Raw genomic sequence first — 115343 nt, 5'->3', positions numbered from 1 at the left:
CGGTACATAAATACAAACGTTTTAATTCTCCACCACTTAATTTTTCGACAAAATCGTATTGTTTCTTAGCATCAAAAAGAAAACGCTCCAATAATTGCGAAGCCGAAATCATTCTGCCTTTTGCAAGCGGAATAAATTCTCCGTATTCTTTAATAATATCTATTACACGCTGATTTGGTTTTGGGTTGATTCCAGATTGTGTATAATACCCAATTTTTATTGTTTCACCTTTTACAACACGGCCACTGTCCAACGGAAGTGTTCCTGTCAAAAGATTTAAAAAAGTCGATTTTCCAGTTCCGTTTTTACCAATGATTCCGATACGTTCTCCACGCTGAAAATCGAAACTAAAGTTGTCCAGAATGACATGATCTTTAAATTTTTTGGAAATTTTGTGAAGCTCGATAATCTTGCTTCCCATACGTTCCATATTAATTTCTAGCTCGACTTTATTTTCACGGCGTCGGCTTTGTGCTTTTTCTTTAATTACATAAAAATCATCCTGACGCGATTTCGATTTAGTCGTTCTCGCTTTTGGCTGACGGCGCATCCATTCTAATTCTTTTACAAATAAGTTTTTGGCTTTGTCAACACTTGAGTTTTCAGAAGCAATTCTTTCTTCTTTTTTCTCTAAATAATAGGAATAATTTCCTTTGTATTGATACAGTTTTCCGTTATCTAATTCGATGATTTCGTTGCAGACGCGTTCTAAAAAGAAACGGTCGTGCGTTACCATAAACAACGTAATATTTTCTTTAGCAAAATAACTTTCCAGCCATTCGATCATTTCAAGATCTAAATGATTGGTTGGCTCATCCAAAATCAATAAATCAGGGCGATTAATCAATATAATAGCCAAGGAAAGACGTTTTTTTTGCCCTCCCGAAAGATTTTTAACTTTAAGCTTAAAATCTTCTAGTTTTAATTTAAATAAAATCTGTTTGTATTGCGTTTCAAAATCCCATGCATTGTGCTGATCCATTCCGTCAAAAGCTTTTTGATACGCTTCTTCGTCATCTGGATTTTCAAGTGCTTTTTCGTATGCTTCGATTACTTTAAGTGTCTCATTGTCTGAGGCGAAAATACTTTCCTCGATAGTCAGCTCTTCCTGCAAATTATTGTCTTGAGAAAGAAACGCCATTTTTATTCCTTTTCTTAAAACAACTTGACCCGTATCAGGTTCATCCAAACCATTGATAATACTCATTATGGTTGTTTTTCCTGAACCGTTTTTTGCGATAAAAGCAATTTTTTGGTCTTTATTGATTCCGAAAGAGATGTTGTCAAAAAGCGTTCTTTCGCCAAAAGACTTCGATATATTTTCTACAGATAAGTAATTCACTTTGTAAATTATAAGTTTAAATTATAAGTTATGAATGCTTTACAAATCACAACTTTTTTGCAAAAGTAAGTTATTATCTTGCCATTTGCGAATTATTTATGGAGATAGGATTTCAATATCGAACTTAAATCAAAATGATGAATTTGCTGCGGAACATTAATAATAGGTTTTCGAACTAAATTTTCATTCGTTAAATAATAATTAAGTCCGTTACTTGTTGCAATTCCTTCTATTTGATGAAACGAAAGTGGCAGTTCAATTCGGCGTTTATTTCCGGATAAAAAAAGGTTGTTTTTAAAATCATATAAAAGATATAAAAAAGGTTTTCCAACTTTAGAATAACCACAAAGCACAATCAGTTTTTTTGATTCTAAATAAGTTGCACCTGTAACCAAGCCTTTTACATCAAGATTCTCTTTGAATTTTGCGATATGATTTCCCGGTTGATTTGGCAGTGCGTAAGTAGCAGTTTTAGACGTGCTCCATTGTTTTGTAAAAAGATAAATACTGTCTTTTGAAACTATAAAAGCTTCGCAATCAAAGTTTGTTGTGTTTCCTTTTTTCTTGGAAAAATCAGTTTGGTCTGAATACGTAAATGAAATGGTTTCGATATTCGGATTTCCTTCTAAAAAAGAGTTTTTCTCGATTTTAAGAATTTTTAAATTGCTTCTGTTTCCAGCATAATTATTTCCGAAATCTCCAATATAAATAAAGGAACCGTCTTGTGAAATTTCTTCCCAGTCATTATTAATGACTTTGTCCAGCGTAATTTTTTTTCGAATATTACCTAAAGAATCTAAGCCGTAAATCGTTTTATCGTGATCGTCATTGTGCGTCCAAAATAAATTATTAAAAGCAATTAAACCTGAAGTTTCCTTGATTGAGTCAGACAATTTCTTGGAAAATTGAGGTCTTATTTTTATTGTTTTATAAATACAGCTTCCGTCGTTTATCGTCGCATTTGAATTATAATTTTTAGAAAGCGGATCTGTACATCCAGAAATCTGCGAATACGAAGAAGTTATAATTAAGAAGAAAAATAAAATTGATTTTTTCATTGTACCAATTTTGTTTTTTAGAATTTAAAGAATTGGTTGTTCTCTATAACTTCTTTTAAAGCCGAATTCTCATCAATTTTTATTTTTTCATTAAAAGCTTCAATATGATTTTTATGATGCACATCGCTTCCAGCAAAATCATACATTCCTTTTTTCAAAAGCTGTTCTGCCATTTTAGTGATTCTTGTACCATAATATCCTACCGCTGAAAGCAAATTAAGCTGAAATAAACAACCTGCTTTTTTCAATTTATGATATTCGTCAAAGTTTTTGTGATAAAATAAATACCTTTCCGGATGTGCTAAAACAGGAGTATATCCTGCAACCTGCAGATCAAAAAGTGTTTTATACAATTGCACAGGCGCGTTCATATACGACATTTCAACCAGCACATAATTGTCTTTTAAAGTCAGCAATTTGGCATCTTTAAAATAACTTTCAAATTTGTCGTCTATAAAATATTCGGCCGCAGCCTGAAACGGAATTTTAATAGTTTCTTTTTGTAATAAAAGTTTAGTTGTTGCGTGGTTTTCAATAATAATTTCAGGCGAATTATTCCAGATATAATGACTGATATGCGGTGTTGTAATAAACTGCGAAAAACCCATTTCCTGAAAAGAAACAGCAAGTTTTTTCGTGTCGGCAAAAGTTTTGGCACCATCATCAATTCCGGGTAATAAGTGCGAATGAATGTCGATATAATTCCCGCCAAGAAGATCTTTTAAGTACGGTTTTGATTTGAAGAATGAAAACATGCTGTAAAAGTAAATAAAAGATTTTGCAAAGTTTGTTAAAAGATTTTGATGTTGTCCACATTTAGTTTTTGTTGTAAAATCTAATTTGCCACGTCGGCTAATATTTTATATTTGTTGTTACCAATAATGTAATAATTTATGAAAATTAAAGAAAATTTATACAATCAAAGAATTGTTTCTATAGATGCTTTACGTGGCATTACTATTTTTATTATGATTTTTGTAAATGAACTTGCCAGTGTTAAAAATGTACCGCACTGGATGAAACACATGCCTGCAGAAGCTGATGCAATGACTTTTGTTGATGTTGTTTTTCCGGCCTTTTTATTTATCGTTGGCATGTCGATTCCGTTTGCCTTCAATGCCAGATTAATTAAAGGCGACAGTCCAAAAACGATTTGGGGGCATACTTTAAAAAGAGCTCTTGCCTTGATCATTATTGGTGTTTTTATGGTTAATGCAGAATATGGTTACGATGCTGCAAAAATGCTTATTGCTCCGGCATTTTGGGGACTTTTAGCGTACGCAATGCCGATCCCAATTTGGAATAAGTACCCAAAAGACTTTTCGATTTGGTTAAAATACACACTTCAATACGGAGGAATGCTGGTTTTGATTGCCTTGTATTTTCTGTATGTTCAAGATACGGGAGAAATAGGAATGACGCCAAAATGGTGGGGAATTCTAGGCTTAATTGGATGGGCTTATTTTTTTACGGTCGTTTATTATTGGCTGGTTTGTGGAAAATTATGGGCAATGATTGTTTTCTTGATTGTCTGTGTTACAGCGAATGCTTTTAATTTGACAGAGGGAAGCATCATTCAGCAATCGTCTTGGGCTAGTTTTATTGCAGGACATTTAACACACGCTTCGTTAATAACTACGGGAGTTATTATTTCGTTATTGTTTTTTGACCGAAAAATTACGCTTAAAATTAATTGGCCGGTCATTGGTTTTGCTGTTTTGTTTTTTATTATTGGCTATTTGCTTCGTCCTTATTACGGAATTTCAAAAATAAAAGGAACACCGTCGTGGACAATGTTTTCAGCAACAATTTGTACGGTTTTATTTTATTTTCTGTATTGGCTTATGGAAATTAAAAAACAAACAAAATGGAGTGAATTTATTATGCCTGCAGCCGCAAATCCGTTATTGATTTATATTTTGCCTGGTGTTATTTATTATTTTAACCTAGCTTTCAAAATTGAAATAATTCCAGCATATTTTCGTGAAGGTTTACCAGGAATCATCTGGAGTTTGGTATTTTCGACGATTATGTTATTTGTGATGAAAATCTGCAATAAATATAAAATTCAACTGCACTTATAAATGGTTTCAAGTTTTAGGTTTCAAGTTCTGTAAAGAATCTGAAACTTGAAACTTGAATCTTGAAACTTGAAACTTGAAACCTGAAACCTGAAACCTGAAACCATTCTAAATCTCAACAATACCAGTTTTTATTTCTAGATATGTCTCCTCAAACCGCATGGTAATTTACAAAGATTGTGAATATTTAAGGTTTTGCGTGTGGCAATCCGTTTTGTTTAAAATCTGACAAAGGAATTCTTATAGTTGTAAAATTTTTTGGCGAAGCATGCAAATCAACTCGTGGGTGCGAACCTCCTTGTACACAACCAGTTCCTTACTTTTTATAAATTGTTTCGTTTTAATAGGTTTTTAAGCATTTTTACTCTTTATTATTTATAAAAGTTATTTCTATCTTAAATAAAATTTTAAATTTGTAAGAAGTTGTCTATGAAAATCTTACGTTATGAAAAATGTAAAATTGCTATTCATTTTGTTTTTCTTTTTTTTAATGCAATTTGGCTATTCGCAAACAGATTCAATTTCGAACAATAAGAAAGATATTTTAGATGTGCTGTATAAAATTTTTCATAAAAACGATTCCCTTCGCATAAATCCTGAAAAAAAGGTTGCTTTTTCTTTGCTTCCAGTTCCTGTAGACGCCAATAAAAGTGCTGGACTGGTTGTCTCATTTTTAACTACATTTTATCTTGGAGAAAGTAAAACCACAAAAATGTCGCAAGTTACTTTTTCGCCTTATTTTAGTTTTACGAAACAATATGTTTTTCCGGTTCAGTCTTATATATATACAAAAGACAATAATTGGAATTTTATTGGAGATTACCGCTACATGATTTATCCACAGCCTACTTATGGTTTGGGAGACAATAATACAGATGATAAAATGTCAACTTTAGATTATCAGCAATGGCGTTTTTATCAGTTTGCAACACGCAAAATAATTGGTAATTACAGATTGGGATTAGGTGTTTTGTTAGATAATTATCAAAATATTTCTGAAGAATCATATATAGACGATCAAACGGATTATGTTAAATATATGGACGGTGATTTTTCCGATGAAACCTCTTTTGGGATTGCCATTCAGGGATTGTACGATTCAAGAGAAAATAATGTAAATCCGGAACAAGGTTTATATGTAGAAACCGATTTTAGAATGAATACCACCGGAGTAGACGGCAAAAAATGGAATTCAGTTTATTTTGATGCTCGAAAATACCATTCATTCAATAAAAACAAACACAGCGTTTTAGCTTACAGAGGTTTTTATTGGTCTACTTTTGGAGGGAAACCTCATTATCTGGATTTGCCAAGTATTGGCTGGGATCGCGATGGTAAAACAGGAAGAGGTTTTACCAGAAATAGATTTAGAAGCAATGCCTTGATTTATTTTGAAACAGAATATCGGACAGATATTTCTAAAAACGGATTTTGGGGAGCAGTATTTTTTACCAATCTTTCTTCGGTTTCTAAATTAAACACCTATCAATTTAAAAAATGGAATCCCGCTGTTGGAACAGGTTTGCGTATTAAATGGAACAAGCAAAACAACAGTAATTTAGTGCTTGATTTTGGAGTGAGCAAAAACGATTGGTCTTTGCGATTAGGTTTGGCTGAAAATTTCTAACTTTCCAAAAAATCAACAGAACAAATTTTCATGCAATTATCGGTAATTATTCTGAATTATAATGTGCGTTACTTTCTGGAACAATGTGTATTAAGCGTTCAAGAAGCGCTTTCTGCACTTGATGCCGAAATTATTGTAGTCGATAATAATTCGTCAGACGAAAGTGTCTTGATGATGCAAGAAAAATTTTCAACAGTCAAATTAATTCAAAACAAAGAAAATTTTGGTTTTCCAAAAGGCAATAATATTGGAGTTTCTCAAGCAAACGGAAAATACATTTGCATTTTAAATCCAGATACTGTTGTAGCAGAAGATACTTTTACAAAAGTTTTGGCTTTCGCCGAAAAACAAACCGATCTCGGAATTTTGGGCTGTAAATTAATTGATGGAAAAGGAAATTTTCTGCCAGAAAGCAAACGCGGAATTCCGACACCTTGGATTGCTTTTACCAAGATTTTTAGTTTGTATAAAGTTTTTCCAAAATGGCATCTTTTCAACCAATATTACGCACAGCATTTAAAGGAAGATGAAACAGGAAAAGTGGCTATTTTAGTGGGTGCTTTTATGTTTATGAAACGCGATTTATATCTTGAACTCGACGGTTTTGATGAAAATTGTTTTATGTATGCAGACGACATCGATTTGTCATACCGAGCACTGCTCAAACAGAAATCGAATTATTATTATCATGAAACGACGGTTTTGCACTATAAGGGTGAAAGCACTGTAAAAGATGAAAAATACATGAAACGATTTCAGGAAGCGATGAATTTCTTTTATCAAAAACATTTCAGGAAATCATGGTTTTTTACTTTTTTTATTCAAATCGGAATTTGGTTTTTTTCTTTCGCAAAAATGTTTCAAGGAAAAACGAAAGTAAAATCATTACCTGAAACCTATATTTTTTATTCTTTAAATTTGATTTTGTCTGAAAAATTGTCTTTTATTCTAAAAAATAAAGTTCAATTTATAGATTTCAAAAAAGAAAAAATGGTAAATTCGTCCCTAATTTTTAAGGGAAGAAGAGTTGAGATTATTTTGGATAATCAGTATGTTTCATTCAAAAAATGTATCAAAATTATAGAAACTCTTAAAGATAAGCGTATTACTTTTAAGATTTTCCCCAAAAATGCAAATTTTATTATTGGAAGTGATTCTTCAAATGACAGGGGGCAAATTGTAAAAATCCAGTAAAAAATTATATTAAATGTAATTTATATTTAAAATATTCAGTAATTTCGCAATCGGAAAATCAAAATCACCCTTGAGGTTAACAATATGGCAAGATTTGAATTGAAACTTCCTAAGATGGGAGAAAGTGTCGCTGAAGCAACCATTACAAACTGGTTGAAAGAAGTTGGAGACAGAATTGAAGCTGATGAAGCTGTACTTGAAATTGCAACTGACAAAGTTGACAGTGAAGTGCCAAGCGAAGTATCAGGTGTTTTAGTTGAACAATTATTTGGTAAAGATGATTTAGTTCAGGTAGGGCAAACCATTGCGATTATTGAAACTGAAGGTGATGCACCAGCTGTAAAAATAGTTGAAGAAACTGCCGCTCCTGCTGAAGTTGCAGATCCCGAAACTTCGGGAGAAAAAACAATTGAAGCAGTAAAAGAGGATGTTTCGGCTCCGCAAGATTTCACATCATCTGATAAATTCTTTTCTCCGTTAGTTAAAAATATTGCCAAAGAAGAAGGTATTTCTATTGCAGAACTTGAAAATATTCAAGGTTCAGGAAAAGATGGCCGAGTAACCAAAGATGATATTTTAAAATATACCGAAGACCGTAAATCAGGTGTAGTACAAGCACCAAAAGCGGTTGAAGAAACTCCAAAAGCTGTTGTTCAAGCTCCAAAGGCAGTGGAACCTGTTGTTCAAAAAAGCCAGCAGACAGTTCCGGTTTCTGTAAATGGAGGCGACGAAATTATCGAAATGGATAGAATGCGTAAGCTTATTTCAGGTTACATGATTGCTTCGGTTCAGACTTCGGCTCACGTACAATCATTTATTGAAGTGGATGTTACAAACATTGTAAAATGGAGAGATAAGGTTAAAACAGCTTTTGAAAAAAGAGAAGGCGAGAAGCTGACTTTTACACCAATTATGATGGAAGCAGTTGCAAAAGCTTTGAAAGATTTCCCTGGAATGAACATTTCTGTTGATGGCGAATACATCATCAAAAAGAAAAATATAAACTTAGGAATGGCAGCGGCTTTGCCAAACGGAAACTTAATTGTGCCTGTAATTAAAAACGCAGATCAGTTGAATTTAGTTGGAATGGCAAAAGCGGTTAACGATTTAGGAAACCGTGCAAAAGCTGGAAAACTAAAACCAGACGACACACAAGGCGGAACTTATACAGTTACCAATGTTGGAACTTTTGGAAGTGTTTTTGGGACCCCTATTATCAATCAGCCACAGGTTGGAATCTTAGCGCTTGGTGCTATTCGTAAAGTACCGGCAGTTATTGAAACTCCAGAAGGTGATTTTATCGGAATTCGTCAAAAAATGTTCTTGTCCCACTCGTACGATCATAGAGTAGTAGACGGTGCTTTAGGAGGAAGTTTTGTAAAAAGAGTAGCAGAATATTTAGAAGCTTTTGATGTAGATAGAGATTTCTAAATCAACTATAAATAAATCTAACCCGAGAAAATTTTATTAATTTCTCGGGTTTTTTATTTTCTATAAAAATCAATTTGATGCAAATGTCTTTTGTTATTCTATTATTTTTCAGGATATAATCGCAAAGTAATGCCCATTTTAACTAAAAAAAAATCAGTAAGAAGCGGGAAAATTCGGCTTTAAAAATTACATTTGCAATCTTATAAAAACTAAAAATGGAACTCAAACTCAACAAACCAATCTGCTTTTTTGATCTTGAAACGACAGGAATAGACATCGGAAAAGATCGAATCGTAGAAATTTCAATATTCAAAGTTTTTCCAAACGGAAATAAAGAAAGTAAAACTTGGTTAGTAAATCCAACGATTCCGATTCCACCTCAAACAACAGCTGTTCATGGTATTACCGATGAAAAAGTAGCAAATGAGCCTACCTTTGCAGAACTGGCTCCGCAAGTCTACAATATGATTAAGGATAGTGATTTGGGCGGATTTAATTCGGATCGTTTTGATATTCCGTTGCTGGCAGAAGAATTGCTTCGCGCCGGAGTTGATTTTGATATGAAAAATAAAGTTTCAGTAGATGTTCAGACTATTTTTCATAAAATGGAAGAGCGTACCTTAAGTGCTGCCTTGAAATTTTATTGCGGAAAAAGTCTTGAAAATGCGCATTCTGCAGAAGCAGACACGATGGCGACTTATGAAATTCTAAAAGCGCAGTTAGATCGTTATCCGGAATTAGAAAATGATATGAAATCATTGTCTGAATTTACAACCAGAAAAAAAATTGCTGATTTTGCCGGAATGATTGCCTTTGATAAAGATAATGAAGAAATATTTACCTTCGGAAAACACAAAGGTGCCAAAGTCGATAAAATTCTAGAATCTGAGCCTGGATATTTCAGCTGGATTCAAAATGCTGATTTTCCTTTATATACCAAAAAGGTTTTAACGGCAATTAAATTAAGAAAACTAAATACGAAATAAGGTCCTAAGTTGCTAAGGCTCTGAGATGCTAAGTTTTTTCGCATAGTTTCTTAGAGCCTTAGTATCTTAGCAACTTAGCAACTTAGAAAAAATGAAAATAATTTGTATCGGTAGAAATTATACCAATCATATTGAAGAATTAAAAAACGAGCGTCCTACAGAACCTGTGGTTTTTATGAAACCGGATTCGGCAGTTTTGTTGAAGCAGCATCCTTTTGTGATTCCGGAATTTTCTGAAGAAATTCATCACGAAATAGAAATAATTGTTAAAATAAATAAAGTAGGAAAGTACATAGAGCCTAAGTTTGCGCATAAATACTATGACGAAATTAGTGTAGGTATCGATTTTACTGCCAGAGATTTACAAGATAAATTGAAAGCAAAAGGATTGCCTTGGGAGAAATCAAAAGCATTTGACGGCTCTGCAGTGATTGGAGATTTTTTGCCGAAAAGTGATTTCGTTTCTATGGAAAATCTTACTTTTGAATTAACAAACAATTCTAAAACGGTTCAGAAAGGCAATACAAGTTTTATGCTTTGGAAGATTGATGAGCTTGTTTCGTATGTTTCGCAGTTTTTTACATTAAAGATTGGAGACATAATCTTTACAGGAACGCCAGAAGGAGTTGCCGCAGTTAAACCAAATGATGTTTTAGAAGGCTTTTTAGAAGATAAAAAATTATTCAGAATACAAGTAAAATAATGGCTTTAAAATATAACCTTTCGAAAGTGTATGCACTTTCAGATAATGATCCTGAATTTGTAAACGAAATTCTAAAATTATTTGTTACCGAAGTTCCTGAAGATTTAAAACAAATCAAAGAAGGAATCAAAAAAAAGGATCATAAATACGCTTATTCATATGCGCACAAAATAAAGCCGACATTAGATTTAATGGGTTTAAATGTGGCTTTTGAAGAAATTCTGCAGGTCGAAGCCTGGACAAAAGCTGAAGGCAAGAAAAAAGAAATTGTCGAAACTTTTAAAAGTATAAAAATACAGGTAAAAGATGCGATCAAGGAAATCAAAAAAGATTTTGATTTATAAAATTTAAAAATACCCAATTCTTGTTCTTTATAATCTAAAGCTTGAATTGGGTTGTTTTTTTTACAGCAAGAATGGTTTTTAATCTGAAATTCCGTTTATATGCTTGTATTAAATGGTATTGCCTCTTAGCACGAAACTGCAACAAACTACTTTCTAATAATGACTTACATTAACAGTAAGTAAAAACTAACATTTGCATGAAAGCAACAATCATTACAATTGGAGATGAAATTTTAATAGGTCAAATAGTTGACACAAACTCTGGTTTTATTGCCAAATCGCTTGATCGAATTGGAGTCGAAATCACAGAAATGATCTCGATAAGCGACGATAAAAAACATATTTTAGATACTTTTGCACAATTACAAAACAAGGTTGATGTTGTAATTGTAACGGGAGGTTTAGGACCGACAAAAGATGACGTAACCAAAAAAACGTTCTGCGAATATTTTGACGATGAGCTGGTTGTAAATCAAGAAGTCTTAGCGCATGTAACTGAATTGATTGAAGGTTTTTATAAAAGACCCATTTCACAGTTAAATAAAGATCAAGCCCTAGTGCCGTCAAAATGTACTGTGCTTCACAATCAAGTAGGCACAGCACCAGGAATGTGGATGAAAAAAGAAAACACAGTTTTTATTTCGCTTCCGGGAGTTCCTTATGAAATGAAATATTTGGTAGAAAACGAAATAATTCCAAAGATTGTTCGCGAATACAAACGTCCTTATATTATTCATAAAACTATTTTGACATATGGTCAAGGAGAAAGTTTAGTAGCAGAACGCATTGAGGATTGGGAAAATAATCTTCCAGATTTTATAAAATTAGCTTATTTGCCAAATCCGGGAAGAGTGCGTTTGCGCTTAACTGCAAGAGGGACAAATAAAGAAGAGCTAGAAACAGCAATCGAAGAAAATGTAAAATCTCTCGATGCTATAATTCATGATATTATTGTAGGTTACGAAGAAAATGAAACAATCGAATCTGTAGTAGGGAAGATATTGACAAAGCAAAATAAAACCATTTCAACTGCTGAAAGTTTTACAGGTGGAAAAATTGCTTCAATTTTGTCTGCCATTCCAGGAGCGTCTAACTACTTTAGGGGCAGTGTAGTTTCGTACGCAACAGCGGTGAAAGTGAATGTTCTTGGCGTCTCGCAAGATTTAATAGATCAATATTCAGTGGTTAGTGGAGAAGTTGCATCGGCTATGGCTTTGAATGTGAAAGAGATACTCAAAACAGACTATGCAATTGCAACAACTGGGAACGCCGGACCGTCTAAAGGAGATTCAGATGCTGAAATTGGTACTGTTTTTATCGCTTTAGCAACTCCAAACGATGTAATTGTTGAAGAATTTAATTTTGGTCAACCACGTGAAAAAGTGATAGATAGAGCCACGATTAAGAGTTTAGAAATATTACAGAAAGAAATTTTAAAAAATGTGCTATAATTTTTTGTTTCAATCGTTTATTTTTCTTTTCTTTGCACCCTGATTTTGAATAACGATAAAAGATAAGTATAATGTCAAGAGTTTGTGACCTTACAGGTAAAAGAGCGATGGTAGGAAATAACGTTTCTCACGCTATGAACAAAACTAAGAGAAAGTTTTCTGTAAACTTAGTTAAAAAGCGTTTTTATCTTCCAGAAGAAGATAGATGGATTACTCTTAGAGTAGCAGCATCTACGATAAAAACAATTAATAAAAATGGAATCACTGCTGTTTTGAAAAAAGCACAGTCAGAAGGATTTATCAAATAATCTTTTCCTAAATAAATATATAGCAAGATGGCAAAGAAAGGTAATAGAATCCAAGTAATTTTAGAATGTACTGAGCACAAGACTTCTGGTGTTCCAGGAACCTCTAGATACATTACAACTAAGAACAAAAAAAATACACCAGATAGATTAGAGATTAAAAAATTTAATCCAATCTTGAAACGTGTAACTGTTCACAAAGAAATTAAGTAATAATTAGAGATTTTTGTAAATCTCAATGGTTTTGCCATTAGAGTTTTATAAAAGCTTCAAATAACATTTGAATCATGGCAAAGAAAACCGTAGCATCGTTACAAACATCTTCTAAGAGATTATCAAAAGCCATCAAAATGGTAAAATCTCCTAAAACTGGTGCATATACATTCGTAGAATCTATTATGGCTCCTGAAGAAGTTGATAATTTCTTGAAAAAGAAATAATTACAAATTACAGTATATAGAAAAGCTACTTTCATTCGGAAGTAGCTTTTTTATTTTTTATATTTGTCTAAAATTTTATAGAAGCATAACAATTGGCTTTTTTTTAAGCAATAGTTCCCGCCATGCACTATATCTTTACTTTCCTAAAGAAGGAAAGCAAAGGATATCGCTTCTGTCGGGGCTAGATAAAAGCAATTGGCCTTCTTTAAACATTGGGATTATTTAGATTGTCAAAAAATCGTATAATCTAAAAACTAACAACCTATAAAAATGAGTTTTTTTAAAAAATTATTCTCTACTGATAAAAAAGAGACTTTAGACAAAAGTCTTGAAAAATCAAAAACTACTTTTTTTTCAAAGTTAAGTAAAGCCGTTGCCGGAAAATCTAAAGTCGATGATGATGTTTTAGATGATCTGGAAGAAATCCTTGTAGCTTCAGATGTTGGTGTAAATACAACCCTGAAAATAATTTCAAGAATCGAAAAACGTGTTGCAGAAGATAAATATTTAGGCACAGAAGAATTAAACCAAATCCTTCGCGAAGAAATAGGTTCTTTATTGTCTGAGACCAATACAGGTGAGGCAACTGAATTTGAAATTCCAAAAGACAAAAAGCCATACGTTTTAATGGTCGTTGGAGTAAACGGAGTTGGAAAAACAACTACAATTGGTAAACTGGCTTATCAGTTTAAAAAAGCGGGTTACAAAGTTGTTTTAGGTGCCGCAGATACTTTTCGCGCCGCAGCGATTGATCAATTGCAAGTTTGGGCAGATCGTGTTGATGTGCCAATAGTAAGACAAAATATGGGAAGTGATCCTGCTTCAGTAGCTTTCGATACTTTACAATCAGCTGTCGCTCAAAATGCAGATGTTGTCATTATTGATACTGCTGGACGTCTTCATAATAAAATCAACTTAATGAACGAACTTACAAAAGTAAAACGTGTAATGCAAAAGGTTGTTGCCGATGCGCCTCATGATGTACTTTTGGTTTTAGATGGTTCTACAGGACAAAATGCTTTTGAGCAGGCTAAACAATTTACTGCAGCAACTGAAGTAACTTCATTAGCGGTAACAAAATTAGACGGAACTGCAAAAGGGGGTGTTGTAATAGGTATTTCAGATCAGTTTCAAATTCCGGTTAAATATATTGGAGTTGGTGAAGGAATTGAAGATTTGCAAGTCTTTAATAAATATGAATTCGTAGACAGTTTCTTTAAATAAATTACAATGAGTTTTTCTTCCTTTAAAAACATTTCACCAATTGCATTTTATTTTGCAAGTGTGGTATCTTTTGTTGCTGCAAGTGTAATAAAAGATAAGAGTTTACCTTTCTATTATGTTTTATTGATTTTGGGTCTTGGTTTATTTTTTGCTGGCATGGCAAAAAGAACTAGAACTAAGAGATAGCTATACTAATGCATTTATGCTAAAAACAGCATGTTATCAGTTGGTTTTGCAGAAGTTAGATATTAATTTCAGCGGGTTTTGCACATTGCTGTAAAAACAGATTTAATACGAGATGATCAAGTACGAAACCCACTAGAACTTTTAATAGCTGTAAGCTTTTTTAAAAACTAAAAGCTGGCAACTATTTAATTTATTGATACAAAGCACTAATCTTTTGCCATAAAGTTTTATCAAAATCTGATAAAGCTAAGTTGACATCGTCGGCTGCGTCGCCCATTCTGATAATGACCATGTTTTTGCTGGGAACTACATATATCTTCTGATCATTTTTTCCTAAAGCCATAAACATATCACTAGGCCCAGTTGGAATGATGCTTCCTTGAAAAGTTAATTGTGATTGAGGTAAATGATAAGAAGTTTTACCATTTAACCACCATAAATATCCATATCCTAAATTGATGTTTTGTGAAGTAGCTGTTGCTTCGTTGAAATATGCTTCATTAAGAATAATGTTGTTTTCCCATTTTCCTTTATTCAGCATTAAGAGTCCAAAACGAGCCATACTTCTTGATGTGCTGGTGTAAACACTATTTACGCCAAGCTGTACCCAATTTCCATCCATACCAATTTTGTCCCTTAATTTGGCATTGAAATAGTTTTCCCACGTTTGTCCGCTAGCTTTAGCAACAACATCTTGCAGTTTTACATATACATTATGATAGGCCCAGCGAGTTCCTGCATCTGCTTTGTAAAGTAAATTTGCTGGTTCTACATCATCTGTTGAATCATCTAATCCAGATGTCATGGTTAGTAAATGTTTGCAGGTAATTAGGCTTTCCTGTGTAAGAGTTTCGCTGGTCCATCCTGTTCCTAAATATTGAGAAACTTTATTATTAATATTTAATAGGTTTTCCTGTTGTGCGATCCCTGTTGTGGTTGAGGTTAATGTTTTTCCCGCACTTGCCCAATACCAATTTGTAGCGGCATTGTGCCCGTTAAAATAGTTTTCTAAAACAATTCGGCCATTTACTAAAATAATAAAAGATTTAGAGTGTTTTAATTCTAAGTAATCTAAAAGAGGCTGTACAGCATTTTGATTCCATTTTAGATCGGCTATGGATTTTGTTTCCCAAGTATTTCCAGTTAATGGTGGGAAATACATACTTTCTGTTGGAGTCGGGGTATTATTGTCTTCTTTACTGCAGCTAATGCACAATACAATAATCAAGATTTTACAAATATTTTTAAACATGGTTTTTTGGTTTTGGTTTGGGGTTTGACCAAAAATATGCAAAATAGTTTAATGAGTTTATAAAAAAAGATTTTAGTATTAATGTTTTATTGTCTTAGTTTCCATTTAGTTCCGTTAGTAAATATTACTTCATAGGCTCTGGCAGCAATAATTGTATTGGCATCCGTAGAGAAATCTTCCCAGATTTTAAATGCTGTATTTTGCTTTTTTAATAAAAAAGTTGTTTCGCCTGTGTATTCTCCTTTGATAAAAAAGGATCTTCCAGATGCAGGTTTGTCAAAGGAATTTTCGCAATACCATTCAAATTTTATAGCTTTAATATCTGTTTTGCTGACATTTTTGTAAATCAGCTGTATGTCTTTATGATCAGAATATTCATTTTTAAAAAGTTTAGAAGAAAGAATTTTAACGGGTGAGGTTTTGATGTTTGTTGTGTCTAAAAACTTCTCTTTTAAATTTAAACTATCTGTCGTTTCTGTTTCAACACTTGTTTCTGTTTTAGGTATTATTTCTACGTTATTTTGCGGTTCTTTTTTATTTGTTTTGCCACATCCGCTGATAATCATTATTATAAACGAAATTAATATTCTTCTCATTTTTGATTATTTATTTTTGAATTATAATATAATGAAGAGTTAAATTGCAAAAATGTTTAATTGAAATTTGAGTAGTTGCCTTAATAAGACATAAAAGTATAGTTGAGGGATTTTATTAAATTTAGATTTTAATATTATTATAAAAATATTTCTTTTGAATGATATAAAGTTAACTTTGTACTTTACAAAATATTCTTTTGAAAACGGAAGTCTAGCCCTGATGGAAACGAATTTTTTTATGGCAGTCTCGAAACTTGGGGAGGCATAAAATATAGCGAACAACAGGAAATTATTCCTTTTAATTATTTTTATACTTATGAAAAAAACTTTTATGATTTTGGTTTTATCCCTTTTGTTAGTAAGCTGCAAGCAAGAAATAAAACCGGCAGATGTTGCAAAATTAAATGGTTACTGGGAAATCGAAAAAGTGGTTTTTGATAAGGGGGAAGAGAAGGCATATGCAATGAATGAGAATTTTGATTTTTTTCAAATTAAAGGGAATAAAGGGACGCGAACGAAAGTTATGGCGCAGCTTGACGGAACGTTTTTAACGACGAATACTTTTGAAAATGTTTCGATTAGATTTACAGATAAAGGAACTTTTTTGGATTACAAAACAGATTACGCAAAATGGAGTGAAGAATTAATTTCGATTTCTGACAAGGAATTTGTTGTGAGAAATGAACAGAAAAAAGAATATCATTATAAAAAAGCTGGACCAGTAAATATATTAAACGATGGCAAAAAGACTAAATAATCAAAGTAGTATTGGGGATGTTTTGCAACAGATTATTCAGGTAAATAAATTACAGCCTGGAATGGATCAGATTGATGTGAAAGAAGCGTGGAGACAATTAATGGGAAATGGAGTTAATACTTACACCAAAAATGTTGTGTTGAAAGGAAGTACACTGTATGTTGAACTTGGATCTGCGGTTTTACGAGAAGAATTAAGCCACGGAAAGTCTAAAATCGTAAAAATGATAAATGAAGAATTAGGCCGTGAGGTTGTGAAGGATGTTATTTTAAGATAGACTTCTTAGATTTTTAGATAGCTTACACTCATATACAATAGCATCTAACTTATAAAAGAAAACCCGCTTCATTTGAAACGGGTTTTTTTATACTATTTTAAGAAATCTAAGAAGTCTAAAATTTAAAACTGCTCTCTTCCAGCAAAGTGAAATGCACCTTCGATTGCAGCATTTTCGTCGCTGTCTGAACCGTGAACTGCATTTTCTCCGATAGAAGTTGCGTATGCTTTACGAATAGTTCCTTCAGCAGCTTCAGCTGGATTTGTAGCTCCAATTAAAGTTCTGAAATCTTCTACCGCGTTGTCTTTTTCTAAAATTGCAGCAACAATTGGTCCGCGAGACATGAATTCAACTAATTCTCCGTAAAAAGGTCTTGCAGCGTGAACAGCATAAAATGCTTGAGCATCAGCTACAGTTAATTGAGTTAATTTTAATGAAACGATTTTGAAACCACCATTAGTGATCATTGCTAAGATATTCCCGATGTGTCCGTTTGCAACAGCATCTGGTTTAATCATTGTAAAAGTTCTATTTGTTGCCATTTTATATTTTATTAAATTTTGTGCAAAAGTAGACTTTTTTTATGAATTGATTTTAATAAATTCATAATTAAAACACGATAGAATGGCGTTTTGGATAAGAAAAGCTTTTATTAATATCATATCAGTAATATAAGTTCATTTAATTGTTTGTAGAACATATTCCAGAATTATGAAACATCCTAAAATAAACTTATATTACTAATGTTGGAAAATATTTTTTAAACTTTGAATATTAATCTATTTCTATAGAAAATCCATAAAATGAAAGTCCAGATTGCGACATAAACTAACGCTCCAGCCAAAGAAGCTGTCATTGGATTATTAAAAAATGGCGCAATACAAAAACTGTATAAGTAGCTTAAAAGATTAATTTGTTCTTCAGGATTATGTGGGTTTTCAAACTCAATCATTACCAAAACTTGTGGAATAATCTGCGAAGTAAAAAACACAATCATTGGATTAACTCCCCAAATTAACAATGGTTTAAAACCTTTTTTGTAATCTGCTATATCAATCACATAATATAATATGGCCAGAAAAGTTGTTGCTAATCCAGTAGTGTATAAAACATAACTACTAGTCCAAATCGATTTATTTAGTGGAAAAAGAATACTCCAAAGCAAACCGGCAATAATAAGCGCCACACCGGCAATAATCATTTTTTGCACTTTTTGAGTTTTAGCAATTTCACGCTGTAATAACTGTCCAATCAGCAAACCAATAATTCCATTTACGATTGATGGAACGGTACTTAAAATTCCTTCTGGATCCCAAGTTATAGTTTCACGGTACATGTGATCTTTCAATAAAATGCTGTCAAGCCATGATGCTAAATTAGTTCCTTTCTCCAGATTTGCAGCTCCAATTCCCGGAACTGGAATTAAAGTCATTATTGCCCAATATCCTAATAATAAGATTACTCCAGTTATAATTTGAGTTTTTTGGGAGGTTTTTAGATACAATAGAGAAACTACAAAATATACTATTGCAATTCGCTGTAAAACTCCCGGAAGACGTACATCATGATAGGCTTCTAAGCCACTGTAAGCAAGAAATAGATAAATAACTAAAATAGAAAAAGCCAAAATATTTTTAATTTTAGAACTGAAATTTCCCATTAAGGCATAACCAACAGCTATTGTTATCACTAATCGGCCAACAAGAAGTGGAATGCCGTCAAGACCAAACAATTGAATTTTGCCAAAAAAGTTAAAGAAAATCCCCAGACAAAGCATTCGCAGTGAACGCACTAAAATTTTATTAAAAGTCGTACTGTCATAAAATTTTTCAGGCATTGCAAGCGGAACAGCAACTCCCATAATAAAGATAAAAAATGGAAAAACTAAGTCGGTTAATGTACATCCGTGCCATTCAGCATGTAATAAGGGAGGATAAACATTTCCCCAGTCTCCAGGGTTGTTTACAATAGTCATCAATAAAATAGTCAGTCCACGAAAGACATCTAGCGAAATTAAGCGTTCTTTTACCATTGGTTTTGGGTAAATTGGTTAGTTAATAATTTAAAAAATCGCTATTTGGTTTGGAGAATAATAAATTTGAGAGATATGTGGTTATTTGTTTCTCAAGAATTATTAAATGTTTTTAGCCACGAATTCACGAATTTTTATTTCAATAATTCGCAAATTCGTGGCTATCTTTTTATATTGTAATTATATTAAAATTAGTTTCTAATGGTTTTAATTTTTGAATCAAAATCGGAATTAACTGCTCGCCTTTTTCTAAATAAAATTCAGAAAAATTAGTTTGGCGTTCTTGTAAGCTTCTGTTAGGGAATAATTCTAACTGCAAATCAATTACACGCTGTAATTCATTTTCTAATTTGCGTTTTTGTGCTTTTAATAATCTTTTTTCAAGATTTTCTAAGCCTTTTTTCTGTTTGGTTTCCTGCGCTTTTACTGCTCCACTAAATGATTTGTCGGTTTGCTGTGCAAGCTCGTAAAGATATTCAAATTGTTTTTCGAGAGTTTCTTTCTGAGGTGTTAAGTCGATCGGAAACGGAGATAATTTATGGGTAATTGTATTTACTAAATCAGCTGATTTTGTAAACAGATCTTTCCAGTTTAAACCTAATTTGTCTGCTTTGTGAGTTTGTTTTTCAGTATTTAAAAGCACAGAATTACGAACCAAAAGCATTGGAAAAGTAATATTTACAGCATCAAAAAATGATTTTAATTCCAACCAATACGCAATTTCTCCACCTCCGCCAATGTAGCACAAATTAGGCAAAATGATTTCCTGATAAAGCGGACGCATAATTACATTTGGGCTAAATTTCTCTGGATTGCTTTCTAATAATTTTAAAATTTCTTCTTTAGAAAATGAGATTTTAGTATTGTTTACGAAGTATTTATTGTTTTCGAAAATAATTCGTTCACGCAAATCATCTTCAATATAAAATAAATTAATTTCGCGCGGATTTACTTGAATTGTGTAGTCTTTTAAGTGTTCAATGGTTTGCTGAACGGTTTTAAAAGAAGTTTGCTGTTCTAATTCTTCTTTAACAAAAGGAATAAAAGCACGTTTTAAATCGGCATCATCTGCATCTAAAATGACTAAACCATAATTAGCGAATAAACTATTTGCTAAAAATCGTGTAGCGTCGGCAAGATTTTCATGTTTTAGATATGCTTCTTCAAACAGTTTTTTAAGAACATTAGCATTTGTGCTTGAACCGAGTTCTTTTGAATATATTTCGAAAAATTCCGCTAAACCTTCTGTAGAAAGTCTTCCAACCGGACCGGTACTTTCTTTATTCCATCTGAATTTTTTTCCTTTAAAATTAAAATAATTAATCTCTTCAAAATCATGATCTTCCGTTGCCATCCAATAAATTGGCACAAAATTATATGTCGGATACTTCGATTTTAATTCCTTAGTCAAATTTATTGTCGAAATGATTTTATAAAGAAAATATAAAGGACCACTGAACAAATTTAATTGATGCCCAGTTGTAATTGTAAAAGTACATTCGTGTGATAAAAGCTCGATGTTTTGTTTTGTAGCATCTGAAATTTCTATGTTTTGATATTGTTTCTTTAAAGTTTCAACCAAAGGAATTCGGTTGGCGTTATCAAAATTAGATTGCTTTTCAATGATTTGTTTTTCAAAGTTCTCCAAAGTAGGAAAATGATTGTACAGCGGTTTTAATTCTGATTTTTGATCTAAATAATCGTTTATCAATTTAGAAAAATATCCAGAAGTTTGATAGCTGATACAGTCGGTAGGCATAATTTTAAATTTATTTTTGACAGCAGTAAATTTAATGAAAATATACAGTTAAAAGCGGTTTTAACAATTGCTTATTACCTGATTTTTTATTTTTATTTTAAAGTTCATATAATCAAGTTTTTAATATTGAATTGGAAGAATGTTTTTTGAAATACAAAACACATTAAATTTGTTAAAAATACACGTCAGTTCTGAAAGTAATTGCTTGAAATGTGAATTATTAATAACGAAATTATATTTTTGTAACCAAAAAAAGATATATCCATTTTACATGAAAAATAACCCAAACCAGAAGAATTCCCTACGACATGTTCTTTTTGGTTCTTTGATTGGAACCACAATTGAATTTTTTGATTTTTATATTTATGCTAATGCGGCCGTTTTAGTTTTTCCGCAATTATTTTTTCCTAGTGCTGATTCCACTATGGCAACTTTAGAATCTTTAGCTACTTTTTCTATCGCTTTTCTGTCTCGTCCTTTGGGTTCTGCTTTTTTTGGACATTATGGAGATAAAATTGGACGTAAATTTACCTTAGTTGCAGCTTTATTGACAATGGGTATTTCGACAGTGGCCATTGGATTTTTGCCAAGTTATGCCAGTATTGGCATTGCCGCTCCATTATTATTGATGTTATGCCGATTTGGGCAAGGCGTTGGTTTAGGAGGCGAGTGGGGCGGAGCAGTTTTATTGGCTATAGAAAATGCACCTCCAAACAAACGTGCATGGTATGGTATGTTTCCGCAATTGGGTGCTCCAATAGGTCTTCTGCTTTCAGGGGGAACTTTTTTAGTATTAACCGATTCAATGAGTAGTGAAGATTTTATGAATTATGGATGGAGAATTCCTTTTATTGCGAGTTCGTTGTTGGTCGTTGTTGGTTTTTATATTCGAACAAAAATTACCGAAACACCTTCATTTGAAAATTCTAAAAATGCACACGAAGAAGTAAAAATTCCATTTTTTACACTTATTAAATCCTATAAAAATCAATTAATCTTTGGAACTTTTGCAGCCATTACAACATTTTTAGTGTTTTATTTGATGACCGTATTTACATTAAGCTGGGCAAGTTCAAATTTAGGATTTACTAAAAGAGATGCTTTGTTAATGCAATTGTTCTCGGTATTGTTTTTTGCTGTTTTTATTCCCGTATCAGCTGTTCTTGCGGATAAAATCGGCCGTCGAAAAATTCTAATTATTACTACTGTGCTGATTGCCATATTCGGATTTTTCTTTTCGTATTTTCTTAATTCAAACAGTCCTGCTTTAGTAACTACTTTTGTGTGTATCGGAATGTCATTGATGGGATTCACTTACGGACCGCTAGGAACTTTTTTGTCTGAATTATTTCCAACCACCCTTCGCTATTCCGGCGCATCATTAACTTTTAATCTGGCAGGAATTCTTGGAGCTGCTTTTGCTCCGCTAATAGCCATTTGGCTCGCAAGTACTTACGGTTTAAATTTTGTTGGATTTTATTTGACAATTGCGGCTTTTATTTCTTTAATTTCTTTATTTGTAATTTCTAAGAAAGTACATCAGTTTTAAAATTTATATTTATGAACCCTTATAAAATGGGCAACAATTTAAATTGTTGCCCATTTTCTTTGTCAGTAAAAAAAGTATTTAGATATTTTTTAGGAAAGTAAAATGCCCGGTGTGCAGATACTAAGTAAATTTCTCAGACTTTTAGCTTAAATCTATCTCTTTAAACTAAAATGACCTCTAAATTCTGTTCCGTTTAATCGGGTTGCTGTAAACCAATAATCGGATGCAGGTTCCTGATAGCCCAGATAATTTCCATCCCAAGTGTTGTTGTTAATTGTTAGTTCTTTTATAAACTTTCCATATCGGTCAAATATTTTAATTCCGGTATTTGGAGCGAGATAAGCAAAATTAATTGTCCAATGGTCGTTGTAACCATCATTATTTGGAGTAAAGAATTTTGGAAAAGGAAGCTCATCTACAAAATTAATACAATTGCCTTCTGTGGCTTCAAGAACGTTTATGCTGACAGGAATTCTGTCACTATCGCAATTGCTTATGTTTTGCGAAGCATAATAGGTAAAACCATTTTCTAAAAGAGTTGATTCTGAAATAGGAATAGTAGAAGAACTATTTTCAAACCATTTAATATTTTGTCCAGTAATCTGAATATCCTTAATCGAAGCCTTTTTTTGAATACAAAATGTTTGCGGGGAATCAGCAATCGGATTTTGAGTGTCTTGTATTTTTACTGTTACAGCAAATCTTTCACTTTCGCAATTGTTTAGTGTTTGCGTGGCATAATAGGTTCCGTTTTGCAACAAAGTTGTTTCGGGTAAAATAGTTCCGTTTGTTTCTGAATCATACCATATAATGGCAGTTCCAGCTAAATTTAGATTTTCCAAAGTTGCAATTTCATCAATACAAAATTGCTGATTGGCATTTCCGGTTGGTAAAGCAGTATCGTAAACCTGAACTGTAAATGGAGTTCTGTCGCTTTCACAACCAATAGTTTGCGATGCATAATAGGTTTTATTGTTTTCTAACAAGGTTGTATTTGGCAAAACAGCAGCAGAAAAACCGGTATCGTACCATTTTATATTTTGTTCCGAAGGTTGAATGTCGTTTAAAGTAGCATTTTCTTTTTTGCAGAAAGACAGATTTCCGTTTCCGGTTGGAGCAGCAGGTGTATTGACAATTGAAATTGTAATTCCAAATCTAGGACTTTCGCAATCATTCACGGTTTGAGATGCATAATACGTTTTTCCATCAACAAGGTGAGCAGTTTCTGCTAATAGTGAACCATTGTTTAATGAATCGTACCATTTTATGGAAGTTCCTGTAATTTGAATGTTTGTAATAGTTGGATTTTGCCCTGTACAAAAAGGCTGATTTGCATCTCCCGCTGGCGCTAAGGTGTTTTGAATAGTAATAGTTATCGGAACTCTTAAGCTTTCACACCCATCAATAGTTTGTGAAGTATAATATGTTATACCATTTTGAAGTGCAGTTGTATTTGGCAAAAGTGTTCCTGCAGTTTGCGCATTGTACCATTTTATGTTTTGACCTGTAACTGCTATATCATTTAAAGTTGCATTTTGCTGGATACAGAATGTATTAGAATTTATCACTTCGGGAGTTGGTGTAGAAGTAATAAAAGTTGTTATAATTGCTTTTACATTTTCAGAAACACATCCATTTGCATTTTTTGTTTTTAGATAATATTCTCCAGGATTTAAAAATGAAGATGTTGCATTATTGCTCCAGTTTATTCCATTATCAAAACTATAATCTGACGCTAGAGAAAGAATAGTTATTTTTCCCTGGCTATTATTACAGTTTGGTTCCATAATACTATAGGTAGGAACAACTGGATAATCTGTTGCTGCATTTATTTGAATTAAAACCGCTTCAGATTCACACCCAGCCGAATTTTGAATTTTAATTTTATATTTTCCAGCTGCTAAATTTCCTGACTCTGAATTAGTTATCCAGCTTAAACCATTGTCAAAACTATATTTTGCAGCTATCGTTGTAATTTTAATACTTCCAAAAGGATTGGTACAGCTTATGGGTTGAGAAACTGTGTAATTTGGCGGTACAATGGCATCTAAAGGAGGGTTTATAGTTACCTTAGTTGCAAGAGAAGGGCAGCCTGTACTGCTGTTTTTGATTTTTATAAAATAATCGCCAGAAATTAAATTTGCTGCAGTAGCATTTGTACCCCATGTTTGTCCGTTGTCAAAGCTGTAAAAAGAAGCAGTCGTAGTCACAGAAATACTCCCTTTTGCAGAAGTACAGCTGCTTGGCTGTTGAGTTGAAACAGTGGGTTTTTGAGCTGGAAGATTTACATTATTAAGATAAACTGAACTGTAATTGGATTCACATCCCAAAGCATTTTTTATTTTTAAAAGATAATTATCAGGAGTTAAATTAGAGAAAGTGGCGCTGGTGTTCCATGTTTTACCATTATCTATACTATATTCTGAAGCAGCTGTATTGAAAGTTATGCTGCCTAATGCTTCACAATTAGGCTGTACTAATGAGTATAAAGGTGGATTAAGGTAAAATTTCGGAATATAAATATTTTGCGTATAGGACTCACATCCTAATTCATTTTTTGTCTTTATTACATAAGATCCTTCATCTAAATTTGTAGCCGTTGGATTAGTGGTCCAATTTTCTCCATTATCAAAACTATAAAATGCAGCGGGAGTTGTTATTGTAATACTTCCCCCAGTTCCACATACAGGAGGGGTTGTAGTGTAATTTGGTCTGGGTAAATAAAAACTATAAAGTGTTGCAACTCTCCACCAGGACTCACAACCTAAATTATTTTTTACTATTATGGAATAATTACCAGGAGATAAATTTGTGGCTGTGTTGTATTGACTCCAGGTTCTGCCATCATCAAAGCTATATTGATCAAATAGAGGATCTATTGTAATACTCCCTTTATTCTTTGATTCACAAGTAGGTTGAGTTACTTGTATACTAAAATTAGATAAATAGTCTTGAGTGAAATTCACAGAATAAAGTGTTTCTGAGATACATCCAGATTCATTTTTTATTTTAGGATAATAAAAACCAACTGGTAAATTTGTAGCGGTTGGATTTGTGCCCCAAGTTTCACCACCATCAAAACTGTAAAATGGTGCTGGTGTCGTAATTGTAATAGAACCTCCTTTACCACAGCTAGGATAAGTAACTTTATATTCGGCCTCTTTTATTTTAAAAGGAGTGAATTGAACTATAAGGTTTCCTGACTCACATCCTTCTTTATTTTTTATTCTTAATTGATATTTAAATCCTATAGGAAGATTTGAAGCTGTAGGGTTGGTACTCCAATTTAAGCCACCATCAAAGCTATATAAGGCAGCAGATGTGGTAATGGTAATGCTTCCGGTAGCATTACTGTCGCAAGTAGTTGGTTGTACTATTGTATAAGCAGGAGTATTAAGGAAGTTGAGGTTAAGACTAAACCAATTATTTTCACTTACACAGCCTGATTTATTTTTAATCCTAAGATAACCACTTACGCCGCCATTAGGATACTTAAGTAAATTTGGATCTGTACTCCATGTTGCTCCATCATCAAAACTATAAAATGCAGCAGGTGTGGTTATGGTAACACGTCCTGGAGTGGCACAAGTAGGTTGTACAGCTGTAAATTCGGGGCGTGCTACATAATAAGCATTATTTATATTGGCAATTGCATAATTTGACTCACAGCCTAAAGAATTTTTTATTTTCAAGAAGTAAGTTCCATAATTTAAATTAGAAATATTTGGGTTTGTACTCCATGTTGATCCCCCGTCAAAACTATAAGATGCAGCAGGGGTTGTAATTGAAATACTCCATTTTGATTCTGTTTCACAATTGGGATTTATTATTTTGTATGTAGGCGCATCCAGATAGAAAGCAGGTAAATTGACATATGCAACATCAGATTCACAGCCTATTTCATTTTTAATTTTAATATAATAATAACCAGAAGGTAAATTAGCAGCGGTTGGATTTGTTGTCCATGTGTCTCCATTATCAAAACTATATTCAGATGCGGGGCTGGTAATAGTAATACTGCCGTTTGTCATACATGCAGGATTTACTGTTGTATAAGTTGGTCTAGGTAAATAAAAATTTATTTTAATTGGATAGACTTCAGATTCACAGCCTAGTTCATTTTTTGTTTTTAGTGCGTAATTGCCCGGTTTTAAATTATTAAAAGCAGGTGTTTCCTCCCATGTTTGTCCGTTGTCAATACTATATTTTTGTGAAGACTTTAAAAAAATAATACTTCCGGTATTACTACAAGTAGAGGGCTGAGTAATTTTAACTTCAGGATATTGTTTAGAAAATGGATCAAAATGAATTTGATTAAAATAGGGTTTCGATTCACATCCAAATTCATCTTTAATTCTAACATTATAATAACCAGAAGGTAAATTAGTTGCCGTTGGGTTTGTTGTCCATGTGTCTCCATTATCAAAACTATATTCGGATGCTGGGCTAGTAATAGTGATACTGCCACCTTGATTACAGTTAGGTTGGATTAAAGTATAGGTTGGAGAATTAATATATGACTTAAAAAGTAAGACACTTTGAGAATACGATTCGCATCCGCTGCTGTTTTTTATTTTAAGTAAATAATTTCCAATAGGTAAATTTGTTTTGGTAGAACTGTTTTCCCAAGTCAAACCATTATCAAAACTAAATTGTGCCGCAGGGGTTTTTATAGTAATAGTCCCGCCAGAGCTACAAGTTGGCTGAATAATCGAAAATGTTGGGCGGTCTAATAATATTGGGGGATCAATTGTTACAATCGTAGGTGTAGAAATACAGCCCGAAGCAGTTCTGGTCTGAACATAATATTTGCCATAATCTTTTGTGACAAAGTTCGCATCTGTTTGCCATACCAAATCTTTTGTAACATAATTGTCATTTGCAAGGAAGGCCAAACCTTTATCAAAACTATATTCCATTCCGGGTTCATTAACTTTGATATAACCATTTATATCCTGACACGTAGGCTGAACTACTGTTACAGAAGGATTGAGAATTGAATTGTTTATAGTTAATTTTGAACTTATGAAGCAATCATTTCCATCTGTAACTTTTACAGCATATTCTCCTACATTTGTTTTAACAGAAGCAATTGGATAAAATTTATTAGTTGCTCCATTTATTGCAATTCCATTTCTATACCATTGAAAAGTTGCTGCTAAAGTCGTAGTTTTATTCAGGTTAGCAGTTAATATTAAATCATTATTGCAGAAATTGCCGCTTTGAACGATAGTAACCCCAAAATTTTCAGCAGTATTTAATCTTAAATTATCATATAAAAAAGAAGGTTCATAATCAGTATTAAATGATGGAGGTAATGTTTTCTCGGGTCCTAACATTATTGCGTTAATGTCAGTGTTTGTGGTAAAACTAATTGTTACTTCTCCCCAAGTAGTCTGAGGTTGGTATAAAACTTTTCCAATTTCAATCCAGGATGAGTCAAATGAATTTGGATCTGAAGTAGTATATAATGGTAAATTATCTTTATTCTTACATCCATAAAGTGTTACATAAGTAGGCGCTAAGAAATTAAAATCAAAACGTTTACTTAGGTTGTTTGTTTCGATACTCATCAGTGTAGCAATATTCAATGTTAACTGATAGTTTATTCCGGCACTTAACGGGCTTGATAATTTTGTAGCGATATATTCTTTTTTATTGTCTTTGTATACTGCCCTGAAAATTCCTTTACCATCTGGAAAATTTTGAAGATTTTTGCTGTAAATAGTACTAAAAAGAAAGCAGTCTTTGTTTAAATAATCTGGGGATGGGATTGTTCCTCTTGTCCAAAAAGTGGCTGTTGAAATATCGTCATAATTCTGAGGACAATTGGTTTTTTCTTCAAAAGAAGCATTTTTTAAAATGGAAGTAGTAGCATTACAAATACAATCTTCATCATTTAAGTCAATTTTACCGTCACCATCATCATCAATTCCGTTATTACAATTTTCCTGAGAATAGCAAAATACTGAAAAAAACAAAAAAATAAAAAGTAATTTATGTTTCATAAGTTGGTTTTGGATAGTGACAAATGTAATTAATTATCTACAAAAGAAAAGTAAAATTACAAGTTGAATCTTTTCCTGAAAAGTCTCTAAATATCCCGTATTTTTGCAAAAAATAATATTGCTTTGAAAACAAAACTTTTTGTAATTACGCCGCCATTTACGCAACTGAATACTCCGTATCCGGCAACAGCGTATATAAAAGGTTTTCTGAATACCAAAAATATAGAATCGGTTCAGGCTGATTTAGGTATTGATGTGATTTTGGAATTGTTTTCAAAAAAAAGATTAGTTGATTTGTTTCAAGTTTCAAGTGTCAGGTTTGAAGTTGCAAACGCTGAAGTTTCTGATAATTCTAAACGTATTTTTGCTTTACAAGACGAATACATCAAAACTATTGATGCTGTAATTCAGTTTTTGCAGGGAAAAAATCCAACATTGGCATTGCAGATTTGTCAGGAAGATTTTCTACCAGAAGCATCCCGTTTTGCTCAATTAGAAGAATTGGATTGGGCTTTTGGAACAATGGGAACGCAAGACAAAGCCAAGCATTTGGCCACTTTATATCTTGAAGATATTTCAGATTTTATAGTAGAATGTGTTGATGATAATTTTGGCTTCAGCAGATATGCAGAGCGTCTTGGCCGAAGTGCAAATTCTTTTGATGAATTATATGATGCTTTACAGCAAAAACCAACTTATATCGATTTGATTTTAATTTCGATTTTAAAAGAAAAAATTGAAGCTGTAAAACCTACATTCTTTTTAATCTCTGTTCCCTTTCCAGGAAATTTGTACAGCGCTTTTAGATGTGCACAATGGTTAAAACAAAATCATCCTGAAATTAAAATTTCGATGGGTGGCGGTTTCCCGAATACCGAATTGCGTTCTCTTTCTGATAAGCGTGTTTTTGAATTCTTTGATTTTATTACTTTAGATGACGGCGAAGTTCCAATAGAAGAATTAATTTTCAATTTAGAAAATCCAAATTACAATTCTTATAAAAGAACTTTTTTATTACAAAACGGAGAAGTTGTCTATAAAAATAATTCCCTAAAACACGATTACAAACAAGCTTATGTAGGAACGCCAGATTATTCTGATTTGCCTTTGGATAAATATATTTCGGTTATCGAAATCGTAAATCCTATGCACAGAATGTGGAGCGATGGACGTTGGAACAAACTGACAATGGCGCACGGCTGTTATTGGGGAAAATGTACTTTCTGCGATATTTCATTAGACTACATAAAGGTTTACGAACCAGTTGCAGCGAACTTACTTTGCGACCGAATGGAAGAAATGATGCTGCAAACTGGGCAGAATGGTTTTCATTTTGTTGATGAAGCAGCACCGCCGGCACTGATGCGTGCTTTAGCTTTAGAAATTTTACGCCGAAAATTAGCGGTAACATGGTGGACTAACATTCGATTTGAAAAGAGTTTTTCTAAAGATTTATGCCTGCTTTTAAAAGCCTCTGGATGCATTGCCGTTTCTGGCGGTTTAGAAGTAGCTTCTGACCGATTATTAAAATTAATAGAGAAAGGTGTAACCGTTGAACAAGTAGCAAAAGTTACCCGAAATTTTACCGAAGCCGGAATCATGGTGCACGCCTATTTAATGTACGGATATCCAACGCAGACCATTCAAGAAACGGTTGACAGTCTCGAAATGGTTCGCCAATTGTTTGAGGCCGGAATTCTGCAATCTGGTTTTTGGCATCAATTTGCGATGACGGCTCACAGTCCGGTTGGTTTGTATCCTGAGAAATTTGGAGTAACAAAAGCAACAGAAACAATAGGGACTTTTGCCAATAACGACATTGATTATACAGATTCGACCGGAATCAATCATGATAAATTTAGTTTTGGATTAAAGAAATCGCTCTTTAATTTCATGCACGGAATTTGTTTCGATTATGACCTTCAAGATTGGTTCGATTTTAAGATTCCAAAGACTAAAATTGACCCCGATTTTATTTTTAATGCACTCGAAGAAGAAAATGATTTTAATACCAAACCAAATGCAAAAGTAGTTTGGCTTGGAGGAAAACCTTCTGTAGAGCATTTTACAAAATCTAAAAAAGGCCAAACTTGGGAAATGATGACTTTTACTTTTCATGATAAAAAGGAAAGTTTCAACATCCAGACCAATAAAAATGAAGGCGAATGGCTGGTCGAGATTTTAAAGAAAATCACAATTTCAAATACAAAAAACTATACTTTTCAAGAAGTAAAAGCAGATTTCGAAACGGAATTAAATGATTTTGAATTGTTTTGGTATTCAAAACCAATTAATACTTTGCGTGAGTTTGGGTTATTGGTATTGTAGATTTTTTAGACTTTCTAGTTTTTAGTTACCCAATAATGAAAATCTCTTTCTAAATCATAAGCCATTCTTTTTACACTTCTTCTAATAATAAAATAAGGAATTCCTAACATTACTGACATGTGAATTAAAATAAAAGGAAAGAAGAAAAAAGGTGCAGGACTAGGATTGTTGTCAACAAAAAAAAGAGAACCAAAAATAAAAAATGAATAGAAAATAAGCATTATTCCTAAAAATAGAATCATTCTTTTCTTAAAGCCATTAATTTCAGCATTTATATTTAACTGGCTATTATCTTCAGCAAAATGCCCGGTTACTTTTGCAAACGAATAATTAGTGTCAAACAATTTTTTTCTCTTTTTTAATTCAAAAAAATTGTTTTCAATATTGCCTTTGTATTCATTTGTACTAGATTGAAAAACTTCAAAAGGCACATACCCTAAATTAGATTCATCTACATGCATTCTGAATTTTTGAATGAAATCTGTTTTTGAAACAGGCAACTGTATAGTAAGATCTTTGATTAGATGTATTTTTCTTAAAAAATTATTCATGTCTTTTTATTGATTTGAAGACCAAATATAATATTATTAGTGAAATAACAAATAAGCCATAATAATTAATTAAAAAATAGAAAAATCAATATTCCACAAATGTCCCATCAGCTGGAATCGCAGTTTTTGATAAAAGATTATTTTCTGCTAATGCATTTTTTAATTGCTCTCTTGTTGTGGGGCAATGGTTTAAAGCTTCTAAATGATTTGCGAAGACTTTTCCCGGCGCAAGTGCAGTAAATTTTAAAATATCATTCATTCGCATTAATAAAGGCTGGCCAATATCTAATCTCGCAGTTCCGCAGGCGACAGTTGCAATATCGGGTTTAAATTCAACCAAAACTTTTTGTACATGTTCCGTGAAAACGGTATCTGAACTTATATAAATAGATTTTTCGTTGGCTAGCTCAATAAAAAATCCCATAACATTTCCCATTAATTTTGCTATAAAACCGTAACCATGAATGGCAGGAATTCCTGTTATTTTACCGTCTAGAAAAGACTGAGGTTCCCAATAATTTAGAGTTTGAGTAATATTTAATCCTCTTTTTGTTAATTCTTTTTCAATTTGTACACTGCAGATTACCGGAATGCTTTTTCGTCTTAAAAAAACTTCACCGGCTTTGTCAATATGATCCGGATGCAGATGCGTTATAATGCAATGCGTCACTCTGCTCAATATTTCTCTGCTGTTTTTTGGCAAAGAAACCAATGGATTTCTGTGAGGATTATATCTAAAAATGGTAAAAGGCGGAATCGTTTTTCTTTTTCCTAACATCGGATCAACTAAAATCACATGTTGCTCCGTTTCAATAACTAAAGTCGCGTTACGTAAATGATGTAATTTCATATCGTGGAAAATTAGAACTTAAAAATACGAAGATTTTTCAAATTTAATTTACAGATTTTTCTTTATTTTTAACAGAATCGACGTTGATTGTGATATGAAAGTTTAAGCTGTTTATTCAATCGAGAACCGAAACCCGATTCCGTGCAGATTTTCTATAGAAATTCCTTTTTCATTGGCTAAAATTTTACGCAGACGCGAAATAAAAACGTCTAAGCTTCTTCCCATAAAATAATCGTCGGTACCCCAAAGCGAAGTTAAAATTTGTTCTCTTTTTAAAACCGAATTTTTATTATCAAGAAACAATTTCAGCAATTCGGCCTCACGCTGCGTAAGGCTTATTTTTTCGTTTTCATTAAAAAGAATAAAATTGTTAGTATCAAATTGATACTTTCCAATTTCGTAAACTGATTTTTCGATCGGAATATTTTTCTGCGAACGTTTTAAGAAAATTTCAATTTTCAGCAGCAATTCTTCAATACTGAAAGGCTTTACCAAATAATCATCGGCACCCAATCGCAAACCTTTAATTCTATCTTCTTTTAAAGTTTTGGCAGAAAGAAAAATTATAGGAATATCAGTATTCACTTTTCTGATTTCAGTAGCCAATTCAAATCCATCCATTTTTGGCATCATGATATCGAAAATACAAATGTCAAAATTGTCTTTTTTAAAAGTTTCTAAACCCAGTTTTCCATCACAGCAATGCACAACTTCATAATGGTTTTGCTCCAAATTATCTTTGGTTAAAAATGCTAAAGTTTCATCGTCTTCGGTATAAAGTATTTTGAAGTGTTTCATTTTTTATAAGGAATTGACAAAGTTATAGTGATGCCGTTTTCTGGGTTATTTTCGGCTTTTATTTTCCAATTCTGAAGGTTGCAAATTTCTTTTACATAATATAAGCCGAGTCCAAAACCGTTTACTTCGTTGCTTTTTTCGTTTTGCGCACGGTAAAACTTATCAAATATAAAAGAAATATTTTTAGGAGAAATACCAATTCCGTTATCAACAAAAGCTAATTTTAAAATTTGATTTTCTACTGTTATGCGAATTAGAATTTCAGGTTTTTCATTACAATATTTTACAGCGTTATCTAATAAATTATAGACTAGATTATTAAAGTGAAAAACATCTGTTTCGATTTGATAATCAGCTGATAAAGTTTCAATATTAATAATGGCTTCAGGATATTTCAATTGAATATTTTCAATCGTTTCTCCAATAATAGGGACGATTAAAACTGTTTCTTTTTTTAGTTCTAAAGGAGCATAATCTGATTTGGCAATATTTAGAATCTTTTCAATATGATTGTTCAGTTTGTGACTTTGATTTATAATAATATTGGTATACGTATGTAGTTTTTTGTCTTCCTTAATCGGGTTTTGTTCGCTTAAATATTTTGATGCGATCAAAATAGAAGACAGAGGTGTTTTAAATTCATGGGTCATATTATTAATAAAATCGCGCTGTAATTCAGAATATTTCTTTTGCTGTAAAAGTGTGAAAATGGAATAAACGTAAATCAGTAAAATCAAAATTAAAGCGATCGAAAGTACGAACCAAAAGCGCATCGAACTGAATAAATATGTAGTTTCGTTAGGAAAACGAACGGCAAAGTAATAAACCAGGTTTTTATGTTTTGGAAAATAAACTGTCTTTTTTGCTTTTCCTTTTTCAGATAAAGAAATGTAATTTCCATAAACCATTTCGTCGCTTTGGCAATTGTACATGGCGTACTCAAAATCGGTCGTAATATTCATTTTTTTGAATTCTGTTTTCAAATAGAATTCTAAAATATCCGGTTCAAAATCATTGTCAATGTTTACGATATAATAATCGTTGGCAATTTTCTGAACAGGATTTTGAGCCGGCAATTCGTGATTAGTGCCCTCGTATAATTTTTTAGCAACTTCAAGCAGTGCAATATGCGCCTTTTGACTCAGTTTTTTTTGCTCTAAAGTAAACGCCTCTTTTGTCCACAGCAATTGCGCCACCAATATGCTGATAATGGCGATTAATCCTAAAAGGATGATGCTGTTGAGTTTGTTTATTTTCAAGAAAAATGTCTTTTTTAAAATGTAATATTAATCAAATTTAGACTTAAAAACAGCTATTAACAAGTCGTTAACAAAGATTTGATAGCGGTTAACAGCGATTCGATTTTATCTGAGGTACTTTTGAAATACAAATTTCGAACTATAAACCATTAATACATATAACTATGAAAATTATTAAAATCTCGATGTTAGCTTTAGCTCTAGGCTTAATGTCTTTTTCAGCAATTGTTCCTGTAAAAACACTAGTTTCTAAAATTGAAGCAACAGCTTCAACAATTGTTTGGAAAGTAGAAACTGTTGATGTTGGAGAAATTCCACAAGGAACTCCAAAAGCAATTGTTTACGAATTTAAAAATACTGGAAAAACAGCTGTTGTAATTACAAACGTTCAAGGATCTTGTGGTTGTACTGCAACAGATTATACTAAGGAGCCAATTTTGCCTGGCAAAACTGCTAAAGTAACAGCAACATATAATGCGGCAAATAAAGGAGCTTTTACAAAAACAGTAACAGTTACAACAAGCGCTGAAACTGCTCCAAAAATCCTTACTTTAAAAGGAACTGTAATCTAAAAATAAAAGGTTGGTTATAAAGCGAAAAACTCCAAATATGTGATGTATTTGGAGTTTTTTTATACGTTAAACTGAAAGTAAATTCAGTTTAAAAATGGTATTGTAAAGGCAGTATTAATTTTCATGTAAAAGATTTGTTTTCAGTAAAACTTTTCTATTTTTATTAAAAATATTATTATGAAAATTTTCTATTCGCTCGTAGCTTTTATCGTTCTTTTTTTGGCTTTTTCATGTAATTCTAAATCAGAAAAAAAAGAAGATGCAAAGCAAACTGCAGAGAAAGTAGTGCCGGAACTTAAAATCTTTATTGATAGTACTCAGATTTCTAATTTTTATGCTACTTATCCAAAACTGAATAAATTTCAAAACGAGGTTTTAGCTTTATACAAGAAAAATAATTCGACTCAATTATGGCTGGACAATAAAGGCGTAGTCGAATTTGCCAATACATTATTTAATAAATATAAAAATTTAGAAGAAGAAGGTCTTAAAGCTAATTTTCCTTACAATGAAAAAATTAGTCCGGTCTTTGAGCAAATTGCCGAAAACAAATTATCTCAAAAGGATACTGATTTGATGATTACCAATTTATACTTTTACTATGTTCAAAAAGTTTCTGGAGTGGATGAAAAAACAACTAAATCATTAGAATGGCTTTTACCTCGAAAAAAAGTAAATTATCAGGTTTTTTCAGATTCGATTCATAAAAAATCAACGATCAGTGATGATAAAAAAAGCAAAATGTTCAGCCAGTATTACAAACTTCGCGATGCACTTCATGAATACAGACAAATCGAGAAAAAAGGAGGCTGGAAAAATATTGAAACAGCAGAAGATTTTAAAAGCTTTAAAAAAGGAGATTCTGCCGCTGCAATTGCACAAATCAGAGAAAGACTTTTTTTAACAGGCGAAATTAAGGAAAACAATAAAAGTTCTATTTATGATGATGCTTTGATTGATGCTGTTAAGGATTTTAAATTGCACAACGGGAATATTGTAAACGAAAAAATCCTGCCAGAGCACATTGCTGAAATGAATATTCCGGTTTCAGACAGAATTAAAACTATTATTGCAAACATGGAACGATGCCGATGGATTGATCCTGAACTTGAAAAAGGAAAAGAATTTATTGAAGTAAATATTCCGGAATTTAAATTATACTTGATTCGAAATCGAGAAATCGCTTTTGTTTCGCCAGTTGTTGTTGGAAAAGCAATGACTAAAACGGTTATTTTCAGTGGTATGATGAATAATATTGTCTTTAGTCCATACTGGAATGTCCCTACAAGCATTATCAATAAAGAGATAAAACCCGGAATGGCAAAAAATAAAAACTATCTGGCCCAAAAAAATCTCGAATGGAATAACGGCGCCGTGCGACAATTACCGGGAAAAAACAACTCGCTTGGTTTGGTGAAGTTTTTATTTCCGAATTCGAATAATATTTATCTGCACGATACGCCAGCAAAAAGTTTATTTGGAAGAGAAAGCAGAGCTTTTAGCCACGGTTGTGTACGTGTCGAAAAACCAAGAGAATTGGCTATCGAATTATTAAAACAAGATCCTAATTGGACACCAGCGCGAATTGATAAAGCGATGCACGCCGGCAAAGAAAGCTGGTACACAATAAAAAAGAAAGTTCCAGTGTATATTGGATATTTTACGGCATGGGTAGACAGAAAAGGACAAATAAATTTCTACAATGACATTTATAAAAGAGATGAAAGCCTGATAAAATTATTGACGGAAGAGTAAAAAAAACTTACAGTAATTTTCACGCAGATTTGACAGATTAAAGTAAATTTAATTAGATTTTTTTAAGTTTATCACAATAAATAAATCTGCGTACTTTCTGCTTAAATCTCTTTAAATCTGCGTAAAAAAAACTATTTACTCAAAACATCAATACATTTATAAAAACGATTGGTATAATGTTCTGTATCAAGTGAGGTAATCGTTACGCTATTTACTTTTCCAGAAGAAGCATGAATAAATTTAGACTGCATGCCGTTGGCCTCGCAAATAATGCCGAGATGGCCAATAATTGTTTTGTCTTTGTATCCGTAAAAAACTAAAATATCTCCAACTTTAAAATCTTCTGGATTTAATTTTTTGCCAATATTTTTATATTCGCCTGAACTTCTAGGCAAGTTTACATCAAAATGATGAAAAACATAGCTGACAAATCCAGAACAGTCAAATCCTTTTTCAGGATCGCTTCCAGCATATACATAAGGTGTTCCTAAAAAGTTTTTAGCATATGCAGCAATTGAATCTCTTTCAATTTGCCCTTTCGTTTTGTTAATGGCGTAGACCTCTGTTTTGGTTTCTTTTTTGCAAGTGAAAGAAGAACATAAGATAGCTGAGAAAAATAATATGTAAAGGGTTGATTTCATTTTTTGTAAGTAATAATGGGGTTTAATTTTATAAAGATAGGCCGTTGTTTTTGAATATCAAAGGAATGGTTTCTTGTGTTTTGTAAGAATTAGGAATAAAAACCTAAAAATTGATGTATTTATGTGGTGTTTTTTTATTACTTTTTGATGTTTTAGTATCTTTTTGAATAGTTTATTTCGGATATATTTGTGAATCACATTTATATTTTAACAAATAAATTATGTTTATCAAAAAAATAGCCATTTTAATTTTGTTTTTGATGATTTCAGCATTTTCTGTTTCTCAAAACAAAAGCAATACTTTTTTATATGCTGGCCGAGTTGACAAACTTGAGAATAATAAAGTTATGCTCATCGGAACAGCTTCTTCGGTTTCATTTAATTTTACCGGAAATCAATGTGATATTTTTCTTCAAAGTGTTGATTCTTATGCACATCATAATTATGTTTCTTTAGTTTTAGACGGAAAATATATTGGAAAAATAAGAATTGAAAAAGGTGAAGTACAATCGTTTCCAATAAAATCAACTGCAACTAAAAAAGTTCATAATCTCCAAATTTATAAGGATACAGAAGCACACACGGGAGGTGTTTTATTTGCAGGAACAACCGCAAAACTGACTTCAATTTCATCAAAAAAGAAAAAGAAAATCGAATTTATTGGAGATTCTATTACGTGCGGTGCTGCAAGCGACCCCTCAGAAGTTCCTTGTGACAAAGGCGAATATTACGACCATCATAATGGTTATTATGCATACGGGCCAACGCTTTCGAGAGCAATTGGCGCAGATTATTTGACCAGTTCTGTGTCTGGAATCGGAATGTACAGAAATTGGAATGACGAGAACAAAGACGAAGCCATAATGCCGCAAGTTTATGAGAATTTATACTTGACAAAAGACGCATCAAAACCTAAATATGATTTTGCTTTTCAGCCAAATATTATCAGTATCGCTTTAGGAACTAATGATTTTTCGGGCGGAGACGGCAAAAAAGAACGCTTGCCTTTTAATCCAGAAAAGTATGTCTCAAACTACATCAACTTTATTAAAATGTTGTACACGCATAATCCAAAAGCACAGATTGTTATCACAAACAGCCCGATGGTAAATGGAGAAAGAGCAATAGTTTTTGAAGATTGTTTGAACAAGGTAAAAGCAGCATTTTCTTCTGATAAATCACACAAAGAAATTCAGATTTTCAAATTTAAGCCTATGACACCAAAAGGCTGTTTGGGACATCCTGATGTGGAAGATCAAAAGGTTATGGCTGACCAATATGCTCCGTTTTTAAAAAAGCTGCTAAATGAAAAATAATATATTTAAGTTTGTTTTCTTTCTGATGATTTCCACTACTATGATGGCAAACGTTTCTCTTCCGAATATTTTTGGCGATAATATGGTTTTACAACGCAATTCCGAAGTGAAAATTTGGGGTTGGGCAAATCCTAAAGAAGAAATTAAATTGGTTTCAAGCTGGAACAATCAAGAATATAAGATTGTCGCGAATAATCAGGCGCAATGGGAACTAAATATAAAAATTCCAGAAGCGGGTGGACCTTTTACTATTTCAATAAAAGGATATAACGAAATCATTCTTAAAAATATTTTAATTGGCGAAGTCTGGGTCTGCGCGGGACAATCGAACATGGAAATGTCGGCAAGCTGGGGAATTGATAATGGTGAAGAAGAAATGAAAAAGGCAACGGATCCTAATATTCGTTTTTTTACAGTTCCGAAATTAACTGCAACAACACCACAAAATAATCTTTTAGGAAACTGGACAGAATCAACTCCAGAAACTATGAAATACTTCAGCGCTATTGGCTATTTCTTTGCCAAGCGTTTGCGTGAAGATTTAAAAAATGTTCCAATCGGATTAATATCTTCCAACTGGGGCGGAACTCCTGCCGAAATCTGGATGCCGGAAGAAGTAGTAAATAATGATCCTATTTTATTGGAAAATGCTAAAAAGCTAAACGAACAGGAATACGGACCGCGTCAGCCTGGACGTGCCTACAACGCTATGATTTATCCAATTGTCGGATTTAAAATTGCGGGAACTTTATGGTATCAGGGAGAGTCGAACGTTGGATCTTTGGTTTATGATAAAACATTGTCGGCTTTAATTACTTCGTGGAGAAAAGTTTGGAATGATGAATTTCCTTTTTACTTCGTTCAAATTGCGCCTTATAAAACAGGCAGTAATAATTTCTCTAATGTTGCTGTAAGAAATTCTCAAAGAAAAATTTTAAAAGAAGTCTCAAAAACCGGAATGGTTCTGACTTCTGATATTTCGGATACAATTGATATTCATCCAAAAAATAAAAAATCAGTCGGAATTCGTTTGGCAAATCTGGCTTTGGCGGAAACATATAAAGTCAATTCAAATTTGGTAAATGGTCCGCTTTTTAAAGAAGTCAAAATTGAAAAAAACAAAGCGATAGTTTCTTTTGATTATGCTGATGGCTTGTATTTCAAAAATAAAATTTCAAATCAATTTGAAGTAGCGGGAGCAGATGGAGTCTTTTATCCAGCCGAGGCTTCAATCAAAAATAATGAGGTGATTGTGACAAGTAAAAAAGTTGTAAGTCCGGCAAAAGTGAGATTTGCTTGGGGAAATACAATACAGCCTGATTTGTTCAATAAAGCGAATTTACCGGCTTCTTGTTTTACGTCAGAATTTTAGATTTTAGTTCCGATCCCGAAACCTCGGGACGGGATAGATTTTAGATTTTTTGCGCAAAGTTTGTCATCCTGAGGAACGAAGGATCACACTAGAGGCTCGACAAAGATTGGAGAAGTTCTGTGCGGAATTACTAGTGTGATCCTTCGTTCCTCAGGATGACAAGATTATGTTTAAACCAAAAAAGTTCTTTTAAGAACGTTCGCGTGAGGGATAGCAGTGGAAAGCCCACAGCCTGACGAAGGAAGTGCGAGGACTTGAAACGAATAGCCCGGCCCGCCTTTTTCGGCGGGACACGCGCAAAGAAACCTTAGAATCTCAGCATCTCAGTCCCGATCCCGAAACTTCGGGACGGGATAGCATCTAAAAAAACTAACTAAACCACACATATGAAAAATAAAAAAATAATAACTATTGGGGTTTTTGCCCTTTTTACGATTGGAAATATGAATGCACAAAAAAAGCCGTATCTGGATAAAAATAAAACTGTTGAGCAGCGCATAGATTTGCTTTTGCCGTTAATGACGCTAGAGGAAAAAGTGGGGCAGATGAACCAATACAACGGTTTTTGGGATGTAACGGGACCAGCACCAAAAGGCGGAACGGCCGAATTAAAATACGAACATTTACGAAAAGGATTAGTCGGATCGATGCTGACGGTTCGTGGCGTGAAAGAAGTTCGTGCCGTACAGAAAATTGCGGTAGAAGAAACGAGATTGGGAATTCCGTTAATAATTGGATTTGATGTTATACATGGTTATAAAACGTTAAGTCCGATTCCGTTGGCAGAAGCGGCAAGCTGGGATTTGGAAGCCATAAAAAAATCGGCAGCAATTGCGGCGGATGAAGCTTCGGCATCTGGAATTAACTGGACTTTTGGACCAAACGTAGATGTTGCAAATGATGCGCGTTGGGGACGCGTGATGGAAGGTGCAGGAGAAGATCCTTATTTAGGAAGTAAAGTAGGGTATGCAAGAGTAAAAGGTTTTCAGGGAGAAACTGTTGCAGATCTTCAAAAAGTAAATACAATTGCGGCTTGTGCGAAACATTTTGCAGCCTACGGTTATGTTGAAGCTGGATTGGAATATAATATTGTGGATATCAGCAATTCTAAATTGTACAACTCCGTTTTGCCTCCTTTTGAAGCTACGGTTCAAGCGGGAGTTCGTACGTTTATGAACTCGTTTAATACCCTGAATGGTGTTCCAGCAACTGGAAATGCTTTTCTGCAAAGAGATATTTTAAAAGGAAAATGGAAGTTTGACGGATTTGTAATTTCTGATTATGCTTCGATTCGTGAAATGATCGCGCATGGCTACGCAAAAGACGAAGCAGATGCAACTGCAAAAGCTGTAATTGCGGGTTCTGATATGGATATGGAATCGTATTTATATGTGGCAAAACTGGTTGATTTGGTCAAATCTGGAAAAGTGAAAGAAGCTTTGGTTGATGATGCTGTTCGCAGAATTCTACGAGTAAAATTTGAGTTAGGATTATTTGATGATCCGTACAGATATTGTGATGAAAAACGCGAAAAAGAAGTTGTGGGGAGTAAAGCCAACAACGAAGGCGTTTTGGATATAGCTAAAAAATCAATCGTTTTGTTAAAGAATGATAAGAACTTGCTTCCGCTGAAAAAATCTGGACAGAAAATCGCTTTGATTGGCGCTTTAGCAAATGATAAAAACAGTCCGTTGGGAAGCTGGAGAATTGCGGCTGATGATAATACTGCAGTTTCAGTTTTAGAAGGAATGCAGCAATATAAGGACAATCAACTGGTTTTTGAAAAAGGAGTTGATTTATTAAAACAAAAAGCGACTTTCTTAACTGAAACAGTTTTCAATACCACAGATAAAAGCGGATTCGAAGCGGCCAAAACTGCAGCAAAAAATGCCGATGTTGTCGTAATGGTTTTAGGTGAATACGGTTTCCAGAGCGGTGAGGGAAGAAGTAGAACAGATTTGAATCTTCCAGGTTTACAGCAGGAATTGTTAGAAGAAATCTACAAAGTAAATCCAAATGTGGTTTTGGTTCTGAATAATGGTCGTCCGTTGAGTATTCCTTGGGCAGCAGAAAATGTTCCCGCAATTGTAGAAGCCTGGCATTTGGGAACTCAGACCGGAAATGCAGTTGCGCAGGTTTTATACGGCGATTATAACCCAAGTGGAAAACTGCCAATGTCGTTTCCTAGAAATGTAGGGCAAGTGCCAATTTATTATAACAAATACAGCACAGGAAGACCAATTGACAGTGATAAAAATGTTTTCTGGTCGCATTATATGGATGTGGAGAAAACGCCTCAATTTCCTTTCGGTTTTGGATTGAGTTACACGAAATTCGATTATAAAAACTTGAAATTGAGCAAAATCGCTTTTGCAAAAGGAGAAAATGTCCAAGTTAGTGTTGAAGTAACCAACTCAGGAAATTATGATGGAAAAGAAGTAGTACAGTTGTACATTCATGATGAATTTGCAAGTATCGTTCGCCCAACAAAAGAATTGAAAGGTTTTGAATTGGTAAGTCTTAAAAAAGGTGAAACAAAAACGGTAAAGTTTGCTTTAACGGATAAAGAACTTGGTTTTTATGATAACGAAGGAAATTATTTAGTTGAACCGGGAACTTTTAAAATTATGGTTGGAGGAAGTTCTGATAAAGGTTTACAGGGTGGTTTTGAAATTAAAGACTAAAAGGTTTTGCCACAAAGACACTAAGGCACTAAGTTTTATTTCGCCACGAATTCACGAATTAATTGTTAAAATTCGTGAATTCGTGGCGATTTCATTTTTGGATAAAAATCTTTCTGTCTTAGTGTCTTTGTGGCAAAACTTAGTATTTTTTTCTACCTTTAAAACCTATAAAAACTCCAACCCTTAAATTAAAATAATGAAATATAACAGATGCGGAAAAAGCGGGTTATTATTACCTGAGATTTCTTTAGGATTATGGCACAACTTTGGTTCAGTAGATAATTTTGATAATGCGGAAAGTATTGCTGTAGAAGCTTTTGACAAAGGTATTACTCACTACGATTTAGCCAATAACTACGGACCAGTTCCAGGTTCTGCAGAAACTAATTTTGGTAAAATATTGTGGCATAATTTTCAGGGAAACCTGCGTGATGAAATCATTATTTCGACAAAAGCTGGCTACACCATGTGGGATGGACCTTATGGCGATTGGGGTTCTCGTAAATATTTGCTTTCAAGTTTAGATCAGAGTTTAAAGAGAATGAAAGTTGATTATGTTGATATTTTCTATTCGCATCGTCCAGATCCAGAAACGCCGATTGAAGAAACCATGATGGCATTAGATCACGCCGTAAGAAGTGGAAAAGCTTTGTATGTCGGAATCAGTAATTATTCGGCAGAGCAAACTCGAGTTGCGGTTGATGTTTTAAAACAATTGGGAACGCCATGTTTGATTCATCAGGCGAAGTATTCAATGTTAGAGCGTTGGGTTGAAAATGGTTTATTGGATGTTTTAGAAGAAAAAGGAGTGGGCTGTATTGCTTTTTCGCCTTTGGCACAAGGACTTCTAACAGATAAATATTTAAACGGAATTCCAGAAAATTCAAGAGCGCATAACCCGAACGGACATTTGAAAGAAGATGAGGTTACAGCAGAACGCATTCAGAAATTAATGCAGCTGAATGAAATTGCTCAGAATAGAAATCAGTCTTTGGCGCAAATGGCTTTGGCTTGGCTGCAAAAAGACAAACGAATTACATCGGTTTTAATTGGAGCTAGTTCTGTAAAGCAATTGTGTAATAATATTGATTGTCTTCAGAATACCGAGTTTTCGAATGATGAATTGAATGCGATTGAAGTTATCTTGAAATAATCTTTTTAGATAATCAAGTAGAGATATAGTTTTATGAATGAAATTTTATTTACTGATGAGGAGCTAATTCATATAATAGAAAAAGCTAAAGATCCAAAGTATTCGCGATTAAACCTTTTACATGTAGGAGAGAATAAATTATCAATTAGAGGTGTTTCACAAGCTAATGGATTGATATTGGCGTATGGTAATGAATCGACAGGTTACAAACATATTGATGAAAGACATTCTTATTATTCTAGAAAACCATATTGGCAAAATGACAGGATGGATAACCCAACAAAGTTTAGTCATGTTATAGCTCCAATTAATTATCTCTTTATTGCTTCTCAGATTTTTAAGCCTGAAAATAAAAATTTAGAAAAGAACAATAAACCTGAAGTTTTTGATTTATTTATTGGTTTTAGTAAGGATCATTTTGGTATAGACTTAGAGTATAAATTAATTTTGTATAAAGACACAAAAGTGATACATACTTTTTTTGTGAATGATAATAAGAAACCATTTAATAAGAAGAAAGTAATTAATTTAAGACAAGGATGGGTTGGTTCTAGCCATGATTTGTTTAATTGTATACAAACATTTTATTTTTCTTATTTTGATAGCGATGATATTGCTAGATTTAAGGTTATAGTCCGTTATATCGAGGTTGAAGAAAAAGAGAAATGGTATATTCAAGTTAATTCTAATGATGGAATTCCTTGCTTTACGGCTTTTATAAAAGAAATTTTAATTAAACAGAAATTATCAATTCAAACTAGAATGATGCGATTAGATTTTGAAGATGTATCTTGGGTCGAAAAAATAATAAAAACGATTATTGAAGAAAAATATCCTCTATAATGAGGATATCTTTTTATTTTATAATCATCGCCAATCCACCACCGCTTGCCAAACGATATTTCAATTTCATTGTCGAATCAACGGTTACGGTTTCTCTTTTATAATCAGTTGCAGCTTTATCTGCATTTAAACCGTCTGAGAAAATCTCGGCTTGGAATTTTTTGCCTTTTTCAAGGAAAGAAAAATCGATAGTAATATCTCTGGAATCCCAATTTGTGATGACGCCTAAATACCAAGTATTGTCTTTTCTTCTGGCAATGGAAATGTAGTTACCAACTTCACCATTTAATGAAACGGTTTCATCAAAAGTGGTGGGAACTTTAGCAATAAAATCAGTGCTTTCCTGCTCTTTCATGTAAGCCGTTGGACTGTCGGCCATCATTTGAAGAGGCGCTTCAAAAATGGTGTAAAGTGCCAGTTGATGACATCTTGTTCCCTGACTCATTGGGTTGGAGTGACTTGGTTTGAATTCGCTTTTTGTGGCATTTCTCATTGCGCCAGGCGTATAATCCATTGGGCCGGCCATCATTCTTATAAACGGAATAGTTGTGTCGTATAGCGGAACATCGTCATTTGGTGTCCATTTATTATTTTCTAAACCTTTTACACCTTCAAAATTTAGAATGTTTGGATAAGTTCGCTGAATTCCGGTTGGTTTGTACATTCCGTGAAAATCAATAATCAATTTATGATTCGCCGCTCTTTGAGCAATATCGTAAACCGAATTGACCATTTTAGCATCATCACGATCAATAAAATCAACTTTAAAACCTTTTATGCCGAGTTTTGCGTAATTTTCAAAAACGCCGTCAATATTGTTGTTTAAAGCCATCCAAGAACTCCACAAAATAATGTCGACTTTTTTTTCTTTCGCGTAGGCGATTAAAGCTTCGAGATTAACATTTGGATTGTGTTTCATAATATCGGTTTCTACGCTCCAGCCTTCGTCTAAAACCACATATTCAACCTTGTTTTTAGATGCAAAGTCAATATAATATTTATAAGTCTGTGTATTAATTCCAGCTTTAAAATCAATGTTATAAATGTTCCAGTCGTTCCACCAATCCCATGCTACTTTTCCGGGTTTTATCCACGAAACATCTTTTATTTTGGATGGTTCAGCTAATTTTTGAACCATATCATTATTCGCTAAATCCGAATCATTTTCAGAAATAACAATCGCTCTCCACGGAAAACTTCTTATTCCTTTTGTCTTTACTAAATAATCTGCTCTTTCCGTAATTAATTTGTTGAGGTAATTAAATCCACCGTTGGTTTCCTTTAACGGATATTTAGAAAATCGAGATTCAAAACCAGAATTGTTTTTATTATTGGTTACAAACAATCCAGCGTAATCTTCCAGATTTGCTTCTAGAAAAACGGCTTTTTTATGGTTTTTATAATCAATTAGAAAAGGTAAAAAGGCTAAAGTATCTTTTTTGAATTCACTTATTTTCTTGTTTTCATAATGCGATTCAAATGAAGAAATAAACTGATCTTTCGGATTTCGTAAATCGCGGACATAAGGCATTAAAGTATTGTAATCCTGATCAAAGTTTAAAACCACTTCTTCAGATTTAACGGTAATATCCTTTTTCTTTTTAGTTATAAAACGATACGCAGCGCCATCATCAAAAACGCGATACTCAATGCTGAAATCATTTTTGAAGTTTAAAGTCAATTGATTGTAATTGTTTTGAACTGATTTCTTTTTGTATAAAGGTGTTTCAAATGAAGTATTTACAGTTTCCTTTTTTGAATTTAAAACAACAGCATTTTTCCCTAAAACAATATTTTCGTCCAAAGTCATAGACATTTCTGATGGAGCTAAAATCACATCTTTTTCATGCGAGATTGTCCAGCTGATTTTATCATCAACATTAATTTTTACTTCAATTTTTCCGTTTGGGGATTTTACAGTGAAATCCTGCTTCTTCTGAGAAAAAGAAATGTTTAAGAAAAATAAAAACAGCAATATTGTTAGAGATTTTTTCATCAATTTTTGTTTTTTTTAGAGACGCACAGCTGTGCGTCTACGCGTCGTTTACGCTGCGTATATTATTTACGCATAAGACGTCACAGCTGTGCGTCTCTACAGAAAATAGGGTTGAATAATTTTTTAATTCTTCAATTCTAGATTGTATTTCTTAACGATTTTAAGAGTAGACTTGTCGCCGTTAAAAACAGAATTCAAACCTTGTGGTTCTTGCGGAGGATCTGTTGTAAGTGGTTCACCTGGATTCCATTTTCCAGTTTCATTAACGGCTTTTCCTTCACCGCCGTATCCCCAGAAATTCGCTGCCTGCAACGGACCTCCATTTTTATGACTTTCGAGAACTCTTTCAAAAATATAACTGTAAAATTTATCTCTGTAGATTGAAGAAGCTCCTGCATTTAAGCTTTCATTTTCCCTCGGAAGACCAAATTCTTCAATAATAATTGGTCTTTTTAAATTGTTTGCCACTTTAATATGATCATCAATATATTTTCCGGCGTTTTCTAAGGTTGTAGGTAGCATTTTTTCGGCATTATCTGCTTTGAACCAATTCCAGTTTTTTGGCCAGATGTGCATCGTAAGATAATCGATATTCGGATTCAGATGCGTTCTTTCAAAGATTTCCATGCTGTCGTTTGAACTGTTTTTTCCTTCAGAACCTGTCGAAATCAAATGATTTTTGTCTAAACTGTTCATTAAATTTACAATATTATTTAGCCAAGCTGTAAATTTAGCTTCGTTTTCTGGTGTAAATGTTCTCGGCTCGTTCCCAACTTGCCACGCCATAATCGTATTGTCTTCTTTATATTTCTTTTTAGAATAAGCATTTGTACGGGTCATAATAAACTTTACATGATTTTCTAAAGCTTTCATACAAGGATCACAGCTATGAAATTGTGCTGTATACGACATAAATTGGGGCCAAGTATTCGGCGGAATATTCGGAACCGGAATTGCACCTTTGCCGTTCCATTCTAGATATTGCGACATCCCTCCAGACCATTCCCAGTTGTTTGTCAAATATAAAACAGCGTACATTTTACGTTTGCGCATTTCATTGATCAGGAAATCCAATCCGTCGAGTAAATCTTCATCGTATTTTCCTTGTTCGTACTGCAGTGCAGGGCGCACCGTAAAATCATATTTTCCGCCATCACCGCCAACTAAAATTCGTAAATTATCGATTCCGTTTTTCTGCATCAAATCTAGTTCACGCAAAAGTCTTTTTCTGTCGCCCACTTTTTTAGAAGCCAGCAAACTTCCGTACCAGTAGTTGGTTCCAATGTACGAATAGGGTTTGGCGCCTTTGTAAAATTGTGTTCCTTTTACTGTAATTCTTTCCTGCGCTTGACAAGAAATCGCAGTGAAAATTAAAGCTAATGAGAGTGTTTTTAGAAAATATTTTGTCATGGTTTATTTTTTTAGGAGCTATTTAGTATCTCTTTCAATTCTCTGAATAAGCTCTAAACAAGCACGGCTGTTATGATATGGGCATTTCCAAAAACCGGCTTTGTCTTTTTTTATGATTGAATTATCACTGTAAATTCCCCAAAACCATTCTCCGTTTTGTTTGTCGAGAATGTGTTTTTTTATAAACTTCCAATTTTTGTAAACAATGTCTAAAAATTTTTCATCATTCGTTAATTGATAAGCATTGTAAAAACCAATTAAAGCTTCGGCCTGAACCCACCAATGTTTTTCGGCAATTAATTCATTGTTTTTAGGATCTAATTCGTACCATAAACCGCCGTCTTTGTCCAAACCTTCTCGTGTAGCTTCTGCCATTTGAATGGCGTGTTTTTTATAATTGGCAATCAACTTTTCATCTTCAGAAATTTCGGCGCATTGCAATAAAAGCCAAGCTGCTTCAATATCATGTCCGTATGAAATAACGTCTGGTTTTTCGTTCCATTCTTCATCAAAAAACAAACGTAAATGTCCGTTTTCAGTATTAATGAAATGTTCTTCAATTGTTTCAAGCAGCTCAATAATATCACTTTGCAGTTTGTTATCTCTCCAAACCTTAAACAAATTTGCATATGCTTCTACAATATGCAAATGCGTGTTCATGGTTTTTTTTTCGTTGGCGTCTTTATCGCTTAAGCGTAAATCTTTAATTAGTTTCCAATCACGAGAAAAAGCTTCGAGATATCCTTTATTTGCTGGATCGTAACTGTGTCTTTGTATTTGTAAATACAAATTTATAGCTATGTCTAAAGCTTTTTCCTCTTTAGAAATGGCATAATATTCAGATAATCCATAAATAGCAAAAGCTAAAGCATAAATTTGATTTTTAGTGTCTTTTGGTGTTTTGTCAACATTAATACTCCAAAATAAACCGCCCAATTCAGAATCGTAAAAATATTTTGAAAGAAAGTCAAAAGCTCTTTCTGCTAATTTTTTATGTTCCTCATTTTTGGTAATCTGATAACTGGCTGAAAAAGACCATAGAATTCGTGCATTTAAAACAGAACCTTTTTCGGCATTTGCAATAAGATGTTCATTGAAATCGATTTGGCCAATAAATCCTCCATTTTGATTGTCAATAGTATGTTTTGACCAATATTTTAAAATAGAATCAAGTTCTGCTGACAGTTCAGATTTAAGTTGCTTTAGTTTTGACACGATATTTATATTGCGTTATTTTTTTCAATCTGGCTGATGATTGTTTTTACAGAACCTGCAGAAATAAAAGTATCTGAAGGAGCATTTGTAACATAATCAATTAGTTTTTCTACAGATGAAACGGCAACATGCATTCGAGTATCTGATGATGCGTAGTATACATAAACTGTTCCGTCAGTATCTTCAATCCATCCGTTAGAAAATAAAACGTTTGATACATCGCCAACTCTTTCAATGCCTTCTGGACCCATAAAATGTCCGGCAGGAACGTGAGTTACTTTTGTAATGTCATGCAAATCGGTCATAAACATATATAAGGTATAACGTAAGCCTGCTGCAGTATTACGAACTCCGTGTGCCAAGTGCAGCCAGCCTTTCTCTGTTTTAATAGGAGCAGGGCCAAGACCATTTTTCAATTCGTAAATCGTATGATATTGTTTGCCAAAAATGATTTTCTCCTCTTTTACAACTGGGTTTGTCATATCTTCAACATAACCTAAACCAATACCACCGCCCGCACCAACATCGATAAAGCCATCTTGCGGACGTGTATATAATGCATATTTGCCATTTACAAATTCTGGATGCAAAACGACATTTCGCTGTTGTCCGGTATTCGAAATTAAATCAGGAAGTCTTTCCCAGTTTACTAAATCTTTAGAACGTACAATTCCTGCATTGGCTACGGCAGAACTTGTATCTCCTTTTGGAGCTTTTGGATCTTTTCTTTCTGTACAAAAAATTCCGTAAACCCAGCCATCTTCGTGGTTAATCAAACGCATGTCGTACACATTTGTGTCCGGTTCTTCGGTTTGAGGAATTACGCATGGCTTTTCCCAAAACTTAAAGTTGTCAACTCCGTTTGGACTTTCCGCAATAGCGAAAAAAGACTTTCTGTCAATTCCTTCAACACGAACGGCAAGAAGGTATTTTCCATTCCATTTCATTGCGCCAGCGTTAAATGCGGCATTCATGCCAATTCTTTCCTGCAAAAACGGATTTGTTTTTTCGTTCAAATCAAAACGCCAGTTTAAGGGGATATGAGATGCTGTAACTACAGGGTTTTTATAGCGTTGATAGATACCGTTTCCAGCATTTTCTTCTGGAGCATTTTTTTGCTCTATCAGTGTTTTATGTTCTTTCTCTAATGCTACTTTTCTATCCTGAAATGTAGTTGAAGTGGCTATTGTTGTCATATTCATCGATTTCTGTATCTGTATATTTTTTAATTTGTCTGGTCTCTTTTTTCATTTAAATCCTGTTCAATTACTTGAAGTTTTTCTTCAGATAAGGGATAAAATAGGATAAAAATTACTGATATTAAAGCGGCTGCGGCCGGGAGAATACTTAGCATTAATTGAATTCCGTTTTGCGCAACAGCAGTCTGTTCGACATTGGCTTGAAAACCATAATATCCTAAAAGCCATCCGGCTCCAGCTCCTCCGATAGTCCATCCAAATTTTTGTGACATAGAAGAAGCGGAGAAAACTAATCCAGTAGCTCTTCTTCCTTGTTTCCATTCTGAATAATCCGCGCTGTCAGCGTACATTGACCAGATTAAAGGGAAAATACAACCCGCGCAAATGCTGATTAAAACCTGAAAACTCAGAATTAAGAAAATATCTTCTTTTCCGAAAAAATAGAAAATTAAGCTCAAAATTGCGGCTAATGCCATCGCACCAAAAAAGGTTTTCTTTTTGCCAATTTTATTTGCAATTGGCGTGGCAATAATAACCCCGATGATGTTTGCGGCCTGGCCTAAAACCAAATAAATTGAAGTTGGCGTCATGTGAAAATCAGTTCCGAAAAGCGAAAAATCAAAGTTTATACTGCTGCTTACAAAATATTTAAAATAATAAACTGCAGCACCATCACGGATCGAGTTAAATACCAAAGCGCCAATTCCAGCACCCAGTAAAATCCACCAAGGTTTATTTTTTAATAAGTCTCTTAAATCTTCTTTTAAATTTGACTGCTCATCAGAGATTGGTTTTACTCTTTCTTTTGTAAAGAAAAAACAGCCCCAGAAAAAAGCAGTAGTAATAACTCCAAAAACCGCAATTGTGGTTAACCAGCCCGATTTAGAATTTAGGCTTCCGCCGAAGTAATTTACCAAAGGTTCAATAAGCCAAAGTGCCAATAAACTTCCTCCGAAGGCGAAAACCATTCGGTATGATGACAACGTATTTCTTTCTTTTCTGTCAGATGACATGACGCCCAAAAGCGATGCATACGGCACATTGATTAAGGAATAAATCATCATCATGGAGGAATAGGTTACATACGCATAAATTATTTTTCCTTTTTCGTCAAAGTCAGGTGTATAGAAAGTTAAAACTCCAATTACGGCAAAAGGCACGGCAACCCAAAGTAAATAAGGTCTAAATTTTCCCCATTTGCTTTTTGTTCGGTCAGCAATAATTCCAACGATCGGATCAAAGCAGGAATCCCAGATTCTAGTAATTAAAAACATGGTTCCTACAACAGCAGGTGCCAATCCGAAAACATCGGTATAGAAAAATAAAAGGTACATGCTGAAAATTTTCCAGAACATCGAAGATGCAGCATCTCCAAGACCATAACCTATTTTTTCTTTTAAACTAATTTTGTCGTGCATTGGGTTTTTTTTAAGGTTTTAATTTAGTTTGGTTATTATTTTAATACTTTTTTAATGTCTTTTTCAAATAATGTTCTGTCGAGATTATAAAAATCAACAAAATCTTTTTCACTCACTTGGCCTGAAAATGGAGCGTAATAATGCATTTTTTGTTCTTTTTCCTGCCATCCATGGTTTCTCCATAGCAGAACATAAGATATTTTATAATCACCAATTGCTTGGGTCAAAGTTCCTGTCCACCATTTTGGGTCGGGAACAGCCTCATAACCTGCTTCTGCAACAGCAAATAACTTGTGTTTTTCTATGGCAATTTCGTTTAAAATTTTAAGTTGATTCTGCACTTCATTAATAAATTTTTTGCCTTCTTTGTCGTCATTGTTCTGATACGAATCAAAACTTAAAATATCGGCAAAATTATCACCCGGATAATTGGCTAAAAAATCTTCTTTTGAGTTGAAACTGCTGGTGTTGTAAATGTATATTAAATTATGGACACCTTTTTTCTGAAGGTATTCAAAAGTAAATTTCCATAAAGCTTTAAAGTCTTCTGGCGTAGCATTTCCTTTTCCCCACCAAAACCAGCCTCCGGTAAGTTCGTGATAAGGCCTGAAAAGAATCGGAATGTTTTTTCCTTTTTTATCTTTTAAAGAAAGAAGATAATTTGAGGCTTTATCGAGCCAAGAAATGAATTTTGCGTGATTTTGACCGCCTAGCAAAACCGTTTTTATGGCATTTGGCGTGTTGTCCCATGCATTTTTTCCGGTTGCAGGATTATCAAAATGCCAGCTTATTGTGCATATTCCGCCTCTCTCATTGGCTTCTTCGATATATTGTTTCATTTTGTCAAACGGAATCCCATCGATATTTTTTTTGTCATCTTTTTCTAAACCTGCGATATCCCAGCCATAAACTGCAGGATAATCGCCAACAACATCTTTTATATCGCTTCGGCCGTTTTCATATTTCCAGTTTACGCCGTATGCAAGATCATCCTGATGACCAAATAAATATCCTTTTTGCGTTAATTGGTTTAGTTTTTTATAAAGAGAAACGGTTTCAGCTGTTGCTTTTTTATCTGATAATGACAAATTAGTATTAGCAACAATACCTTGAGAGGAACATGAAGTTCCTATAAATACTGTTATGAAGAGGGATAGTATGTTTTTTTTCATTAGGATTTTTATTGTTTTTAAGTCACATAACTGCAAATTCACAAAGTTAGAAGCCAGTGTTTTGATGTAAAATTTCTGATCTGTAATTCAGTACTGTTTTTACGCTAAAATTATTAAAACTCTAAAAAGATATTGTATTAAAAATGATTAATGTTTATTATTAATATTCTTTTTGTAAAAATGATAATTCTATTTTTCAAAGATAATCGGATGTTTATCGTGTATTTAATATTATTTTATCAATTATATATCATATTATTGCAAATAAAAAATCTAAATATCACTTCATAATACACTTTTATAAGATGAGCAGTTCTAAAAATTTTTATAGAGAAATCGCACCGCTTGCAGCTGGAGACAGTTTTTTGGTTTTCGACAGGGTTAAAGATAGTTTTGATTTTCCGGTTCATTATCATCCAGAATTTGAAATTAATTTTATTTTAAATGGAAAAGGAGTAAAGCGTGTTGTTGGAGATAATATTGAAGAAATAGATAATGTTGAATTGGTTTTAATTGGGCCAAATTTATACCATGGCTGGGAATTGAATAAATGTACAAGCAAAAAAATTCATGAGATTACCATTCAGTTTCATAATGATTTATTTCATGAATCTCTTCTTTCGAGACGAATTATGAACCCGATTCGAGATATGTTTAATCGCTCTATTCACGGAATTTTATTTTCTAAAAAAGTAGCCGAAGAATTAACTCCAAGACTTGTAAGGCTTTCTAAATTAGATGGTATGGATTATTTTTTAGAAATCACTTCCTTATTGTATGATCTTGCAAATTCGAGAAATCAGCGATTGCTTTCGACTTATACAGTAGATTATGATACGTTTGATGATTATGATAAAATGAAATTAGTATATGAATATGTGCAAAAACATTTTGCAGAAAAAATCACTTTAGAAGATGTCGCGAATGTGGCGAGTATGTCGATAATTTCATTTAACAGATTTATTAAAAAACGAACCGGTAAAACTTTTGTCAATTATATAAATGACATCCGAATTGGATATGCGGCGCGCTGGCTTGTAGAAAAAGATATGAGTGTTTCTGAAGTTGCATTTAAATCAGGCTTTAATAATATTGCAAACTTCAATCGTAGTTTTAAAGCTATTAAAAATTGTACTCCGAGTCAATATAGAGAAGATTTTTCTGGATTAAAGAGAATCTTATAGTGATACTTTTTTTGCATAAACAAATATTATTTTTAACGAAATCGTTTGATTTTTAGTGAATTCATTAATTTTTATTTATAATTTTTGATGATTTAGGGGAGTTATATTGCGAAATGTGTAATTTTTAATGTATTTTATTTTCATATGTGTTTTTTTAAGATGATATAGTAAAAATATTATCATTAAATGATATAATACTATCGATTTAATGTTTTGTTCTGTTATAGATTTGTTAAATAATTTAGAAAATAAATAATACCCTTTATTACTTGATTATAAGTAAACAAATTTAAACCAACCAAACATTTATTATGAAAAAACTAATGACTAACTTTATTCATTGGAATGCTAACCACAGAGCAATTCCTTTGATCTTATTCTTGTTGCTGACTAGTAATTTTATTGCTGCTCAAGTAAAAGTATCAGGAGTAGTCTCTGATGAAAGAGGACTCTCTATTCCGGGTGCGAATATTTCGATTGAAGGTTCAAAAACAACTGTTTCGACTGATTTTGACGGAAAATATACAATTGACGCTCCTGCAAATGCTACTCTAGTGTTCACATTTATTGGATTTATTACAGAGAAAATACCTGTGGGAGGAAAAAAAACTATAAATGTAGTTTTAAAAACAAATGCTGAAGACTTAAAAGATGTAGTTGTAATTGGTTACGGAACTCAAAAAAGAAAAGATGTAAACAGCGCGATTTCTAGTATCAGCTCAAAAGATATTGAAAATTTAAAAGTAGTTTCTTTTGACCAAATGATGCAGGGTAAAGCTGCGGGAGTTGTCGTAAGCAGTAATTCTGGTGAGCCAGGAAGTAACGTTTCTGTAAAAATTAGAGGTGTTTCTTCTTTAACAGGAACAAATGAACCTTTGTATGTAATTGATGGTGTGCCAATTTCTGGTGATGCAAGAAATTCATCTACATCTGGACGAAATGCATCAGGAAATTCTAATTTTTCTAATGCTGGTAATATTACACAAAGCCCTTTATCACTAATTAACCCAAGTGATATTGAATCGATTGACATTTTAAAAGATGCCTCTGCAACAGCAATTTATGGTTCTCGCGGTGCAAATGGTGTTGTAATAGTAACTACAAAATCTGGTAAAAAAGGTACAGGGAAATTATCTTTCGAAAATTCTTACTCAATAAGTAATCTGCCTAAAAAATTGCATTCTATGAATTTGCAACAATATGCAATACATCAAAATGCTTTATCAGATGTTTATGATCCTACATCTAAACGTCCTGAATTTGCTCATCCTGAACTTTTAGGAGAGGGAACAGACTGGCAAGATGCTATTTATGAAACAGGAATTATGACTTCAAACCAATTGTCTTTTTCTGGAGGTAAAGAAGGCGTAAATTATTACGTATCTGGCGGTGTCTTAAATCAAGAAGGTATTGTGATAGAATCTGGTTTTAAGAGATATAATTTTAGAACAAATATTGATGCAAAGGTTAATAACTTCATCAAAGTAGGTGTTAATATCAGTGGCGCTATTACTGATGAAAAATTAACATTAAACGGCCAGTTTAACGGAGTTGTTGCTACTTCATTATTAGCGACACCAGATGTTGCAGTTAGAGAATTATCAGGTGCTTTCGCCGGACCTCCTGCTGGTGGTGCGACTTCATTTGTAAATCCGGTTGCTACTTCTTTACTAGGTTCAAATACATTAGTAAGAAAAAACTATTCTGGAAATTTCTATACTCAAATTGATTTATTTAAAGGTTTAGATTATCGTTTTGAGGCTGGTGGTTATATATATGACAATTTAGGACAGCAATTTGATCCTATGTATTCTTTAGGAAATGCAGTAAAAAGTTATGCGAATTTATATTACAGACCATCTAGCGGTAACTCTTGGAACTTAAAAAACATGCTTACCTATAGAAATACTATCGGTAAACATAATTTTACAGTTTTGGCTGTGCAAGAATCTAACAGAGCACATTGGGAAGGTTATTCTATAACAGGTTACGGATATAAAGATAATAATGATAAATCGCTTGCCGCTTCAGATTTGTCTAAAGCAGTTACCAGCGGTGTATATTCTGGAACTCAAACCTTAGCTTCTTATTTAGGAAGGGTTGTTTACGATTATGCTGATAAATATTCCGTTTCAGCTGCAGTAAGAACAGATGGATCTTCAAAATTCTTTGTTGGAAATAAATGGGGCGTTTTTAGTTCAGTTGGCGGTTCTTGGAAACTTTCGAATGAGAGTTTTATGGAAGACACTAAAAAATATGTTGACGGTATTAAACTTAGATTTGGCTGGGGACAAACAGGAAACAATCAAATTGGTAATAATTTATATGATTCTAATCTGCATTTGGTTAACAGTACAATGGGAACTTCTTATTTGCCATCGAACACGCCAAATAAAGATCTGAAATGGGAAACTCAGGATCAAACCAACATTGGATTGGATTTTACATTATTTAAATCTAAACTTTCTGCTTCTGTAGATTTGTATAAAAAAGTTTCAAAAAATTTCTTGTACCAAGTGCCATTGCCAAACTACCTTTCTGGTGGTGGCGATTACGAGGGAGGAGTAAATCCGCCGTACTTTAACCTTGGAAGCATGCAAAATAAAGGTATTGAAATTACACTTGGATACACAGAGAAATTCACAGAAAATTTTTCTTGGAATGCTAATTTAAACTTTACGAAATACGAAAATGAAGTTACTAATATGGCAGGATTAAACATTGTAAAAACAATGAATACACTTGCTTATAATACAGTAACAGTTTCAAGAACCCAAGAAGGTTTGCCAATTGGTTCGTTTATAGGTTACCAAGCTTTAGGAATTTATAGAACAGATGATGATTTGTTAACTTATGGGCATTCAGATGCTACAGGCACTAAAGTAGTTTTGAAAAACGGAACCAATTCATTATTGCCAAGCTTTCAAAAAGGAGATGTTATTTATAAAGATCAAAATAATGATGGTATTATCGACTTAAAAGATTTAGTTGCCATTGGAAATCCAAACCCTAAATTTACTTATGGATTTACAAATAATTTCAAATATAAAAATGTCGATTTGTCTATTTTTATTCAAGGAACAGCTGGAAATAAGTTAATGAATTTAACTCGTTTGTCTGGAACAATGAACAGCAACTTGGGAACAAACTATCTGACGGAAGCAGCAGATTTTTATTCGCCTTCAAATCTAGATGCATCTTTGCCAAGACCATCAACTTATGATAATATCAACAATGCGATATCAACACGCAATATTGAGGACGGATCTTATTTGAGAATTCAAAATGTCACTTTAGGGTATTCATTGCCATCTGATATGATTTCAAAACTAAAATTATCAAGATTGAGACTTTATGCTTCTGGACAAAACCTATTTACGTTTACAAAATACACAGGTTATGATCCTGAAGTAGGTTCTTTTAACCAAGACGCATTACTGTCTGGTGTCGATAACGGACGTTACCCAACGCCTAGACAAATAACGTTTGGTTTTAATGTTGAATTTTAATACGAATTAATATGAAAAATATACTAAAAATAAACGGTGTTGTTGCTATGGCAATGCTGCTGTTAATCTCATCATCTTGTTCTCAGGATTTTATCGAAGTGCCTGCGGAAGGAGCGCCTACCATTGGTAATTATTACGATTCAGATACAAAATTGGATAACGCCAGTAACGGATTATACGGTATTGTATGGTTTAATATGAATAAATCGGCTTTTTATGGTATTACAGATGTAATTTCTGGTAATATGTATGCCAGTCAATACAATGATTTCGGGAAATTTACCGATTTAAGTTTTACTAATTCACAAGCTTTTATTTCTGACGCTTGGAGATCTTGTTTTGGAGCTATTGCAAATTCTAATGCTTATATTAATAATTTGCCGCAAAGTGTTGGTCCAAATGTTAGCAAGGAAGCTTTGAATAATGCTTTGGGAGAATCGCATTTCATTAGAGCTTTTTCATATTTCTTTTTGGTAAGATTATGGGGAAATGTGCCAATCATCGAAAACAATGCTGATTATTCTAAAAACTTTGTTATTCCAAGTAATCCGACCGAAGATGTTTATAAGTTTATAGAAAATGACTTAAAATTTGCTATTGCTAATTTAAGGGTTAAAAACAGAGGTGGCGATTATGCTGCAAACGCACACGTGTCAAGCGGATCAGCGAAAGCTTTTTTAGCAAAAGTGTATTTATATGAGAAAAAATATGATTTAGCAAGAGCTATGGCGCAAGAAGTAATAAACAGCGGCGAGTTTAAATTGTTAGGCGGCGATGAGTTGCCAACAAAATCTTTTGCTGATTTATTTTTGCAAAAAAATAATAACAATGAAGAGTCGATTTTTTCATGGCAATGGACAGGATCTGGAACTTACTTTGAAGGGAATTTCTCGAATACATTATTTGCTCCAGAAAACAGATTGGTTGAAACTACTTATTCAGGTCAGATAGCGCCATCGCAAGATTTAATCCATAATGTTTTTGAAAATGGAGATAAAAGAAGAATTGAAACTTTTATGCTTCCTGGAGATTTTTATCCAAATCTGACGTATGCTAAAACACTTGATGTTGATTCACCGCTTATTTTAGGATACACATTTGCATTAGAAAACGAAGCTCAAAACTCAGGTGCCGGATTGAAAAAATATGTAATCGGAAAAGAAAACCTGCCAATCACAGGGCCTTTCAATGCTCCATTTAATGGAGAAAGCAGTATGAACAGTTATATGATGCGTTATGCCGAATTATTATTAATTCATGCAGAAGCTATTTTAGGCGGACAATCAGGAAGTACTTCAGATGCAATGGCACTAAAATCGTTCAATGCAGTTCGAAAAAGAGCTGGTCTTCCTATAAAAGCATCTATTACTTTCGATGATATTTTTAAAGAAAGACGTGCCGAATTAGCTTGTGAAGGCGATTATTATTTTGACTTAGGGCGTTTGCCATTTGCAAAAGCGAAAGCGATATTAGAGGCTCAAAATAGAGGTGATAAAGAAACAGAGAAACACATTTCGATTTCTGCAACAAACCTTTTATTGCCTTATCCAGCTGATGATTTGATTAAAAATCCAAAATTGACAGAAGTAGCACCGTATACTTTTAAATAATTTTTAAAAATAAAAAGATGAAAAATATAAAAATTGTTTCGTTTACAGCATGTATAGCATGGGTATTAACCTTGCTGGTTTTTACTTCATGCTCAAATGATGATAGCAGCGCATCAGTTTATACTGGCGCGCCGGTTATAGAATCAGTATCGCCTTCAGGTTATAATGCGGATGGAAGCCTGAAACCATTAACACCGGTTACTATTGGCGATCCAAAAAACTATTATGTCATTCACGGAAAAGGATTGTTGTCAACACAAAAAATCTATTTTAATGATTTTGACACTTATTTCAGGCCAACTTTTGTAACAGATACCGATATCATTGTATTGATTGATGAAAATACACCATATGCAAATGCTTCCAATCAATTAAAAGTTGTCACAAATAGCGGAACTGCAGTTTTTGATTTTAAAGTAGCGCCTCCAGTACCAACATTTACAAGCTTTAATTATATAAATTGTGCAGAAGGTGATCAGGTAACTATTAAAGGTAAATATTTCTTAAATCCTATTGTTACGCTTGCAAAAACAGCCACAGAGCCAGAAGTTCCGGTTACTGTAATATCATCAACTCTTGAAGAGATTGTGGTTAAAATACCTGCTAATGCAAATTATCGAAATCTTGCTGTTACTAATATATCTGGAACTGCAACTTCACTTGAAGCTATAGGAACAGCTTTATATGATGATAAGTTATACGGAATGGAATGGGGCGGACCTTGGTCAGGAAAAGGAGTTAATTTCGATTTTGACGGAGATTCGTATCAAGGCGGTAAATCTTGGCAATGGGTTTTTGGTGGCTGGGATGGCGGAAACTGGGGCTTTAACGTTGATATGACACGTTATAAAGCCATGAGAATCGCTGTCAAAGGTGCTAAAAACGGTCAGGTTAACTTTAGTGTAAATGGCGGCTCAAATTATGTAATTCCGGTTACTACGACTTGGGTTTATATGGAAATTCCATTGAGCAAGCTAGGAAATCCTTCTAGCGTTACTATGCTTACGTTTCAAGAATCTAATAATGATGGCGGTAATACCGTATTGTTTGATGACATAGGCTTTGTATTAAAATAGAAAGTATCTATTTATTTTGAGTTTTGTTCAAGTATTCCCTAATCTATCCATTAGGGAATACTTTTTTAATATAATTAATTATTGAATTTTTAATAATGAAAAAAATCATTTTAGCGCTTGTATTGAGTGTTTCTGGTTTTGGCTTTAGCCAAGGAAATACACATACTCAGAAAGCAGGAAAATTTGAAGGTTTAGCGATGACACCGCCAATGGGATGGAATTCGTGGAATACTTTCGAAACAACTATAGATGAGAAATTAATAAAGGAAACCGCAGATATTATGGTTTCATCTGGAATGGCAGCCGCGGGATACAATTATATAGTTTTAGATGACGGCTGGATGACAAAGGAACGTGATGCTAATGGAGATTTAGTTCCAGATCCTGCAAAATTTCCAACTGGCATGAAAGCTTTAATTGATTATGTCCACAGCAAAGGTTTGAAATTTGGTTTGTACAATTGTGCAGGAACGCAAACTTGTGCCGGTTATCCTGGAACACGTGGTTACGAATATCAAGATGCTCGTTTTTATGCTAAACTAGGAATCGATTTCTTAAAATACGATTGGTGTAATACGCAGGGAATTACAGCTAAAGAAGCTTATACGACAATGAGCAACGCACTTAAAACGGCTGGAAAACCAATTGTCTTCAGTCTTTGTGAATGGGGTGATAACCAGCCTTGGGAATGGGGAAAACCAGTTGGAAATCTTTGGCGAATTTCTGGAGATATTTATCCTTGTTTTGATTGTGAATTTAAACATGAAGAAGGAAATTGGTCTTCTTGGGGATTTATGAAAATTATCGAAATGAGAAAAGATATCCGTAAATATTCTGGTCCGGATCATTGGAACGATTTTGATATGATGGAAGTTGGGGACGGAATGACAAATACCGAAGATAAAGCACACTTTACAATGTGGTCGATGATGGCATCTCCATTAATTGCGGGAAATGATTTTAGAAAAATGTCAAAAGAAACATTAGTCATTTTAACCAATAAAGAGTTAATTGCAGTTAATCAAGATAAATTAGGAATTCAAGGGTTTAAATATTTGACAGAAGATGGAATAGAAGTTTGGGCGAAACCCTTATCTGATGGAAACTGGGCGATTACTTTTTTGAATAGAACCGATGTGACAAAGAAAATCAATTTTGACTTTAAAAAGAATACTATTAAAGATGCTGATTTTGGTTACGAAGCGGATTTTAATAAGATGACTTATAAAATAAAAGATCTTTGGAGAAATAAAGAAATCGGAAATACTAAAAAGAATTTTGTTTCAGATCTGGCTTCTCATGATGTGATTACGTTACGATTAATTCCTTAAACCTGAATTTATGAAATCAAAAGCACTGTTTTTTACTCTTATATTGTTACTTGTGTTTGCTTATTCAAAAGCTCAATTTGTAAAACACCACGGACAGCTTAGTGTTAAAGGAACGCAGTTAACAGATCAAAATAATGAACCGATTGTATTGCGCGGTATGAGTTTTGGATGGCATAGTATGTGGCCGAGATTTTATAATGAAAAAGCCGTGGACTGGTTAAAGAAAGATTTTAATTGCAATGTTGTTCGTGCGGCAATGGGCATCGAACTCGGAACAATGTCTTACAAGAAAGAACCGAAGTTTTCAAAAGAAAAAATTGAAGCTGTTATAGACGGAGCCATAAAATCAGATATATATGTTATTATTGATTGGCACAGTCATAACATAAATCTAAAAGAAGCAAAGGAATTTTTTGCAGAGATGTCTAAAAAATATGCCAAACATCCCAATATTATATATGAGGTATTTAATGAGCCTGATCAAGAAAGTTGGCAAGAAGTAAAAGCTTACTCCGAAGAAATAATCAAAGTAATTCGGGATAACGATCCTAATAATGTAATTTTAGTAGGTTGCCCTCATTGGGATCAAGATATTAATCTTCCAGCAGCTGATCCTATTATGGGCTATTCTAATATAATGTATACAATGCATTTTTATGCGGCAACACACGGCAAAGAACTGAGGGATAGAACAGATGCTGCAATCAAAAGCGGTTTGCCTGTTTTTATTTCTGAATCTGCTGGAATGGAAGCTTCTGGAGATGGACCTTTAAATAGTAAAGCATGGCAAGAATATATAGATTGGATGGAAGCTAGAAAATTAAGCTGGATTACTTGGTCTGTTTCTGATAAAGATGAAACTTGTTCTATTCTGAAAAAATCAGCAAAATCAGAAGGAAAATGGAAAGATGAAGATTTAAAGGAAGCGGGATTAAAGGTTCGTGAGTACTTAAGAAGATATAATACTCAGAAATAATTTATATATATTAATAGTTATAAAATCCTATTCAAAATTGAATAGGATTTTTTTTAAGCTAATTTTTGACTTATCCGTCTGCTGTTTATGTATAAGTATTGATTTATTTTTTGTAAGAATTTTGATTGTTTGAGTTAGTGAGTATTTTATAATAAAGACAGTGTCTTTAAATTTGTATTTTATTTTTAAATTTTAAATTACCCCTAATTTTTATAGGGGTGTTTATTTTTTTAGACGTTTTATAATTATTTTTTATCCATTTTAGTAAACAAATTTAGTTAAAACCCTTATATTTTATTGGTAATTGGTAAAATTGGGTTGTTGAATTTTCAAAAATAAATCGGTATTAATGTCAAATCCTGATTATTGTTAATTTAATTTTTGTAATCCATAATTCTTTCCGAAAAACATCAAAAAAGTACTTTTCAATTCTTTTACTCATACAAAAGTTAATAAATTCGCTAATGAAAATGAAGAGGTTTTAGGGGGAAATTATTAGGTTTTAGAAGTGTCATATACTAGGTAACTACAGATATATAAAGATTAACTAACCAGAATCAATTAATAACTAAAAACCAATTTACACATGAAAAAAGTATTACACGTTGTAGCCGCTATGTTAACAAGTTCTTTTGCTTTTGCTCAAGATGATACTGAAACTACTGCAGTTGTACCAGCAACTACTTGGGGAGGATCAGCAGATGCGTACTATAAATATGATTTTTCAAAACAAATGAATGGATTAACGAGCTTTACCAACTCTCAAGATTCATTTGAATTAGGAATGGCTTCGATAGAAGCAGGTCATACATTCGGAAAAGCCTCAGTTTTTGTAGACTTAGGATTTGGAAAAAGAGCGGGAGAATTTTCATATAATGAAACAACAGATAAGGATATAACAGCAAAATTTTTAATTAAACAATTATTTTTTACCTACCAGATTACAGATGAATTTAAAGTTGTTGCAGGTAGTTTTGGTACACATATAGGATATGAAGTGTTAGATGCTGTAGATAATAAAAACTACAGTATGTCATATGCGTTTTCATACGGGCCATTTTTTAACACTGGGGTAAAAGCGCAATACACGTCTGGAAAGTTTACGGCGATGTTTGGTATAACAAATCCTACTGATTTTAAATCGGCTATGGATGCTGGATCAACACAAAAAACGTATATAGGACAAGTTGGGTACATTGGTGAAACAGGAAGTGCATATTTGAATTTTACATCAGGAAGCAGTAATCCAGCATCTGATGAAAATAAATCTCAAATAGATTTAGTTGCTTCAAAAACAATTAGTGATAGTTTCGGACTTGGATTGAATGCTACTTATGCTAAAACTAAAAATGATTTTGACAGCACTTTAGACGGTGAGTGGTTTTCATTAGTAGGTTATGCTAATTATTCATTTAGCCCATCATTGCTTTTAGCATACAGAGTGGAGTATTTTGATGCTAAAGATGCAGCTCCTAGTTTAGGGACATTAACTGGATCTAGTGTTTTTGCTAATACTGTTTCGTTAAATTATAAAGTTGGAAAACTAACAATTATACCAGAGTTAAGATACGACGCTGCTTCTGAAGATATCTTTTTAGATAGTGACGCGCTTCCAACAGGAGGATCATTCTACGGATTAATTGCTACAACATACTCTTTCTAGAGATAAAGATTGATATTTTTTTTTTTTTTTTGGAGCTGTCGAAACATACTAATGTTTTGGCAGCTTTTTTATTTTCTTTAAGAGTGAAAGAGCAAGATGACTAAAATTTCTGAAAATAGTTTAGATAATATAATCTTTATAATCCTTCAATGTGTGGCAAAACTTTGCAGTTAATTAAATACTGTCTTAATAATTATTTCGGTCTTTACAGTTCCAAATAATCAAATTAGTCAATAAAAAAGCGCGTTTCTAAAGAATCAGAAACGCGCTTTTTTATATTTATGAAATACTATTGAATTTGTTTTTTATAAATAGAATAAATAGTATCTATTGTTTTTCTGTCTAAAGTAGCTGTTAAGTCAGTTTGAATATAATGTAATTTAAAAGCCATAATTGCAGCCGAAAGATTTTTTGTATTGTAGCCAATAATTCTTAAAGCGGGTTCAATTTTAAAATCAAATGGAGCTTCTTCTAAAACTTCGTCCGGCCAGATTCCAAATCCTTTTTCTGCTAATGTTTTCCATGGAAATAAAGAGCTTGGGTCTTGTTTTCTTCCTGGAGCGATATCTGAATGGCCTAATATATTTTGAGTCGGAATGTTATAATCTTTTTTTAATTTAGTCAAAAGTGCTACTAAACTGCTGATTTGTGTTTCTGTAAAAGGTTTAAAACCATTATTGTCTAATTCGATGCCAATAGAGCTTGAATTAATATCTGTATTTTTACCCCACGTAGATGCGCCTGCATGCCAAGCTCTTAAATAGTCGTTCAGCATTTGAACTACTTTTCCATTTTCAGAAATCACATAATGAGCGCTTACCTGAGTTTTGACTTTAGTAAACGTGTTGATTGTTTGTTTTAGAGAATCCTGAGCAGTATGATGAATAATAATAAAACTAGGTTTTCTTAAATTGAAATTTACAGTTCCAATCCATTCTGTATTTATTCCATTTAATAAAAGTGTAGATCCTGTTTTTGATAAAGTATCTTTTACGATACCCAGCTGTTGGGCATAAGTAGTGTCAATAACTACCGGACTAACAGCAGGAATTGGCTGTGGATCTTTGCTTGTAATTTGGTTTTCTAAAGTTTTAAGCTGTTGATCATAAGCTTTTTCAGTAGCTTTATATGGATTTGTAGAGCAAGAAGTTATAATGATTGCTAAAATCACATAACAAAGGTGTTTTTTTACCATGGTCATTTACATTTTAAGATGAAGTTTAAAACACTATTCTTCAGTTTTTATTGTTTGTTCTTCTTCTTTAACTTCTTTTTGGTCTTTAGAATCTTTTTTCTTTTTTGATTTAGGCTTTTTCATTTCTTTAAAATTCGCCATAAAAGTGTTGAATTTTTCTACTTGATCCTTGTTCAAAAAAGCAATGATCTTTTTATTTGTACTTTCTCTTAATGCATTTATTTGCTCTAATTTTTGATCTTGAGAACTGCCTTCGTTTTTCAAAAGAATTCCTTGTTCTTTCATGCTGTCTGCTAAAACATTTGCAATCGCAATTGCTTGAAGTTCATCAAGATTTACCTCTGGTTTCATTTGTTCTACAATTTTTGCAGCAGTTTCTTCAGCAGGTATTTCTTTAGGTTTGCTTGGAGTACCTTGTTGTCCAGCCATCATACTTCTATCCATACCCATTCCGCCGCCTCTTCCGTAACCTCCTCCTCCGTAGCCATTATTGTATCCGCCTCCATATTGTGCTGAAGCTGAATTAAAACAGAATAAAGTGAAAACCAATAGAAAAAGTGTGTGTGTAGGTTTCATAATAGTATTTATCTAAATTGATAATTGTTTAGCGTAAATTTAAGCAGGTTCTCCGTATAAATCAAATTCTGTTGCCTCTATTATTCGGATATTAACAAATTCACCTGTTTTTACATAATGTTTAGATGCGTCAATTAAAACTTCATTGTCGACATCTGGACTGTCAAATTCAGTTCTTCCCACAAAATGAGCACCTTCTTTTCTGTCGATGATACATTTGTAAACTTGCCCGATTTTTTCTTGATTCATATCCCAAGAAATCTGAGATTGCAATTCCATTATTTCATTTGCTCTTGCTTGCTTAACATCGTCTGGAACATCGTCTTCTAATAAATAAGCGTGAGTGTTTTCTTCATGAGAATAAGCGAAACATCCCATTCTGTCAAATTTCATTTCTTGAACAAAATCTTTCAAAATTTCAAAATCTTCTTGTGTTTCACCAGGATATCCAACAATTAAAGTTGTTCTAATTGCCATTCCGGGAACTGCTGCACGAAAATCTTTTAATAATTGAGTAGTCTTAGCTTGAGTTGTTCCACGACGCATCGATTTTAAAATAGAATCTGAAATATGCTGTAGAGGAATGTCAATATAATTGCAAATCTTAGGTTCGCGTTTCATTAATTCTAAAACGTCCATAGGGAAACCTGTAGGGTATGCATAGTGCAAACGAATCCATTCGATGCCTTCTACTTTTGCTAATTCTTCTAAAAGTTCAGCAAGGTTTCTTTTTTTATAAATATCAAGACCATAATAAGTTAAGTCTTGGGCAATTAAGATTAATTCTTTTACGCCGTTTTTGGCAAGACCTTGTGCTTCTTTAACCAGTTTCTCAATAGGCTGAGAAACGTGTTTGCCGCGCATAAGCGGAATAGCACAAAAACTGCAAGGTCTGTCGCAACCTTCGGCAATTTTTAAATAGGCGTAATTTTTTGGAGTTGTAGTTAAACGTTCTCCTAATAATTCATGTTTATAATCAGCCCCTAACGCTTTCAATAGTTGAGGTAACTCAGTTGTACCAAAATATTGATCAACATTTGGGATCTCTTTTTCTAAATCAGGTCTGTAACGTTCAGACAAACATCCGGTAACGAAAACCTTATCAACTAATCCTCTGTCTTTTTTATCTGCATATTCCAAAATCATGTTTACTGATTCTGCTTTCGCGTTATCAATAAAACCACAAGTGTTTATTACGATAATGTTTCCTTCTCTTTCTGCTGGTGCTTCATGTTCAACTTCTTTTCCGTTTGCACGAAGCTGGCCCATCAACACTTCACTGTCATATACATTTTTCGAACACCCAAGAGTGATTACGTTAATTTTGTTCTTTTTTAAAGACTTGGTTCTCATACTTTTATAAATTGGAGTGCAAAATTACACTTTTTTATTCAAACACCGCCTGTTTGTCATTCTTTTAGCTGTTTTTTATGAAGATAATGTGTTGCGTCTTCTGGTGAAAAGAGCTAAAAAAAAATCCGTCAAGTGTTGACCTGACGGAAATTTTCATTCTTCTATTTTATTTCTAATTACAATTCAAATAATAAAGACAACGTAACATTGTTTAATTTGGATGAAATATTAGCTCCGTCAGTAAATCCAGTGGCAAAAAATCCTTGATTTGATTTTCTTTCTAAATATGAATAGGCTAAATCTATTTTTGTAGCTCCAAAGCTATATCCTAAACCTGCAGAATAACTGTTTAAATCTCCAATTGTAGTTCCGTTTTTGTATGGGCTTCCTTCAAAACGGTATCCACCGCGCAAGCTTAATTGCTGAATTTTGTATTCAGCTCCAATTCTCAATTCACCGTTTGATGTTAATTGATTACTGATGTCATTGTTTAACCCATTAAAACCAAGATCACTGGTTGGTTTGTATTTTGTGTTTGCATAATCTTTAATAGAGTAATCGACACTGATTAATCCTGATTTTCCAAAAACGTAAGCGCCGCTAAAAGTGAATTTTCCTGGAGTTTGTAAAGTGTAAGATTCGTAAACATTTACAACATCTGGATTTATAAATTCATTAATTGGCTGTCCGCCGTCCGCTTGTCTTGTTGTCGCTAAACTTTGTGAAACTTCATCATAAAGTTCGTACCAAGTATTAGATTCATAAGCAATACCAAGTCTGAAAGCTTCTGTAACTTTAGCAATTGCTCCTAACTGAAAAGAAAACCCATTTCCGTAAGTGTATAAATCATTATTAAAACGCAAACTTGAAATTGTTTCTTCTGGCTGTAACGGATTGCTGTTATCTTCGTAGAAACTTGTAGATCTTCTATAATCAGTAATATGCGCATTTAAGTTTGCTCCGAAATAAATTCTGTCATCATAAGAAGTAGCGATGTTAAAACTCAATTTGCTATTATATCCTCTAGAATAAATTTCATTTTCATGATAATAATTTCCGCCAGCAGGTACATTTGTTATATACTGAGTATTATTTCCTGTATCTGAAACAGGATTTATTACGTATCCTTTGTAGCCAAAATAAGCTTGTTGCTCATTGTAAAACTGATCTCTATAAGGAATACCTGTGATATCTGCTAAAGGAATTCCGTTAGCATAGGCTAAAAAGTATTTGTCAACAGAGTTTGTCGGATTTGTTCCTGCTGAAAAAACGTCATTATTGAAATTATTAGTGTTTTCATAGCTGGCGCCTAAAACAATTTTTTTCCATTTATTGTTTGGGTTATGATCGTGAAAAACAAATACACCGCCAGCTTGATTCAGGATAAAAGAATTTTCTTTATCGCTGGTTTGAGTTCCAAAATAATTAGAATTATTTTTAATCGACTCATTGCTAAAAGTAATTCCAACCTGATTGTTGTTGAAAATGGCAGATCCGGCAGGATTGACAGTTATGGCAGATAAATCTCCACCAACGGCTCCAAATGCACCGCTTAAGGCTCTGAATCTTGCAGTTCCAGTTAAATTGTCTTGCGAATATCGAACAGCATCTGATACTTCTTGAGAATGTGAGACGCTAAAAGACAGTCCTGTTATAAGTAGGAAAAATATTTTTTTCATTTGGTTAATTTTTTAATGTGATTTAACGATGTGTGAAAGATATTATCTTCTTCCACCGCCTCCGCCACCAGATCTTCCACCGCCTCCGCCACCGCCAGAGCTTCTCATGCTTCCGCCGCCGCCGCCACTGTTCATTGAGCGAGAAGGGCTAGGAGAGTATGTTCTAGAAGAATTGCTGTTGGTATTGTTGTAGCTTCTATTTGTTGTTGTAGTACCGCTTGATCTTCTGTTAGAATAATCATAGCTGTTTTGTCCTTGAGCTGTACTTCTTCTGTTGCTAAAAGTTGGGCTAGAATAGCTTCTTCCGTTTACATTAGAGCTTCTTCTGTAATCTGAGTAGCTTGCGCTTCTTCTATTGGTATTGTTGTAATAGCTGTTTCTGTTTGTAGAATAGCTGTTTCTGCCAGCATAGTTTCTGCCTGAGTAGTATGAGTTTCTTGAAGCATAGCCTCTCGATCCATAATAAGCAGCAGAGCCTCTTCTTCCATAAGTATAAGAGTAGTTGTTGTAGTATCCAGGTCCCCAATATCCAGGATATCCATATCCAGGGCCCCAATAACCAGGATATCCCCATCCATAATATGGGTATCCCCATCTGTATCCGTAACCATATCCATAATATGGGTATCCGAATCCGAATCCAACTCCCCATGACCAAGATGGGTTAGAGTAAACGTTTACGGCTACTTCAGAATTAGCGCTTCCCCAAGCTGGGTAAGCTGTTGCTTGTGCAGTCTGTGTGCTGTCGGTGTCAGAATAATTTCCATAGCTGTCTACATCTGTGAAAATTTCAGTTGGCTGACCGTCATCCTGCAGTGATTTAAAGTAATCCTTATATTGATTGTTTGCGCTTGTGGTATTTGTTTGTGCATACGTGTTTGATGAATTACTATATACTCCATCATTATCATGATAAGATGAGTTTTGATAAGAACCACACGATGCTAATAGAAAACTCAGTATTCCAATTAAGTAAAAATGACTTGAGTTTTGGCGAAGAGATGTAGAAGTTTTCATATCTGTGGTGTTTTTTATTGTTGCACATTACAAAAATAGTTAGTTTTGTCAAACTATTTAGTTAAAATTATTAAAACAAAATTTGTGCCAAACTATTCAATATGAGTAAGAACCTCACTACAAGATCAGAAGATTATTCGAAATGGTATAACGAGCTGGTTGTTAAGGCAGATTTAGCTGAAAACTCGGGAGTTAGAGGATGTATGGTTATTAAACCTTACGGATATGCCATTTGGGAAAAAATGCAGGCGGAGTTAGATAGAATGTTTAAAGAAACAGGACATCAAAATGCTTATTTTCCTTTATTTGTGCCTAAAAGCATGTTTGAGGCAGAAGAGAAAAATGCAGAAGGATTTGCAAAAGAATGTGCTATTGTAACGCATTATAGATTAAAAAATGATCCAGATAAGCCCGGAAAGCTAATGGTTGATCCGAATGCTAAATTAGAAGAGGAACTAATTGTTCGTCCTACTAGTGAGGCAATTATTTGGTCTACATATAAAGGATGGGTACAATCTTATAGAGATTTGCCATTATTGATTAATCAATGGGCAAATGTTGTACGATGGGAAATGCGTACGCGTTTGTTTTTAAGAACTGCTGAGTTTTTATGGCAGGAAGGACATACGGCTCATGCTACAAAGACTGAAGCTTTAGAAGAATCTGTAAAAATGATGAACGTTTATGCTAATTTTGCAGAGAATTTTATGGCAATTCCGGTTGTAAAAGGTATTAAGACTGAAACAGAGCGTTTTGCTGGAGCAGATGAGACTTATTGTATTGAAGCTCTAATGCAGGACGGAAAAGCATTACAGGCAGGAACGTCGCACTTTTTAGGACAAAATTTTGCAAAAGCATTTGATGTGAAGTTTGCTAATGCTGAAGGAAAACAAGAGCATGTTTGGGGAACTTCTTGGGGGGTTTCTACTCGTTTAATGGGTGCTCTCGTAATGACGCATTCAGATGATCAAGGATTAGTGTTGCCTCCAAATTTAGCGCCTATACAAGTTGTTGTAGTTCCTATATATAAAACAGATGAACAATTGGCTGACATTACTGCAGCTGTAAATGATTTAACGGCTAAACTTAAAAAGCTGAAGATTTCAGTTAAGTATGATGACAGAACAACTCAAAAACCAGGATTCAAATTTGCTGAATGGGAATTGAAAGGTGTGCCGGTCAGAATTGCTGTTGGTCCAAAAGATTTAGAAAACGGAACTTTTGAAGTTGCAAGACGCGATACGTTGACAAAAGAAGTAGTTTCTGGAGAAGGAATCGTAACTTATATAAATGACTTGTTAGAACAGATTCAAACGGATTTATTTAATAAGGCATTAGACTATCGTAATACTCATATTACGGAAGTAAATAATTTTGAGGAGTTTAAGGAAGTTTTGGAAGGAAAAACTGGTTTTGTTTCGGCTCATTGGGATGGCACTGCCGCTACTGAAGAGAAAATAAAAGACTTGACAAAAGCAACAATTCGTTGTATTCCTTTAGATGCTAAAGAAGAGGCGGGAACCTGTGTATTTACTGGGAATCCTTCTTCAAAAAGAGTGCTGTTTGCTAAGGCATATTAAAAAATTTTAATTTTTTTTGCATCAGGTATTGTACATCTTAAAAATAGTTGTATTTTTGCATCCGCATTAGAGAAGCAGGCCCGTTCGTCTATCGGTTAGGACGCATGGTTTTCATCCATGTAAGAGCGGTTCGATTCCGCTACGGGCTACTACTTTTACTGCGAATTGTTCTTGAAATACTGAGAATTAAAATGGCCCGTTCGTCTATCGGTTAGGACGCATGGTTTTCATCCATGTAAGAGCGGTTCGATTCCGCTACGGGCTACAATAATACCTCTATATTTAATATAGAAAAACTTAGAACGATAATGGTCTGTTCGTCTAGGGGTTAGGACTCCAGGCTTTCGTCCTGGTAACAGGGGTTCGATTCCCTTACAGACTACTAAAATTAGTTGTGAATAAGTTTTATAAAATAAAAATTGGTGTCTCGATTTTTGTTTTATTAGTTAAAACCAAAGTGATTGTTTTTGCAATTGTGGGAGGTTTTTCTTTTTTAACTAGTATTCTATAATAATTATTACATCTAAAATTAAAACAAAATGGCAAATCATAAGTCAGCATTAAAAAGAATCAGAAGTAACGAAAAAAGAAGAGTTCTTAACAGATATCAACATAAAACTACTCGTAACGCTATTAAAGCATTAAGATTAGCTACTGATAAATCTGATGCATCATCTAAATTATCAACTGTAATCTCTATGATTGATAAATTAGCTAAAAAGAACATCATTCACGATAACAAAGCTTCTAACTTGAAGTCTAAATTAACGAAACATGTTGCTAAATTGTAATTAATTACAATTTCCTAAATATATAAAAAATCCTCTTTTAGAGGATTTTTTTGTTTTAGAAAAAACTACAGAAAAATTTCAAATTCTAATGTATGTTGGTTTAATATCAAGCAGAGATTGGAATTTGGAATTTTATTATTGTAATTTATTGGTTGATTTTCTTTTTAAGATATTCCAGCATAGGCTGTGTAATTGGCTTTGAAAGGAAGTCAATTATTATTGGGTATTTTTTTGCTTTTGCTAAATCTTCGGGATCAATTGTTGAGGATAATACAATAACATTTACAGTATTAAATTCAGCGTAATCTGGAGAAGTAAAATGATCTAAAAACTCCCAGCCTCCCATAACAGGCATGTTTAGGTCGAGAAAAATCAGCTGTGGTTTTTTGTTTACTTTATTTTTGTTATTAGTGTATTTTAGGGTATTGAAATGATGCAGTGCTTCTTCGCCATTTTGAGCCGTAATAATTTCATTCGAAAATTCGGATTTTGAAATTACTTTTTTACATAACATTAACGTGATTGGATCGTCGTCAATGCATAGAATTTGCTCTAGCATAGGTATTAATTTTTAAATGTTATTGTAAATGTTGTGCCTTTGTTTACTTCGCTGTCTATACTGATTGTTCCTCCCATCGTTTCAACTTGAGATTTTACAAGATATAGACCTAATCCTTTGCTATCTGGGTAATTATGAAATCTTTGATAAAGACCAAAAACTTTGTCACGATTTCTTTCTAAATCAATACCAATTCCGTTGTCTTTAAAGGTTAATATCGCTTTGTGATCTATCTGTTCGGCGATAATTGATATTTTTAATTTTCGATTTTCAGATTTGTATTTTATTGAATTCGTCAGTAAATTGAGTAAAATGCTTTCGATATAGGCTTTGTTTGTGTTTAATATTGGTACGCGGTCAAATTTTAATTTAATAATTGGTTTGTGCAATTCAATTTGAAAGGAGAGCTGGCTAAAGACATTTTCGAAAACTTCTTCTAAAGAAACTTCTTCTTTTTGCATCGAAGGGTTGTCTTTAATAATAATAACTTTTACTAGATCATTTATCGTTTCATTTAATAGATGTGTTGATTTGGTAAAACCGGTTAAGATTTCTTCAAGCTCTGGATTTTCTATTGGAATATCTTCAATTAGATTTAAAAGTCCAATTAAATTAGATAGTGGTGCTCTTAAATTATGAGATGTAATGTATGAAAATTGCTTTAAATCCTTATTGTTCTGGGTTAATTCTCGAATAAGATGCTCTTTTTCTGTTTCTAATTTCTTTTCATCTGTTATGTCTCTTTGTATTGATATCCAGTGTGAAATTACTCCTTCATTATTGAAAATTGGAATCATGGAAAAGCGCACCCAATATTCTTCATTTTGTTTGGTGTAGCTGATTGTTTCTATTAAACATTCTTCTTCATTTTTTATTGCTCTTAATAGTTTTTTAAGTGCTTCTGAATCTGAATTTGTTCCTTTAAAAATTGTTGGGGATTTACCGATTATTTCATTTGATAAATAACCTGACATCTGCGAAAATGCTGGATTTACATATACGATTTTAGGAATTTTTCGATCTGCTGAATTTGCTTCTGTAATTAAAATAGAATCTTTAGATTGCGTAATTACAGTTTCTAAAAGTTTTAATCGCTGTTCTTCCTCTTTTTGCTTGGTAATATCTTGAATCGCTCCAATCATCCTGATGGCCCTTCCGTTTTCATCTTTCAATAAAAAACCTCTGTCTAAAACATATTTATAAGTTCCGTCGGCACATCTAAAACGATATTGATCCTGCCATTTTTCGGTTTTTTGCTCAATAAAAGAATATAATTTAATAGACATTCTGATGCTGTCTTCGGGGTGAATTTTGTCAAACCACCATTTTGAAGTTTTTCCAACTTCGGTTTGATTATAACCAAATACACTTTCTATGCCTTTGTTCCAATTAATGCTGTCTTCTTGTATTTTCCAATCCCAAATCGTGTCGCTTGTTGCTTTTGCTACTATGTCATATTTTTCGTTAGATTCCTTAATTTCTTCGTTAGTTTCTTTTAATTTTTTAAAAACAGTAATGTTCCTTTTTTCATTTTTAGAAACTATGTACTTGAAAAAGAGAGCAGTGGTTAGAATAAAAAAAATATCCTTTAAGAAAAAAACATAAAAGTATTTAGTGTCAGAAAAGTAAGTAATAAGTATTTTATGACAGACGATTGCCATAAATAACGATATGATAATATAAACTAGAGTAATTTGGAGAGTTTTACTTTTCATTACTTCAAATATAGTTAAATTAAGTATAAATAAACAATAAGAAAAGTTCATTTTACACTTAAATTAATGCTCATTTAGATGAACTAATTACTTGTTAATACGCAAACTATCGCAGAAACGTTTTTTATATCAAAATAAAGTGTACCTTTGCACCCATTAAAAATCACAGATGGAATCTATTAGAAACATTGCAATTATTGCCCACGTCGATCACGGTAAAACCACTTTGGTTGATAAAATTATGTATCACTGTCAATTATTTCGTGACAACGAAAACACAGGTGATTTAATTCTTGATAATAACGATTTAGAGCGTGAGAGAGGTATTACTATTACTTCTAAGAACGTATCAGTTCAATATAAAGGAACAAAAATCAATATTATTGACACTCCTGGCCACGCGGATTTTGGAGGTGAAGTAGAACGTGTATTGAACATGGCCGATGGTGTATGTTTGCTAGTGGATGCTTTTGAGGGTCCAATGCCACAAACTCGTTTTGTATTACAAAAAGCTATTGACTTAGGTCTTAAGCCTTGTGTTGTTATCAATAAAGTTGATAAAGAAAACTGTACTCCTGAAGAAGTTCATGAAAAAGTTTTTGACTTAATGTTTGAATTAGGTGCTGAAGAATGGCAGTTGGATTTTCCAACAGTTTATGGTTCTGCTAAAAATAATTGGATGTCTGATCATTGGGAAAACGTAACTGATAATGTTGAAGCATTATTAGATATGGTTGTTGAAAATGTACCTGCTCCTAAAGTTTCTGAAGGAACACCACAAATGTTGATTACTTCTTTAGATTTCTCTGCATTTACAGGTCGTATCGCTATTGGTCGTCTTGAAAGAGGAGTTCTTAAAGAAGGTATGCCAATCTCATTAGTAAAAAGAGATGGTACTGTATCTAAATCTCGTATCAAAGAACTTCATACTTTTGAAGGACTTGGTCGTAAAAAAGTACAAGAGGTTATTGCTGGAGATATTTGTGCAATCATTGGAGTTGAAGGTTTTGAAATTGGTGATACTATTGCTGATTTTGAAAATCCGGAAGGTCTAAAAACAATTGATATTGACGAGCCTACTATGAGTATGTTGTTTACTATCAACGACTCACCTTTCTTTGGTAAAGAAGGTAAATTTGTAACTTCTCGCCATATTAGAGAAAGACTTACAAAAGAGTTAGAGAAAAACTTAGCAATGAAATTGGGTGAAACTGATTCTGCTGATAAATTCATGGTTTTTGGTCGTGGAGTACTTCACTTATCTGTTCTTATTGAAACAATGAGAAGAGAAGGGTATGAGTTGCAAATTGGTCAGCCACAAGTTATCATCAAAGAAATTGATGGTAAAAAATGTGAGCCAATTGAGGAATTAACTATCGACTTACCAGAAAATCTTTCAGGTAGAGCAGTTGAGTTCGTTACTATGCGTAAAGGTGAAATGCTAAGTATGGAAACTAAAGGGGAGCGTATGATTGTAAAATTTAATATTCCATCACGTGGAATTATTGGATTGCGTAACCAATTACTTACTGCAACAGCGGGTGAGGCTATTATGGCACACCGTTTTATAGGATACGAGCCTTACAAAGGAGAAATTGCCGGACGTAATAAAGGGTCATTGATTTCTATGGAAAAAGGAAAAGCTATTCCTTATTCTATTGATAAATTGCAAGATCGTGGTAAGTTTTTTGTTGAACCAAATGCTGAAATTTACGAAGGTCAGGTAATTGGAGAAAACTCTCGTGGTGATGATATGTGCGTAAACGTAACTAAAGAGAAAAAACAATCTAACGTTCGTTCATCTGGAAATGATGAAAAAGCAAGAATCATTCCTCCAATTATTTTCTCTCTTGAAGAAGCTTTGGAGTACATTCAAAAAGATGAATATGTAGAGGTAACTCCAAAATCTATTCGTTTGAGAAAAATCTATTTGACAGAAACTGATAGAAAAAGATTTAAAATCTAATACATTTAAATTTTTAATATAAAAAACCCAAATTCCTCCCGAAATCGGATAGGAGTTTGGGTTTTTATTTTATACGAAGTTTCAGGTTTCAGTCTCCCAAGCTTAGTGCAGGAATTTTAAAATTTCTTTTATCTTTTTAAACTGAAATGTCCTTTTGTTTCCCGTCCATCCTCAAGTTTAATGGTATACCAATAATCATCTGCTGGCAAAGGGCTGCCTGAATAGGTTCCGTCCCAGCCGTTGACTGATGACGGTGTAATTTGCTTGATTAGCTTGCCGTATCGATCGAAAATAAGAATTTTTGTATTTGAATTAAAAGCGTCATTTGCTCCTTTTATATTCCAGTAGTCATTATAGCCATCATTATTCGGTGTAAAAAATTTAGGAACTCCAAGAACTGCTATAGTTTTAGAAATTGTTCCGCAACCATTTTTATCCTTAATATATAGTTCATGTATTCCTGAAGGAATATCTTCAAAGAAATTAGATTCTTGAAAAGAACCGTTAGGATCATCAATACTATACTCATAATTTCCAGACCCCGAAACATTTGCTTGAACAGTATTTAAATCAGATAAGTCTGAGATTGAAACAGAATCAAGATGCGCAATGTCAGAGGCAGTTACGTTAATAGTTCGCATTCTGCTGCATCTATTTTCGCTTTTAGTGAAAACTTCAACAGTATATTTTCCTTCTTCATTTACATCTAAAGTTTCATTAGTTTCTTCGGGAATTACGCTTCCATCTTTTGACCAGACATACGTGTAACTGCTAGAAGGTATATTGCCAATAATTCCTGCATCGAGTTTGACAAAAAAAGATGGTAAATTAGAGCAAACCAATTGGTCGCCACTCAGGTTGCTATTACTATCAATTTCAGGTTTAGGATTTACTATAAGCGTAATGTAGGATCCTAATCCAAAACAGGCATTGTCTAGATTGCTGTCTACACGTACCCAAATTTCTTGCTGGTTTGGTATTGTATTTCTGTAATTAGAAGGGTCTGCAATTGTATTCATTTCTGCTAAGGCATCAGCTTCATTCGAGTAATATTTTATGGAATAATTTGTGTTTGAAGGAAGCATTGCCTGAATATCATTTGTTACACTGCTGAAATCAAAAGATGCAATCCCGTCTTTGTCATTATTGGAATCGTCGATAAAATCATCACAGATGTTAAATGATCTTTTAAAACCAGAATTAATTTGTGTTGTTGAAACCACTAGATTTAATTGAGCAATTGAAAAGCATCCGTTTGAATTATCAACGCGTGCCCAAATAGTATTATTACTGCTAGAAAATGCAAGAGAATTTGAAATTAAGGCAACGGGATCTTTCGTGTTTGCTCCTGCCAAAGTAGTATAATAAGAAAATGTTTCATTGGCGAAATTAGATGAAATAAAACTGTTTTTCTCGGTTATATTAAAGTTCGAAATTCCGTCGGTATCATCATCACACTGAACTAGAGTAATTGGAGAGTTTAAAATAGGCAAGGCAAAAAGAATTAGCTTTACCGAGTTAGCCGAAGTTAATCCACAGGCATTGTTATTTCTATTTAATAAAACACGATAATAGTATTCATTCATTTGCGAATTTGCTTTTTGGATCGTTACAGACGCAGTTTTAGTTCCGGAATATGTTGTATTATCATTCAAATTATTCCATGTATTGCCATTATCAATGGAAAGTTGCCATTGAAAGCTATCAGCATTAGACTCAATACTGAAAGTTGCTTTTTGTAATTCGCAAACAGTTTGGTTTTCAGGTTGTTTGCTAATTAAAATAGGAGTTGCAATAATATAATTGCCATTAGGCACCGTGTAACCATCAATTTTGCTGATTACAATTCCTTTAGCGTTTACACTTACAGGTGCGTTGCCCAGTTGTCCGTCAAAATCTTGATCTGTAAAGCCAGCTTCAGTAACATCATTGCAGCCATCGTTGTCGCTGTCAATTTCTGTATAGTTTTTTATGCCATCATTATCAGAATCTGAAACTGTATATTTTAAGATGCCATTATCAGGATCTGTTTCTAAAGAATCTGATAATCCATTGGTTCCAAAAGTCAAAGTATCAATGATTCCATCTTTGTTAAGATCTGGCGCATTGCTTCCTGATTCAACCAAATCATAAATCCCGTCATTGTCACTATCCAAATCAAGATAATTTGGAATGCCATCATTGTCGGAATCTATTGGTGTTTGTGAGAATTCAAAAATTTCATCTAATCCATTTAAGTTAGAGTCAATATTAGATAAAGCTACTGGTTTTGTTTGTGATTCAATAACATCTGGAATGCCATCATTATCAGAATCTAAATCTAATTGATCGGGAATTCCGTCACCATCAGAATCTTTTGGAACACAAGTAGCAATTAACCTGAATGTTGATTTATTGCTAGCGCTGTCAAGCAGATTTTTGTGTGTGACTTTAAATGTTTTATTTTGAAAAGATTGGAATTTAAATGTTCCAGTTCCAGGCTGTAACGGAATATTACCATTTAATCGGAAGCGAATTTCGAAAGATGAAAATTGTGTAACGCCACTTTCGTAAATTCCGTCATAATTTGTGTCGATTAATAATTGATCGGTCGGATTTAGGACGGTAACAGTTTTATCAATGTCTACATTAATAATGTATTCGGAATCCGAATTTAGTAAATCAGCCGTATCTCCAGTGGTGACATATTCTAAACTAAGATTTATTGGTTTTGCAAAATTCAAATTATAACTTACAGAAAAACCTTTTCCAGCCATCACTTCGGTAACAAAACTTCCATCTGTATTTCCGGTAAAAGGAACTGCTGCAGAAGGCGTTGAATTGGTAACTGTACCTGAAAATGAATTAGAATACGTTCCTGTTGTTACCAAACCTGAATTGGAATTTGAAATATTCAAACTTAAATCTCCATAAGATTCAGTACAGTTTGTTAATCCGTCATTGTCATAATCAATGTCGATATTGTCATTTGCTAAATCATTATCTAGATTAATGGGGCATTCACTTACTGGAATTTTATCTGAAAAAACATTGCTTACGCAACCTGAGATACTTCCTCTTACTTGGTAAAAACCAGGCTGACTTGGACTGAAGTTATTTTTAATTTCACCCGGAATAACGACATCATCTTTGTACCATTGAAAAGTATCGTAAGACGACAAAGAATTGATTTTTAAAGATACATTTGGAATACAAGATGAACTGGTTAATGCAATTTTGCTGCTGACAATTTCAGGTTTCAAATCAAAACCGGAATAGTAACCCCCATAGGTAGCAGCTCCATTTGTTCCAAAATAAGAAACATATACTTGCTTAGAGGATTTGACAACTATATTTCCAGATAAATTGGGCACGTTGTAACGCACAAATGCCGGTGTTCCTTCAATTGCAAGCGGAAGAGCTGAAATCGGATTATTGTTTAACAAAATTGCGGCACCCGTTTCTGTGACAATATTTAGAAATCCGTTAAAAGTATTAGTTCCAATTGATTGTATTTGAGGAATATTATCAACCGTATTAGGAGTCGCACAATTTATAGGAGGGACAAAAAATAAGTTTTGATTGGCAGGATTTGTTGTTCCTCCAATGCTTTGATAAGCAAATACTTTAGCAGATGTTTTTACATACAAACTTCCGTTATTAAATTGGCTTCCATCAATTGCTATGTATTCTCCACTATTAAGTGTCTTATAAGAAACAGGAGAGCCATTAAGAAATATTTCTGTATTATCGTAATGTGCTACTAATAAAACGCGTTCTAATTCATCTGACCCTAGACCTTTAATAAATATATATTCATTTCCTGTTTTTTCTAATGAAACAATTTGATCGAAACCAACATCTCTTCCCCACGGAACAAAATTGCCACTTTCATTTGGTACTAGTACTGTACTGTTGCTTCCTCCAAATGAACCTGAATTTACTGCCACTGGTTTATCTGAAGTAACCAATGCACCAATTATTTTAGAACTATTTGATGCAGTATTAACAGCATTATAATTTTTTAGTGCAAGTACATAGCTTTCGTTTTTGTTTAGGGTAACATTTATTGGTCCCGAAATAATTGTTCCGTCTAAAAGCTGAGTGCCATTTTGAATATTTGAAATGCTAACTTTAGTTCCGTTTTCAGTAGCCATTATAGAAGTAAAGTTCAATAATGTTTCATCATAAAGCGGATTTAACATTGCGCCTAATCTAAAAGTTGTACCCAGGGCACTGTTTCCTTTAGAAACTAAACCTCCTGCATGATTATAGCCTCCCTGCTGATTAGCAACCGCATTGACTCTTGCACTTACGTAAATAAGATCTTCAGCTTCAATAATATAGCCTCGGTTCGCTACAATTCCAATATTTTCTAAAGGAGTAAATAATTGAGTGTCAGTTCCTTTTCCGATAAAATATTGATAGGGAGTAGTACTGTTTACGGTTCCGTTAATTACATTCCCTCCATTGGCTATGATTTTAAAATTTACATTGGAAAGACTTGGAGTAGAAATGTATAAATATTGATCTTCCGCGCCTCCTTTAGTAGAAATTAATGGTGGTATGTAATGTGTCTTGCTAAATTGTGAAAAACAGTTTATTGTGCAAAACAGGAATAGCAAGAAATGTAATGTTTTTTTCATTAGCTTTAGTAATGGAGATATCATGAATTGATTCTCCCAAACCAAAAATAAGTTTTATTTTAATTTCTTTGAAAAATATAGTGTTTTTCTTTCTAAATATTTGAAATTAAGATTTATGGAACTTATATTTTAAATAGAAATTATTTTTATCTTTTCAAACTAAAATGACCTTTTACATTTTTACCGTTGTCAAATATTAAATTAAACCAATAATCATCTGCTGCTAATTGCTGACCATTAAATTGTCCGTTCCAGCCAACACTGTTTTGATTCATCTGTTTCAAAAATTTCCCATAACGATCGTAAATGAAAATATTATAATCAGGAAGCTGGTCAAAAGAATTAATTGTCCATAAATCATTGTAACCATCACCGTTTGGTGTAAAGAATTTTGGATAATCTAAAACATACACTAAAAAAGTATTTGATATTCCACAGCCGTTTTTATCTCGTGCTACGGCATAATAAATTCCAGGATTTATTCCTGTAAATAACGGATTATCTTGATAAACAATTCCGTCTAATGAAAATTCGTAATTACCGGTTCCAGTATATTGCAATAATACTGAATTATCGACCCCAGAAAAATCTTTTACAACAGCATCCGTTAGTACGGCAATTTCAGATAAATTTACTTTGAATTTTTTAGTTTTCTCACAGCCGTTCGCATCTTGAACTACAACTGAATAGTCTCCTGGTGAATTTACGGTGATAAAATTAGTTGTGCTTCCGGTATTCCATAAATAGCTTGAAAAGCCTGTAGCGACACTTAATGTAGTTTCTCCTCCCTTGCATACTACTTTGGTTTCATCTTCAAAATTAGGCGGAGAAAAAGTATTTACAACAAGTGTTATTGGTGTAATATCATAACAATCAGGTCCGTTTACTACTCTTGCAAAAATGGTTTGTGAAAAAGCAGTTGTGTTTTTAAAAATATTTGGTAAAGAATTTGTTTCTGTCAAAGCATCATTTGAATTCAAATAATAAGTAACATTTAATCCGTTAGGTAATCCTGAAACAATTTGAGGCGTAACTTGTGCATTAAGATCAAATTGATATAAGCCATCTTGCTTGTCATCTCCATCACAAGTTGATACTGGATTTTGATTAACAATCTGGTTGTTTGAAATTTGAAGTGTTACCTCGGCAATTTTATAACAGCCATAAGTGTTTTCGAGTCTGGCAAAAATAACTTGATTGGCACTTTTATTAGTATATTTTTCAGGATTTAAAATAGGATTTATTTTAGTTTGAGCATCTGCTAATGATTCATAATATCCTTTGTTTAAAATTTCTGAAACATTATTTTTTACGATTTTATCTGCTTTAGTCAAATTAAAAATTGCAATTCCATCTGTATTGTCATCACATTGCACTAAAGCTGTATTGCTCGATAAAACTTCTGGCGCATAATCAATTTTAATTTGTCCGACTAAGCTGCAAGTAGAAGGACTTAATACAACTTCAACTCTATAATCGCCCGCATCAGTGACATTATAAGTTGGTGTTGTTGCTACTTGCACATTGTTTTTAAACCATTTATAAGAGTATGCTGTTGATAATTTTGGATCTAATAAAAAAGTTTCTCCATAGCATAAAGGATTATTGCTTGTAGAAGTTCTATTAGGACCAAAGTCAATTTTTGAAGCAAAACTGCCCGCTTGTAAAAATACTGCTGAATCATAATAGCGCTGTGAGGCATCAGCAATTACAAGTTTGATATGATAGGTTTTTCCTTTAGTTACAGAAGTTTGTGCATTTAATACAACGGTTTGACCAGCATAATTAATTGGACTTGTATTGTTATTTAATCCATTAAAATAATTTTCATTAGATGCAGGACATCCGGTATATGGGCTTCCGTTTGGACGCGTGCCGGGTCCAATTTGCGGACGTACATTTACTGATGAAACAGGTATAGCAGTATTGGGTATTACAGCTAGATTTTTATAAGGATCTGCTGATCCTGCTTCTTTAATTAGGAAGGCAAAACCATCTGAATATTCACAAGGATAAGAATATTGATATTCGTTAGAAGCAAAAATATAATTAAAACTTATTAAATCTGATAAAGGAACAAAATCAAATTCAAGCACGGTTGCATTTATCGAGTTGATTCCTAATATCTGATTCAAATCTGAATCTCCGAGCCAATTTGGACTTCCCCCGCCATCATTACTAACATAAGGACCAACTCCTTCTGTGCTTGTAGAAGTGGTTAAAACAATACCTTCAGAAAAAGGAAATCCGCTTGTGCCGGCGTTGAAATAGGCAAAGCTATTTTTTCCGGGTGTAAACGTATCTCCTTTTCCTGTTGTATTTGTTGCAGAAGCACAAGAACTATTTACTAAAATATCTTGTATAAGCTGCTGTGGTGTTTTCTGATCATCAATATTTATAAACTGCGCATTCATCTTTGAAGAGAGAAGGCAAATGGATAAAATGACAATAAAACTTTTAAAATAATTCATAGTAAAACAAATATACTATAAATCTCTATTTTTTAATAATTTGTAAGAAAAGTATATAAATAAAAATGTCCAGATTAAAACAATTAAAATTGCAAAATAACTTACGCTATAATCCATATCTGTGTCAATTCCTATTTGTGAGCCAATACTCTTTACTACAGACAATCTTGGGCCAGGATTAGCAATTAAATTAGACATTGATTCTAAAGGCAGAAACTGTGTGATTTTCTCATCGATATTGCTGTCAGGGAAAATTTTAAAGGCTAATAAACCTCTGATTATTCCTTCGATTATATTCCAAACTAAAAGAAAACCTAATGCAAAGGCAGATCTTTTTACCAAAATTCCAAGAAATAAACAGAATGAAAAGAATCCGGTTAATTTTACGAAAAAGGCAAGTAGATAATCTAAGTCGCTAAAGATGATATCAATCTCAGTGTAAGAAGAAAAAATCAAACCTAAAATCAAACTCATAACAAAAATGAAGACAGTTGAAACAAATGAGAATAAAACAACTGTAAGGAACTTTGACAGAATAAATTCTTTTTTGCTCAAGCCGTCAATTAAATTTTGTTTCAGTGTTCCGTAGCTGTATTCATTAGCCATCATGGAAACAATTACAATAGCAAGAAATAATTTTAAAATAGCAGCGACATAAGTATTGAAGTGCCATATAAATGGAAAATTAAAAATTCCCATTTCTGCCAAATGGAATTTAAAAGGACCAATATCAAATTTAATAGAGGCAATTAAAGCTATAAAGGAAAGCAGAATAAAATAAGTTAAAGTGAGAATACGGCTGGCTTTATTCATCCAGATTTTTTGTAATTCTATAGAGATAAGTCTGTTCATGGCTTAATTAGATTTTTGGATTTGTATTTTTTGTTAATTCTAAAAATTGTGCTTCCAGACTATTTTTTCGTTTTACCAAATGACTCAAAACAATATTTTTTGAGAATAAATACTGATTTAATTCTGAAGCAGATAATTCAGATTTTAAATAGACTAAAACTTTTCCGTCTTCCTCTTTAATCTGATTAACTGCCTGATGCTCATTCAAAATTGATTTTAATGCCGTATTATCATTCGAAGAAATTTCAAAAAAGCCTTCGTTTGCAGACATTCCGTCAACAGAACCTGAATATAAAATTTCGCCTTTTCTTAAAACTACCACATGCGTACAAACTTTTTCGACTTCATCTAATAAATGCGAAGCCAATAAAATAGTTGTTCCCTGGGATGCAATTTTTTTAATAATATCTCGAATCTGATGAATTCCCTGCGGATCTAAACCATTCGTTGGTTCGTCTAAAATCAAAATTTCAGGATCGTTTAAAAGTGCCGAAGCAATTGCTAAACGCTGTTTCATTCCTAACGAAAAAGTGCTGAATTTGCTGTCTTTTCTTTCAGATAAACCTACTAAATCCAGTTTTTCATTGACTTTAGAATAGTTGATGTTTTTTATTTTACAAACCAATTTTAAATTTTCTTCAGCCGTCATGTACGGATAAAAGTTTGGTCTTTCGATAATTGCGCCTACTTTTTTTAGCGCTTCATGCGTTTCTATTTTTCCGTCAAACCAGCTGTAACTGCCTGATGTACGGTTAACAACATTTAATACGATTCCTAAAGTGGTCGATTTGCCGCTTCCGTTAGGACCTAAAATGCCATAAACACGGCCTTTTTGTATTTCAAAAGATACATTTTTTAGCGCCTGAATACGGCCGTATCTTTTGTGTAGATTTTCAATGGTAAGAATGGTTTCCAAATTTATTTCGGTTTTAGTTTTAAGTATGACGAATCAACTTGTTAATTGTTACGGCTAAATGTAATTTAATGTAAATTTGCATTAAAGATATTCAAAATGAGCGAACCTTTAATGGTGTTAAAAAAACCTACTTACCCTTTAACACAATCTCTATTAAGTTATTTAGACAGATACGAACGCATTTCGAAAGTATCTGTGTTCTATGATGACTTATTGCGATTTTCTGGCTCTGTAAATGTCTACGATAAAAATGAAACAGATACTTTATGGATTCGCGTTTATTACAGTGAATTCGAAAGAAACGAAATCGATTTGAATCTAAAAAAAATCTATTCACTGCTGCATTCTGATGGAAACAGTGAAATTATTCAGTTTCTAAATATAGACGCGATTGATTATTGTACTTTCGGAAATTCGAAACCTTTCCGGATTAAAGTCCGAAATATTCTCAATGACAACTATGTTCATTTTTACATTAAAAAAGCAGATGCTTCAAGAATTTATGGTTTAGAATTAGAAGATATTCTTTCGCCAGATAAAATCAACTTTTTGGTTTATAAAGACACTTTAATTGAGGAACATATTATCGGAATTCCGGGTGATGTTTTTATGGAAGCCTTATTGGATAATTGTACGGAAATGGAAAAATCACAAATTGCAAAAGAGTTTGTGAAGTTTAACGAACGCTGCATGATCAGGCTTTTGGGCGATATGCGCGCTTACAATTATGTGATTGTCCCAATTCATGATTTTGATCAAGTTGTCTATAAAATTCGTCCAATCGATTTTGATCAGCAATGTTACGAAGGAAATTTTAAGGTTTATCGTCCGCAGTTTTTCAAAGAAAATTATCCGATGATAAAACTTATTAAAGATAAATTAGAAGAACGTTCTATTATTCAATATAAAGATGAAGAAAGGGCGATTCTGGCTAAGCGTATTCATTCTGCAGAAAACAGAATTAAAAAATTATTGAACATTATGTGTCATGATACCATTTCGACAGAAGAACATCTAAATCAGCTAAAAATGGAATTGTACCGTTATACTAATGATATGAAATTCAAAAATGCAAAATCGATGGGACACGTAATGTTTGCAGCATTTGAGTTTATAACGCGGAACTTTAAAAATACAAATTTAATTTAGAGTTTTTTTGAACCATATAAGTTTTAAAATTGACTTTACATTTTAAAAAACAATCTTATGAAAAAGTTTTTTTTACTGGCAATTACAATTGCTTTACTAGCTTGTCAGCAGCAATCAGATAATGATTTAAAAACGCTTTATTCTATTCCTAAAAAACTAAAAGAAGTATCTGGAATTACATATTTTCCAGAAAATAAATTAATTTATACTTTAGAAGACAGCGGGAATAAAAATGCAATTTATGCGATAAATTCGGATGGAAAATTAACCAAAACGATTACCATTGCGAATGCTAAAAATGTTGATTGGGAAGATATTACAAAAGATAAAAAGGGAAATATTTATATAGGAGATTTTGGCAACAACGACAACGAACGCAAAGATCTTTGTATTTATAAAGTAAATAAAAATCAGCTGAATAGAGATCAGGCTTCCGCCGAATACAAAGTTTCATTCTCGTATCCGGAACAAACTGAATTTCCTCCAAAGAAAAAAGAACTATTTTATGATGTTGAAGGTTTCTTCGAACATGGAAATTATTTTTACTTATTTACAAAAAACAGAAGCAAAGGTTTTGACGGAACAGCTTTTATATACAAAATATTAAATGCACCAGGAACTCAAAAAGCAGTAAAAATTGGCGAATTTAAAACTTGCAATAATTACAACCATTGTGTTTTGACCAGTGCAACTATTAGTCCAGATGGTAAAAAAGTAGTTTTATTAAGCCATGATAAAATTGTTTTATTTCAAGGTTTTAAAGGCGACTTATTTCACAAAGGTTCTCAAACCGAAATAAAACTAAACCACTTTTCTCAAAAAGAAGCTATAGTTTTTAAAGACAATAACACTTTGCTTATCGCCGATGAAAAAACAAATAAAGTAGGAGGGAATGTTTATGAATTTAAGATTCTAAGCTACTAAGTTTCTAAGCACTAAGTTTAAAAAAGCAGTAAACTACAAATCATAAGCTGGCGTGCGGTAAAATAAGACTAAAAAAAGCCACAAATTCAAGAATGTAATTAAAGTAATTCGTGAATTCGTGGCTAAAAAACTTAGAATCTTAGCAACTTAGTGGCTTAAAATCTTAAAAACTATACGCTGCTCCAAAAATAACTCTTCCCACTTCATCCGGAGATTTAAAATAAGAGATTCTGGCCGTTAAAACATTAATTGCATTTAACCAAAGTCCACCGCCATAATCTTGATGCCATTTTTTAGAATTTTCTCCATCAAGCCAAATTCTTCCGTAGTCAAATCCGCCTAAAATACCGTAGGTTAATGGCGCAACTGTACGATGAATTTTTCCAAGACTAAAACGCAAATCACTACTCTGAGAAAAATACGAACTTCCTAAAAAGCGTTCGTTTCTATAACCGCGCAGATCTTTATCGCCTCCTAAAGCAGCACCTTGATAGAATTCGTAGTTGTTGTTTAAGATCGCTTTTCCTTTTATTATTGTGGCTAAAACTAATTTTCCGTTGTGATCAATTTTGTGGGTGAAACCTAATAAACTTTCAATAGTTGGAAAATTTTGTTTGGTTTCATTCAAATTTGTTGTCCAAGTTGCGGCTACCATAAAACCAATTCCTAATGTTGGTTTTGAGACAAAATCAGCATTTTTGAATTGATATTTTACCTTCAAACCGCCATAATTCTGACTATCAAAAACAGTAGGGTTTACAATATTAGGTATATCAATATATCTGTTTTCAGTTTCTTCAACTGTCATTCTCTCAAAAATTGGCTGAACGCTAAACTCACTCCCATATCTTCCAACATGTCTGATAGCTCCAGATGCATTAAATTTTCGGATACGAACCCTGTTATAATCCATTCCATAATCATCATCGTTATTTTGTGTTTCATTTCCGTATCCAAAATAATTCATCGCAAAATTTGGAGTAGTGTATTGCGATTCAACGTCAATAACCCATTTACCAAGTAATCCAGGAAAATGTGCAGCATAATTAAATTCTAAACCTCCAGTTGCAAAATAATAGAAAGCATTAAAAACATGCCTTTGTGTGTACGGATTTTGTTTAAAATTGTTAACTGTATAATTTAAATTAATACCCACTTTTACGCCATCATCTGGATTGTAGCCAATATTTGGAAGTCCAGAAATTACATTATACTTTGGTTTTTGAAAATTATATAAATTTACATCATAGTCATCTGTAAGCTGTGTTTTTGTTTTTGAGTCGAGGTTGTAAGTGTTTTCTTTTGATTTAAAATCATATACAATAACTTTTTTTCCGTTTTCAATGTTGTAAGTGTCATTGTTTTGACCACCGATCAAACGAATTTTTATACTCGATTTTTGATCTCCAATTACTTGGAATTCATCACTGTCATCTAAACCATAAATCCACAAATTTGAAGTTTTTGAATCTGTTACTGTTTTAGTATAAACTAAATCATCACCTTCTTTTTTAACTCTATAAACTTTAATTTCAATGCTTTTTTTAGCATTATGATTGATAACAAATTTGTCTTTTTTGTCAGTTCCTGCAATCATTACAGTATGGCTCAAAATATCAAAATATTCAGAAGCGTATTTTTGAAGATCTTTTTTTCTAATTTTTAATTTTTGTTTTATTTCTTCAACAGTTTGATCTTGAACTTCTTTTGGCATATTTTTAAAAGCCTCATCGATATCTTTGTCTGTTAAATTTTGCTGAATAAATTTTGCTTGCGCAATCCAGTCTTTTTCTTCAGCAGTTCGCAAGAAAGCTAAATCCATCGGATAAGGTTCTCTATTAAGCCATTTTACATTGTCAATTTTGCTTTTAAAAGTGCGCATATGACGAAGCGCAGGAATATTCATTAAAATCGAAAGCAATGTTCCGTCGTATTTAGCAAAAGCTTGGTCGCGATCACGAGGAATTGGCGTGTAAACTACTTTGTCTCCTTTTTTATGTTCTCCCCAGCGCCATTGGTCGCTGTGTCTGTCCCAGTCGCCAATCAGCATATCAAACAAACGTGCCTTTATATATTCTTTTTCGTCTACCGAGTATTTTTCGTCTTTGTGCAGATTTTGCATCATATCATCAGTACTGATAATATTAGTTGGGTTTCCAAAGTTTTTACCATCTAAATGATTATCAGCTGGTCTTTCCTCAATCATGTATAATTCATCTCCAAAATTCGAGTTAAACTCTTCTAAACCATCTTGTTTTGGAATATAATATAAAATCGGATTAGTATGCAAAATTCCCAATTTGTCAGACATACTGGATGTTACATAGGAAGCATAAGGGTGAGAAGTAGTATAAAAATCTAAAAGGAAATTTTCTGTATATGTTTTTTGAAAATCGTTTACAATATATTGGTCTTTAAAAGCAACAGACTGCAAAAATACTGTCGCGCTTTTTTTCATCGCACGCATGACATATTCGCGCCCTTTTGGATCTGACATTCGAAGCGAAATAGATTGATGTCCCCCGCCTTCGCGAATTGGTTTTAGACCGCCCTTTAAAGTGTCTAAAGTTGCTATCTTAGCTTCAATTGGCACGCTGTAATATTTTCGATAATGATTTCCAAACAAGAACCTATGTACTAAGCTCTTTTGTGTCATTTCTGGCGTATAGATCGAAGTCATAATGGTTGCAGGAAATTTATTGTCAACTTTTGAAGCCCAATTAATTTCTTTCGCTTTTATAATTTCATGCTCAAAAAGAAGCTTTTCCTTATTGTTTTCATTTCCAAAGAAAGAGACTTTTGCGTCACCGCTTTTAAATAAAGTAAGGGTTGCATAGCCATTTCCTCCGTATGAAAATTCAGTTGAATTTATTGCTCTCGCAGCTTCAGATTTTGAGCCTGCACCACTAATGATCTGGTTTATATTTTCTTTGTTGACATATTGGAGATTATGATCATGTCCGGAAACAACAATTACATTTTTCTGGCCCTGCAATAGTGTTTTAATCCTCTTGGCATAAATAGTATATTGTTTGTTTTGAAGGTCTTGTGGACTTACGCCAGATGTTTTTCGCAGTAAATTGATAAAAGAACCAATTACCGGAAGCGGAATTTTTTTCTCTAAAGGGAACAATTGTTTTTCCCAAGAATATTGTCCGCCATGCGATCCGTTGCTCATCAGAGGATGATGGATAGCAAGAACAACTGTTTTTTCTTGATTTTTATTTAGGATATTTTCTAATTCCTTAAAAAAATCTTCTCTGGTTTTAATGTCGCAATTATCGTTGATTGTTGGGTGATTGTCCCAGTCTTCTAGAAACCATTCGCTGTCAACAGTAACTAATGTAGTAGTGCTATCAATTTTTACATCTTCGATAGGGCATGATTTTCTTGGCATAAAGGCCTTTTTATCATTTAGATATTTGGTAACAAATTCAGCCTGAAGTTCTAAGCCTTTGATACCGTTATACCAATCATGATTTCCGGGAATCACAATTGTTTTTCCTCTAAATCCTTTAGCCAAATCCAATTGGTTTTTAAGCTTTGTTTCTGCAGCAGCTTTTTCTGCAGCATTGCCGTCACTAGGAAATCCTTTCGGATATATGTTATCTCCCAGAAATAATAAAGTAGCCTTTTTATTAGACTTCTTAAGTTTTTTATGAAGAAGTTCCAAGGTTTGCTGCGCTTGTTCTTCATCGGCATTTCCTGCATCTCCAACTAAATAAAAAGTATGTGCAATTTTTATAGTGTCAGTCGCGTTTTCTGTTTCGTTGGCACTTACATTTTTTCCGTACTGCGCTTTATGCGTTGCACACGAATTAACAAGTATTATGACAACAATTGCCAAAGAATATTTTTTAATCTTTGCAATAAAATGGTTATCCAAAAACAATTTCATAATTTAGTGGTATAAAAATATTCTTTATGAATCTAATAGAACAATCCGAAGATTTCGTCAGTATTTTACTCAAAGATAAACTTTCTAATTTATATTCTTACCATAATTTTAACCATACTTTAACCGTAGTAAATGCAGTAAAAGAGCTTTGTAAGAAAGAAGATGTAGGGGGAGATGAAAAAGAAATGCTTCTAGTGGCAGCTTGGTTTCATGACACAGGATATACTGTAGGTTATGAAAACCATGAAAAAGAAAGTGTCAAAATTGCATCCAATTTCTTGAAAGAGAAGGGACAATCAGATGAGTATATAGAAAAAGTATCGAGTTTGATTTTGGCTACAATCAAGGAATACGTTCCGAAAACACATTTAGAAAAGATAATTAAAGATGCAGATTTTGCTCATTTGATGGGTACGGAATATGAAACTACTTGTGAACTGTTGCGTATTGAATTAAAAAACACTTGGAATCTCAATTTTTCTAATGCCGAGTGGGCGAAAGAAAACATGGGATTTTTGCTGAACAAACACCGTTTTTATACTGATTATGCTCAAAAAAAATGGCAGCCTCTAAAAGAAAAAAACTTGCTTTTGATACAGAAGAAAATAAACAAGCAAGAAAAGAAAGCTGCAGCCGTAATTGAAGCTGAAAATAAAAAGAAAGATAAAGTTGAAAAACCAGATCGTGGAGTAGATACTTTGTTTCGTGTTACTCTAGGAAATCATACCCGATTAAGCGGTATTGCTGATAGTAAAGCTAATATCTTGCTGTCTGTTAATGCGATTATTATTTCAATTGCACTTTCTTCGATTATTCCAAAATTAGACAGCCCGAAAAATGCACATTTGGTTATTCCGACATTTATTATGCTGATGTCTAGCGTTATTACGATTATTTTTGCGATTCTTTCGACACGTCCAAAAGTTACTTCTGGTGTTTTTACAAGAGAAGACATCGAGAATAAAAAAATAAACTTACTGTTTTTTGGAAATTTCTATAAAATGCCTCTAGAAGAATACGATTGGGCAATGAACGAAATGATGAAAGACCGCGATTATTTATATTCAAATATGATCAAAGATTTATATTTTCTTGGATTAGTCCTGCAACGAAAATACAATTTGCTTCGTATTGCCTACAATTTTTTCATGGTCGGAATTATCATTACCGTTATCGCGTTTGTTATTGCATTTAAATCCATTTAAAAAAAATAAAAAATGAGCTCAATTAATTGAGCTCATCTAATAAATCCTGATAAGTAATTTTTTTTGCTGCCGGATTAGCGGTATTGTTAATCACTTTTACGCGAATTGCTCGCAAACCAGAAACGCCTTGAAGATCTTCAACTTCAAATTGTTCAATTGCAGGTTCTAATATTTTTTTATGTTGCAGATATTTGATGTATTTCAAATATTCAGTTTCTTCATTATTTTGCGAGTATACGATCGTAATTTTTTCTTTTTCTGTAATTCGCTCTTTAGTTCCTTTAATGTTCGATTTGTCAATACGTTTTTTTACGACTTCGTATCTCGCATTGTACGTTCCGTCAACATCAAAACGTTTTTCATCCATTCTAAAACGAATTGAAAGCGGTGCACTGAAAACTAAAATCAATGAAGTCACGTCTAGTTCATAAGGAAGCGATTCTTTAAGCTGATGATGTTCTAGCTCCATTTCGCATAAAGTCTGCAATTGCCACAAGCGTAAGTTGTGCAGATACATTATATCAAAAGGTTTTGTTGGCGAAATTGAAGCTCCAATATATAAATTATGTTCAACACCATCCGTTTTAAAACGCTCGTAATAATGCGGATAAATTTGTTGCGCTTCCAGTTGTTTTCTGTCTAAAACCGAAGCTAATTTCTTGTTGATAATCGACATTGCATTATCAAATTTCTTTCTTTCCTGATAAAATAAACCTGTTTTTTCATCAAGGCTTTCAAAATACAATTCTTCTAATTTCTCGTTTTTCGCAGAACCTTTAGTGTTTTTTAAAATCGGATGAATTTCTTCTTCTATATAACGCTGAATATGTTGTTCTGTATCTGCTTTTAATGGAAATTCTAATTCATTTCTAAGCGATTCTAGTTCAAACTTTCTTTGTTCTAAAAGTACCAGATTTGCATTTGGTTTTTGATTGTCAAAAATTTCTAAAAGCGTTGTAAGCTGATTTTTCAAATCTCTTTTAACGGTTTCATTTCTATGCTCAGAAGAACCTTTAATATCAATTTGACCGTATAACGGATATACATTTTTAAAAACAATTTCTTTAAAAATATAATCTTTTGTATGATTGATATTTTGAAAATAGTTTTGAGATTCTTTTCTGAATTTCCAATATACACTTGGATGAATTGTGGTATATTCTCGCTGAATAATTGCCTCAATCTGGTGTTGCATATCAGTATTATAACGGTCGATTGTGTCTGTCAAATATGGCAAAACCAATTCTAGTTTTGTTGCATTTACGCTGTTCAATTCTCTAGGATTTTCTGAAACCAATTCGACTACGCCTAGTAAATGGCCGTCTTTTACAACAGGTGCAAAAACACAACTTTGAATTCCTTGTCGTAATAAGTGTTCGCCCATTCTTTTGTTTGGCGATTCTTCAATAAATTTTTTGACATTCGAAATAACAAAAGGTTCGTTTTTGTCTAATAAGTTTTCAAATGAACATCCAAAAAAGGCATTTTTACAGTCTACTTCCTGTTCTTTTGAAAGCAAAAAACTTTGTAATTGATTATCAAATTTAACAGGCCTGATAAATTTCTCTTCTTCAGGATTATAGATAATAAAACCAACTTTTAAATTTGGTATTTTAAATATTGATCTAAAGATATTTGCAACAACTTCATCTTTTGCAACTGTTTTTGTATTAGGCTTTAATAAGTTACTTTTTAGTATCGAAATTGCGCTTTCTGTAGTAGCATCAAACAATGAAACAATTCCAAAACCTTTTAAAATCCAGCTTCCTTTAGGAAATTTAGATTTCCATAGTTCAATGTCACTATAATTATCAAGCAGTAAATCAATGTCATCTTGAGTCAAATGAACTGCATTTTCTGTTGGGATAATTTCCATAAAATCAGCATTGTACAAAATGCGATAATGTTTTTCAATACCGCTTTCGTCTGGAATGTCATAGAAAAAAGGTTTGTTAAAATCGATATGCTGTTTGTAATAACTGCTTAAAATCAAGCAACAGTTATTTACATAAAATTGGTGATCATCAAAATCACGAATTTCCATATAGAATTCATCTCCGGCGTTGCGCAGAATTTTTTTGAAACGGTCTGTATAATTAAAAGATATATTTTGAAAAGGAATCGTAACTGCTTTTATCTCATTCTGACTTAAGGCGGTTGGAAATAAATCGGCTAAAAGATTTTTAATTAAAGCCTCATTGTTTTTAATGACAGAATAATCCAGAATGCCTGTTCTAAATTCTGGTAAATGTTCTATTTCTTTTAATATGGCTTTGGCATAATTGGCACGGTAGTCAACGTTTGATGAAGCAATTTCCTCAAAAGATTCAATCAGCTTATGAAAGGAGATGATGGTTTGGAAAGGACTTTCGTTGTGTAATTGAATATCCATTAGATTTTTGTTTTTAGGCTACAAAATTAAGCATAAATTAAGAATCTTTCACATTTTGTTATTTGTTTCGCTTATAGCAGGATAGATTTTTTCTTAGAAAAATAAGGGCTTTTGAGAGGCATTAATTATTTTAACTAAATATTAACATCAATAATAACGGAACGATCGTTCCGTTATTATATCTTTGTACCATAATAATTGAATAATCAATAACTTAAAAACAAATAAAATGAAAAATTTAGAAAACAAGGTAGCTATCGTAACTGGAGGAAATAGCGGAATCGGGTACGCAGCTGCAGCTGAATTAAAAGCAAAAGGCGCAAACGTAATTGTAACAGGAAGAAATAAAGAAGCGTTGGCAAAAGCTGAAGCAGAATTAAATGTAACTGGAATTGTAGCAGATCAATCTGATTTAAAATCTATTGAGGCCTTAGTAGAAAAAGTTGCAGCTCAATATGGAAAAATTGATATTGTATTTTTAAATGCCGGAATCGCATCTTTCGCTCCAGTAGATTCAGCTTCAGAAGAGCATTATGACAGTATTATGAATGTCAATGTAAAAGGAGTTTATTTTACAGTTCAAAAATTATTGCCAATTTTAAATGATGGAGCTTCTATTATTTTTAATACTTCTGTTAATGCGCATTTAGGTATGCCAAATTCAAGTGTTTATGCAGCAAGCAAGGCGGCAGTTTTATCTTTAAACAAAGTTTTTGCTACAGAATTAGCGCCAAGAAAAATTAGAGTAAATGCCGTTTCTCCTGGCCCAGTTGAAACACCGCTTTATGGCAAATTAGGTTTAGAAAAAGCAGAAGTAGAAGGTTTTGGAGCACTTTTAGGAGAGAAAATTTTATTGAAGCGTTTTGCTCAGTCTTCAGAAATTGCTAAAACTGTTGGATTTCTTGCTTCAGACGATGCATCATTTATTACAGGTTCTGAAATTGTTGTCGATGGCGGACTTACTGTAAACGCTGTGGTTTAATTTTTTGCAAAAATTTAGGAACGATTGTTCCATATTTTTTATACTTTTGTAAAGGAATTTAAATTTAAGGTTATGGCTAGAACAAAAGAATTTAACGAAGAACAAGCTTTAGACAAGGCTGTCGAAATTTTTTGGCACAAAGGTTATAATGGCACTTCGGCTCAGGATTTGGTAACGCATTTAGGTTTGAGCCGTTCTAGTTTATATGATACTTTTGGTGATAAGCAAAAACTTTTTGTAAAAGCTTTAAATAAGTATCAAAATGATAATTATGTCAAGGTTAAAGAAATGCTTGACACGTCGACAAACATTAAAGAAACACTGACTGTTATTTTTAAATTGGCAGTTGTTGAAAGTCTGGAAGATCGCATTACGAAAGGATGTTTTATGGTTAATTCTGCAGTAGAACTTGCCATGCACGATGAAGAAATTGCTAAAATAGTTAGCGGTAATCAGAAAATTATGGAAGATGTGTTTTACACTGCTGTTAAAAAAGGGCAGGAGGGAGGACAAATTTCAACCAAAAACGATGCCCGTGTACTTGCTAGATTTATTTTCAATACCTATTCTGGAATTAGAGTTTTGGCTCGTGCCGGAGAAAAAGACAAACAGGTTTACGATGATATTTTAAAAGCAATGTTTTCCTTATTTTAAGATTAGAAAACATGTAAAATAAAAAACGGCAATTACAATAATGTAGTTGCCGTTTTTTGTGTTTAAGTAAGTAATAGAAAATGAATAATGATTAGCTTTTTTCTTCCTTATTGAAATAAACTAAATAATAATACATTTGTTTTTCTTCATCCCAGCCTTTTTCAACAAATTTTTCTGCACTTTCAGGATTGATAAAATCCATTTTAATCTGAATGTGAGTATCCAGATTAATTACGTTTTTAATCGATTTTCTAGCGTCAGAAACTGCTGCGTTTGCAATTGGAAATGAGGTTACATCTTCGATGCTGTATTTTTCTCCTTTATCAACTTTATAATTTTTGAATTCAGGAATCAAGTCTGGATTATCTAATACTTCGTTCAAGAAATTTTGTTCTTCAAACTGATCATTTTTAGCGAAATAGTTCACAGATCGGTTCATAAACATAACTTCTTCTTTTTTGTCTTCTGCTGGCAAAACAACATCTTTTGCGAAGTTTTGACAAAATTTCAAGTATTTTTTGGTGATGAAGTTTTCATCTTCAAAGGCATCGACAGATAAAAAGTGCTCTAACCAGTAACGCGCGTCGTAACGATTACTGTCTACAGTTAAAATTTTATATCCTTCGTCTTTTTTATAATTAAAAATCAAACATCCTTTATCTAATTTGCTAAGGTTAATTCCCTGTTGCAAAATCATTTCAAGATTGCTGTCTTTTTCTTCAAACTGTAAAAAGTCTGCTTGCAATTCGCTTTTAAAAATTCCGATAGCGTCAACAACATTATTGTCAATGCTCAAATTTGTTAAATACGTTACATACACTTCTCCGTTTTTAATATGCGGATGGTTTGATTGCTCGAATAAATGCGTAGTAATATTTTTAGAAACTTCTTGTAATCTGCTCGGATTATCAAAAATCTCAGTAGCATATTTAAACATGTCATTATAATCCAAATCGACTTCGTGCGCAAACTGATAATAGTTTTCTTCTTTCTCTCTAAAAGGTTTAAAAAAGTACTCTTTTATCAGAGGCACAATTTCGTCATTTAAGTTAAAAGGCTGTTCCGATAAAAAAATCGCTTCGTTTCTGCTTTTGTTCCCTACGCGGTGTATCGCAAGCGTCTCGATGTGGGTGTTGAATAAGTTGATCATTTTTTTGAGTTGCTGAGATTCTAAGTTTCTAAGATTCTAAGTTTTTTAAATAGGGTCTTTTAATTTTCTTATTAATGACGCTAACATTCTTTCGATCTCTCGACTGTCCTCATATAAAAGGTTAAATTCTTCTTCTTTTATGTATATAATGTTTTTTGCAATTTCAAGCTGAGTCTGCATTTCAAATATAGAACCTAGAGAAATATATAAAAACCGCAAAAAATCTTTATTACTTTCTCTACCAGATCCTTCTGCAATATTACTTGGAATAGAAACTGAACTCCGCCGTATTTGAGAAGTTAATCCAAACGTTTCTTCTTTTGGAAAAGTGCTTGTTGCTTTGTAAATTTTGGTAACTAAGGTAATGGATTTCTGCCAAACTAAGATTTTTCTAAAATGACTCATTATTTATTTTTAAATTAACTTCAAAAATAAGAAAAATCTTTCAATTAGAAAAACTTAGAAACTTAGCGTCTCAGAAACTTAGTAACTTAGCTTAATTCCAATTCTCCTCAAATCCGTAATCTTCGAAGCTGTCGTCGCCTTCGAACATGTCAAGATCTTCTTCGTCTAAGTCATCTTCAAATTCGCCGTAAATATCATCATGCATATCGGCTTCAAAGTTTTTTTCAATGGCTTCGTCTGGCATTTCTCCATGAGAAAATAGAGTTTCAGGATAAGGCGCTCCAGCAATTTGATCTTCAATAGCAGCCAATTCAACTAAGAAAGTCCACATATTGATGAAATCGTATACATAGATTATTTTAGTATTTTGCTCATCTAAGATAGAAGATAACGGATAATCAGCCATAGTTTTTTGTTCGCCAGGAACGTCTCCAGTATCAAAAAGCGGAATTTCATCTTCTTGATTCCAAGTTTCATCGCAGGTATAAAACGAAGCTACTTCCATCCCGTCAAAACCAAAAGCGTTGAAGATCGCATTGTGTAAATCTTCAAGAGTATCGTCTTCAAGAATTGCAATGTCTCTAAAAATATCTTCTTCGGCGTCTAGAATTACTCTAAATTTATAAACCATAATCTTTGTTTTAATGAAAGGTCAAAGGTAAAATATAAAAAACGAAATACGAATTAGGAATTACGATTTGTTGAAAAGATTTTTTTGTTTTAAGCTTTGAGTAGCTTGTCATTTCGAGGAACGAGAAATCACACATGCTGATCCACAAAGATTATCAACGCTACGTGGAGTTTCTAGTATGATTTCTCGTTCCTCGAAATGACAAACTTTACCTTACAGTCAATCTTTTTCGAATTTTATGATAATGCTTGTGGTAAGTACTATGACTAGGATAACTCCTGCTTGAAGTTATATTATTAAAGATTAAAGCAGTTATAAATAAAATCAAGACGCCGACTAAAACGGGCGATATAATATACATGTAACCCAAATTTTTTATTTGACTTGAAGCGGTAACAGCAATAAGGGCAGTCGCACCTCCAGGCGGATGAAGTGTTTTGGTGATTTGCATGAATACAATAGAAAGAGAAACTGCCAATGGAGCGGCTATCCAAACAATATCAGGAACCAATTTATTTACGCTTACACCAATAAATGCTGAGATCAAATGACCGCCAATTAAATTTCGTGGCTGTGAAAACGGACTTTGAATTATGCCATAAATTAATACACTTGATGCTCCAAATGATCCAATTAAATAAACCATATCATTTCCTGAGAAATGTATAGATTCAAGATAAGCCAATATTCCGATTCCCACAAATGAGCCAATAAAAGACCAAAAATGTTCTTTAAAATCGATTAAGGTTTCCTTGTAAAGAATGTAACGTGTTTTTCGATAGCTTCGTCTGATTTTTTGAGTGGGCATAATAGTAATATGAATTTTTTTGCCAGAGATTTTACAGATTAAAAAATAATTGGAAATCTGTGTGAATAGCTGAATTTGTGGCTGTATAATTTATTTTGTCAAGCTTGGAGCGTAACTATATACAGTATAAGGATAAATTGTTTTTGCAGTATATTTAGAAATTAAGCAAACCACAAGTATTGGTAAAAACAAAGTATAATCGTTTGTTAAGCCACAAACTAAAAATATAGCTGTAAATGGTGCATGGATACTGGCACTCAAAACGGCAGCCATTCCGATGATCATAAAGTTAACCGGAATTACATTTACATGAAAAACCGAATTTAAAAATGAAGCCAATAATAATCCTAAAAAAGCACCGATAAAAAGACTGGGAGCAAAAACACCGCCATCACCTCCAGAAGCTAAAGTTATTGAAGTTACAATTGGTTTTAAAATCAAAATTCCAATAAAAGTGAATGCTAAAGTTATCGTTAATGGAATTTCAGCCGCATTTTCAAAAATCCCTTTTATAGCGTGATAACCTTCTCCGTAAAGTTGCGGAAAAATAAAAAGTGAAATACTTAAAACTGCAGATCCTATTATGATTTTATAATAATGCGTATTTATTTTTCCGAATTGAGATTTAAAAAACAATACACATCTCGTTAAGTAAACTGAATTCATTCCTGCCAAAATTCCTAAAAGAATAAAATAGGGAATCGCTTTTAAATGCCAAGTGGTAATCGAAACAACGAATAGGGGTTCTTCTTTTAAAATAGAAAGCAATCCAAAAGCAATTGAAACTGCAATGATATTAGATATAATAAAAGCTCGAGTCACTTTTCGTGAAATAACTTCTAGAGCAAATAAAATTCCGGCAATTGGGCTGCTGAAAAGTGCTGTAACACCCGCCGCAACTCCTGCACAGATTAGTTCTGTTTTGTACTGACGAAATACATTTTCTTTTTGCTGTGCAACTGATCCAATTGTAGCTGTGGCAACAACCGTAGAAACTTCTATTCCTGTTGACCCTCCAAAAATAACGGTTAATAATCCGTTTATAAAGTGAGATGGAATCTTATAAGATGGAAGATTTTTCGTTTTTGATTGTGTGCTTTCAAATACTTCTTTGATTCCTTTGTTTTCTTTTTTCTTAAAGAGATATTGTCTCAGAAAGTAAATTACAGATAATCCAAAAACTGGAAAAATAACATAATAAAGCGGATGAATTGTCACTTCATTATAGAAGATTTCTTCATAATATTCGGTTATTTTTTTAAGTGAAATTCCTAAAAAAGCAGATAAAAAACCAATTAAAATGGAAACAATAACTAATTTTCTGAACTTAATAAATTGGTGATTTTTTTTGATTTGCGCCGTTTTGTTCATCAGAAGTAAATTTGAATTCGCATTTTTTATGCGGATCACAAAATTAAGCATCAAAATTGATTTTATATAGTAAATAATCTGTTTAGTATGTTAAAACCGATGCCAATAAGAAAATTCGTTCATTATGTTTTGTTTGAATAGCTCTTAATTAGGTTCAGAGGTTCAAAGCTACAAAGGGGTAAAGTTTCTCATTTCTGTCATTTCGACGAAGGAGAAATCACACTAGTTAATCGAAAAAGATTGTTAATATACCTTGCGGAATTTCGCAGGTGATTTCTCCTTCGTCGAAATGACAAATTGAACGTGTTATTCATAAATGAAAAAATAAAACCTATGAACCTTTGTAGCTTTGAGCCTTTGAACCTCTCATTATTTACCTCTCATAAAACTCAATTGGCAGCTCATCCGGATCAGCAATAAATGTAAAACGTTTTTCAGTCGTTTCATCAATTCGAATTGGTTCTGATTCTATGTTTTTTGTATTTAAAAAAGCGATAGTTTCTTCTAAATTAATTACTTCAAAAGCCAGATGTCTTAAGCCAACCGCTTCTGGTCGAGAAGGTCGTTTTGGCGGATTTGGGAATGAGAATAATTCAACAACATATGTGCCGTTTAATGCCAAATCTAATTTATAGGATTGTCGTTCTTCACGATAAATTTCTCTAATAACAGTTAATCCTAAAACTTCTGTATAAAATGTTTTAGATTTTTGATAATCAGAGCATAAAATGGCAATATGATGAACTTTATTTAAGGTAAGCATTATGTATTTGGTTCAGATTCTTGATTTAATTTTCTAATTATTTTGGCCGGATTTCCAACGGCTAATGAATTGTCTGGAATATCTTTTGTAACTACAGATCCGGCACCAATAACACAGCCTTTTCCGATAGTTATGCCTGGGCAAATTACAGAATTTCCGCCAATCCAGCAATCGTCTCCAATAGAAATTGGCAATGCATTTTCGAGAGATTTTCTCAATTCAGCGTTAAGCGGATGGGTTGCCGTATAGATTTGAACATTTGGGGCAAAAAACACATTCGATCCAATATTTACCGGAGCGCAGTCTAAAACTACGCAATTGACATTAAAATAAACATTGTCACCACAAGTAATATTGTAACCATAATCACAGTGAAAAGGCGGTTCAATATAGAAACCCGCGCCAGTATTCGGAATTAATTCGGCTAAAATTTCTTTGGCTTTTTTTGTTAAACGATATTCGGTTACGTTTAATCTATGCAGCAAGTTTTTCGCTTTTCGGCGTTCTTTTGCCAGAATAGGATCTAATGCATTGTAATATTCACCCGAAATCATTTTCTCCTTTTCAGTTTTCATAAATTTGAAATGTTTTTTTAAATGAATTTTTTCAAAATTACAATTTGACCTAAATGATAAACATCATGCTGAATAATTCCGTGGATATGTTCGTAGAACGTGTGGCCATTATTAACATATATTTTGTCTAAATCGGCGTCATCAAAATCCTCAAAAAAGGCATTCCATAATTCTTGCGACTTTGCCAGATTTTGAATCGATTGCTCCCATGCAGCTTCAGAAGAATCTAAAACAGGTACAAAATAATTATGGTCAGGAGTTAGGACTGTTTCTCCTTGAACACGCCTCAAAATATTCCTTCTCCATTGTATTAAATGGTTGACAATTTCCCAAATCGTATTTAAGTTAGGATTTACTTTTCTGTAAGCCTGCGCCGCAGTTACATTTTCTAAAGTGTGGGCCAAAGTAACTTCCAGCCACGGATTCCCATTATAAATGGATTGATATAAATTCGAAATTCTTTTGCTTTCTGACATAATTGATAGTTTTAGAAACTTAAAAGCTAAGATACAAATAAGTATTTTACAACTCATCCTTGAATTTCTACAATTGGGTTATTTAATATTTTTTAACTTAGTCTCTTAAAATACATTTGCTTCATCAAAATAACAAACCATGAAAACCAAATTATTTTTTACAATCGCCTTTTTATTTATAACAACATTTTTTTTCGCTCAAAACACTATTTCAGGAAAAGTGCTTGACGAAAAGGGTAAACCAGTTCCTGGAGCAAATATTTATATTGATGGAACTTACGACGGAGCAACAAGTTCTGAAACAGGAGATTTTTCATTTGAAACAACTGCGACTGGAAATCAGTTTATAATAGTGAGTTTTTTACTTTATGAAACATTCAAAAAAGAAATTGATGTTACTAATTTTAAAGATCAAACCGTTAAACTGAGAGAAAATGTAAATGCGCTTGATGCCGTTGTCATTACTGCCGGAACATTAGAATCTGGAGACAAAGCACGTGTTTCAGTTTTAAAACCATTAGATATTGTAACAACAGCTGGTTCTGCAGGAAATATTATTGCCGCATTGCAGACTTTACCGGGAACTCAAACTGTTGGAGAAGATGGGCGTTTGTTTGTTCGTGGAGGAGAAGCCAGCGAAACGCAAACTTTTGTTGACGGACTTCGCGTTGCACAGCCATACGGAGCGACAACTAATAATTTGCCAACCCGAAGCAGATTTTCACCTTTCTTATTTAGCGGAATTGCCTTTTCTACTGGAGGATATTCAGCAGAATATGGCGAAGCTTTATCTAGTGTTTTGTTGTTGAATACGCAAGATGAGCCAGATCAAAATAAAACAGATATTGCCTTAATGACGGTTGGTTTAGGAGTTGGAAATACTCAAAAATGGGAAAAAAGCTCTTTTAGTATTAATACAAATTATATTAATCTTGCCCCTTATCAGGCAGTTATTCCACAAAATGTAGATTGGAATAATCCTTATCAATCTTTAGGTGGCGAAGCGGTTTACCGTTATCATTTTGAAAGAGGAATTTTTAAATTGTACGCGGCATTTGATTCTGAGAAATTTGATTTAAATCAAAAAAATATAAATTTTGCTGATCCGGTAAGAACGGACTTAAACAATAATAACTTTTATTTGAATGCCTCTTACAAAGGAGATTTTGGAACTGGATGGCAGCTAACATCAGGAATAAGTTATGGTTACAGCAAAAACAAAATCACATACGATATAAACGATGTGGACAGCAATGAAAATGCTGCACAGTTAAAATTGAAGTTGAGAAAAAGCTTCTCAAACCATTTTAAATTATCTTTTGGAGGGGACTATTTCATTACCAAATTCAATGAAAATTTTGATGATAATGCCTCAATTCAAGTTTCAAATGGCTACAACTCTAATATTGCTGCATTTTATACAGAAGGAGATATTTTATTTTCGAAAAATCTAGCGTTAAAAGTAGGTTTGCGACTTTCTAATAATAGTTTGTTAGATGAAACTAATATTGCGCCAAGAGCTTCAATTGCTTACAAAGTTTCAAAAAGCAGTCAATTTTCATTTGCTTATGGAGATTTTACACAAACGCCTGTTGTTGATTATATTAAATATTCAAAATACCATCAATTTGAAAGCGAAAAAGCACAACATTATATTTTAAACTATCAATTTTCAAAACCAGGACAAACTTTTAGAGCCGAAGCTTATTACAAAGATTACAGCAATTTAGTGCAGTATGACACAAAAGATATTGGGTATAACTCGGTTTTCAATAATAACGGTTCGGGATATGCAAAAGGTTTAGATTTATTTTGGAGAGACAGCAATTTGTATAAAAACTTAGAATATTGGATTTCATATTCTTATATCGATTCTGAAAGACAATACAAGAATTTTCCAAACATGGCAACACCAAGTTTTATTGCCAATCACAGTTTGTCAATTGTAACTAAATATTTCATCACAGATTGGAAATCGCAAATTGGCTTCACGAACAGTTACAGTTCAGGCCGTCCATACAATGATCCGAACCAGACACAATTCATGAACGGAAAAACAAAATCGTACAACAGTTTGAGTTTTAACTGGGCATATTTACTGACAACACAAAAAATCTTGTATTTCTCAGTTTCAAATGTATTAGGAAGCCAAAACGTTTTTGGTTATGATTACGCAAAATTACCAGATCCGAACGGAGTTTATCAAAGACAAGCCGTGACCCCAACAGCAGACCGATTCTTCTTCGTAGGGTTCTTCTGGACGATCAGCAAGAATAAGAATGATAATCAGTTGAAAAATCTTTAAAAAAGGGGCAAAGGTTCAGAGTGGAAAAGAGGCAAAGGTTTTCTGTAGAGTTGCACTGCAGCGAATCTTCTCGAAAGTTCAAAGATTTTATGTTTTAATAAAGAAAATCAAAAATTAATATTACAAAAAACCTTTGCCTCTTTTCCACTGTGAATCTTTGAACCTGAGAAAAAACAATTCAGTAACCAAATTCGACAACTCAGTATCATTTAATTTTAAAACAGTAAAATCCAACATACTTTTGAAGTATAATTAGAAATAACAATAACAATAACAATAACAATAACAATAACAATAACAATAACAAAGAGTTTTAATCATCAAAAAAAAACTTAGAATCTTAAAACCTTAATAACTTAAAAAACAAGAAATCATGACCAAAATTATTACAGTAATCACGTTATTTATCTGCAGTTTATTATCTGCACAAACACAATTTGAACAAGGAATGGGAAAAGCTTTTGGGCTTTGGAAAGAAGGAAAAAATGCTGAAGCATCTGCAATGTTCGAAAGAATTGCAGCAGCAGAAAAAACAAGTTATTTGCCAAATTATTATGTAGCTTTAATTAATACTACATCTGCGTTTAGTGAAAAAGATAAAACAAAAATCGATTTATTGCTGACAAAAGCACAAGACGCATTAGATATCGAATTTATAAAAGACCAAAACAATGCTGAACTTTATGCTCTTCAAGCTTTAATTTACACAGCTTGGGTAGTAGCTGATCCGATGACAAACGGAATGAAATATTCGGCTAAAGTGATGGAAGCTTACGCAAAAGGAAAAGCAATAGATCCAAATAATCCAAGAATCGTTTTTGGCGAAGCTGATTATCAGATTGGAGGAGCAAAATGGTCAGGTGTTGACACAAAACCATTATGTGTACAAGTTGATAAAGCTGTTGAACTTTTTGCTACTTTTAAACCGGCAACACCTTTTTCTCCAAAATGGGGATTAGACAGAGCCTTGGAAACTCAAAAAAATTGTAAAAATTAATTAATAAGTATATCAATATTATGAAGGATCATAGAACATCTTATAGAAATTTAAAAAGCGGAACAATCGTTTCATTAAAGATTTCTATGGTCTTTACAGTAATATTTATAACTTTTTTGGGAGAAGATTTAAATGTTCGAAACGTTCTTATTACTTTCTTTATAAGTTGTCTTTATTCTTTCGGATTAGGTTTTGGTAATGGTTTTTTAAACCTTCTTTTAGATCGAAAATGGGATTGGCTTGAGCAGACAAACCTCAGGGTATATTACGGAATTCTGGTAACTATTTTGTACACAGTTCCGGTAGTTTTAGGAATAAACTACTATATTTTTATGGTTCTGCAAGACATGACTTTAAAGGAGTTTTTTGGAGAAAGAATGCTTTGGGTACATCTTTTTTATATTATTCTCTCATTAGGAGTTTCGATTTTTATGCAAGCCAGAAGTTTCATGATTAAATGGAAACAGGCATCAAAATTTGAAATAACGCAGCAAAAGATTATCGCAGGAACAGCGAGTGCAAAATTCGAAAGTTTAAAAAATCAGATCGATCCGCATTTTCTTTTTAACAGCTTAAATGTTTTAAGTTCTCTAATCGAAGAAAATCCAGATAATGCGCAGCGATTTACAACTTCTTTATCTAAAATTTATCGTTACGTTTTAGAGCAAAAAGACAAAGAATTGGTTTCTGTCGAAGATGAATTGTCATTTGCAAAAACTTATATGAATTTGCTGAAAATGCGATTTGAAAACAGTTTGTTTTACGAATTGCCTACAGCAGATATAAATCCAGACGCAAAAGTAGTTCCGTTGTCATTACAGCTTTTGCTCGAAAACACAGTAAAGCATAATGTGGTAAGCGAGCAGAAACCATTGCATATTCGGATTTTTATTGATGGAGATTATTTAGCAATTCAAAACGATTTTCAAAAGAAAGAAGTATTGCAGGACAGGCAAGGAGTTGGGCTTCAAAATATCATAAACCGATACGGAATTATAACCAACAGGAAGGTGATAATCGAACAAAACGAAGAAAATTTTACGGTTAAGATTCCGATTTTAACAAAACAAATTACAGTTATGGAAACAAATGCAGATTACAGCGATGAGAATAAAGCCTATTTCAGAGCTAAAAAAAGAGTAGAAGAACTAAAAGGATTTTATGGAAATGTAATTTCATATTGTTGTGTGATTCCGTTTCTGATTTTTATAAATTTGAGATATTCTCCTGGATTTCAATGGTTTTGGTTCTCGGCTTTAGGATGGGGATTTGGAGTAGTAATGCATGCTTTTAAAGTTTTTGGTTACAGCTCAGATTGGGAAGAACGAAAAATCAGAGAGATTCTCGAAAAAGAAAATAACAAGCAAACTTGGAAATAATCATGGAACCCGATTATACTGAAAGAGAACGTTATTATCAGGCCCAGAAAAGAGTAAAAGAAATTAAAGGATTTTATGAACATTTAATGGTTTTTATTCTTGTAAGTATTATTCTAATTGGTATAAATCTTATCACTTCGCCAGAATATTTTTGGTTTGTCTGGTGCTTGCTGGGTTGGGGAATTGGGGTGGTTTTTCACGGATTGAAAGCTTTTAGAATTTCACCATCTTTTAGCAAAGAATGGGAAGAACGTAAAATCAGAGAGATTATAGAAAAAGAAAAGAATAAGAAAACTTGGAAATAATCATGGAAACAAATTGTAATATTGATCGAGAAAAATTTGAGTTTCAAGAGATTTTTAGCAAAAAGATGTTTAAGCTTAAATCCTTTTATGTACATGCATTTATTTACGTCATTGGATTACTAATTTATGTACTGAAAGACTATTATGGAGTTCCGTTTAATTTTTTTCCAATACGATGTATAAATTCTGTAGTAATGGTAATTTGGACAAGTGTATTTTTAGTGTCCGCAATTGATTTATTTGCTTCTTATAAAATCTTCGACGAAGAATGGGAAGAACGAAAAATGAAAAGTCTTTTAGATAAAAAAACAATAACACAAAAATGGGAGTAATAATGGAAATAAATTATAACGAAGAAGATAGATATTACTTGGCAAAAAAGAAAGTCGAGAATATAAAAGGATTTTACGGAAATCTAACATCATTTATTTGCGTAAATATTCTATTGATTTTTATCAATTTATACACAACACCTAATCATTTATGGTTTTATTGGCCATTAATGTGGTGGGGAGTAGGAGTAGTTTTTCACGGATTGAAGGTTTTTGAAATATTTCCGGTTCTTGGAAAAGGCTGGGAGGAAAGAAAAATCAAAGAGCTGATGGAGAAAGAAGAAGAGAAAAAAAACAAATGGCAATAATTTAAATCATAAAAAATGGGACGTTATAGAAGACGCATGTACGAAGAGTACGGACAAGAATTTACCAACGACGAAAGCTTTAATATAGCTTACAGAAAAGTAAAAAAAATAAAAGGTTTTTACTCGCATTTAAAAGTATATATTATCGTTAATTTGATCATTATTGTGTCAAATTTAAGCAGAGATTTTTCTATGATAAAATTTAATGATAATGGATTATTTGATTGGAATACCTATTCTACTGCTTTTTATTGGGGGATTGCGTTGCTTATTCATGCCTTTTCAGTGTTTGGGCTTGATATCTTTTTTAATAGAGATTGGGAGCAAAAGAAAATTCAGGAATACATGAACAAACAGTCATCAAATAACAATAAATGGGAGTAATTTTAAATTAAATTTTTAAATTTTTCAGCCAAATCAATGACCACATTAATTATAGAAGACGAAAAACCGGCAGCAAGATTATTACAGCGAAAGCTCGAGAAGTTAGATATTGCCGTAGAAACCATGTTGCATTCTGTAGAAGAATCTGTAGAATGGTTTACTAACAACCAACATCCAGATTTGATTTTTTTAGATATTCAGCTGTCTGATGGTTTGTCGTTTGAAATTTTTGAAAAAATAGATATTAAAAGCGCAATCATTTTTACAACTGCATATGATGAATATGCGTTAAAAGCTTTTAAATTGAATAGTATAGATTATCTCCTAAAACCAATTGACGAAGATGATTTAGAAATTGCTGTCGCTAAATTCAAAACACGTTTGCCAAAAGCAGAATCAGAAACGCAAAACCTGCAGCTTGATTTTGAACAGATACGCAGAATGCTGTCAAATCCTTTTGAGAAGAATTACAAAAAGCGATTCACGGTTAAAATCGGGCAGCATTTAAAAGTAATTACTACTGACGAAATCGAATGTTTTTTTAGTGAAAACAAAGGAACGTATATTCATACTTTCGATAATCGAAATTACTTGATCGACTCGACTTTGGAGATTTTAGAGCAAGAATTAGATATGAAAAATTTCTTTCGCGTAAGCAGAAAATTTATTGTACCGCTTCCGGCCATAAAAGAAATTCAGGTATACACCAATTCTCGCCTTAAAGTAATTTTACCTACTTATAAAGAAGATGAGGTAATTGTAAGCCGCGAAAAAGTACAAGATTTTAAGAGTTGGCTGGGCTAGTTTTTCTAGCCTCCAAAATCATATAAAACTGAATTCCGAATAGGATCGAAGCCAAAACTAAATGTATAGCCTGACTTCCTATTGGAAAATCAAAATAAGCCATTGCTATTCCGGTTGCAATTTCAATCGCGATTATAGAGAGTACCCATTTTTGTTTAGAGAAACCCAAGCCTAATTTGGTATTTCTTACATACAAATACAAATTCACAAATAAGATTAATATGGAGAAAGAGCGATGAACATAAAATGTAATAGAAGGGTTTTGCAGCCAAAGTATGCTTGCTGTTAATCCATTTTTTACTTGCTCATCTACAAACTGACGCACTTGCGTTCCTATTGCTACTTGAATTAACGTTAATAGCAAGGCAAATAAAAGTACATTTCTGAAGTTAGAATTATATTTTACCACAGCTAATTTTGGTCGAGCCAATTGAATGATGTACAGAATTACTGCAACAATTACCAAAGCCATAACCATGTGAACCGTTATTTTAATTGGATTTAACACAGAATAAACCACTTTTGCTCCTAGCCAAGCCTGAAATCCCATCATAAAAACAACCAGCCAAGACAGTAAGGTAATTTTTTTGTTTTGTTTCCAAAATCTAAAGGAAGCAACTGCCATAAAAAAGCACGCTATTCCGGCTAAGGCTCCAAACAATCTGTTGATGTATTCAATCCAAGTATGAATCGGATTAAAAAGTGCGTAGTCGTGTTTGGTATATTTTTCCCAGTGTGAAGCATCAAAAGTAGTTTGTGTTGTAAAATTATCTTTTGCAACTAATAAAGTTTCATCTTTAATAATTACCTGACCTTTTTCAAATGCACGATTTGGTGTCCAGGTTAATTCTTGTAAATCAGTTGGCGGAATATAATAGCCAAAACATTTTGGCCAATCCGGACAACCCATTCCAGAGCCGGTCATACGGACTAACGCCCCGGCAACAATTACTAAATAAACTAAAACCAATGCTGTTTTTGCGATTGTAGGGAAGTGCTTTTTCATTCTTTTTTTTAGTTGCAAAGTTTCAAAGTTGCAGATTCAGAGTTTTGAACTTGATTTGAAACATTAATATTTTAATAATAAAAAAATCTTTGCTGTTTTATGAGTTTATTACTTTGAAACTTTTTTTAAACCTAATTTTTCTGCTCTTTTTAGAATAAAATCGTAAGCCGCTTGATATTCGTTAGGAATATCGCCTTCTAAAATAGCTTCTTTTACCGCTTCTTTTAAAACTCCAATCTCTCGCGAAGGCTTTAAATCGAACATTTCCATAATTTCTTCTCCAGATATTGGCGGTTGAAAATTACGAACATGATCTCTTTCTTCAACTTCAACAATTTTCTTGCGAACGATTTCAAAGTTTTTATGGTATTTTTTAAATTTTGATGGATTTTTGGTCGTAATATCAGCTTCGCACAACGTCATTAAATCTTCTACATCTTCACCAGCATCAAAAACCAAACGGCGAACGGCGCTGTCCGTTACGATGTCCTGTGCTAAAACAATTGGGCGTGAACTCATAATTACCATCTTTTGCACAAATTTCATTTTGTGATTTAACGGCATATGCAGACGCTCGAATATTTTTTTAGCCATTTTACCGCCTAAAAATTCATGTCCGTGAAAAGTCCAGCCTTGTTTTTTGTTGAAACGTTTTGTTGGCGCTTTCCCAATATCGTGCAATAAAGCAGACCATCGCAACCAAACATCATCTGTATTTGGACAAATATTATCGACAACTTCTAAAGTGTGATAAAAGTTATTTTTATGGGTATGGCCTTCAATTTCTTCAACCTGATTTAAGGCAGTTAATTCAGGAAGAATAATATCTAAAAGTCCAGTTTGATATAAAAGCAAAAATCCGATAGAGGGTTTAGCTGTCGAAAGAATTTTATTTAATTCATCGACAATACGCTCTCCAGAAATAATTTTGATTCTCTCCGCGTTCTTAGTAATCGCATCAAGGGATTTTTTTTCGATTTCAAAACCCAATTGATTAGCAAAACGAATTGCACGAAGCATTCGCAATGGATCATCAGAATAAGTAATATCCGGATCCAATGGCGTTTTTATTGTTTTATTTTCTAAATCTGTCAAACCATTAAAAGGATCAGAAAGATCTCCAAAAGTTTTTTCATTTAATGATAAAGCCAATGCATTAATGGTAAAATCACGACGGTTTTGGTCATCTTCTAAAGTTCCGTTCTCCACAACTGGATTTCGGCTGTCAAAATGATACGATTCTTTTCGAGCTCCAACAAATTCAATATCAGTATCTTCAAAGCGCAGCATTGCTGTTCCGTACGTTTTAAAAACCTGTACTTTTGGCTTTTTTGGAAGGAATTCTGATACTTTAAGTGCTAATTCAATTCCGCTTCCAACTGCAACAACATCAATGTCTTTTTTAGACCCTCGATTTAAAAGCAAATCACGAACAAATCCGCCAATAACGTAACTGTCAACGTTTAGTTCTTGAGATGCTTTCGAAATTACTCCGAAGATTTTATGTTGTAAAGCTGTTTTGTAGTTTGTTTGTATAGCCACGAATTTACTAATTTTTAAATGACAGTTCTATTCTTGAAGAGAATAAAACGTGTGCAAATTTACAACATAGAAAATGCCTTTTATAATGTATCGTTCACTTTTTTGACTAAATTCATAGTTTAAGCAGTCAAATTTTATAAAATGAGAAAAGGTTGCCATTAATTTCATGAATTAACACGAATTGAAATTTATATTACAGAGTAAAAATTAGTATAATTTGTGGCGAAAAAAACATTTATACATCTATAAAACAAATCAATTGCAATGATATATTTTTAGAAATTCAATTTGTATTTTTGAATTCTATAAAAACGCACAAATGAAAATTGTTATATCTCCCGCGAAGTCTTTAAATTTTGAAAAAGAATTACCAACAACTCAATATACTGAACCTTCTTTTTTAAAAGAAGCGCGTCTTGTTCATAAAGTTTTAAAACCTAAGAAACCGGGTGAATTGTCTGAATTAATGTCAATTTCAGACAAATTAGCTGATTTAAATTGGGATAGAAATCAAAAATGGAAAACTCCTTTTTCAGCAGAAAATGCACGTCCGGCAGTTTATACTTTTGATGGAGATGTTTATACAGGATTAGATGCTTATTCAATTCCGTTAGAAAAATTAGATGCGCTACAAAGCAAACTCCGAATTTTATCTGGACTTTACGGTGTTTTAAAACCGTTAGATTTAATGCAGGCTTACCGTTTAGAAATGGGAACGAAATTGCCCGTTGGAGAATACAAAAATCTGCATGAGTTTTGGAAACCTATTGTGACAAAAGCTCTAAATAAAGAATTGAAAAAAGGAGAATTATTTGTGAATTTGGCAAGTAACGAATATTTTTCAGCTGTTGATGTAAAAGCATTAAAAGTTCCGATTATTACTCCAGATTTTAAAGACTATAAAGACGGAAAACTAAAAATGATCAGTTTCTTTGCCAAGAAGGCGAGAGGTATGATGGTGCGTTATATTATCGATACAAATGCCGAAACAGTTGAAGACTTAAAAGGTTTTAATTATGAAGGTTATCAGTTTGATGCGAATCTTTCTAAGGGGAATCATTTGGTTTTTACACGTTAGAACTGCAAAGGTTCAGAGTAACAAAGGTTCAAAGCTGCAAAGGTTTAAGAGCTAGACTCTGGAAATATTTTAGAGAGGGTTTAATCTTTTCCAATTTGAAGATATTATATAAATAAAAAAGCCGAGTTAATAATTTAACTCGGCTTTTTCGTATTATAAATCAATTATTATTAATGCATTGCATCAGCAGGATTAATCTTGTTTTTGCCTCTTTTAATAAAAAGGATAATTGGAATACAACATAAGAACATTATTCCTAAATACATGAAAATATCCATGTATGACATTACGGTACTTTGTTTTAGAACGGCATAATCTATAGCTTGATAGGCTTTTTTAAGCGCAACATCGGCGCTGTATCCTTTTGCCATAAAAGCGCGCTGCATTCCTGCAAGACGTTGTTGAACATCATATTTTGCAGGGTCTAAATTCGTTAATAAATTTACTCGGTGTTCTTGACTTAAACGAGTGATAAAAGTGGTAATGATCGCAATACCAAATGATCCTCCTAATTGTCTCATCATACCTGTAAACGCAGCTCCTTCACCAATATGTTTTCCTTTTAATGTTGAAAGAGAAAGAGTTGTAATAGGTACAAAAAGTAATCCTAAACCAATCCCTCTTAAAATTAAAGGCCAGAATAAATGTTCTACTCCAGTGTCAGGTGTAAGCCTGTTGTGCATCATGAAAGTAAAGAAGAAGAAAATTAAAAATCCAATTCCTACCATATAAGCTTGAGGCACACCTTTTTGAATCATATTGCCAACAATTGGCATCATAAAAGCTGTTGTAATCGAACCTGGAATCAATAGTAAACCTGCATCAGTTGCTGTCCATCCTAAAATAGACTGCGTATAAATTGGGATAATTAATGTTGATCCGTATAAACCGAAACCAAGTATAAAACACATGACAGTTCCGATTCTTAAGTTTCCATCTTTTAAAACACTTAAATTTACAATTGGATGTTTATAAGTGAGCTCTCGCCAGATAAACAATATCAATCCTAGTATAGTAACAACACTCAAAGTTATGATGGTTGTGTCGTTAAACCAATCGTCTTGCTGACCGTGTTCTAATACGAATTGCAAAGATCCAATAAATGAGGCCAATAAAATAATTCCCCACCAGTCAACCTGATTTGCTTTTAATTTTTCTCCATATTTTGGACTTCTAACGAAAGTAATTGCCAAAATAGTAGCGATAATTCCTAATGGAATATTAATATAAAATATATAAGGCCAAGAGTAATGATCTACTAAATATCCTCCCAAAGGCGGACCAAGTGTAGGACCAACAATTACTCCCATACCGTAAATAGCTTGCGCCATACCACGTTTTGCTACAGGATAACTTTCGGTAATAATAGTCTGGGCAGTAACCAGCAAAGCTCCCCCTCCCATACCTTGTACGAACCTAAAAGCTACTAGTTCCCATATATTACTGGCATTTCCACACAGAAAAGAACAGACGGTAAAAATTATGATAGAAGCCACAAAATAATTACGTCTCCCAAATTGCTGTGACAGCCAGCTCGTCATCGGAATTACGATAACATTCGCAATTGCGTATGCTGTAATTACCCAAGCCACATCAGTCAAGGTAGCACCAAGGCTTCCTCGCATGTCTGTTAGCGCTACGTTTACGATCGTGGTATCAACGATTTCCAGCAGTGCACAAAGTACTGCGGTAATCGTAATAATGACACGTCTGTAACCGTATTCTACTAAATCGTCTTCTCC

92 protein-coding genes and 3 tRNA genes (2 of these 95 running past the window's edge) are annotated in these 115343 nt (G+C 33.1%); 51 read left to right on the top strand and 44 right to left on the bottom strand.

From position 1 onward, the window contains the following. The 3 genes from IRZ83_RS15310 to IRZ83_RS15300 form a co-directional block, all read right to left on the bottom strand. Nucleotides 1-1342: the 5' portion of an ABC-F family ATP-binding cassette domain-containing protein gene (locus IRZ83_RS15310; protein WP_029272713.1), read on the bottom strand. The gene continues 521 nt to the left of window position 1, outside the view; only the first 1342 of its 1863 coding nucleotides appear in the window; the start codon lies at nt 1340-1342; its stop codon lies off the left edge, out of view. A 92-nt stretch (nt 1343-1434) separates the two neighbouring features. Then, the gene (locus IRZ83_RS15305) at nt 1435-2400 is read right to left on the bottom strand and encodes a T9SS C-terminal target domain-containing protein (RefSeq protein ID WP_194570053.1); all 966 of its coding nucleotides are present in this window, start codon (nt 2398-2400) and stop codon (nt 1435-1437) included. 17 nt (nt 2401-2417) lie between these two features. Beyond that, entirely contained in the window at nt 2418-3155 is a 738-nt protein-coding gene (locus tag IRZ83_RS15300; RefSeq protein WP_194570051.1) for a tyrosine-protein phosphatase, read from the bottom strand. Nucleotides 3156-3293: 138 nt separating this feature from the next. Between IRZ83_RS15300 and IRZ83_RS15295 the strand changes: the two genes are divergently transcribed. The 13 genes from IRZ83_RS15295 (at nt 3294) to IRZ83_RS15235 (ending at nt 14372) form a co-directional block, all read left to right on the top strand. Continuing rightward, a complete protein-coding gene (locus IRZ83_RS15295; protein WP_194570049.1) occupies nt 3294-4484 on the top strand; it encodes a DUF5009 domain-containing protein in 1191 nt (396 codons plus the stop codon). A 442-nt stretch (nt 4485-4926) separates the two neighbouring features. Continuing rightward, entirely contained in the window at nt 4927-6108 is a 1182-nt protein-coding gene (locus IRZ83_RS15290; protein ID WP_228520707.1) for a hypothetical protein, read from the top strand. Between the two features lie 30 nt (nt 6109-6138). After that, entirely contained in the window at nt 6139-7302 is a 1164-nt protein-coding gene (locus tag IRZ83_RS15285) for a glycosyltransferase family 2 protein (RefSeq protein ID WP_194570047.1), read from the top strand. Between the two features lie 84 nt (nt 7303-7386). Beyond that, nucleotides 7387-8733, top strand: a complete 1347-nt coding sequence (locus IRZ83_RS15280) for a dihydrolipoamide acetyltransferase family protein (protein ID WP_194570045.1) — start codon at nt 7387-7389, stop codon at nt 8731-8733. Nucleotides 8734-8948: 215 nt separating this feature from the next. Continuing rightward, entirely contained in the window at nt 8949-9719 is a 771-nt protein-coding gene (locus IRZ83_RS15275; RefSeq protein WP_029272720.1) for a 3'-5' exonuclease, read from the top strand. 91 nt (nt 9720-9810) lie between these two features. Then, nucleotides 9811-10422 (top strand): fumarylacetoacetate hydrolase family protein, encoded by a 612-nt coding sequence (locus tag IRZ83_RS15270; protein WP_029272721.1) that lies wholly within the window; start codon nt 9811-9813, stop codon nt 10420-10422. Then, on the top strand, nt 10422-10766 hold the full coding sequence (locus IRZ83_RS15265) for an Hpt domain-containing protein (RefSeq protein WP_029272722.1): 345 nt from the start codon (nt 10422-10424) through the stop codon (nt 10764-10766). The genes IRZ83_RS15270 and IRZ83_RS15265 overlap by 1 nt, the downstream gene beginning before the upstream one ends. 197 nt (nt 10767-10963) lie before the next feature. Further along, entirely contained in the window at nt 10964-12217 is a 1254-nt protein-coding gene (locus tag IRZ83_RS15260) for a CinA family nicotinamide mononucleotide deamidase-related protein (RefSeq protein WP_194570043.1), read from the top strand. Nucleotides 12218-12288: 71 nt separating this feature from the next. After that, nucleotides 12289-12525 (top strand): 50S ribosomal protein L28, encoded by a 237-nt coding sequence (gene rpmB / locus IRZ83_RS15255; RefSeq protein ID WP_008468080.1) that lies wholly within the window; start codon nt 12289-12291, stop codon nt 12523-12525. Between the two features lie 27 nt (nt 12526-12552). Beyond that, on the top strand, nt 12553-12735 hold the full coding sequence (gene rpmG / locus IRZ83_RS15250; RefSeq protein WP_008253902.1) for a 50S ribosomal protein L33: 183 nt from the start codon (nt 12553-12555) through the stop codon (nt 12733-12735). Between the two features lie 74 nt (nt 12736-12809). Beyond that, nucleotides 12810-12962: a DUF4295 domain-containing protein gene (locus tag IRZ83_RS15245; protein WP_071634818.1), complete on the top strand. Its 153-nt coding sequence runs from the start codon at nt 12810-12812 to the stop codon at nt 12960-12962. Between the two features lie 270 nt (nt 12963-13232). Further along, nucleotides 13233-14186 (top strand): signal recognition particle-docking protein FtsY, encoded by a 954-nt coding sequence (gene ftsY, locus IRZ83_RS15240; protein WP_029272725.1) that lies wholly within the window; start codon nt 13233-13235, stop codon nt 14184-14186. A 6-nt stretch (nt 14187-14192) separates the two neighbouring features. Further along, nucleotides 14193-14372: a hypothetical protein gene (locus IRZ83_RS15235; protein WP_029272726.1), complete on the top strand. Its 180-nt coding sequence runs from the start codon at nt 14193-14195 to the stop codon at nt 14370-14372. A 190-nt stretch (nt 14373-14562) separates the two neighbouring features. Here IRZ83_RS15235 and IRZ83_RS15230 read toward each other — a convergent pair whose 3' ends face one another. Together IRZ83_RS15230 and IRZ83_RS15225 are read right to left on the bottom strand one after the other, a co-directional pair. Further along, nucleotides 14563-15624: a serine hydrolase domain-containing protein gene (locus tag IRZ83_RS15230; protein ID WP_194570041.1), complete on the bottom strand. Its 1062-nt coding sequence runs from the start codon at nt 15622-15624 to the stop codon at nt 14563-14565. Nucleotides 15625-15710: 86 nt separating this feature from the next. Then, on the bottom strand, nt 15711-16220 hold the full coding sequence (locus tag IRZ83_RS15225; RefSeq protein WP_194570039.1) for a hypothetical protein: 510 nt from the start codon (nt 16218-16220) through the stop codon (nt 15711-15713). A 316-nt stretch (nt 16221-16536) separates the two neighbouring features. Here IRZ83_RS15225 and IRZ83_RS15220 point away from each other — a divergent pair, with 316 nt between their 5' ends. Together IRZ83_RS15220 and IRZ83_RS15215 are read left to right on the top strand one after the other, a co-directional pair. Next, nucleotides 16537-16977: a hypothetical protein gene (locus IRZ83_RS15220; RefSeq protein ID WP_029272729.1), complete on the top strand. Its 441-nt coding sequence runs from the start codon at nt 16537-16539 to the stop codon at nt 16975-16977. Then, complete coding sequence (locus IRZ83_RS15215; protein WP_029272730.1) at nt 16958-17254, top strand: DUF721 domain-containing protein; 297 nt, start codon at nt 16958-16960, stop codon at nt 17252-17254. The genes IRZ83_RS15220 and IRZ83_RS15215 overlap by 20 nt, the downstream gene beginning before the upstream one ends. Nucleotides 17255-17376: 122 nt before the next feature. On the opposite strand, the gene IRZ83_RS15210 is transcribed toward IRZ83_RS15215, so the two are convergent. From IRZ83_RS15210 to bshC, 3 genes are all read right to left on the bottom strand, one after another. Then, nucleotides 17377-17796 (bottom strand): nucleoside-diphosphate kinase, encoded by a 420-nt coding sequence (locus IRZ83_RS15210; RefSeq protein WP_026984871.1) that lies wholly within the window; start codon nt 17794-17796, stop codon nt 17377-17379. Nucleotides 17797-18014: 218 nt separating this feature from the next. Then, entirely contained in the window at nt 18015-19286 is a 1272-nt protein-coding gene (locus tag IRZ83_RS15205) for an acyltransferase family protein (protein WP_194570037.1), read from the bottom strand. 169 nt (nt 19287-19455) lie between these two features. After that, entirely contained in the window at nt 19456-21045 is a 1590-nt protein-coding gene (bshC, locus tag IRZ83_RS15200; protein WP_194570035.1) for a bacillithiol biosynthesis cysteine-adding enzyme BshC, read from the bottom strand. A 271-nt stretch (nt 21046-21316) separates the two neighbouring features. On the opposite strand from bshC, the gene IRZ83_RS15195 reads away from it, so the two are divergent. Next, a complete protein-coding gene (locus tag IRZ83_RS15195; protein ID WP_194570033.1) occupies nt 21317-22594 on the top strand; it encodes an MFS transporter in 1278 nt (425 codons plus the stop codon). A 152-nt stretch (nt 22595-22746) separates the two neighbouring features. Here the strand turns inward: IRZ83_RS15195 and IRZ83_RS15190 are convergent, their stop codons facing one another. Then, nucleotides 22747-28602 carry a T9SS type B sorting domain-containing protein gene (locus tag IRZ83_RS15190; protein ID WP_194570031.1) on the bottom strand — a complete coding sequence of 1952 codons (5856 nt, stop codon included), beginning with the start codon at nt 28600-28602 and terminating at the stop codon, nt 22747-22749. A gap of 123 nt (nt 28603-28725) precedes the next feature. Here IRZ83_RS15190 and IRZ83_RS15185 point away from each other — a divergent pair, with 123 nt between their 5' ends. Further along, nucleotides 28726-30930 carry a B12-binding domain-containing radical SAM protein gene (locus IRZ83_RS15185; RefSeq protein ID WP_194570029.1) on the top strand — a complete coding sequence of 735 codons (2205 nt, stop codon included), beginning with the start codon at nt 28726-28728 and terminating at the stop codon, nt 30928-30930. A gap of 14 nt (nt 30931-30944) precedes the next feature. Here the strand turns inward: IRZ83_RS15185 and IRZ83_RS15180 are convergent, their stop codons facing one another. The 4 genes from IRZ83_RS15180 to IRZ83_RS15165 all read right to left on the bottom strand — a co-directional run bounded on the left by IRZ83_RS15180 (nt 30945) and on the right by IRZ83_RS15165 (nt 34388). Further along, complete coding sequence (locus IRZ83_RS15180) at nt 30945-31481, bottom strand: hypothetical protein (protein WP_194570027.1); 537 nt, start codon at nt 31479-31481, stop codon at nt 30945-30947. Nucleotides 31482-31566: 85 nt separating this feature from the next. Continuing rightward, nucleotides 31567-32331 carry an MBL fold metallo-hydrolase gene (locus IRZ83_RS15175; RefSeq protein WP_194570025.1) on the bottom strand — a complete coding sequence of 255 codons (765 nt, stop codon included), beginning with the start codon at nt 32329-32331 and terminating at the stop codon, nt 31567-31569. 111 nt (nt 32332-32442) lie between these two features. Continuing rightward, on the bottom strand, nt 32443-33129 hold the full coding sequence (locus IRZ83_RS15170; protein ID WP_029272737.1) for a response regulator transcription factor: 687 nt from the start codon (nt 33127-33129) through the stop codon (nt 32443-32445). Further along, nucleotides 33126-34388 (bottom strand): sensor histidine kinase, encoded by a 1263-nt coding sequence (locus IRZ83_RS15165; protein ID WP_194570024.1) that lies wholly within the window; start codon nt 34386-34388, stop codon nt 33126-33128. Before IRZ83_RS15165 ends, IRZ83_RS15170 begins: the two co-directional genes overlap by 4 nt. A 164-nt stretch (nt 34389-34552) precedes the next feature. Here IRZ83_RS15165 and IRZ83_RS15160 point away from each other — a divergent pair, with 164 nt between their 5' ends. Together IRZ83_RS15160 and IRZ83_RS15155 are read left to right on the top strand one after the other, a co-directional pair. Then, complete coding sequence (locus IRZ83_RS15160; protein ID WP_194570022.1) at nt 34553-34960, top strand: DUF1573 domain-containing protein; 408 nt, start codon at nt 34553-34555, stop codon at nt 34958-34960. Nucleotides 34961-35137: 177 nt separating this feature from the next. Further along, the gene (locus IRZ83_RS15155; RefSeq protein ID WP_194570020.1) at nt 35138-36715 is read left to right on the top strand and encodes a murein L,D-transpeptidase; all 1578 of its coding nucleotides are present in this window, start codon (nt 35138-35140) and stop codon (nt 36713-36715) included. 131 nt (nt 36716-36846) lie between these two features. On the opposite strand, the gene IRZ83_RS15150 is transcribed toward IRZ83_RS15155, so the two are convergent. Next, the gene (locus IRZ83_RS15150) at nt 36847-37356 is read right to left on the bottom strand and encodes a C40 family peptidase (protein WP_194570018.1); all 510 of its coding nucleotides are present in this window, start codon (nt 37354-37356) and stop codon (nt 36847-36849) included. Nucleotides 37357-37577: 221 nt separating this feature from the next. Between IRZ83_RS15150 and IRZ83_RS15145 the strand changes: the two genes are divergently transcribed. The 5 genes from IRZ83_RS15145 to IRZ83_RS15125 all read left to right on the top strand — a co-directional run bounded on the left by IRZ83_RS15145 (nt 37578) and on the right by IRZ83_RS15125 (nt 44724). Then, a complete protein-coding gene (locus IRZ83_RS15145; protein ID WP_194570016.1) occupies nt 37578-38672 on the top strand; it encodes an SGNH/GDSL hydrolase family protein in 1095 nt (364 codons plus the stop codon). Continuing rightward, complete coding sequence (locus IRZ83_RS15140) at nt 38662-40044, top strand: sialate O-acetylesterase (protein ID WP_194570014.1); 1383 nt, start codon at nt 38662-38664, stop codon at nt 40042-40044. The genes IRZ83_RS15145 and IRZ83_RS15140 overlap by 11 nt, the downstream gene beginning before the upstream one ends. Before the next feature lie 386 nt (nt 40045-40430). Then, entirely contained in the window at nt 40431-42728 is a 2298-nt protein-coding gene (bglX, locus tag IRZ83_RS15135; RefSeq protein ID WP_194570012.1) for a beta-glucosidase BglX, read from the top strand. 196 nt (nt 42729-42924) lie between these two features. Further along, complete coding sequence (gene mgrA / locus IRZ83_RS15130) at nt 42925-43881, top strand: L-glyceraldehyde 3-phosphate reductase (RefSeq protein WP_194570010.1); 957 nt, start codon at nt 42925-42927, stop codon at nt 43879-43881. A 33-nt stretch (nt 43882-43914) separates the two neighbouring features. Then, nucleotides 43915-44724, top strand: coding sequence for a hypothetical protein (locus tag IRZ83_RS15125; RefSeq protein ID WP_194570008.1), 810 nt, complete (start codon nt 43915-43917; stop codon nt 44722-44724). A 13-nt stretch (nt 44725-44737) separates the two neighbouring features. Here IRZ83_RS15125 and IRZ83_RS15120 read toward each other — a convergent pair whose 3' ends face one another. The 6 genes from IRZ83_RS15120 to IRZ83_RS15095 all read right to left on the bottom strand — a co-directional run bounded on the left by IRZ83_RS15120 (nt 44738) and on the right by IRZ83_RS15095 (nt 53134). Beyond that, on the bottom strand, nt 44738-46720 hold the full coding sequence (locus IRZ83_RS15120) for a glycoside hydrolase family 97 protein (RefSeq protein WP_194570006.1): 1983 nt from the start codon (nt 46718-46720) through the stop codon (nt 44738-44740). A gap of 123 nt (nt 46721-46843) precedes the next feature. Next, on the bottom strand, nt 46844-48130 hold the full coding sequence (locus IRZ83_RS15115; protein ID WP_194570004.1) for a glycoside hydrolase 5 family protein: 1287 nt from the start codon (nt 48128-48130) through the stop codon (nt 46844-46846). Nucleotides 48131-48148: 18 nt separating this feature from the next. Then, nucleotides 48149-49345, bottom strand: a complete 1197-nt coding sequence (locus tag IRZ83_RS15110; RefSeq protein WP_317174571.1) for an AGE family epimerase/isomerase — start codon at nt 49343-49345, stop codon at nt 48149-48151. 5 nt (nt 49346-49350) lie between these two features. Further along, nucleotides 49351-50541: a glycosidase gene (locus IRZ83_RS15105; RefSeq protein ID WP_029272749.1), complete on the bottom strand. Its 1191-nt coding sequence runs from the start codon at nt 50539-50541 to the stop codon at nt 49351-49353. A 29-nt stretch (nt 50542-50570) separates the two neighbouring features. Beyond that, nucleotides 50571-51962, bottom strand: coding sequence for an MFS transporter (locus IRZ83_RS15100; protein WP_194570002.1), 1392 nt, complete (start codon nt 51960-51962; stop codon nt 50571-50573). A 35-nt stretch (nt 51963-51997) separates the two neighbouring features. Continuing rightward, nucleotides 51998-53134, bottom strand: a complete 1137-nt coding sequence (locus tag IRZ83_RS15095; RefSeq protein ID WP_194570000.1) for a glycoside hydrolase family 26 protein — start codon at nt 53132-53134, stop codon at nt 51998-52000. 305 nt (nt 53135-53439) lie between these two features. On the opposite strand from IRZ83_RS15095, the gene IRZ83_RS15090 reads away from it, so the two are divergent. The 7 genes from IRZ83_RS15090 (at nt 53440) to IRZ83_RS15060 (ending at nt 64483) form a co-directional block, all read left to right on the top strand. Further along, entirely contained in the window at nt 53440-54318 is an 879-nt protein-coding gene (locus tag IRZ83_RS15090) for an AraC family transcriptional regulator (protein WP_029272753.1), read from the top strand. Nucleotides 54319-54629: 311 nt separating this feature from the next. Beyond that, complete coding sequence (locus IRZ83_RS15085; protein ID WP_194569998.1) at nt 54630-57827, top strand: SusC/RagA family TonB-linked outer membrane protein; 3198 nt, start codon at nt 54630-54632, stop codon at nt 57825-57827. Nucleotides 57828-57838: 11 nt separating this feature from the next. Next, nucleotides 57839-59437, top strand: coding sequence for a RagB/SusD family nutrient uptake outer membrane protein (locus IRZ83_RS15080; RefSeq protein ID WP_029272755.1), 1599 nt, complete (start codon nt 57839-57841; stop codon nt 59435-59437). A gap of 17 nt (nt 59438-59454) precedes the next feature. Beyond that, nucleotides 59455-60513, top strand: a complete 1059-nt coding sequence (locus IRZ83_RS15075) for a hypothetical protein (protein ID WP_194569996.1) — start codon at nt 59455-59457, stop codon at nt 60511-60513. 95 nt (nt 60514-60608) lie between these two features. Continuing rightward, nucleotides 60609-61844 carry a glycoside hydrolase family 27 protein gene (locus tag IRZ83_RS15070; protein ID WP_194569994.1) on the top strand — a complete coding sequence of 412 codons (1236 nt, stop codon included), beginning with the start codon at nt 60609-60611 and terminating at the stop codon, nt 61842-61844. A 10-nt stretch (nt 61845-61854) separates the two neighbouring features. Further along, nucleotides 61855-62820: a glycoside hydrolase family 5 protein gene (locus IRZ83_RS15065; RefSeq protein WP_194569992.1), complete on the top strand. Its 966-nt coding sequence runs from the start codon at nt 61855-61857 to the stop codon at nt 62818-62820. Nucleotides 62821-63406: 586 nt separating this feature from the next. Next, nucleotides 63407-64483 (top strand): outer membrane beta-barrel protein, encoded by a 1077-nt coding sequence (locus IRZ83_RS15060; protein ID WP_029272759.1) that lies wholly within the window; start codon nt 63407-63409, stop codon nt 64481-64483. Nucleotides 64484-64772: 289 nt separating this feature from the next. Here the strand turns inward: IRZ83_RS15060 and IRZ83_RS15055 are convergent, their stop codons facing one another. The 5 genes from IRZ83_RS15055 to IRZ83_RS15035 form a co-directional block, all read right to left on the bottom strand. Continuing rightward, a complete protein-coding gene (locus IRZ83_RS15055; RefSeq protein WP_029272760.1) occupies nt 64773-65678 on the bottom strand; it encodes an N-acetylmuramoyl-L-alanine amidase in 906 nt (301 codons plus the stop codon). A 33-nt stretch (nt 65679-65711) separates the two neighbouring features. Then, nucleotides 65712-66254, bottom strand: a complete 543-nt coding sequence (locus tag IRZ83_RS15050; RefSeq protein WP_194569990.1) for a hypothetical protein — start codon at nt 66252-66254, stop codon at nt 65712-65714. A gap of 39 nt (nt 66255-66293) precedes the next feature. Further along, nucleotides 66294-67607 (bottom strand): 30S ribosomal protein S12 methylthiotransferase RimO, encoded by a 1314-nt coding sequence (rimO, locus tag IRZ83_RS15045; protein ID WP_029272762.1) that lies wholly within the window; start codon nt 67605-67607, stop codon nt 66294-66296. Nucleotides 67608-67783: 176 nt separating this feature from the next. Beyond that, nucleotides 67784-69286, bottom strand: a complete 1503-nt coding sequence (locus IRZ83_RS15040; RefSeq protein ID WP_194569988.1) for an OmpP1/FadL family transporter — start codon at nt 69284-69286, stop codon at nt 67784-67786. A gap of 42 nt (nt 69287-69328) precedes the next feature. Further along, the gene (locus IRZ83_RS15035) at nt 69329-70303 is read right to left on the bottom strand and encodes a hypothetical protein (protein WP_194569986.1); all 975 of its coding nucleotides are present in this window, start codon (nt 70301-70303) and stop codon (nt 69329-69331) included. Between the two features lie 101 nt (nt 70304-70404). On the opposite strand from IRZ83_RS15035, the gene proS reads away from it, so the two are divergent. From proS to rpsT, 5 genes are all read left to right on the top strand, one after another. Further along, nucleotides 70405-71883: a proline--tRNA ligase gene (gene proS, locus IRZ83_RS15030; protein WP_194569984.1), complete on the top strand. Its 1479-nt coding sequence runs from the start codon at nt 70405-70407 to the stop codon at nt 71881-71883. Between the two features lie 77 nt (nt 71884-71960). Next, nucleotides 71961-72032 (top strand) — tRNA-Glu (locus tag IRZ83_RS15025). A 44-nt stretch (nt 72033-72076) separates the two neighbouring features. Continuing rightward, nucleotides 72077-72148 (top strand) — tRNA-Glu (locus IRZ83_RS15020). Between the two features lie 45 nt (nt 72149-72193). Continuing rightward, a tRNA-Glu gene (locus IRZ83_RS15015) sits at nt 72194-72265 on the top strand. 157 nt (nt 72266-72422) lie between these two features. Then, on the top strand, nt 72423-72674 hold the full coding sequence (rpsT, locus tag IRZ83_RS15010) for a 30S ribosomal protein S20 (protein ID WP_173966087.1): 252 nt from the start codon (nt 72423-72425) through the stop codon (nt 72672-72674). A gap of 145 nt (nt 72675-72819) precedes the next feature. On the opposite strand, the gene IRZ83_RS15005 is transcribed toward rpsT, so the two are convergent. Both IRZ83_RS15005 and IRZ83_RS15000 read right to left on the bottom strand, forming a co-directional pair. After that, nucleotides 72820-73233: a response regulator gene (locus tag IRZ83_RS15005; protein WP_194569982.1), complete on the bottom strand. Its 414-nt coding sequence runs from the start codon at nt 73231-73233 to the stop codon at nt 72820-72822. Nucleotides 73234-73238: 5 nt separating this feature from the next. Then, on the bottom strand, nt 73239-74894 hold the full coding sequence (locus tag IRZ83_RS15000) for a PAS domain-containing sensor histidine kinase (RefSeq protein WP_228515162.1): 1656 nt from the start codon (nt 74892-74894) through the stop codon (nt 73239-73241). 223 nt (nt 74895-75117) lie between these two features. Here IRZ83_RS15000 and typA point away from each other — a divergent pair, with 223 nt between their 5' ends. Further along, nucleotides 75118-76914, top strand: a complete 1797-nt coding sequence (gene typA / locus IRZ83_RS14995; protein WP_029272769.1) for a translational GTPase TypA — start codon at nt 75118-75120, stop codon at nt 76912-76914. Nucleotides 76915-77042: 128 nt separating this feature from the next. Here typA and IRZ83_RS14990 read toward each other — a convergent pair whose 3' ends face one another. The 4 genes from IRZ83_RS14990 to IRZ83_RS14975 form a co-directional block, all read right to left on the bottom strand. Continuing rightward, complete coding sequence (locus tag IRZ83_RS14990) at nt 77043-81539, bottom strand: T9SS type B sorting domain-containing protein (protein WP_194569981.1); 4497 nt, start codon at nt 81537-81539, stop codon at nt 77043-77045. A gap of 146 nt (nt 81540-81685) precedes the next feature. Beyond that, nucleotides 81686-84010, bottom strand: a complete 2325-nt coding sequence (locus tag IRZ83_RS14985; RefSeq protein WP_194569978.1) for a T9SS type B sorting domain-containing protein — start codon at nt 84008-84010, stop codon at nt 81686-81688. A 15-nt stretch (nt 84011-84025) separates the two neighbouring features. Continuing rightward, nucleotides 84026-84862, bottom strand: a complete 837-nt coding sequence (locus IRZ83_RS14980; protein WP_029272772.1) for an ABC transporter permease — start codon at nt 84860-84862, stop codon at nt 84026-84028. 7 nt (nt 84863-84869) lie between these two features. Beyond that, complete coding sequence (locus IRZ83_RS14975; protein WP_194569976.1) at nt 84870-85778, bottom strand: ABC transporter ATP-binding protein; 909 nt, start codon at nt 85776-85778, stop codon at nt 84870-84872. A 96-nt stretch (nt 85779-85874) separates the two neighbouring features. On the opposite strand from IRZ83_RS14975, the gene IRZ83_RS14970 reads away from it, so the two are divergent. After that, nucleotides 85875-86927, top strand: a complete 1053-nt coding sequence (locus IRZ83_RS14970; RefSeq protein ID WP_194569974.1) for a hypothetical protein — start codon at nt 85875-85877, stop codon at nt 86925-86927. Nucleotides 86928-86984: 57 nt separating this feature from the next. Then, nucleotides 86985-87851, top strand: a complete 867-nt coding sequence (locus IRZ83_RS14965) for an SdiA-regulated domain-containing protein (RefSeq protein ID WP_194569972.1) — start codon at nt 86985-86987, stop codon at nt 87849-87851. 163 nt (nt 87852-88014) lie between these two features. On the opposite strand, the gene IRZ83_RS14960 is transcribed toward IRZ83_RS14965, so the two are convergent. Then, nucleotides 88015-91749, bottom strand: coding sequence for a metallophosphoesterase (locus tag IRZ83_RS14960; protein WP_194569970.1), 3735 nt, complete (start codon nt 91747-91749; stop codon nt 88015-88017). A 26-nt stretch (nt 91750-91775) separates the two neighbouring features. Here IRZ83_RS14960 and IRZ83_RS14955 point away from each other — a divergent pair, with 26 nt between their 5' ends. Continuing rightward, entirely contained in the window at nt 91776-92954 is a 1179-nt protein-coding gene (locus IRZ83_RS14955) for a Pycsar system effector family protein (protein ID WP_194569968.1), read from the top strand. Nucleotides 92955-92976: 22 nt separating this feature from the next. Here IRZ83_RS14955 and IRZ83_RS14950 read toward each other — a convergent pair whose 3' ends face one another. Beyond that, nucleotides 92977-95346 carry a GAF domain-containing protein gene (locus IRZ83_RS14950; protein WP_194569966.1) on the bottom strand — a complete coding sequence of 790 codons (2370 nt, stop codon included), beginning with the start codon at nt 95344-95346 and terminating at the stop codon, nt 92977-92979. 229 nt (nt 95347-95575) lie between these two features. Between IRZ83_RS14950 and IRZ83_RS14945 the strand changes: the two genes are divergently transcribed. Further along, nucleotides 95576-96328 carry an SDR family oxidoreductase gene (locus IRZ83_RS14945; RefSeq protein WP_194569964.1) on the top strand — a complete coding sequence of 251 codons (753 nt, stop codon included), beginning with the start codon at nt 95576-95578 and terminating at the stop codon, nt 96326-96328. Between the two features lie 72 nt (nt 96329-96400). Further along, the gene (locus IRZ83_RS14940; RefSeq protein ID WP_194569962.1) at nt 96401-96982 is read left to right on the top strand and encodes a TetR/AcrR family transcriptional regulator; all 582 of its coding nucleotides are present in this window, start codon (nt 96401-96403) and stop codon (nt 96980-96982) included. Between the two features lie 91 nt (nt 96983-97073). Here IRZ83_RS14940 and IRZ83_RS14935 read toward each other — a convergent pair whose 3' ends face one another. From IRZ83_RS14935 to IRZ83_RS14900, 8 genes are all read right to left on the bottom strand, one after another. Further along, nucleotides 97074-98132 carry a nucleoid-associated protein gene (locus IRZ83_RS14935; protein ID WP_029272781.1) on the bottom strand — a complete coding sequence of 353 codons (1059 nt, stop codon included), beginning with the start codon at nt 98130-98132 and terminating at the stop codon, nt 97074-97076. A gap of 45 nt (nt 98133-98177) precedes the next feature. After that, nucleotides 98178-98537, bottom strand: a complete 360-nt coding sequence (locus tag IRZ83_RS14930; protein ID WP_194569960.1) for a four helix bundle protein — start codon at nt 98535-98537, stop codon at nt 98178-98180. Nucleotides 98538-98628: 91 nt separating this feature from the next. After that, complete coding sequence (locus IRZ83_RS14925; RefSeq protein WP_029272783.1) at nt 98629-99168, bottom strand: IS1096 element passenger TnpR family protein; 540 nt, start codon at nt 99166-99168, stop codon at nt 98629-98631. A gap of 208 nt (nt 99169-99376) precedes the next feature. Continuing rightward, nucleotides 99377-99976, bottom strand: coding sequence for an HPP family protein (locus IRZ83_RS14920; RefSeq protein WP_194569958.1), 600 nt, complete (start codon nt 99974-99976; stop codon nt 99377-99379). Nucleotides 99977-100066: 90 nt separating this feature from the next. Next, nucleotides 100067-101347 carry a chloride channel protein gene (locus tag IRZ83_RS14915; protein ID WP_194569955.1) on the bottom strand — a complete coding sequence of 427 codons (1281 nt, stop codon included), beginning with the start codon at nt 101345-101347 and terminating at the stop codon, nt 100067-100069. A gap of 373 nt (nt 101348-101720) precedes the next feature. Then, nucleotides 101721-102110, bottom strand: coding sequence for a VOC family protein (locus tag IRZ83_RS14910; RefSeq protein WP_029272786.1), 390 nt, complete (start codon nt 102108-102110; stop codon nt 101721-101723). Continuing rightward, nucleotides 102110-102685 carry a sugar O-acetyltransferase gene (locus tag IRZ83_RS14905; RefSeq protein WP_194569954.1) on the bottom strand — a complete coding sequence of 192 codons (576 nt, stop codon included), beginning with the start codon at nt 102683-102685 and terminating at the stop codon, nt 102110-102112. Before IRZ83_RS14905 ends, IRZ83_RS14910 begins: the two co-directional genes overlap by 1 nt. Before the next feature lie 17 nt (nt 102686-102702). Beyond that, entirely contained in the window at nt 102703-103161 is a 459-nt protein-coding gene (locus tag IRZ83_RS14900; protein ID WP_029272788.1) for a DinB family protein, read from the bottom strand. Between the two features lie 139 nt (nt 103162-103300). On the opposite strand from IRZ83_RS14900, the gene IRZ83_RS14895 reads away from it, so the two are divergent. The 8 genes from IRZ83_RS14895 (at nt 103301) to IRZ83_RS14860 (ending at nt 109975) form a co-directional block, all read left to right on the top strand. Further along, on the top strand, nt 103301-105466 hold the full coding sequence (locus IRZ83_RS14895; protein WP_194569952.1) for a TonB-dependent receptor: 2166 nt from the start codon (nt 103301-103303) through the stop codon (nt 105464-105466). A gap of 373 nt (nt 105467-105839) precedes the next feature. After that, entirely contained in the window at nt 105840-106463 is a 624-nt protein-coding gene (locus IRZ83_RS14890) for a hypothetical protein (protein WP_194569950.1), read from the top strand. A 20-nt stretch (nt 106464-106483) separates the two neighbouring features. Beyond that, nucleotides 106484-107842: a 2TM domain-containing protein gene (locus IRZ83_RS14885; protein ID WP_029272792.1), complete on the top strand. Its 1359-nt coding sequence runs from the start codon at nt 106484-106486 to the stop codon at nt 107840-107842. Nucleotides 107843-107844: 2 nt separating this feature from the next. Further along, nucleotides 107845-108147 (top strand): 2TM domain-containing protein, encoded by a 303-nt coding sequence (locus IRZ83_RS14880; RefSeq protein ID WP_029272793.1) that lies wholly within the window; start codon nt 107845-107847, stop codon nt 108145-108147. 65 nt (nt 108148-108212) lie between these two features. Further along, on the top strand, nt 108213-108479 hold the full coding sequence (locus IRZ83_RS14875; RefSeq protein ID WP_255526416.1) for a 2TM domain-containing protein: 267 nt from the start codon (nt 108213-108215) through the stop codon (nt 108477-108479). 2 nt (nt 108480-108481) lie between these two features. After that, on the top strand, nt 108482-108787 hold the full coding sequence (locus tag IRZ83_RS14870; RefSeq protein ID WP_228520706.1) for a 2TM domain-containing protein: 306 nt from the start codon (nt 108482-108484) through the stop codon (nt 108785-108787). A 15-nt stretch (nt 108788-108802) separates the two neighbouring features. Further along, nucleotides 108803-109171, top strand: a complete 369-nt coding sequence (locus IRZ83_RS14865; RefSeq protein WP_194569946.1) for a 2TM domain-containing protein — start codon at nt 108803-108805, stop codon at nt 109169-109171. Nucleotides 109172-109207: 36 nt separating this feature from the next. Continuing rightward, on the top strand, nt 109208-109975 hold the full coding sequence (locus IRZ83_RS14860; RefSeq protein WP_029272797.1) for a LytR/AlgR family response regulator transcription factor: 768 nt from the start codon (nt 109208-109210) through the stop codon (nt 109973-109975). On the opposite strand, the gene IRZ83_RS14855 is transcribed toward IRZ83_RS14860, so the two are convergent. Continuing rightward, entirely contained in the window at nt 109956-110981 is a 1026-nt protein-coding gene (locus IRZ83_RS14855; protein ID WP_194569944.1) for a COX15/CtaA family protein, read from the bottom strand. The genes IRZ83_RS14860 and IRZ83_RS14855 overlap by 20 nt on opposite strands. Before the next feature lie 108 nt (nt 110982-111089). Then, nucleotides 111090-112523, bottom strand: coding sequence for a CCA tRNA nucleotidyltransferase (locus IRZ83_RS14850; protein WP_194569942.1), 1434 nt, complete (start codon nt 112521-112523; stop codon nt 111090-111092). 319 nt (nt 112524-112842) lie between these two features. Between IRZ83_RS14850 and yaaA the strand changes: the two genes are divergently transcribed. Beyond that, nucleotides 112843-113601 (top strand): peroxide stress protein YaaA, encoded by a 759-nt coding sequence (gene yaaA / locus IRZ83_RS14845; RefSeq protein ID WP_029272800.1) that lies wholly within the window; start codon nt 112843-112845, stop codon nt 113599-113601. A gap of 170 nt (nt 113602-113771) precedes the next feature. On the opposite strand, the gene IRZ83_RS14840 is transcribed toward yaaA, so the two are convergent. Beyond that, nucleotides 113772-115343 carry the 3' portion of an MDR family MFS transporter gene (locus IRZ83_RS14840; protein ID WP_029272801.1) on the bottom strand. It continues 15 nt past the right edge of the window, so 1572 of the gene's 1587 nt are visible here — the last part of the coding sequence; its start codon lies off the right edge, out of view; it ends in the stop codon at nt 113772-113774.

The sequence above is a fragment of the Flavobacterium sp. JLP genome, assembly GCF_015350755.1.
Taxonomy (GTDB): domain Bacteria; phylum Bacteroidota; class Bacteroidia; order Flavobacteriales; family Flavobacteriaceae; genus Flavobacterium.
The sequence above is the reverse complement of the archived record's forward strand: the minus strand, read 5'-3'. Positions and strand labels throughout refer to the sequence as shown.

What these genes read in the sequence shown, in the direction of transcription:
- IRZ83_RS15170 (WP_029272737.1), bottom strand. Translation starts at nt 33,129, where the DNA reads ATGAAACACTTCAAAATACTTTATACCGAAGACGATGAAACTTTAGCA.
- typA (WP_029272769.1), top strand. Translation starts at nt 75,118, where the DNA reads ATGGAATCTATTAGAAACATTGCAATTATTGCCCACGTCGATCACGGT.
- IRZ83_RS15100 (WP_194570002.1), bottom strand. Translation starts at nt 51,962, where the DNA reads ATGCACGACAAAATTAGTTTAAAAGAAAAAATAGGTTATGGTCTTGGA.
- IRZ83_RS14985 (WP_194569978.1), bottom strand. Translation starts at nt 84,010, where the DNA reads ATGAATTATTTTAAAAGTTTTATTGTCATTTTATCCATTTGCCTTCTC.
- IRZ83_RS15210 (WP_026984871.1), bottom strand. Translation starts at nt 17,796, where the DNA reads ATGGCAACAAATAGAACTTTTACAATGATTAAACCAGATGCTGTTGCA.
- IRZ83_RS15160 (WP_194570022.1), top strand. Translation starts at nt 34,553, where the DNA reads ATGAAAATTATTAAAATCTCGATGTTAGCTTTAGCTCTAGGCTTAATG.
- IRZ83_RS14955 (WP_194569968.1), top strand. Translation starts at nt 91,776, where the DNA reads ATGAATCTAATAGAACAATCCGAAGATTTCGTCAGTATTTTACTCAAA.
- mgrA (WP_194570010.1), top strand. Translation starts at nt 42,925, where the DNA reads ATGAAATATAACAGATGCGGAAAAAGCGGGTTATTATTACCTGAGATT.
- IRZ83_RS14870 (WP_228520706.1), top strand. Translation starts at nt 108,482, where the DNA reads ATGGAAATAAATTATAACGAAGAAGATAGATATTACTTGGCAAAAAAG.
- IRZ83_RS15085 (WP_194569998.1), top strand. Translation starts at nt 54,630, where the DNA reads ATGAAAAAACTAATGACTAACTTTATTCATTGGAATGCTAACCACAGA.
- IRZ83_RS15245 (WP_071634818.1), top strand. Translation starts at nt 12,810, where the DNA reads ATGGCAAAGAAAACCGTAGCATCGTTACAAACATCTTCTAAGAGATTA.
- IRZ83_RS14970 (WP_194569974.1), top strand. Translation starts at nt 85,875, where the DNA reads ATGAGCGAACCTTTAATGGTGTTAAAAAAACCTACTTACCCTTTAACA.
- yaaA (WP_029272800.1), top strand. Translation starts at nt 112,843, where the DNA reads ATGAAAATTGTTATATCTCCCGCGAAGTCTTTAAATTTTGAAAAAGAA.
- IRZ83_RS14910 (WP_029272786.1), bottom strand. Translation starts at nt 102,110, where the DNA reads ATGCTTACCTTAAATAAAGTTCATCATATTGCCATTTTATGCTCTGAT.
- IRZ83_RS15120 (WP_194570006.1), bottom strand. Translation starts at nt 46,720, where the DNA reads ATGAAAAAATCTCTAACAATATTGCTGTTTTTATTTTTCTTAAACATT.
- IRZ83_RS15125 (WP_194570008.1), top strand. Translation starts at nt 43,915, where the DNA reads ATGAATGAAATTTTATTTACTGATGAGGAGCTAATTCATATAATAGAA.
- IRZ83_RS15180 (WP_194570027.1), bottom strand. Translation starts at nt 31,481, where the DNA reads ATGAATAATTTTTTAAGAAAAATACATCTAATCAAAGATCTTACTATA.
- IRZ83_RS15050 (WP_194569990.1), bottom strand. Translation starts at nt 66,254, where the DNA reads ATGAAACCTACACACACACTTTTTCTATTGGTTTTCACTTTATTCTGT.
- IRZ83_RS14960 (WP_194569970.1), bottom strand. Translation starts at nt 91,749, where the DNA reads ATGAAATTGTTTTTGGATAACCATTTTATTGCAAAGATTAAAAAATAT.
- IRZ83_RS15280 (WP_194570045.1), top strand. Translation starts at nt 7,387, where the DNA reads ATGGCAAGATTTGAATTGAAACTTCCTAAGATGGGAGAAAGTGTCGCT.
- ftsY (WP_029272725.1), top strand. Translation starts at nt 13,233, where the DNA reads ATGAGTTTTTTTAAAAAATTATTCTCTACTGATAAAAAAGAGACTTTA.
- IRZ83_RS14860 (WP_029272797.1), top strand. Translation starts at nt 109,208, where the DNA reads ATGACCACATTAATTATAGAAGACGAAAAACCGGCAGCAAGATTATTA.
- IRZ83_RS15040 (WP_194569988.1), bottom strand. Translation starts at nt 69,286, where the DNA reads ATGAAAAAAATATTTTTCCTACTTATAACAGGACTGTCTTTTAGCGTC.
- IRZ83_RS14890 (WP_194569950.1), top strand. Translation starts at nt 105,840, where the DNA reads ATGACCAAAATTATTACAGTAATCACGTTATTTATCTGCAGTTTATTA.
- IRZ83_RS15290 (WP_228520707.1), top strand. Translation starts at nt 4,927, where the DNA reads ATGAAAAATGTAAAATTGCTATTCATTTTGTTTTTCTTTTTTTTAATG.
- IRZ83_RS15305 (WP_194570053.1), bottom strand. Translation starts at nt 2,400, where the DNA reads ATGAAAAAATCAATTTTATTTTTCTTCTTAATTATAACTTCTTCGTAT.
- IRZ83_RS15105 (WP_029272749.1), bottom strand. Translation starts at nt 50,541, where the DNA reads ATGACAACAATAGCCACTTCAACTACATTTCAGGATAGAAAAGTAGCA.
- IRZ83_RS15275 (WP_029272720.1), top strand. Translation starts at nt 8,949, where the DNA reads ATGGAACTCAAACTCAACAAACCAATCTGCTTTTTTGATCTTGAAACG.
- IRZ83_RS14930 (WP_194569960.1), bottom strand. Translation starts at nt 98,537, where the DNA reads ATGAGTCATTTTAGAAAAATCTTAGTTTGGCAGAAATCCATTACCTTA.
- IRZ83_RS14950 (WP_194569966.1), bottom strand. Translation starts at nt 95,346, where the DNA reads ATGGATATTCAATTACACAACGAAAGTCCTTTCCAAACCATCATCTCC.
- IRZ83_RS15035 (WP_194569986.1), bottom strand. Translation starts at nt 70,303, where the DNA reads ATGAAAACTTCTACATCTCTTCGCCAAAACTCAAGTCATTTTTACTTA.
- rpsT (WP_173966087.1), top strand. Translation starts at nt 72,423, where the DNA reads ATGGCAAATCATAAGTCAGCATTAAAAAGAATCAGAAGTAACGAAAAA.
- IRZ83_RS15070 (WP_194569994.1), top strand. Translation starts at nt 60,609, where the DNA reads ATGAAAAAAATCATTTTAGCGCTTGTATTGAGTGTTTCTGGTTTTGGC.
- IRZ83_RS14920 (WP_194569958.1), bottom strand. Translation starts at nt 99,976, where the DNA reads ATGCCCACTCAAAAAATCAGACGAAGCTATCGAAAAACACGTTACATT.
- IRZ83_RS15190 (WP_194570031.1), bottom strand. Translation starts at nt 28,602, where the DNA reads ATGAAACATAAATTACTTTTTATTTTTTTGTTTTTTTCAGTATTTTGC.
- IRZ83_RS15260 (WP_194570043.1), top strand. Translation starts at nt 10,964, where the DNA reads ATGAAAGCAACAATCATTACAATTGGAGATGAAATTTTAATAGGTCAA.
- IRZ83_RS15150 (WP_194570018.1), bottom strand. Translation starts at nt 37,356, where the DNA reads ATGAAATCAACCCTTTACATATTATTTTTCTCAGCTATCTTATGTTCT.
- IRZ83_RS15265 (WP_029272722.1), top strand. Translation starts at nt 10,422, where the DNA reads ATGGCTTTAAAATATAACCTTTCGAAAGTGTATGCACTTTCAGATAAT.
- IRZ83_RS15080 (WP_029272755.1), top strand. Translation starts at nt 57,839, where the DNA reads ATGAAAAATATACTAAAAATAAACGGTGTTGTTGCTATGGCAATGCTG.
- proS (WP_194569984.1), top strand. Translation starts at nt 70,405, where the DNA reads ATGAGTAAGAACCTCACTACAAGATCAGAAGATTATTCGAAATGGTAT.
- IRZ83_RS15115 (WP_194570004.1), bottom strand. Translation starts at nt 48,130, where the DNA reads ATGACAAAATATTTTCTAAAAACACTCTCATTAGCTTTAATTTTCACT.
- IRZ83_RS15075 (WP_194569996.1), top strand. Translation starts at nt 59,455, where the DNA reads ATGAAAAATATAAAAATTGTTTCGTTTACAGCATGTATAGCATGGGTA.
- bshC (WP_194570035.1), bottom strand. Translation starts at nt 21,045, where the DNA reads ATGCCTACCGACTGTATCAGCTATCAAACTTCTGGATATTTTTCTAAA.
- IRZ83_RS14925 (WP_029272783.1), bottom strand. Translation starts at nt 99,168, where the DNA reads ATGGTTTATAAATTTAGAGTAATTCTAGACGCCGAAGAAGATATTTTT.
- IRZ83_RS14900 (WP_029272788.1), bottom strand. Translation starts at nt 103,161, where the DNA reads ATGTCAGAAAGCAAAAGAATTTCGAATTTATATCAATCCATTTATAAT.
- IRZ83_RS14965 (WP_194569972.1), top strand. Translation starts at nt 86,985, where the DNA reads ATGAAAAAGTTTTTTTTACTGGCAATTACAATTGCTTTACTAGCTTGT.
- IRZ83_RS15285 (WP_194570047.1), top strand. Translation starts at nt 6,139, where the DNA reads ATGCAATTATCGGTAATTATTCTGAATTATAATGTGCGTTACTTTCTG.
- rimO (WP_029272762.1), bottom strand. Translation starts at nt 67,607, where the DNA reads ATGAGAACCAAGTCTTTAAAAAAGAACAAAATTAACGTAATCACTCTT.
- IRZ83_RS14865 (WP_194569946.1), top strand. Translation starts at nt 108,803, where the DNA reads ATGGGACGTTATAGAAGACGCATGTACGAAGAGTACGGACAAGAATTT.
- IRZ83_RS14940 (WP_194569962.1), top strand. Translation starts at nt 96,401, where the DNA reads ATGGCTAGAACAAAAGAATTTAACGAAGAACAAGCTTTAGACAAGGCT.
- IRZ83_RS15000 (WP_228515162.1), bottom strand. Translation starts at nt 74,894, where the DNA reads ATGGCAATCGTCTGTCATAAAATACTTATTACTTACTTTTCTGACACT.
- IRZ83_RS15090 (WP_029272753.1), top strand. Translation starts at nt 53,440, where the DNA reads ATGAGCAGTTCTAAAAATTTTTATAGAGAAATCGCACCGCTTGCAGCT.
- IRZ83_RS14990 (WP_194569981.1), bottom strand. Translation starts at nt 81,539, where the DNA reads ATGAAAAAAACATTACATTTCTTGCTATTCCTGTTTTGCACAATAAAC.
- IRZ83_RS14945 (WP_194569964.1), top strand. Translation starts at nt 95,576, where the DNA reads ATGAAAAATTTAGAAAACAAGGTAGCTATCGTAACTGGAGGAAATAGC.
- IRZ83_RS15055 (WP_029272760.1), bottom strand. Translation starts at nt 65,678, where the DNA reads ATGGTAAAAAAACACCTTTGTTATGTGATTTTAGCAATCATTATAACT.
- IRZ83_RS14880 (WP_029272793.1), top strand. Translation starts at nt 107,845, where the DNA reads ATGGAACCCGATTATACTGAAAGAGAACGTTATTATCAGGCCCAGAAA.
- IRZ83_RS15175 (WP_194570025.1), bottom strand. Translation starts at nt 32,331, where the DNA reads ATGAAATTACATCATTTACGTAACGCGACTTTAGTTATTGAAACGGAG.
- IRZ83_RS14980 (WP_029272772.1), bottom strand. Translation starts at nt 84,862, where the DNA reads ATGAACAGACTTATCTCTATAGAATTACAAAAAATCTGGATGAATAAA.
- IRZ83_RS14935 (WP_029272781.1), bottom strand. Translation starts at nt 98,132, where the DNA reads ATGATCAACTTATTCAACACCCACATCGAGACGCTTGCGATACACCGC.
- rpmB (WP_008468080.1), top strand. Translation starts at nt 12,289, where the DNA reads ATGTCAAGAGTTTGTGACCTTACAGGTAAAAGAGCGATGGTAGGAAAT.
- rpmG (WP_008253902.1), top strand. Translation starts at nt 12,553, where the DNA reads ATGGCAAAGAAAGGTAATAGAATCCAAGTAATTTTAGAATGTACTGAG.
- IRZ83_RS15205 (WP_194570037.1), bottom strand. Translation starts at nt 19,286, where the DNA reads ATGGTAAAAGAACGCTTAATTTCGCTAGATGTCTTTCGTGGACTGACT.
- IRZ83_RS15095 (WP_194570000.1), bottom strand. Translation starts at nt 53,134, where the DNA reads ATGAAAAAAAACATACTATCCCTCTTCATAACAGTATTTATAGGAACT.
- IRZ83_RS15065 (WP_194569992.1), top strand. Translation starts at nt 61,855, where the DNA reads ATGAAATCAAAAGCACTGTTTTTTACTCTTATATTGTTACTTGTGTTT.
- IRZ83_RS14915 (WP_194569955.1), bottom strand. Translation starts at nt 101,347, where the DNA reads ATGAACAAAACGGCGCAAATCAAAAAAAATCACCAATTTATTAAGTTC.
- IRZ83_RS15235 (WP_029272726.1), top strand. Translation starts at nt 14,193, where the DNA reads ATGAGTTTTTCTTCCTTTAAAAACATTTCACCAATTGCATTTTATTTT.
- IRZ83_RS15220 (WP_029272729.1), top strand. Translation starts at nt 16,537, where the DNA reads ATGAAAAAAACTTTTATGATTTTGGTTTTATCCCTTTTGTTAGTAAGC.
- IRZ83_RS14855 (WP_194569944.1), bottom strand. Translation starts at nt 110,981, where the DNA reads ATGAAAAAGCACTTCCCTACAATCGCAAAAACAGCATTGGTTTTAGTT.
- IRZ83_RS15270 (WP_029272721.1), top strand. Translation starts at nt 9,811, where the DNA reads ATGAAAATAATTTGTATCGGTAGAAATTATACCAATCATATTGAAGAA.
- IRZ83_RS15145 (WP_194570016.1), top strand. Translation starts at nt 37,578, where the DNA reads ATGTTTATCAAAAAAATAGCCATTTTAATTTTGTTTTTGATGATTTCA.
- IRZ83_RS15060 (WP_029272759.1), top strand. Translation starts at nt 63,407, where the DNA reads ATGAAAAAAGTATTACACGTTGTAGCCGCTATGTTAACAAGTTCTTTT.
- IRZ83_RS14905 (WP_194569954.1), bottom strand. Translation starts at nt 102,685, where the DNA reads ATGAAAACTGAAAAGGAGAAAATGATTTCGGGTGAATATTACAATGCA.
- IRZ83_RS15140 (WP_194570014.1), top strand. Translation starts at nt 38,662, where the DNA reads ATGAAAAATAATATATTTAAGTTTGTTTTCTTTCTGATGATTTCCACT.
- IRZ83_RS14875 (WP_255526416.1), top strand. Translation starts at nt 108,213, where the DNA reads ATGTTTAAGCTTAAATCCTTTTATGTACATGCATTTATTTACGTCATT.
- bglX (WP_194570012.1), top strand. Translation starts at nt 40,431, where the DNA reads ATGAAAAATAAAAAAATAATAACTATTGGGGTTTTTGCCCTTTTTACG.
- IRZ83_RS15225 (WP_194570039.1), bottom strand. Translation starts at nt 16,220, where the DNA reads ATGAGAAGAATATTAATTTCGTTTATAATAATGATTATCAGCGGATGT.
- IRZ83_RS15005 (WP_194569982.1), bottom strand. Translation starts at nt 73,233, where the DNA reads ATGCTAGAGCAAATTCTATGCATTGACGACGATCCAATCACGTTAATG.
- IRZ83_RS15300 (WP_194570051.1), bottom strand. Translation starts at nt 3,155, where the DNA reads ATGTTTTCATTCTTCAAATCAAAACCGTACTTAAAAGATCTTCTTGGC.
- IRZ83_RS14885 (WP_029272792.1), top strand. Translation starts at nt 106,484, where the DNA reads ATGAAGGATCATAGAACATCTTATAGAAATTTAAAAAGCGGAACAATC.
- IRZ83_RS15230 (WP_194570041.1), bottom strand. Translation starts at nt 15,624, where the DNA reads ATGTTTAAAAATATTTGTAAAATCTTGATTATTGTATTGTGCATTAGC.
- IRZ83_RS15215 (WP_029272730.1), top strand. Translation starts at nt 16,958, where the DNA reads ATGGCAAAAAGACTAAATAATCAAAGTAGTATTGGGGATGTTTTGCAA.
- IRZ83_RS14895 (WP_194569952.1), top strand. Translation starts at nt 103,301, where the DNA reads ATGAAAACCAAATTATTTTTTACAATCGCCTTTTTATTTATAACAACA.
- IRZ83_RS15195 (WP_194570033.1), top strand. Translation starts at nt 21,317, where the DNA reads ATGAAAAATAACCCAAACCAGAAGAATTCCCTACGACATGTTCTTTTT.
- IRZ83_RS15295 (WP_194570049.1), top strand. Translation starts at nt 3,294, where the DNA reads ATGAAAATTAAAGAAAATTTATACAATCAAAGAATTGTTTCTATAGAT.
- IRZ83_RS15155 (WP_194570020.1), top strand. Translation starts at nt 35,138, where the DNA reads ATGAAAATTTTCTATTCGCTCGTAGCTTTTATCGTTCTTTTTTTGGCT.